Here is a 115,343-nt window from a genome sequence, read left to right on the forward strand (position 1 = left end):
ATGAGCAGCTGAAACCCGGAGAAACACTGGAAGTCATGCCTCCCCAGGGCCATTTCTCCATTGATCTGGATCCCGAGCGGGAAGGCAACTACCTGGCGGTAGCTGCTGGCAGCGGCATTACCCCGATACTGTCGATCGTCAAAACGACTCTGGAAACCGAGCCCAAAAGCGAGGTCACCCTGTTCTACGGCAACAAGGCCACGAGTAGCACCATGTTCAGGGATGAGCTCCAGGATCTCAAAAATGAGTTCATGGCACGGCTGAATCTGGTTTACATCTTCACTCGAGAAGAGCAGGACATTGATCTGTACAACGGGCGAATTGACCACGACAAGTGCGACGCGCTGTTTGATCACTGGATAAACGCCAAGGAGCTCACCGCAGCCTTCATCTGCGGCCCTCAGCTAATGACCGAAGACGTTCGGGATTCGCTGCTCCGCCACGGTATGGACAAAAGCAGGATTCACTTCGAGCTGTTCACGCCGGCCGGTGGCACACCCCAACCCCGCAAGGACAGAGCTCCATCCCAGGTAGATCCGAAGTCGGTGAGCGAAGTCACCGTTATTGCCGATGGCCGTACTCTGACGTTCCCACTGGTTCGTGACACCAAAAGTATCCTGGACGCCGGTAACGAAGAAGGTGCGGACCTGCCCTACTCCTGCAAAGCCGGCGTTTGCTCCACTTGCCGCGCAAAGGTTTTAGAAGGCGAAGTGGAAATGGACCAGAACTTTGCTCTGGAAGACTACGAAGTGGAAGCCGGCTATGTGCTCTCCTGCCAGTGCTACCCGATCAGCGACAAGGTAATTCTGGATTACGACGAGATGTAATTTCCAGAAGCACCACAAGCAAAACACGAGCAAGGCAAGTTCCGCTCAAACGGGGCTTGCCTTGGCAGTTCAGAAACGAATGGAGTTCCCCATGTCAGTCCTGAAAAGTTTCATTGCCGGCCAGTGGGTCGGTGACGCCGCCGCCAAGGCCCTGCCTAGCGCTATCAACGGTCAGATCGTGGCGCACACTCACGACGACACCCTCGATTTCAAGAAAACCGTGGAATACGGTCGCACCGTTGGCGGCAAGAACCTGATGGCCATGGACTTCCAGGAGCGCGCTCTGGCACTCAAGGCCATGGCTCAATACCTTCAGGAACACAAAAAAGAACTCTACGCACTCTCAATGCACACCGGTTCAACCAAGGGTGACAACGGCATCGATATTGATGGCGGCTTCGGCACGCTGTTTTCCTACGCCAGCATGGGGCGCCGTGAGCTTCCTTCCGGCAACGTGGTACACGAAGGCCCGGTAACACCACTCGGCAAGAACAACCACTTTGCCGGCACCCACATCCTGGTCCCCCGGGGCGGCGTGGCTGTTCACATTGATGCCTACAACTTCCCGGTGTGGGGCATGCTGGAAAAATTCGCGCCCACCTTCCTGGCGGGCATGCCCTCCATCGTAAAACCGGCGACGTCCACCTGCTACGTGACCGAACTGGCGGTTCGCCTGATGCAGGAATCCGGTGCCCTGCCTGAGGGAAGCCTGCAACTGATCATCGGCAGCACCGGCGACTTGTTCGAGCACCTCGAAGAACAGGACGTGGTCACCTTCACCGGATCCGCCGCCACTGCACGCAAGCTTCGAAACCACCCGAACATCATTAACCGCTCGATTCCGTTTAACGCGGAAGCCGATTCACTGAACAGCGCGATCCTCGCGCCGGACGTGACCCCCGAGCACGAAGAATTCGACATTTTTGTCAAAGAAGTCGGCCGCGAGATGACCGCCAAAGCCGGTCAGAAATGTACCGCGATCCGTCGAGTTCTGGTGCCCAGAGATCAGGTCGACGCTGTCTGCGACAAGCTGAAAGAGCGGCTGTCAAAAGTCACCGTTGGCGATCCTTCCGTGGAAGGCGTGCGGATGGGGGCGCTCGCCTCCGTTGACCAGATGGAAGATGTAAAAGCCAATATCCAGGAGCTCCTCAAAACCAGTGAATTGGTGGTCGGCGGCGAGGGCAACTTCAAGCCCACCGGCGATGGTACCGAAAACGGCGCCTTCATTGAGCCTCACCTGCTGCTGTGCCGAAACCCGGAAAACGGATGCGGAGCCCATGATATTGAAGCGTTCGGCCCGGTCGCTACCGTGGTTCCTTACGACTCCCTTGAGGATGCTGTCGACCTGTGTTCGAAAGGCCGCGGATCCCTGGTCACCACTTTGACCACCCGCGATCCCGCTATTGCCGGCAAAGTCGCGCCACTGCTTGCCGCCTTCCACGGCCGGCTACACCTGCTGGATGCAGAAGCGGCGAAAGAATCTACGGGCCATGGCTCTCCCCTGCCCATGCTCAAGCATGGCGGTCCTGGCCGCGCCGGCGGAGGTGAAGAACTGGGTGGCATTCGCGCGGTACACCACTATCTGCAGCGCACGGCGATCCAGGGCTCCCCCAGTATGCTGGCAGCGGTAACCCGCGAGTATGTGCGAGGGGCGGATGTTATCGAAACTGAGGTTCATCCGTTCCGCCGCCACTTTGAGGATCTCCAGATCAACGAGTCCTTGCTGACTCATCGCCGTACCGTTACCGAAGCGGACATCGTCAACTTCGGCTGCCTCTCCGGCGACCATTTCTATATGCACTTCGATGAGCTTGCAGCGCGGGAGTCCCAGTTCGGCAAGCGCATTGCCCACGGCTACTTCGTACTGTCCGCTGCGGCTGGCCTGTTCGTGTCTCCGGGAGAGGGCCCGGTTCTGGCGAATTACGGCCTGGACACCCTGCGTTTTATCGAACCCGTAGCCCCTGGCGATACGATCAGGGCGCGGCTAACCTGCAAGCGCAAGATTGATCAGGGTCGGACATCGCCAGACGGACACCCTCAGGGTGTGGTGGTCTGGGATGTGCAGGTTCACAACCAGAACGACGAATTGGTTGCGAGCTACGATATTCTGACACTGGTTGCAAAAAAGCCCGAGTAACCTCGGGCTCCCGGGCTTTCTCCCGCCCCTTCAGGCGCGTGCCCGGGTTCCGCCTCAGTAACCTCACACCAGACCATCCACGGGGATGGTCTCGGTGTTCTTGATCTCCCGCAATGCGAAGTTTGAATGTACCTGGGCAATGCCCTGCAAGGTAAAGATCTTGCTGTTCAGGAATCGATCGTAACTGGCCATATCTCGCACCACGACCCGCAGGACAAAGTCGGCACTCCCCGTTACGGCAAAGCACTGAAGCACCTCCGGGTAGCTGCTAACCTGCTGCTCGATCTCTGCCGTGCTGTCGAGGTTGTGCCTCTGCAAGGAGAGATTTACCAGCACGCAAAGCCCCTGTCCGACGCGCTCAGGATCCAGTCTGGCACTGTATCCCAGGATCACGCCACTTTCCTCCAGAGTCCGAACCCGCCGCCAGCACGCGGCCGGCGACAACCCCACCTGTTCCGCCAATAGCTGGTTACTGATACGACCGTCCTGCTGGAGCATCGACAGGATTCTCTGGTCCAGCTTGTCGAGATCAACCTGTTTCATTTAGTAACACCTTATTTTTATGCAACATTCTTTCTAAACATTGTGTTCAACAAAACAATCTTTCGCAAACCCTCCAAACCACTAGCTAATTCGCAAGCACCTTTTGCGAACTTCCCTCTAGAATTTTGGTCATAATATCGACAAACAGGAGGACTCCATGTCCGCCGATTCCCCTCAGCTTGACCAGTACAAACTCGAAGACCGCTACCTGCGGGAGTCAGGTCGGGTTTTCCTGACTGGAACACAGGCTTTAGTCCGCATACCCCTGATGCAGGCAGCTCTGGATCGTAAACAGGGATTGAATACGGCGGGGTTGGTCAGTGGTTACCGCGGCTCCCCCCTCGGCGCGTATGACCAGGCGCTCTGGCAGGCCCAAACCCTGCTCGATGACAACCGCATCGACTTCGTCCCGGCTATCAACGAAGATCTGGCCGCCACCATCATGCTCGGCACCCAGCAGGTGGAAACCGATGATGACCGACAGGTAGATGGTGTGTTCGGTCTTTGGTACGGCAAGGGGCCTGGCGTGGATCGCGCAGGCGATGCACTGAAGCACGGTACCACCTACGGCTCGTCTCCCCATGGCGGTGTTCTGGTAGTCGCAGGTGATGACCATGGCTGCGTGTCATCCTCCATGCCCCACCAATCAGACGTGGCGTTCATGAGTTTTTTCATGCCCACCATCAACCCGGCTAACATCGCCGAGTATCTGGAATTTGGCCTATGGGGCTACGCTTTGTCCCGTTACAGTGGCTGCTGGGTGGGGTTCAAGGCGATCTCCGAGACGGTTGAAAGCGCGGCCTCCGTAGACCTGCCACCTGAACCGGAGTTTGTAACCCCCGATGACTTCACGGCGCCCGAAAGCGGTCTTCACTATCGCTGGCCGGACCTGCCTGGCCCGCAGCTGGAAACCCGGATCGAACACAAACTGGCGGCCGTGCAAGCTTTTGCACGAGCAAACCCGATTGACCGTTGCCTGTACAACAATCAACAAGCCCGTTTCGGCATTGTGACCACTGGCAAGGGCCACCTGGACCTGCTAGAGGCTCTCGATCTCCTCGGGATTGATGAAGACAAAGCCCGGGACCTGGGGCTGGATATCTATAAAATCGGCATGGTGTGGCCTCTGGAGCGCCGCGGCATTCTCGACTTCGTTCATGACAAGGAAGAAGTCCTGGTCATCGAAGAGAAGCGGGGCATCATCGAAAGCCAGATCAAAGAGTACATGTCCGAGCCGGATCGCCCTGGCGAGGTACTGATTACCGGCAAGCAGGATGAACTGGGGCGCCCGCTGATTCCCTACGTCGGTGAGCTGAGCCCGAAACTGGTTGCCAGCTTCCTGGCCGCCAGGCTTGGCCGGTTCTTCTCAGTCGACTTCAGCGAACGCATGGCTGAGATCAGTACCATGTCCAACGCCCAGGACCCGGGTGGGGTAAAGCGGATGCCTTATTTCTGCTCCGGCTGCCCTCACAATACGTCCACGCACGTCCCCGAGGGCAGCAAGGCGCTGGCCGGCATTGGTTGCCACTTCATGGCGTCGTGGATGGGCCGGAACACAGAGTCGCTGATCCAAATGGGCGGCGAGGGGGTCAACTTGATCGGCAAGAGCCGTTACACCGGCAATCCCCATGTGTTTCAGAACCTTGGCGAGGGCACTTATTTCCATTCGGGCTCCATGGCTATCCGCCAGGCAGTAGCAGCCGGAATCAACATTACCTACAAAATCCTGTTCAATGACGCTGTCGCCATGACTGGCGGCCAGCCGGTCGATGGCCAGATCACCGTTCCCATGATTGCCCAGCAGGTCGCATCCGAAGGCGTTCGCCGGGTCGTGGTGCTCAGCGATGAACCCGAAAAGTACGAAGGGCATGAGAACCAGTTTCCGAACGACGTCACTTTCCACGACCGCTCCGAACTGGATGAGGTCCAACGGGAACTGAGAGATATTCCAGGCTGTACCGTGCTGATCTACGATCAGACCTGTGCCGCCGAAAAGCGCCGGCGTCGCAAGCGCAAGCAGTTCCCGGACCCGGCAAAGCGGGCGTTTATCAACCACCACGTTTGTGAGGGGTGTGGCGATTGCTCGGTACAGTCCAACTGCCTGTCGGTTGTGCCACGTAAAACCGAACTGGGTCGAAAGCGCAAGATTGACCAGTCCTCCTGCAACAAGGACTTCTCATGCGTCAATGGCTTTTGCCCCAGCTTTGTCACCATTGAAGGCGGGCAACTGCGCAAGTCCCGAGGCATGGACACCGGCCTGGTGTTAACCACCAAGCTGGCAGCTACCCCAAAGCCAGCCTTGCCGGAAATGACCGGCTCTTACGACCTTCTCGTTGGCGGTGTTGGTGGTACGGGCGTCGTCACCGTGGGACAACTGATCACCATGGCTGCACACCTGGAATCCCGGGGCGCCTCGGTACTGGATTTCATGGGTTTTGCCCAGAAGGGCGGTGCGGTACTGAGCTACGTGCGCCTGGCGCCATCCCCCGACAAGCTACATCAGGTTCGGATCAGCAATGGTCAGGCCGATGCGGTTATTGCCTGCGATCTGGTGGTGGCCTCCTCCCAGAAGGCCCTCAGTGTACTGAGGCCAAACCACACCCGGATTGTCGCCAACGAAGCGGAACTGCCCACCGCCGATTATGTGCTCTTCCGCGATGCCGACATGAAGGCCGACAAGCGGCTGGGACTGCTCCGGGATGCCGTTGGCGAGGACCACTTTGATCAGCTTGATGCCAATGGCATCGCCGACAAGCTGTTCGGGGACACCGTATTTTCCAACGTCATGGTGCTTGGTTTTGCCTGGCAGAAAGGGTTGCTGCCCTTGTCCGAAGCCGCCTTGATGAAAGCCATCGAGCTCAACGGTGTTGCCATTGATCGCAACAAGGAAGCCTTCGGCTGGGGCCGCGTGGCGGCTGTTGATCTGAGCGCAGTAACAGACCTGTTGGACACCGGCAGCGCGAAGGTTGCGGACGTCAAGTCCGAGCCGACCCTTGATGAGCTGATCGAGACCCGTCACGGCCATCTGGTCGACTACCAGAACCGGCGCTGGGCCGATCAGTACCGGGCCAGCGTTACCGACGTCCACAAGGCCGAGGAAGCCTTGGGACAGACGAACCTGCTCCTGACCCGGGCCGTGGCGCAACAGCTTTATCGCGTCATGGCTTACAAGGACGAGTATGAAGTGGCTCGACTGTATGCGGAAACAGATTTCATGAAAGAGGTCAGGGAAACCTTCGAAGGTGATTTCAAGGTTCACTTCCACCTCGCCCCGCCACTGCTCAACAAGGAAACCGATGCACAGGGCCGCCCGAAGAAACGCCGGTTTGGCCCCTGGATGTTCCGGGCCTTCCGGCTACTGGCGAAATTCCGCGGCCTGCGTGGAACCGTTGTGGATCCGTTCAGCTATTCGGCAGACCGGAAGCTGGATCGAGCAATGCTGAAGGACTATCAGACCCTCGTCGCCCGCATTGGCCGGGAGCTCGATGCCAGTAACTACGAAACCTTCCTGCAACTGGCGGAACTGCCAGCCGACGTTCGGGGCTACGGGCCTGTACGGGAGCACGCGGCAGAAGCCATCCGTGAAAAACAGACCCAACTTATCAAGGCGCTCGACACCGGCCGCCCTACCCTCATCCGTACCCAGCAGGCCGACCCGGAGGCGAATCATGTTTGAAGCCCTGAATCCCCTGCCACAGGACCCGATCCTGCAACTGATGCAGCAATTCCGGGAGGATACCCGACCGGGAAAGGTGGACCTGGGTATTGGTGTTTACAAGGATGACGCCGGCAACACTCCCATCATGGCTGCCGTGTACGAAGCCGAACGGCGCCTGCTGGAAGGAGAGACCACCAAAAGCTATGTCGGGCCCGCAGGGTCTGCCGGCTTCAACAACGCCATGGCAGCGCTGATCCTGGGGGACAACAGCCCTCTGATCAGGGATGGCCGGATATCCGTTGTCCAGACCCCGGGCGGCTGTGGTGCCCTTCGCATGGCGGCGGAGTTTCTGCGCCTGTGTGAAACGGATACCACCGTATGGGTGAGCGCTCCAACCTGGGCCAATCACCTTCCCCTGCTAGGGGGAGCGGGCCTGACCATCCGCGAATATTCGTACCTCAATCCGAAAACGCTGGAGGTAGACTTCTCCAGCATGCAGGAAACCCTTGAAACCGCCGAGGCGGGGGATGTGGTGCTACTTCATGGTTGCTGCCATAACCCGTCAGGCGCAGACCTGAGCCTGGAGCAATGGAAAGAAGTCACCAGCCTGATTCAGCGCAAGGGTCTGCTGCCACTCGTGGACATGGCCTATCAGGGTCTTGGTGAAGGCCTCGAGGCTGATGCGGCAGGTGTGAGGCATTTGGCAGCTGCCGTGCCGGAAATGATGATTGCTGCGTCCTGCTCCAAGAACTTTGGTCTTTATCGCGAGCGCACGGGAGCCCTGGCACTGATCTCTGGTACGGCATCCGTCAACTCGGCAGCAACGAGTCAGTTGCTTGGCATCATCCGCTCTCATTACTCCATGCCACCGGCCCATGGCGCAGCCATCGTGGAAACCATTCTGGGGGATGACGGCTTGCGAGCCCAATGGCAGGACGAACTGGATGGCATGTGCAAGCGCATACTGCACCTGCGCCATGCCTTTGCCGACACATTAGCCCCGGTGGGAGACTTCCGTTTCATTGCCCGTCAAAGAGGTATGTTTTCGTTCCTCGGGATCAGCCCGGAACAGGTCGCCCGGTTACGAACGGAGCATGGTATCTATCTGCTCGACAGCAGCCGCGTCAACGTAGCAGGGCTGAACGATCAAGTCCTGCCAAGGGTGGCAGACGCAATGAACGACGTCCTCCAATAAGCCATCCGTCCCTCAGCCAGACCAGCAACGTTCATCCGACAAAAACAACTACCCGGAGACCTCAATGAGTCAGAGTACCCAATCACACCAGCAGGCCAACAACCTCTGGTCTTCAAGGATGGCCTTCATCCTGGCTGCCGCCGGTTCAGCCGTTGGCCTCGGAAACATCTGGAAGTTTCCCTACATTACCGGAGAGAACGGCGGCGGCGCGTTCGTTCTTGTCTACCTGGCCTGCATTTTCCTCATTGGAATACCGGTATTAATCGCTGAAACCATGATCGGCCGCCGGGGTGGCCAAAGCCCCGTAGCCACCATGCGCACCCTCACCCAAACCGAGGGAGCGTCCCGGGGCTGGAGAGTGATCGGCTGGAACGGCGTGATTGCCTCATTCCTGGTGCTGTCGTTCTATGCCGTCATTGGTGGATGGGCTCTGGTTTACATTGGTAAGGCCGCTTCCGGACTGTTTACCGGTGCAGACGCCGAGACCATAGGTGGTCAGTTCGGCGGACTACTTGCAAATCCCTGGGAGCTGTTGTTGTGGCACTCGGTATTCATGGCCATTGTCGTGGTTATCGTTGGCCGCGGTATTCGCTCAGGGCTCGAAAAGGCCGTAAACATGCTGATGCCGCTACTGTTCCTGCTATTGGTTGTCATGGTGATCTATGCCATGAACAGTGGCAGCTTCGGCCGGGCAGTGAGTTTCATGTTCTCTCCCGATTTCAGCAAGCTGAGCACGGCCGGCGTTCTTACCGCTCTGGGCCATGCTGCTTTTACTCTCAGTATCGGGATCGGCGTGCTTATGGCCTATGGCTCGTACCTGCCAAAGGACGTCAATATTGCCAGAACGGCGATGACCATTGCCGTTCTGGATACCAGTGTGGCGCTGCTTGCCGGACTCGCCATCTTTCCCCTGGTGTTTGCCAACGGTCTCGAACCCGGAACCGGCCCCGGCCTGATCTTCGTGACCCTGCCACTGGCGTTCGGCCAGATGAGCGGCGGAGCTCTCTTTGGCACCCTCTTCTTCGCCCTTCTGCTGGTGGCCGCCATTACGTCTGCTATCTCCATGCTGGAGCCGGTGGTGGAATGGCTGGAAGAACACAAAGGGGTCAGCCGGGCAAAGAGTGCACTTGGTGGCGGGCTGGCGATCTGGTTTATCGGAATCGGTACAGTGCTGTCGTTCAACGTATGGGAAGATCTACATCCGCTGGGCTTCATCGCGTTCTTTGAGGGCAAAACGGTGTTTGACCTGCTCGACTTCCTGGTCTCCAATCTGATGATGCCCTTGGGCGGACTAACAATTGCTCTGTTCGCAGGTTGGGCCATGAAGCGGCAAGGGCTGGCAGTGGATATCGGCCTGCAAGGTGGAGCCTACAGGGCCTTTATGCTGGTGCTCCGGTATCTGACGCCCGCTGGCATCACGGTGGTGTTCCTTTACAATCTCATCTGACGGCCCCACAAAGATTCACTGAGGGTGAACCGCCAAAGCCTCGCCTCCGTGCGGGGCTTTTTCGTGGCCGCTTTCACAGGGCCGGAAAGCATTACATTCCCAGGTACGCCTCACGCACTTTCTCGTTGCTGAGCAGTTCCTGGCCGGTTCCCTCAATCACCACCTTTCCGGTCTCCAATACATAGCCACGGTCGGCCAGTGCCAATGCCTGAGACGCATTCTGTTCGACCAGGAAAATGGTAATGCCCTCTTCCTTGAGCTCTTTAACGATGTTGAAAATCTCTTCGATGATCAACGGTGCAAGGCCCATGCTGGGTTCGTCCAGAAGCAGCAGTCTTGGCTTGGCCATCAGTGCGCGCCCCATGGCAAGCATCTGTTGTTGGCCACCGGAAAGCTCACCGGCCAGGTTATGACGTTTCTGGCGAAGGATGGGAAACTTGGTGTACATGCGCTCCAGGTCGTCCATTACCTCGGGGGTCTTTCCACGGGTATAGGCCCCCAGAAGAAGGTTGTCATGGACACTGAGGTCCTTGAAAACCTGCCGGCCCTCAGGCACCTGCACGATGCCAGCGGCCACCCGCTGGTCCGATGCGATCTTCGCGAGGTCCTTGCCTTCAAAGGAAACAGCGCCCCGGTCAGTAGGCTGCAGCCCGGAGATAGTCATCAGGAGGGTTGATTTGCCGGCACCATTAGCACCGACAAGCGATACGATCTCACCACTATTGATGTGGATATCCACATCATGCAGCACCTCGATCTGGCCATAAGATGTTACCAGCCCTCGGATAGACAGCATCTCCTGACTGGCCTGTTCACTGCTTGGCTGGGCAGGCGCCATTTCAGTGTGTTGCTCGCTCATGTGAAATGTCTCCTTGCTCAGCCACCCAGGTAGGCGGCGATAACGTCCGGGTTCTGACGGACTTCTTCGGGGTTACCTTCGGCCAGAACACGACCATAGTTCAGCACCAGCAACCGGTCGGATATCCCCATCACCAGTTTCATATCGTGCTCAACCAACATCACGGTTATGCCCTGGTCTGCAATTTTCCGGATCAACGCCTCCAATGCCGAGGTTTCCGTGGCATTCAGGCCCGCCGCCGGCTCATCCAGAAGAATGACCTTTGGTTCGGCGGCCAGGGCCCGTGCAATTTCGAGCCGCTTGAGCGCGCCATAGGACATGGCGGAGGCTTCCGTATCCAGGTAATCACCGCAGCCAACGTATTCCATAAGATCAGCGGCGCGTTTACGGGCAGCCGTCTCATTGGTACGCAGAGACGGCAACCGGAACAACGTGGTAAACAGGCTGTTCCTGAGCTGTAGATGCCGGCCCAGCATCACGTTCTCGATGGCGGTCATATTCATGCAAATCTGCATCTGCTGAAAGGTCCGGCACATGCCCCGCTCCGCAAGCTGGTTCGGCTCGAGCTTCGCGGTACTTTCACCGTTAAGCAGGATCTCACCTTTTGTGGGGGTGTAGAGGCCGGTGATCAGGTTGAACAGTGTGGTCTTGCCGGCGCCGTTCGGACCAATGACAGAATAGACCTGCCCGGCTTCTACGGCGAAACTGACCCCTTCAACCGCATGAACACCACCAAAGGCCTTATCCAACCCTTTCACTTCAACCAGTGCTGTCATGCCTCACCTCCCGCTTTCTTACGCATTGTTTTGGAAACCACAGCGGTCAGGGTCGGGAGTAAGCCCTTGGGCATAAAAATCATGGTCAGCATCAGGATCAGGCCGAACATGACGGTTTCGAGCTCCTGGAAGTCCGCCAGAACCTGGGGCAACAGTTTCAAAACCACGGCGCCCAGAATCACGCCGAATGTGGAACCCATACCGCCAAGAACGACCATGGTGATAAAGAGAATCGAGAATTCGAAGCTGGCTACGGCCGGAGTGATAAAGCCCTGAAAGTGAGCGTAAAGCCCTCCCATCACACTTGCATAGATGGCGGAAATCACAAACACAAGGCTTTTGTACTTTGCCGTATCGACTCCCACCACGCTGGCCGCCACTTCCGAGCCGTGCACGGAGCGCAAAGCTCTTCCGATAGGCGATTCAATGAGATTCAGTGCAAACCAGACTGCCACCAGAAGAACCACGCTGGCCAGGATATACCACGCCTGAACACCAGAAATCTCGATACCAAACAAGGAATATCGACCAAACGTACTTAGCTCCCAGCCGAACAGATCCAAGGCGGGAACCGGCATGCCGTCCGGGCCGCCGGTAATGGCACGTTCGTTGTTCAGTATGATGGCAATAATGAAGCCCACTGCGAGGGTTGCCATAGACAGGTAATGCCCTTTCAGGCGCAGGATCGGGCGCCCTACCAGCCAGGCAATAGTGCCGACTGCGATGGCCCCTACCACCAGCGCGGGCAAAGAAGACCAGCCGTAAGTCCCGGTCGTAATACCGGTAAAGTAAGCCCCCAGGCCAAAAAACCCGGCATGACCGAGACTGATCTGGCCGGCAAAGCCCACCAGCAGATTCAGACCGACAACCGTAGCGGCGATAATGGCCATCTGGATGACCAGTTCATAGTGAAACGGGTTGCCCAGAAAAGCCGGAAGAATAATCAGAATTAGTGCGAGGATCACCAGACCCCGCAGGCGCGACTGCATAAACCGGTTCAACATCAGACGCGCTCCACTACTTTGGCACCGAACAATCCTCGGGGCATAAAGAAAAGCACCAGCAGAATCATGGAAAACGCTACGGCGTCCTTGTAATCAGACGAGATATAACCGGCCGCCATGGCTTCAACAATACCAAGAGCAAGGCCACCGACAACTGCACCGACACCGCTGCCGAGACCACCGATAGCCGCAGCAACAAAGCCTTTCAGGCCGAGAATGATACCGATGTCATAGGACGTGAAGGTGATCGGGGCAACCACAATGCCAGCCACCGAGCCCAGCAGCGCAGACACCATAAACGCCAGCATGAGCACCATCTGGGTACGGATCCCCACCAGGCGCGCCGCCTCCTTGTTCATGGATGTCGCAAGAATCGCTTTACCGATCAAAGTCTTGGTAAAGAACAACACCAGAGCTACCACCATGACCGCGCCAATACCAAGAACCCACAGGCTTTGGCTGTTCAGCACGGCGCCAAAGACCTGGATAGGCTGGTCCGTACTGAAATTCTGCATCACGTGGTACTCCTTGCCCCAGACAACCTGAGCAATGCCCCGGATGAAAATGGATGCACCGATGGTGATGATAATCAGCGTTACTACGTCGGCCTGTTTGGCCGGTGCGATGGCGAAGCGCTGAAGGGCAATACCCAGCACACCTGCCAGAATGACCGCCAGCACAACTGCAATCACCATGGGCACTCCCATGGCTGTCAGGGAAACAGTCGCCATACCGCCAATCATCAAAAACTCGCCCTGGGCAAAATTGATGACGTGGCTGGCGTTATAAATCAGGGTAAAACCGAGGGCGATCAGGGCGTAAGTCGCACCGATAGTAATCCCGGTGAACAGGTACTGTAAGAATTCTGCGAGCATAGCGGTGGTTCCGGTCGAACATCAGCTGGCGACCCGTCCAAAAGGACAGCCGCCAGCCGCGAGACAGGTGAAAAGGAGTTCAGTCAATCAGTTTCCATTCGCCGTTCTGGACTTCCAGAATGCGGAAGGAGTCGGCATCAAGGCCATTGTGGTCGTCCGGCGACATGTTGAACTCACCGGTCACCCCGACATAACCCTGAATATTTTCCAGAGCACTGCGTACCGCTTCAGGATCGGTAGAGCCTGCCTTTTCAATGGCACGAACGGCCAGCATCAGCCCGTCATAGGCGTAGGCGCCAAAGGCTGAAACCTTGGAGTCCCAGTGAGCTTCATATTCAGCCTTGTAATTCTGAACCACTTCTTTCTGAGGATCCTCTTGCGGCAATGAGTCCGGAACCAACAAGGGGGATGCCGGCAGACGAAGACCTTCGGCTGACGAACCCGCCAAATCAAGGAAGCTGTCAGACGCGACACCGTGAGATTGATAGAACGGAAGCTTCATTCCCAACTGAACATAGTTGCGGGTGACGATAGCGGGCCCCTGACCAAAACCAAAGTTGAGGACGGCTTCTACTCCTTTCGTGTTACGGATATTGGTCAGCTGTGCGGTCATATCCGTATCAGATCCGCTATAGGTAACATCAGCGACCACATCCATACCCATCTGCTCTGCCACCTCCAGAGTCTGGGTGCGGCCGGAACTGCCAAAGCCACCTGTGCCGGAAATCAGACCAATCTTGGTAATTCCACGGTCTTTCATGTCCGCCAGGATACGTTCCGCCGCCATGCGGTCAGACTGAGGGGTTTTGAATACCCACTTCTTCACCGGGGTCGTAATAACGACAGCACCTGCCAGAGAGATAAACGGAACTTGTGCCTGTTCAATCAGCGGAACCGCAGCCATTGTGGCGCCGGTGGTGCTGCCGCCCACAATGATATCCACTCGATCCGAACGGATCAGACGGCTGGCGAAGTTACGGGCAGAGGAAGCATTCCCAACGTCGTCATAGTGGATCAGCTCCAGTTGACGCCCGAGGACACCGCCTTCTTCGTTGATTTTCTCGACATACATCTCGAGGGTTTTCAGCTCGGGATCGCCAAGGAAGGATGCCGGACCTGTTACTGACAGGAACGACCCGATTTTGATTGGTTCAGCTGCCTGCGCACTCATCATGAGGCATGCTGCAGCAACCACTGCGCATTGACCTGCGCGGCGCATCATCGTTTTAAGCATTGTTCTTGTTCTCCCGAATTGTGCTGGGCTTGAATGTATTTTTGTTTCTTCGCCCTCAATATAATTCGATACCGATGACGAATATTTAACGAACTTATTGTATCATAATGCCAGTGTCAACCGATTTCACGGAGTCCGACCATGGCCCCGGAGGCAAAGTTGGGGCACATAAAATGCGCTAGTAGAGCAACCGAAGAGACAAACCTTTACCTGACACGAAAGACCCGCATAATACGTCCAACGTGTTTCATTGATTCTTATTTGCGAACTTAAGTCCATGACTGCGAAAAGCCAACTCGAACTACTTGTCCAGAATTTTCAGAAGAAGCGGCCACTGCGCGCCGGTTCTCTTATCAGCACAATCTATGGCGATGCCATCGTTCCTCGTGGAGGCAACGTCTGGCTTGGCAGTCTGATGAAGCTGGTGGAACCCATGGGCATCAGCCAACGTCTGGTTCGAACCTCTGTTTATCGCCTGGTTCAAGAATCCTGGCTACAAACTGAGAAAGTCGGGCGATGCAGTTATTACAGCCTCACCGGCCCCGGGCTACGCCGCTTCGAGCAGGCTTTTCAGCATGTCTACAATCTGGAAACGGAGGAGTGGAGCGGTAGCTGGTGCCTCGTGTATCTGAACCAGCTATCTCCCGAGCTTCGCCAGAAGGTTCGGGATGAACTGAAGTGGCTCAGCTTCGGTAGCATGGCACCCGGCCTGATGGAACACCCCAGGTTCACCCGCAGCGAGCTGATACCGATGCTCCAGGAATGGGGCGCCCTGGAGGACACCATCGTCATGCAGACGGTGCCAATGGAGCAAAAGAGCCCGAGGGCACTGCGACTTCAAGTTCGCGAAAGCTGGAACCTGGATGAACTCGGCGGCCGGTATCGACGCTTCCTGAGCCAGTTTCGCCCGCTTTGGCGCGAACTGCAGTCCGATGACACCCTCAGCCCTGAGGAATGCCTGACCGTCCGTATCCTGCTCATACACGAGTATCGAAAAATTCTGCTCCGGGACCCCATCCTGCCCGATGAGTTGCTACCGGGTGACTGGGAAGGGCGCAGCGCCAAGCAACTTTGCCGAAACCTGTATCGTCAAATCTATGTACGGGCTGAACAGTGGCTGGATGAAACCCTGGAAAACGCTTCCGGCCCTCTGCCGGGGCCCGGGGAGAAGTTTTATCGGCGTTTCGGTGGCCTGAGAGATGTCGCCAGCAAGACTGATTTCACAACGGAGCGAGAAACGTCATAGGTGTACCACCGGCAGCCAAGTCACTCGTCATCCTGTTCAGGCGCTGGGCCTTCACAAACTCGGAGGCATCCCGAAGTACTCTGTCCTTCGGATCAGCACCGATGGCTAAATCAAGGTAGCGAGTGAGTCAAGTATGGCAGCTCCCTCATCAACAATAGAGTGCCCCTTCTATCCAAATACCGTTACCGTTTGTCGGCTCAGCGCTACGAGCTCTCCACTAGCGGTCCAGATACCGGCCTGGGTATGACCGTATCCCGCGTCAGCCTTATCAATCTCCGCCTTGTATAATAGCCAGTCTCCTGGCTCCAATACTGGTCTGGGGTGCACAATGTCAAGGGCCCAGCTTAAGGAGCTCGTTTTCACCCGCTGCTTCACATACGGCAAAACAGCAGGCGGCCATGCATCAACAAGCGCGACAATGTGGGCATCTGAAAAGGTTTCAGGCGTTTGCCGGAACTGCATCCAGCCACCAAGCTCCCGACCACCTTTACCACTGAACGGAAGATTGCCAAACGCCCAGCGCATCTCAATGTGCTGAATGAACTCCGGTGTAACACCTTCAATGAAATCCAGGCCGTGGCACTGCTCCACCGGCTTCGCCTCGGGCGCTGGTGCGGCATCCACCGAAACGTCAGACTCCCGGTCGCTTCCAAAACTCGCCAGCGCCACCAACTTCGGCTCTCCGCCCTGGACAATGCGGCCCAAAACCTGACTGACGGCCTTGCCTTCCCGCAGAATTTCAGCCTCGACTGTCGCCGGCTCATCCGGCGTTACTGGCCCCACAAAAGACACCTGCATTGAACGCATGGGGCGGTCGGGTGCGACCACACTGGCCATTCGGTCAAATACCAGGGCTGCAACCACCCCACCAAAAGAGGCACGCCCTTGGCCCCAGCTTGAAGGGACAACCAGATCTTTACCGTTGGCCTCACTCTTCATCAATTCATCAAAATTCATGCACCCGCCTCGTTAGCATCCTATTCGAAACAACCCGGAGATTGCCGAAGATCCACCCGCAACGCAACCGTCATCGCCGGCAACTACCTACTGCACTAACAGCATTAGCCGTGTTAAAGACACAACAAACCAGTTATAATCCCCGCCATAACACGCATTGCATTGCAATGCCCTACCCTCCGAATTCCGAGTAAATTAATGTCTGAATTGTCTTTTGCCGACCTCGGCCTGGATCCCGCTGTCCTCGAAGCAGTTGCCGCCGTTGGCTATGAAAAGCCCTCTCCCATACAGGCCCAGACGATCCCTGCGCTGTTGGCTGGCAAACACTTACTGGGTGTTGCCCAAACGGGTACCGGTAAAACCGCCGCCTTTGCGCTGCCTTTGCTGAGCCGGATCGACGCGTCTGTTATGGAACCACAGATCCTGGTTCTGGCACCCACGCGGGAACTGGCCATCCAGGTGGCCGAAGCGTTTACCACCTATGCCAGCAAGTTCCGCAACTTCCACGTTCTGCCTATCTATGGCGGCCAGGACTTTTTCCCTCAGATCAAGGGCCTGCGCCGCGGTGCCCAGGTGATCGTGGGCACCCCTGGCCGAATGCTGGATCACCTCCGCAAGGGCACACTGAAGCTGGACAGCCTCAAGGCGCTGGTACTGGACGAAGCCGACGAAATGCTGCGCATGGGCTTCATCGACGACGTGGAAGCGATCCTGGCAAAGACCCCGGACAACTGCCAACGCGCACTGTTCTCCGCGACCATGCCGCCGCAGATCAAGAAGGTCGCCCAGACCTATCTGCGCGACGCCACGGAAGTGAAAATCGAGAGCGAGACCCGCACGGTTGAACGCATTTCGCAGTTTGTGCTGCCGGTCTATGCCGAACGCAAACTGGATGCCCTGACCCGCATCCTGGAAGTGGAACCGCTCGACGCCGCCATTATTTTTGTGCGGACGAAAGCGGAAACCACGTTGCTGGCTGAGAAACTATCCGCACGCGGCCATGCCGTAGCACCGCTGAACGGTGACCTGAACCAGCGCCAGCGCGAGCAGACAGTGGAAGACCTCAAGCGCGGCAAGAAAGACATCATCGTGGCAACCGATGTTGCGGCCCGCGGCCTTGATGTCCCCCGCATTACTCACGTAATCAACTACGACGTGCCTTACGACACCGAAGCTTACATTCACCGGGTTGGCCGCACCGGCCGTGCCGGTCGTGAGGGCAAGGCGATTCTGCTGGTCACGCCTCGTGAACGCAGCTGGCTGCGCACGCTTGAGCGCGCCACCAATTCGCCGATGGAATCCTATGAACTGCCCTCGCCCAACGCTCTGAAGAAGATGCGCGAAGAGCAGTTTGAATCACAACTTCTGGGCTTTGCCGAGGATGGCAAGCTGGGCAAGGCGATGGCGTTGCTCGATGAAATTGCCGAACGCAACGACATGGACATTGCGATGGTTGCTGGTGCGCTGGCTTGCTATCTGGAGGCATCCCAGCCGGGCTCACTGCCCCTGGAACAGCCGGAAGCACTGCCGGTGGTTTCTGCCACCGCTCCGCCACGTCGTGACCGTAAAGGTGGCCGTCCGGGCGGTAAGCCAGGCGGGTTCAAGCCAGGATTCAAGAAGGGCCCCAAGGGCCGCGGCGGCCCAGGCCCGAAGGGCAAGCCTCCCGGCAAGGGTGGCAAGCCTTCTGGTAAACGCCCACCCCGCCAGGGCTGATCTGCTGACTTAGGCGCTCAAGGCTGACTTGGGCGCTGGTAGACGACGAAGCTGTAGTCGTAAGGGTTATTATCGGACGCGGAGAAATCCTCCCGTCCGAGCTCTTCCCACTCATCCCAGTTCACTTCCGGAAAGAAGGCGTCTCCCTCCACCTCGGCGTGCACCTGGGTGACGTAGATCCGATCCACCATCGGCAGCGCTTCGGCGTAGATCTGCCCACCGCCGATGATCATGACTTCATCTCCGCCTTCAATCTCGGCCTGTGCTTCGGCTTTGACCAATGCGTCTTCCAATGATTCTGCCGCAACCGTTCCGGCGGGCGCCTCCCATTCCGGATTCCGTGAAATCACCACGTTCATTCGCCCGGGCAACGGTCTACCAATGGAATCCCAGGTTTTCCGGCCCATGATGATGGGTTTTCCCATGGTGGCCTGTTTGAAGTACCTGAGATCGCCCGGCAAATACCACGGTAGCTTATTGTTTCGGCCGATGACCCGGTTTCGGGACATAGCCACTATGAGAGCTTTCCTCATTGTTTGTTTATCCTCTTGCTTGGGAGTTCCGGATCCCGGGCCCAGCTAGCGATCAAATAGCGATAGGCGCCTTAATCCCAGAATGAGGCTCGTAACCCTCAAACTCGAAATCCTCCAGCTCATACTCGAAAATTGAAGAAGGCTTACGCTTGATCAGCAGTTTGGGCAACGCCCGTGGCTCCCGCTTCAACTGCTCGAACACGATGTCGTCGGTCAGGTGGTTCTGGTACAGGTGACAATCACCAAAGGTATGGACGAACTCCCCCACACCCAGATCGCACTGCTGGGCAATCATGTGAGTCAGCAACGCATACGAGGCAATATTGAACGGCACCCCCAGGAACAGATCCGCACTGCGCTGATAGAGCTGACAGGAGAGCTTGCCGTCGGCGACGTAGAACTGGAACAGGCAGTGGCACGGAGCCAAGGCCATGCGACCCTGGCGGACGTTGTCCTGTGGGCCAATGGATTCATCCGGGAGCTCAGCAGGGTTCCACGCCGAGACAATCAACCGGCGTGAATTAGGCTTGTTGCGAATCTGATTAATCACCTCGCTGATCTGGTCAACAGTGCTGCCGTCCGGGCAGTGCCAGCTTCGCCACTGTTTGCCGTAAATAGGACCAAGGTCTCCGTTCTCCAGGGCCCATTCATTCCAGATAGAAACGTTGCGTTCTTTCAGCCAGTTGTTGTCGGTGGACCCCTGCAGGAACCACAGTAGCTCCTGGATAATACTACGCAGGTGGACTTTCTTGGTGGTCACCAGCGGGAAGCCGTCCTGCAGGTCAAAGCGAATCTGGCGGCCGAAGACCGAGCGGGTGCCGACGCCGGTGCGGTCACCACGGTCCATGCCGTTGTCTACCACGTCTTTCATCAGGTCGAGATAGGCTTTCATTCAGCGTTTCTCCGGTAAGCAATAACGATCAGAACGGCGCCCGCGAGGATCATCGGGAACGACAACACCTGCCCCATGGTCAGCCAGTCGAAGGCCAGGTAACCCAGCTGGGGGTCGGGCTGGCGAACAAACTCCACCAGGAAGCGGAAGACGCCGTAACACGCCAGGAACAGGCCTGAGACCGCCATGCGAGGTCTCGGTTTGGACGAAAACCACCACAGGACGATAAACAGCAGGACACCTTCCAGCGCAAACTGGTAAAGCTGGGACGGGTGCCGGGCCAGGCTGTCCGGCGCGGTACGGAAAACCATACCCCACGCAACATCCGTGGGCTTCCCCCAGAGTTCGCCGTTGATGAAGTTGCCGATGCGACCAGCACCCAGGCCAACCGGCACCAGTGGTGCGACGAAATCGGCAATCTGCCAGAAGGTGCGACCCACCTTGCGACCGAACCACCACATGGCGAAGATCACACCAAGCAGACCACCGTGGAAGGACATTCCCCCTTCCCACACGCGCAGCAACATCAACGGGTCAGCCGCGAAGGCACTGAAATTGTAGAAGATTACATAGCCAAAGCGGCCGCCCAGTATTACCCCAAGGGCAATGTAGAACAGCATGTCTCCCATCTGCACTTCGGTAATGGGCGACCAGGGCTTGCGGGCGCGAAGGCGGCCCAGCCACCAGCCCACAAGAAATCCGACCAGGTAGGTCAAGCCATACCAGTGTATTTTCAAAGGCCCGATGGCAATGGCCACCGGATCGATTTGCGGATGCTGGAGCATCAATAACCCCTCAGGTCAGAACAGAAAACGGATACCTACGACAATCAGGAAGATGGCGAAGATTTTTTTCAATAGGGCTGCGTCCAGGCGATGAGCCAGGTTGGCTCCAACCCGGGCGAACAACACACTGGTCAGAACGATACCCACAAACGCAGGCAGATAGATAAACCCGACACTGAGCTCCGGCAGATCTGGGTTCTGCCATCCAGTGCCAATGTTTGCGAGCGCGCCGGCCACAGCGATGGGCAATCCGCAGGCGGCGGAGGTGCCTACCGCTTGCTGCATCCGCACGTTGCACCAGCTCAGGAACGGAACAGTCAGCGTCCCCCCGCCAATGCCAAAAATAGCGGATGCCCAGCCAATACCGGCCCCGGCACTGCCCAGCCCGACGGAACCGGGCACATCGCGGCCAGGTTTGGGGTTGGCACCGAAAAGCATTTTCAAAGCCACCAGAATGACAAACACACCAATGACCAGCTCCAGGGCCTCACCACTGAGCATGGAAGCGGTCCAGGCACCCAGCACTGCACCGAGCACAATACCCGCCATCATGGGGCGGAATATCTCCCACCGAACCGCGCCGTGGAGATGGTGGGACCGTATTGAACTGATGGAAGTGAAGACAATAGTGGCCAGAGATGTGCCCACGGCAAGGTGCGCCGCAATGTCGCTACTCACACCCTGCAGGTCAAAACTGAAAATAAGCACCGGAACAATAACCAGCCCGCCACCAATGCCAAACAGGCCGGCCATGGTGCCCGCCAGGGCGCCCAGCACAAGGTACAGGCCAACAACAGCAAAAAGGGTCATACTCAGCCACACGCAGACAGCAAATCAGGCTGGTATGATACACACCGAATCCCTTTTGTTCACTCGCGACTGATGAGCCCGCCACCATGTGCCTGATTGTTTTTAGCGTAAAACAGCATCCTGCCTTTCCATTGGTCGTGGCAGCAAATCGTGATGAGTTCTTTCGCCGGCCCACGGCGGCCATGGACTGGTGGCACAGCGAAACCGCCGGGCGTGATGTCCTGGCGGGACGTGATTTGCTGTCAGGCGGCACCTGGCTCGCAATCGATGAAGATGGAGTTGTTGCCGCCGTGACCAATGTACGGGAAGGCTCTCAGGTGCCCGGCGCCCACTCCCGTGGCGAACTGCCACTGATGTCGCTGGCAGACAACAGCGATGCGCTCGCAGCCCGACTGCAGACACGAAAAAGCGATTACTCGGGATTTAATCTGGTCAGGCTGGATGAGCACGCAGGATGGTACTACAGCAACCGTGACGCTCACCCCGGGCGCCATGTTCATCGCGGCACCTATGGTTTGAGCAACCACCTTTTGCAGACCCCCTGGCCAAAACTGTTGAGATTGAGAAACTCGGTGACCGATTTACTTGAAGGTGCGTCGGCGGACCGCACCGATGATCTCCATAATAGTCTTATCGAACGCCTGCAGGACACCACGCCGGCGCCCGACCATGAATTACCGGATACCGGTGTTGGCAAAGATACCGAGCGCTTTCTGTCTTCGCCGTTCATTATCGGCAGTGACTACGGCACCCGTGCCACGACGGTGGTCACGGTCAGCGCCGTCGGTGAAGTCCGGGTGACAGAGCAGTGCTGGGGACCAGAGGGAAAAAAGGAAGGAACAAGGCATTTCTGCTGGCAGCGGTCGGCCTGAAGCTTTGGTATAATCCGCCAAATTCCGCGAAGCAACCGGAGGCCCTTTATGGCCGGTGAGAAAGACGCGGCGTCCATCGCCGACTTCGAAAAATCCCTGGATGAGCTGGAAAAACTGGTCCGTGACCTGGAGCAGGGCGAACTCTCCCTGGAACAGTCTCTCACAGCATTCGAACGCGGCGTAAAGCTGACACGCGAGTGCCAGCAAGCGCTCAAGACGGCGGAACAGCGGGTGGAACAACTGGTGGAAAACAGCGATGGTACACTGGAAACGCGCCCTTTTAGCCCGGACGAACCCGCCTGATGTCAACTCCGAACACCCGCCTGGCAGCTTTCCTGGAGCAATGCCGCAATCAGATTGACGACGAACTTGAGCGCCAGCTTTGTGCATCCGGCCACGGCTCTGAACGCCTGCAACAGGCCATGCGATACAGTGTTCTGGGCGGTGGCAAGCGCATCCGGCCGGCGCTTTGCGTGGCGGCAGCCACGGCGCTTGGCCAGCCTCAGGAAAATGCGATAGTTCCCGCCTGTTCGCTGGAACTGATCCATGCCTACTCGCTGATTCACGATGACCTGCCCGCCATGGACAACGATGACCTGCGCCGGGGCCGCGCCACCACGCACATCGCCTTTGACGAAGCCACCGCCATATTGGCAGGCGATGCGCTGCAGACCCTTGCGTTCGGCTGGCTGGCCGAAGCACCGGGACTGGAGGATCAGGTGCGCCTTGCAATGATACGAGAATTGGCGACCGCCAGCGGCCACCAGGGCATGGCGGGTGGACAGGCGATAGACCTTGAGTCCGTAGGCAAGCAACTGACCGTTGAGCAATTGGAAAATATGCACCGCCACAAAACCGGCGCACTCATTGAAGCCAGCGTCCGGATCGGCGCCCTCACCGCAACCGATGTGAACGACGACCAGTTGTCAGCCCTCACGGTTTATTCGCAAACCCTCGGTCTCGCCTTCCAGGTGCAGGATGACTTGCTGGATATTGAGGGCGATACCACTGTGATCGGCAAACCCCAGGGCTCGGATCTGGCCCGATCCAAGCCGACCTATCCCTCGCTGCTGGGCGCCGACGGCGCCCGAAACTACCTGTCACAGCTGCTTGAGTCCGCACTGGCCAGCATCGAGATGTTTGGCGAGGAAGGCGACCTGCTCCGGGACATGGCCGGTTACGTGGTGGTACGCACCCATTGATCATCAACGGCTCTGGCATGCACACTGACTTATGAAGGACTGGAGGGGCCCGGCTGGCCCAATCAGTATGAAACCGGGTGCCTTCATACCCTATAATAGAACCCACATTTTGAATCACCCGGAAAAGACCCGAGCAGATGCAGGATACATATACTTTTAAGGAAATCCCGTCCCAACGGCCCAACACGCCGCTGTTGGACAGGATTGACACTCCCGGGCAACTGCGCGAACTGGCAGCAGAGCAGCTGACCCAGCTCGCAAGGGAGCTACGTGCCTTCCTGCTATGGTCGGTGGGGCAAACAGGCGGCCACTTCGGCGCCGGCCTGGGTGTCCTGGAGCTGACCGTTGCCCTGCATTACGTCTTCAATACCCCGGAAGACCGTCTGGTCTGGGACGTGGGCCACCAGGCCTATCCCCATAAAATCCTGACCGGGCGCCGGGAACGCATGAACAGCATCCGTCGAAAGGATGGCCTGGCCGGTTTCCCGAAACGGGCGGAGAGCGAATACGATACCTTCGGCGTTGGTCATTCCAGCACTTCCATCAGCGCTGCCTTGGGTATGGCCATCGCCTCCCGCATGCAGGGCACTGGTCGCAAGAGCATCGCCATCATCGGCGATGGTGCCATGACGGCCGGCATGGCGTTCGAAGCCCTGAACCACGCCGGGCACCTGGACGCCAACATGCTGGTGATCCTCAACGACAATGACATGTCTATTTCCCGCAACGTTGGTGGGTTGTCGAACTATTTTGCCAAGCTGTTGGCGAGCCGGACCTACAATCAGGTCCGCGACAGTGGAAAACGGGTACTCCAGGGCACGCCACAGTTGATGGCGCTGGCCCGCAAGACCGAGGAACACTTCAAGGGCATGATTTCCCCGGGCACGCTGTTTGAGGAGTTGGGGTTCAACTATATCGGCCCCATCGACGGCCACGACCTGCCTCTGCTGCTGGAGACCCTGGAGAACATCCGCGAACTGGACGGACCGCAATTCCTCCACGTGGTCACCACCAAGGGCAAGGGTTTCGCCCCGGCCGAAGCCGATCCAATTGGCTACCATGCCATCAACAAGATCGAACCGGTGCCGCCCAGCAAGCCGGAACCGGTTGCTCCGAAGCCGTCGAAGCTGAAATACGCCAACGTGTTTGGCCAATGGCTCTGCGACGCCGCAGAAGCCGACAACCGCATTGTGGGGATCACCCCCGCCATGTGTGAAGGCTCTGATCTTCTGGCGTTCTCCCAACGCTTCCCGGACCGGTATTTCGACGTTGCCATTGCTGAGCAGCATTCAGTCACCCTGGCTGCGGGCCTTGCCTGTGACGGCGCCAAACCGGTGGTGGCGATCTATTCGACGTTCCTGCAGCGTGCCTACGATCAGCTGATCCATGACGTGGCCATACAGAATCTGGACGTCCTGTTCGCGATTGACCGCGCCGGGCTGGTCGGCGAAGACGGCCCCACTCACGCAGGCGCGTTTGACATCAGCTACTTGCGTTGTGTCCCGAACATGATCGTGATGACTCCCTCTGACGAAAACGAAACCCGTCAACTGCTGCACACAGGCATGCTGTTTGAGGGACCGGCGGCAGTGCGCTACCCGAGGGGCACAGGCCCGGGGGCAGAGATGGTCCGCGAATTGGCTCCGCTACCGATCGGCAAGGGCCGGCTTGTGAAAGAAGGCTCGGGTATTGCCATACTCAACTTCGGCACACTGCTCACACCAGCACTGGAGGCTGCCACGTCTCTGGGCGCCACCGTCGCAGACATGCGCTTCGTAAAACCGCTGGATGAAGAGCTCATCCTGGCATTGGCAGAAAAGCATGGCCTACTGGTCACAATTGAAGAGAACGCCATTGCCGGCGGAGCGGGCAGTGCGGTGACGGAATTCCTGAACAGCCGGGATGTCAGCCAGCCTGTGCTTCAGATCGGCCTGCCAGACACCTTCATAGATCACGGTAAGCACGGCGAGTTGCTGTCTTCCTGCGGATTGGATGCCGAAGGCATCAGGCACACTATTGAAACCCGCCTGGAGCGAATAAAGTACAACCAGTCGCTAAAGGCGGTTCAATAAGCGCGCGAAGAAATCACATCAGACGGCGGGATCGTCGTCCTGGTGGGTCTCGAACCAATGTCCGAGCTTGCTCTGCTTGGTATTGAGGTAATGTTCGTTGTGGGGATTGCGCCCCACATGCAAAGGGACGCGCTCCGCTATCTCTATACCCAGTTCGGTCAATGCATCCACCTTGCGGGGGTTATTGGTCATCAGCCTCAAGCTACGAATGCCCAAGTGTGCCAGCATATCCCGGCACATGCTGTAGTCCCGCAAGTCAGCCGCAAAGCCAAGCTGTTCGTTTGCTTCCACAGTATCCGCGCCCTGATCCTGCAGGTTGTAGGCACGAATCTTGTTCAACAGGCCGATACCCCGGCCCTCCTGGCGCAAGTACATAAGGATGCCTCGGCCTTCGCGGGCAATACTCCGCAAGGCTTCCTCCAACTGATAACCACAGTCACAGCGCATGCTGTACAGTGCATCACCGGTCAGGCACTCGGAGTGAGTCCGCGCCAGCATCGGCTCCGGACTGTTGAGGTCACCCAGCGTAAGTGCCACGTGCTCCTTTCCGGTGTCCGGCTCTTCAAAGCCGTGCATGTCGAAAACGCCGAAAGGGGTTGGCAGCCGGCAAGTCTGGATGTAACGAACAGCCACAGTGTTTCCTCGTGGTTCAATCAATCGAGCGGCGCATTCTATCACGAGGCCAGCGCCCTGGCGTAGTCTCTGTATGGTGGATCCTACGAACCGGAGTCAGAAGCAGACCAGTGCCCACTGCGACCACCCTTCTTCTCCAACAGGCGGACATTGTCCACGACCATGCCGCGATCAACGGCCTTGCACATATCGTAGAGCGTCAGTGCTGCCACGCTGGCGGCCGTCAGGGCCTCCATCTCAACACCGGTCTGCCCGGAGAGCTTGCAGCGAGTGGCAATGTGGATCGAAGCACCGTCCCTGCCTGGCGTCAGCTCTACCTTTACCGACGTCAGGTTCAGCGCGTGGCACAGCGGAATCAGCTCGTGGGTTTTCTTGGCTGCCATGATACCGGCAACCCGTGCCACTGCCAGCACATCCCCCTTGGGATGCTGCCCTTCCACAATCATTGCCAGGGTGTCCGGCGCCATTCGAATCAGGGCCTCGGCCCTGGCCTCACGCTCGGTAACAGCCTTGGACGTAACGTCTACCATGCGCGCGGCGCCAGTATCGTCAAGATGCGTCAGTTTGCTCACGGTGTCTCCCAAAATCGTTGATAAAAGCAGCCTTAACGGATCTATCATACCAGAGCGTATAGAACTGGCGGCTGGATCAGTATCCGTTCCCTGACCACCAGAAACCAATACCCGCAATACCCTGAGCGCCAGCCTGGCGCGCTGCGCGGGTATCATCAGGGGCAAGCCCTCCAAGGGCGTAGACAGGCATCGCTGCGCCTGCGGCCAGCGCCTGGAACCGCTCCCACCCAATTCCCGTCGCGCCAGGATGAGAAGAGGTAGGCTTTACCGGGCCCAGGGTAATGAAATCTGCCTGGAGCTGTTCTGCATGGGCAATTTCCTCTTCATCGTGACAGGAGATTGCCAGCAGGTATCCCTCGGGTATCGGCCGGGCGGAATACTGTCGGGCCTCCCGCCACGGCAGGTGCAAACCGGCGGCCTGGGGCAGGCGCTCAAGCAGCGACGGGACACCGTGAAGCATCAACAGGGAATCGCTTGCGCGACACGCCTCCAGTGACCAGCCCGCCAACCGCTCGTAGACCTCATCGCTTAATCCCGGTGCCCTGAACAGGCACAACTGCGGGCGCGTTTCGAGCAAGCGCTGGCGAAGTTGTTCAGGGAATGCCGAGGGGTCACCGGCAGAACCGGTAATGGCATAGCGACGAGGCAGCTTCAGGGCGCGGATAATCGGACGGTTTGCGGCGGGAAAATCAACATCCGCCAGATCCTGGACATCGAGCCATTGTATCGCCTGCCCTTCAAGGCCCTCGGGGTCGCCTTCAGCGGATGAGGCTTCCCAGACATCAAGAAAAACCCGCTTGTCCCCATAATCGTGGCGAATTTCAATCACCGGCTCAAGAAGGCCTGGATCTATCCGCAACCCGGTCTCTTCCCGAATTTCCCTGACCAGGGCCTGTTGGACCGCTTCACCAGCCTCAACCTTGCCACCCGGAAACTCAAGTAAACCGCCTTGGTGAACATGGTCCGGCCGACGGGCAATCAACACTTTCCCATCACGAAAGACAACACCCACCGCAACGTGTATTTCCTGAACTGGCGTCATAATCAGGTGCGATACTCAGCATTGATGGTGACGTAGTCATGGGAGAAGTCGCAGGTCCACACCCGTTCACTGACATTCCCTCGCCCGAGATTAATGTGGATGGTAATTTCCTCACCGTCCATCACCGCCTGCCCGCGGGACTCGTTGTAATCCGCAGCACGGCCGCCTTTGCGAACCAGGCACACATCTCCCAGCCAGATCTCGAGGGCGTTCAGGTCCAGTCCATCGACACCGGCACGACCCACGGCAGCCAGTATCCGCCCCCAGTTGGGATCGGACGCAAACAGCGCGGTTTTGACCAGTGGTGAGTGGGCAACGGTGTAGGCAACGTCCAGCGCCTCCTGGACCGATGTCGCACGGCTGACTTCAATGGTGACAAACTTGGTGGCACCCTCACCGTCACGGACAATCGCATGCGCCAATTCGAGGAACACCTCGCGCAGCGCTTCCCTGAGCCTTGGCAGGGACGGGCTATCCGCCGTGATTTCAGGACCACCAGCCTGACCGCTGGCAATCAGCATGCAGGCATCGTTGGTGGACGTGTCGCCATCAATGGTGATCCGGTTGAAGGACGCCTCCCCCAATTCCGACGCAAAGCTCGCCAACACGTCCGGTGCGATATTCGCATCGGTGGCAATGAAGCCCAGCATGGTGGCCATGTTGGGACGAATCATACCCGCGCCCTTACTGATACCGGATATCGATACCGTTTGGCCATCCAGATCAATCTGGCGCGAGGCACCTTTGGGGCGAGTGTCGGTGGTCATGATCCCCGACGCCGCTTCAGCCCAGTGGGACTCGGAGACATCCGCCAGTGCCTGCGGCAACGCGCTGACGATTTTAACAACCGGCAGTGGCTCCCCGATAACCCCTGTCGAAAACGGCAGTACGCTACCAGCGGGGACACCGGCGTTATCCGCCAGCGCCTGACAACAGGCCTGGGCATCCTTCATGCCTTGTTCGCCGGTGCCGGCATTGGCATTGCCGGTGTTGATCAGCAGGTAGCGCGGTGCATCGCTTGCCAGATGACTTCGCGTGACGTGAACAGGGGCCGCGCAGAACTGATTACGGGTGAAGATACCGGCCACTCGGCTACCCGGCGCCAACTCAATAACCACCAGATCCTTCTTGCCGGGTTTCTTGATACCGGCAGTGCCGATACCCAGCCTGACACCGGCCACCGGGAAAAACGTCGGCAAGGTTCCTGGACCAACTGCCATTTTCACTCTCCTTTCGTCATGATCGGCTTCTACCGGGCGACCCGGCCGGAACACCGGTTACCAAACGAAAAACCCGCAACCTGTCGAGCAGGGTGCGGGCCTTAGTTCGATCACTCAGCGGCGGAAATCAGCTGACCTTTCCACAACACTGCTTGTACTTCTTGCCGGACCCGCACGGACAGGGCTCGTTCCGCCCCACTTTTCGGTCCTGACGCACAAAGGTCTCCGGTGTGCCCTGAGCTTCCTCAGCACCAGACCTACCTGCGTTGTCATCCTGCCTTTGCTGAGCGGTAGCACTGGTTTCATCGTGGCGCAGTCGCGCCTGGGCAAGCTCCCGCTCCAATTCTTCCTTGCGGCGGCGCTCCACCTCTTCCATTTCTTCACGGCCCTGAACACGGACATGGGACAACACCCGAACCACATCGCGCTTCATGGTTTCCAGCATACTTTCGAACAGGTTAAAGGCCTCGCGCTTGTACTCCTGCTTGGGGTTCTTCTGGGCATAACCACGCAGGTGGATACCACGGCGCAGGTGATCCATGTTTGAAAGATGCTCTTTCCAGAGCGTGTCGAGCACTTGCAGGAACACCTGCTTCTCGAACTTGCGCATCGACTCGGAGCCCGCCAGTTCCTCTTTGGCGTCGTAGGCTGCGACAATCTCTTCCAGAATACGCTGACGCAGATTCTCTTCGTAGAGCTTGCTGTCCTCGTCCAGCCATTGCTGAACAGGCAGGTTGATCGCCATTTCCGATTGCAGCTGGCTTTCCAGGCCGGCAACATCCCACTGTTCCGGCATGCTCTGCGGCGGGATGAACTCACTGACCAGCGAATCCACGACATCCTCGCGGATGGTTTTAATCATCTCGGAAACGTCTTCCGACGACATGACCTCGTTACGCTGATCATAGATCACCGTACGCTGATCGTTGGCGACGTCATCGTATTCCAGCAGGGTTTTCCGCATATCGAAGTTGCGGCCTTCCACCTTACGCTGGGATTTTTCAATGGCGTTGGTGACCATTCGATGCTCGATGGCCTCGCCTTTTTTCATACCCATGGCCTGCATCAGGCTCTTCACGCGATCCGGCGCGAATATCCGCATCAGGTTATCTTCCAGCGACAGGAAGAACCGTGATGAACCGGGGTCGCCCTGACGACCGGCGCGGCCTCGAAGCTGATTGTCAATGCGGCGGGATTCGTGACGCTCGGTACCGATGATGTGCAGCCCGCCAGCCTCAAGTACCTGATTGTGACGCTCGGTCCACTCGGCCTTGATGCGGGCCACTTCCTCTTCGGTGGGGTTTTCCATACCCGCCACTTCAAATTCCCAGTTACCACCCAACACGATGTCCGTACCACGGCCGGCCATATTGGTGGCAATGGTGACCGCACCCGGGCGACCTGCCTGAGCGATGATCTGTGCCTCACTCTCGTGCTGTTTCGCGTTCAGGATCTTATGATCAATTCGCGCCTTCTTGAGCAGCATGGATAGAAGCTCTGAGGCCTCAATTGAGGCAGTGCCCACCAGGATTGGCCGGCCCTCTGCCGTTACGTCCTTGATCTCATCAATAATGGCGTGGAATTTTTCTTCCTGAGTCAGGTAGATAAGATCGTTGTAATCGATTCGCTGGATCGGTTTGTTGGGAGGAATAACAACAACGTCCAGACCGTAAATCTGGCGAAATTCAAATGCCTCGGTGTCAGCGGTACCAGTCATACCGGCGAGCTTGTCGTATAGACGGAAGTAATTCTGGAAGGTGGTAGAAGCCAGGGTCTGGCTCTCTGCCTGGATACGAACTCCTTCCTTGGCCTCAATCGATTGGTGCAGGCCTTCGCTCCAGCGACGGCCTGGCATGGTACGACCAGTATGCTCATCAACAATCACTACCTGATCGCCCTGGACAATGTAATCCACGTCCTTCTGGAACAGATGATGAGCTCGGAGGGCCGAGTGGACGTGATGCAACAGGCTAAGGTTGGCGGCCGAATACAGGCTTTCACCTTCCTTCAACAAGCCCCTTTCCAACAACAGCTCTTCCACTTTCTCATGACCGGTTTCGGTCAACTCCACCTGACGGGATTTCTCATCAATGGTGAAATCGCCACTGGGCTCGCCTTCTTCACTGACTTCGCCCAACTCGAGGCTTGGCACAAGCTCGTTGATCGCCAGATAGAGTTTTGAGCTGTCTTCAGCCGCACCGGAGATGATCAGCGGTGTGCGAGCTTCGTCAATCAGGATGGAGTCCACTTCGTCCACGATGGCAAAGTGGAGGCCTCGCTGCACCTTGTCTTCCGTGCTGAAGGCCATGTTGTCGCGAAGATAGTCGAAACCAAACTCGTTATTCGTACCGTAAGTAATGTCCGCCTGATAGGCAGCCCGCTTCTCTTCAGGAGGCTGGCCGGCTGCTACAACACCTACCTGCAGACCCAGGAAGCGATACAGCTTCCCCATCCATTCGGCATCGCGGCGGGCCAGGTAGTCGTTCACGGTGACCAGATGCACGCCCTTGCCGGTCAAGGCATTCAGGTAAACGGCCAACGTCGCTACCAGCGTTTTACCTTCACCGGTTTTCATCTCGGAAATACGGCCTTCGTGAAGCGTGATACCGCCAATCATCTGCACGTCGTAGTGGCGCATCCCCATGACCCTACGACTCGCCTCACGAGTAGTGGCAAACGCTTCCGGAAGCAATGCGTCAAGGCTTTCGCCTTCATCATATCGGCGGCGGAATTCCGCGGTCTTACCTTGCAACTCGGTGTCGGACAAATTGCCATACTGCTCTTCAAGCTCATTAATACGCGATACGGTTTTTCGCATTCGCTTGATTTCTCTGGCGTTCTTACTGCCGAACATCTTGGTTGCAAGCTTTGTGAACATAGACCACTGCTTCTTTGATTAAACGGAGGAAGCCGGCATTCTAACCTTATTTCGCAGCAGTACAAAAGTCAGGCCTCACAGAAGCCTGTCACAACGCTGAAAAGATTGAAAAAAGGGTGCCGGAGGGGACAACGGGAAGAAATCAGGTGCCCTTACAGGCACCTCTACAGGCGGTTAGCGGCTAGCCCGCTTGATGTAGGTTTCCGGATTCTCGGACTTGCCGTTGCGGATAACTTCAAAATGCACATGAGGCCCGGTGGAACGGCCTGTGCTGCCCATCAGTGCCAGCACCTGGCTCTTCTGGACAACATCGCCCACCTTGACCTTGATGGTCTTGGCATGGGCGTAACGGGTTACCAGGCCATCGCCGTGGTCCACCTCAACGAGGTTGCCGTAGCCATAGCGCTCGTCGGCGTAGGTAACCACGCCACCCGCCACGGAAATGATATCACTTCCGTCCTTGCCAGCCAGATCCACACCAGCGTGCCAGGTACGCTTACCGGTGAACGGATCGGAACGATAGCCGTATTTCGAGGACAGCCAGCCCCAGGTAATAGGACGGCCCTCCACAAAAAGCTCTTTCTCAAGCTTCTGGCGGGAAGTGACCATGTCCAGCATGCGTAATTGCTGCTCCCGATCTTCAATGCGGCGTGCAAGCTGATCAATCATGCTGGTCAGTTCTGGCGCTGTAAAAGAGTCGCCATCAAGATTTTCTTCAGGGCCACCAACAGCAGCTGGCTGATCAAAATCGAACTCGTCGCTGGCCACCAGGCCCGACTCCAGGAAGCGCTGCCCGAGGGCATCAAGCCTGAGAAGACGCCCCTGCATATCACCCAACCGCAGCGTCAACGCATCAACCTGCTGCTGGACGTTCCGCTCGATCCGTGCCAGCTCTATCTTCTGTTCGCCCAGCCGGGATTGCCACTGAGCGACCAATTCCGATTCTGCAGGCTCCGCCGGTTCAATCTGGCTCACCGCCACCTTATAGCCGGACCAGCCCGCCAGTACCAACAGTGCAGTCACGAATAACACCGCGCCTGCCAGGACAGGGGCGTTTACCGAAACCGTGCGGGATTTCCCATGGCGTTTGCCAACGAGGATAATGTTCATATCGTCTTCTGGTTTCATGTGGACGCAACCTGATCCTGTAGTGTTGCATCCAGAGTGTTCTGACTGGGCCTGCCGGGGCATCCTTTGCCAGATTGCGGATTTCCTATCCGACTACTCAATCCTGGGCAGCATAAATCGCGTCTGAAAACGCACGTGCTATCCATTGCAACGACTACGTTTAATAAAATAGCAGCCGCCCGTGGACATACACACACCAGACAATGTAAAACGAGTGTAATACAGGCTCTGCCTATTAACCGTGCCGAAGTGTAACCAATCGTTACCGTTGTCGTCGAGAATTACTGATTGCCATGAAAAAGAAAACCGACCTCGAATTGACTCCGGACAGCTTCTCCAGGGCTTCAACCCTGCGTGAACTGATGGCAAAAGCCCAGCATCATACTCAGGCGGAACAACTCGTTCTCGCTGCGCTTCCGGAAAGTCTTGCCAAAGGCACACGGTTTGTCAGTTGCCGTGACGGGGAGCTGGTCCTGTCGGCTACGGCAGCCACCACCGCCAGCCAGATTCGTTTCCGCCAGCATGAAATCATGGAAGAACTTCGCAAACAGGAGCTGTTCCGCTTCGTCTGGAAACTCAAGGTCAAGGTCGCTCCGCCGCGATTCAGCGAGCGTCCGAAAGCAAAAATGACGCCCCTCAGTAACGAAAATGCCCGGCTCCTCAAAGAGGAAGCCGGGCACACGAAGGACAAACAATTACGCGAGGTTCTCGAAAAACTCGCAAGCCACGTCCGGGATTAAGGCGTCCTGCCTCAGCCCGCCGCCAGCACAGGTTTCATGTAGGAAATCGGGGCAGCGGCCTCGTCGTCGAAGGTCACCACTTCCCACGCATCCTCTTCTGCCCTGAGCTTGCGCAGCAGCTTGTTGTTCAGGTCGTGGCCGGATTTAATACCACGGAACTCGCCAATCAGGCTGTTGCCCAACTGGTAGAGGTCACCGATGGCATCCAGCAGCTTGTGCTTGACGAATTCGTCGTCGTAACGCAGACCGTCTTCGTTGAGGATTTTGTAATCGTCAACGACGATGGCATTGTCAACGCTTCCGCCCAACGCCAGGTTCATCGCACGCAACTTTTCAATATCACGCATGAAACCAAACGTCCGTGCGCGGCTGACTTCCTTCACAAACGACGTGCTGGAAAAGTCAACGGTTGCGGTCTGGGCGCGCCCCTTGAAGACAGGGTGGTCAAAGTCGATACCGAAGCTGACCTTGAAGCCTTCGAAAGGCAGCAGAGTCGCCTTCTTGTCACCTTCTTCAACCGTTACTTCGCGCTTGATGCGGATGAAACGCTTGGCGGCGTCCTGCTCGGCAATACCGGCGGACTGCAGAAGAAACACAAACGGACCGGCAGAGCCGTCCATAATGGGCACTTCCGCGGCGCTGAGCTCGACGAAACAGTTATCAATCCCGAGACCAGCCATGGCTGACAACAAATGCTCCACTGTTGCAACCCGGACACCGTCTTTCAGCAGTGTCGTGGAAAGCATGGTCTCACCAACGTTTTCCGCGCAGGCACGGATTTCAACCACAGGGTCAAGATCGGTACGGCGAAAAACGATCCCCGAGTCCACCGGAGCGGGCTTCAGGGTCAGATACACTTTCTCCCCCGAGTGCAAGCCAACGCCGGTGGCGCGGATGGTGTTCTTAAGTGTCCGTTGTCTGATCATCGGTACATATTTCCGTCACATAAGTGCGATATAGTCTGGGCAAAATTCTGCCCGGAGAATACCAGAAAGTAACACTGAATACCATTTAACCAATCGTTAACCTTTGATTGGCCTCCCGGCACAAGTCCGGACTGATAATCAGCACACGTTATTCGGTCACAAAGGTTCCATTACCGAATACATTTGCAACAGATTATCAGTCAGCCTGACGGCGAAGGAATGCGGGAATATCGAGATAGTCGACTCCCTGCTCCTCGCTGTCCTTGCTCTGATCAATCGCCACATTACCGTGAGCCACGGCACGACGACGCAGAACGGCCGGACGGTCAAGTTGGTTGTAATCCGTTGTGCCATCCAGGCTACGGGTGTTATCCACTACCTTGGTCGGCTTCTCGCGGTCGCCGCCCAGGCCGGTCGCAACCACCGTCACCTTGAGTTCGTCAGTCATTTCCGGATCAATCACGGTACCCACGACCACCGTGGCGGAATCCGAGGCGAATTCACGAACAATGTCACCAACCTCAGAGAATTCTCCCAGATTGAGGTCCATACCTGCTGTGATGTTGACCAGGATACCCTTGGCGCCCTGCAGGTTGATGTCTTCCAGAAGCGGGCTGCGCACAGCGGCTTCTGCAGCTTCGCGTGCACGATTCTCGCCAGTGGCACGCGCGGTACCCATCATGGCATTGCCCATCTCGGACATAACCGTTTTTACGTCGGCGAAATCCACGTTGATCATACCGTTGCGGGTAATCAGGTCAGCAATACCCTGAACCGCCCCCAGCAGAACATCGTTCGCCGAGCCAAATGCATCCAGCAGGCTGGTTTTCTTACCCATCACCGCCAACAACTTTTCGTTGGGGATGGTGATCAGCGAGTCAACGGTTTCCTCCAGCTCTTTGAGGCCGGCTTCCGCCACACTCATGCGCTTGCCGCCTTCAAACATGAATGGCTTGGTGACAACGGCAACGGTCAGGATACCCATTTCCCGGGCCACTTCAGCCACAACCGGCGCGGCACCGGTGCCGGTTCCGCCGCCCATGCCGGCGGTAATGAACACCATGTCGGCGCCTTTCAGTGACTCGGCAATGCGGTCACGATCTTCCAAAGCGGACTGACGCCCTACTTCCGGGTTGGCGCCGGCACCCAGCCCTTTGGTGATATTGCCACCAAGCTGGATGATCTGACGTGCGTCCAGGTCGGTCAGGGCCTGGGCGTCGGTATTGGCGCAGATGAACTCTACACCCTCGACATCACTGTTGAGCATGTGGCGAACGGCATTGCCGCCACCACCGCCAACGCCTACTACTTTAATGACAGCGTTTTGCTGGACATTATCGACGAGTTCAAACATTTCCCCTACTCCTTCGTGCTGTTTATCAGCCTTTTCCAGACTGATTTTTCGAGATTATGATTTTCGAGATACCTTCGTGTATGTCTTCTCCCGGCTCGCCGTCAGAAATGACCGGTAAACCAGGCTTTCATGCGCTCAAACAGCGTGGGTGCATCTTCACCCTTAAGCGCCGGCGCCCGCCCCAGATCCATCTGGCGGAAGCCATGGATCAACAACCCAACGCCCGTGGCGTAGATGGGGTTGTTAACCACCTCCGTCATGCCGGAGACCGCCTGCGGACAGGCCAGCCTTACCGGCATGTGGAAGATTTCCTCCGCCAGTTCCACCACGCCTTCCATGGTGGAGGAACCGCCGGTAATCACGATGCCGGCCGGGATCAGGTCTTCGAATCCCGAACGACGAAGTTCAGACTGCACCAGGGTGAACAGCTCTTCGTAACGCGGCTCCACCACCTCGGCGAGCGCCTGACGGGACAGATCCCGTGGCGCCCGGTCGCCCACACTGGGCACCTTGATGGTTTCATCCGCGCCGGCCAGCTGAGTCAAGGCGCAGGCGTATTTGATCTTGATTTCCTCGGCATTCTGCGTGGGTGTTCGCAGGGCCATGGCAATGTCGTTGGTGACCTGATCACCAGCAATAGGAATGACCGCCGTGTGCCGAATGGCGCCACCGGTGAACACAGCGATATCGGTGGTACCACCGCCAATATCAACCACGCAGACACCCAGTTCCTTTTCATCCTCGGTGAGGATGGCGTGACTGGAGGCCAACTGCTCCAGGATGATGTCATCCACTTCCAGACCGCAGCGTTTCACGCACTTCTCGATGTTCTGAGCGGCGTTCACCGCACAGGTGACGAGGTGAACCTTGGCCTCCAGGCGAACGCCGGACATCCCCATGGGCTCCTTGATGCCCTCCTGGCTGTCGATCACGAACTCCTGCGGCAGTATGTGAAGGATCTTCTGGTCCGCCGGAATCGCCACCGCCTGGGCGGCGTCAATCACCCGGTCAATGTCAGCCTGGGTCACCTCCCGATCACGGATCGCTACAATGCCGTGGGAGTTGAGGCTCTTGATATGGCTGCCGGCAATGCCCGCGTAGACCGAGTGAATCCGGCAACCCGCCATCAGTTCGGCTTCTTCCACCGCACGCTGTATCGCCTGGACCGTGGTTTCGATATTGACGACCACACCACGTTTGAGCCCGCGGGAAGGGTGGGAACCGATACCCACCACTTCAATGGTCCCATCCATTTTGCGCTTGCCGACGATCGCAACCACTTTCGAGGTTCCGATATCGAGGCCGACAATCATGTTTTCCGTTTCATCCGATGACATCTATTCCACCAAACCGTAGGTCTGAATTTAGCGTTGCTATGATTTCGTCCGCGAGGCCGTTTCTGACGGCTTCCATTGAACCGCCACCCCATTGCTGTAGCGGGCATCCACCCGTCTGACTTCGTCTGAACGCGACGCCAGCCGTTCCTGATAAACCGTGACAAAGCGTTCAAAACGCGCCTCAACCTGGTCCCTGCCCAGAACCACTTCGATACCGTTGGCAAGGGTCAGCGTCCAGGCACCGCGCTGTTCAAGACTCAACCCGGCAAACCCGAGATTATGACCGGTGAGCGTATCCGACATGGTCCTTGCCATATCAATCACTTCCTTCACACGCTCATCCGGGCCAGCCAGCCGAGGCAGTCGCCCGGCCACTTCGGGGTTAGGCGGCGCAAACAGTTCTCCGTTGCGGCTCACCAGCCGGTTGCTGTTCCAGTACGCCAGTGGCTTTTTCTCACGAACGTCGATCTGCAGCCGGTCCGGCCATACGCGCTTGACCGCTGCAGACTCCACCCATGGGCGCTGCTCCAGGCTCTCCTTGATGTCAGAGAGATCGGTGGCAAAGAAACTCCGCCCTATCCACTTGCCCGCACTGCGCTCCAGCGCTGTACGGTTTTCACCCACCAGTTCGCCCTTCACGTCGATGGCCATGACCTGACGATCCATGGCGCTCAGCACCTCGCTGGTTCCCCAGGGAACCAATGCCGCCAGCAGGACAATACCCGCTCCCATGAGCGCCTGCCCCCAGGGCACGGCGGACAATACAGCTCTCAGCAAACCAAACCGGTCCCGCTCAGGCCCAAGAGAGGTAGCTCCCCTGCGCTTCGGTGGGTCGGACGGTACCGCCCGGCTCCGGATCAGCAGCTTTTCAAGCATCGCCTGCCTCCAAGGTGTCCATGAGGATCCTCACCACCAGTTCCTCGAAACTGATACCGGCCGCCCTAGCCGACATGGGCACCAGACTGTGGTCAGTCATTCCAGGGACTGTGTTCACTTCCAGAATCCAGAACTCACCCTGGCGGTCCTGCATTATGTCTACCCGGCCCCAGGTTCGGCAGCCGAGCACCCTGAACGCATCCAATGCCAGATGCTGGAGCTTCAGCTCGCTGTCCGGGTCCAGCCCGCAGGGGATCTGGTAGCGGGTGTCGTCGGCCAGGTACTTGGCGTCGTAGTCATAGAAAACGTGGTCTGTACTCAAGCCAATGGCCGGCAGCGCCTGATCCTGCAGAAGGCTGACGGTAAATTCGGGGCCTTCAATCCATTCTTCGACGAGAACCAGAGGGTCCAGCGCGGCCGCCTGCGTATATGCTTCAACCAGCTCCTGTTCACTGTTCACCTTGCGAATGCCAATGCTGGAGCCTTCCCGCGAGGGTTTTACGCTCAGCGGCAACGACAGCGACTGTACTAGGCTGCCGGCTTCCTCCACGGACCCCATGGCACGGAATTTCGGAGTTGGCAGTCCGCAGCCTTCAAACACGTATTTGCTGCGCAGCTTGTCCATGGCCAGCGCAGAGGCCAGAACGTCACTTCCCGTAAAGGGAATACCAGCCTGGGACAGGATGGCCTGAATCGTGCCGTCTTCCCCGCCGCGCCCGTGCAGGGCAATGAAAACCCGATCAAACTCGGGCTCTTCCACGGTTTTCAGCAAACAACCGCGTACATCCACGGCATAGGCGTCGACTCCGGCGGATACCAGTGCCGACAGTACTGCCTGTCCGCTTTTCAGTGACACTTCACGCTCGGCGGAATCACCGCCCATAAAGACAGCCACCCGTCCCAGTGCCTTCAGCGTCTCTGGATCGGCCTGATAACCTTGTGAATCGACAGTCCTGGCCATCTCACTCATCCGCAATCACTCCTGCGGCTGCCAGTCGCGCAGCCACTCCGCCTATATCACCCGCGCCCTGTGTAATCAGCAGATCGCCGTCCTGTAACGTGTTGGCAAGCAGGGCTTCGATCTCTCCGTTTTCTTCCACAAAAAGCGGCTCCACGCTGCCTCGCTGCCGCAGGCTGCGACACAATGCACGACCATCCGCACCCGGTATCGCCGGCTCACCCGCTGAATACACGTCCATCAGCAACAGCCCGTCCACTTCCGAGAGTACCCTGACGAAATCCTCATAGAGATCCCGGGTACGGGTGTAGCGGTGAGGCTGATAAAGCATGACCAGCCTGCGATCCGGCCAGGCATCACGGGCCGCCCGGATAACGGCCTCCACTTCCGTGGGATGGTGCCCATAGTCATCAATCAAGGTGACAATGCCTTTGCGGGTGTTGTAATCACCGTAGACCTGGAACCGGCGTCCAACCCCGGCAAAACCTGCAAGGCCCCGACAGATGGCGGCATCATCCACGCCCTCATCAGTGGCCACTGCAATAGCCGCCAGGGCATTCAGTACGTTGTGGCGACCGGGCATTTTCAGTTCAACGTCCAAATCACTACGGCCACCCGGGCGGCGAACGACAAACCGAGTCCGAAGGCCATCGGATTCAATGTTTTCCGCCCGGTAGTCGGCATCCGGATTATCGATGCCATAGGTAATGATGGCGCGGGAAATCCTGGGGATGATTTCCTGCACAAAGCCGTCATCCACACACATCACCGCAACGCCGTAAAACGGCAAGTTGTGGAGGAAATCCACGAATGTCTGTTTCAGGCGCCCAACGTCTCCGCCATAGGTGTCCATATGGTCGGCTTCAATGTTGGTCACCACCGAGATCACCGGCGTCAGGTGAAGGAATGAGGCATCGCTTTCATCGGCCTCAGCCACCAGATAGCGGGAGCCGCCAAGCTGCGCGTTGGTTCCGGCGCTATTGAGCTTGCCACCAATCACAAAGGTGGGATCCAGGCCAGCCTCTCCCAGAACCGATGCAATCAGACTGGTGGTGGTGGTTTTACCGTGAGTGCCAGCCACGGCAATGCCATGGCGATAGCGCATGATCTCCGCCAGCATTTCTGCACGGGGCACGATCGGCACCCGTCGGCTGCGAGCCGCCGATACTTCCGGGTTATCACCCGTTACCGCAGACGACACCACAACCACGTCAGCACTGGCACTGTTCTCCTCACGATGCCCGATGAACACCTCAACGCCCATGCCGGTCAGCCGGTCTGTCACGGCACTCTCACGAATGTCAGAGCCGGACACATCGTAGCCCTGGTTCTTCAGGACCTCGGCAATACCGCTCATGCCAGCACCGCCAATCCCCACAAAATGAATATTGCGGATACGGCGCATCTCGGGCACCTGATAGACCAGCGGGGGATTTGTGGATTCAGCCATTTGCGGCCTCCAAACAGTAATTCACGACTCTCTCCGTTGCATCGGGGCGAGCCAGCGTCTTTGCGGCCTTCGCCATGTCCAGAATCCGGCGGCGGTCCTTGCCGAGATCGGTCAGGGTTTCCGCCAGCAGATCGGCCGACAGCTTTGGCTGCGGGATCAGGATGGCGCCTTTCGCATTAACCATTTGCTGTGCGTTCCGGGTCTGGTGGTCGTCCACGGCATGGGGGAACGGCACCAGCACGGCGCCCACACCGGCAACACACAACTCAGAAACGGTGAGCGCACCAGACCGGCAGAGCACAATGTCGGCCCAGCCGTAGGCCTCTGCCATGTCTTTGATAAACGGCTCCACCGATGCATCCACGCCGTGGTCACGGTAGGCATCACCGGCTTCCTCGATATTTTTCTCGCCACACTGATGGCGCACCGTTGGCCGTTCAGCTTCCGGCAGCTGAGCCAGTGCCTCCGGCAACGTGCGATTGAACACCTGGGCACCAAGGCTGCCGCCCACCACCAGTAACCGCAGCGCACCCGCCCGGCCGGACATCCGCTGATCGGGTTCGGCGAGCTCGGCCAGGTCCTGCCTGACCGGGTTGCCGGTACAGCGGGTTACCACAGTCGTGCCGAAGCTCCCGGGAAAGGCCTCCAACACGGTATGAGCGAAGCGCACCAGAATGCGGTTGGTCATTCCGGCAATGGCATTCTGCTCGTGAATTACCAGCGGCACCCGATTCAGCCAGGCGGAGAGACCGCCAGGACCGGTCACAAAGCCACCCATGCCGATGACGCAATGTGGGCGGATGGTGCGAACGATCGTAAAGGCCTGGCCAAGAGCGCGCATCAGCCGGAACGGCGCCATCAACAAAGCCAGGCGACCCTTGCCCCTCAGCCCGGAGACCTGGATCAGCGACAGTGGTATGTCGGTTTCGCCGATCAGTCGCTCTTCCATACCACCACGAGAACCCAACCAGAAAACCTCATGCCCCTTGTCCTGCAGCTGTCTCGCCGTTGCCAGGGCAGGGAAAACATGGCCACCGGTGCCACCGGCCATCATCAGAAAGCGCCGTTTGTCAGTCATAAACCGCACCTCCCCTGGCCGCTGGTTTACGGCTCTTTTCGCTGGCCAGTTTTTCGCGGTCCAGCCTCTCCATCTCCACCCGTGCCAGCACACCAATGCAGACAGCGGTAATCATCAGGCTGGAACCGCCATAGCTCACAAGCGGCAAGGTCAGCCCTTTGGTAGGCAGTAGGCCCGTACTGACCGCCATATTGATACCGGCCTGCAAGCCAATCAGCAAAGTAATGCCATAGGAGAAGCACGCGGCGAATGGCATGCCCGCTTTCTCGGCCCTTCTCGCAATCACAAATCCGGTCACCACCAATACGGTGAACAGGCCCAGGACCATCAGCGACCCCAACAGCCCGAATTCTTCCGCAATGATCGCGAAGATAAAGTCGGTGTGGGCCTCCGGCAGATAGAACAGTTTCTGTACCGAATTCCCCAACCCGGTACCCGCCCAGTCGCCACGACCGAACGCAATCAGCGACTGGGTTAGCTGGTAGCCGGTATCAAACTGGTCTTTCCAGGGGTCGAGGTAACTCACAACCCGCTTCAACCGGTAGGGCTGGGTGAATACCAGCACGGAGCCCATCACCACCAACACGCCAATCAGCGGCATAAACCGGCTAAGCCGGACGCCACTCAGGAAAATCATGCCGGCTGATGCAGCAACCAGTACCACCGTGGCGCCGAAGTCCGGCTCGATAACCAGCAGCACCGAGGCAATACCCAGCACGCCCAACGGCTTGAGGAACCCAGGCCAGGTGTTTAGCAACTCATCCCGACGACGCACGACGTAGCCGGCCAGATAGGCAATCAGGCAAAGCTTGGCAATTTCCGACACCTGAACATTGAACAGCCCGAACGAGATCCAGCGGGTGGAGCCATTCACCGTACGCCCGAGGGGCGTCAGCACCAGAAGCAGTGACAGCAAACCGACCCCGAGCAACAGCCACCCGCTGCGCTCCCACCAGGAGATCGGCACGTTGACGGCAATCAGCGCAAGGACGCAGCCGATGCCGGCAAAAATGAGCTGACGGATCACATAGTGGTAACTGTTGCCCATGGTTTCCGCCGCCATGTCCATGGAGGCGGAAGAAATCATCACAATGCCCATGACCAGCAACGCAGCGGAACTGATGATCAGTAGGGGCAGCGGGCGCAGATCACGGAACAAACCGTGATGACTGGTGAGGGACAGGTCAGCGTGCATCACAGCCCCTCCACCTGTTGACGGAAACGATCGCCACGATCCCCGTAGTCTCGGAACATGTCGAAACTGGCGCAGGCAGGTGACAACAGCACCCGGTCACCCGGTTGGGCCAGCTTTTTTGCCGTATGGACAGCGCCTGCGATGTCAGCGGCGTTGACCGTCTCCACCCGATTACCCAAGGCGGTGGCGATGGTCTCAGCATCAGCGCCGATCAGTACAACCGCGCGACAATGAGTTGCCACGGGTTCAGCGAGCAATGAGAAATCAGCGCCCTTGCCTTCACCACCGGCAATCAGCACGATCTTTCCACCCGCTGGCACCAGGCTTTCAATGGCGGCGGCCGTCGCTCCCACATTGGTGCCCTTGGAGTCATTGATGTAGTCGACATCACTCACCCGCCGAACGAATTCGCACCGATGCGGAAGCCCCTTGAAACGCTTGGCAGTGTCCAGCATCACGTCCATCGGTAATCCGGCAGCGTGTCCAAGTGCCAGTGCCGCCATCACATTGCTGATATTATGCTGGCCCATCAGGCCCAATTCCTCGGCCAACAGCAGATTGTCAAAGCCGAAGGTAATCCAGGTACCTTCATCGTCATCGCGGGTACTGAACGTATCCGGGTTAACACGGTGAAAACCGAAACACAGGAACCGGAGGTTGTCCCTGGCCATGGGCGTGCTGAGGGCATCGTCCAGATTGACCACGGCGTTCTGGCAGCCGTTGAAAATTCGTTGTTTGGCCTGGAAATAGGCCATCTTGTCAGGGTAGCGATCCATGTGATCATCGCTGACGTTCAGCACCGTGGCCGCCAGGGCATTCAGTTCCCGGGTGGTTTCGAGCTGGAAGCTCGATAACTCCAGGACATAGAGGTCGGCACCGCGACCAAGCAGCTCCAGCGCCGGAGTGCCGATATTGCCGCCGACTTCCACGCGGCGGCCAGCGGCCCTGGCCATCTCTCCGACCAGGGTGGTAACCGTGGTTTTACCATTGGAACCGGTAATGGCGATGATCGGCGCGTCCGCTACCTCCGAGAACAGGTCAATGTCACCGCGAATGACAGCCCCTTTGTCGGCCGCCCCCCGAATGGCCGGTTCGGCAATACTGATCCCGGGGCTGACCACCAGTTCGTTAAAGCCGGCAAACAGGTCGGCATCGAACTCCCCCAGGTACACGGGCAGGTCCGGCCATTCGGCCCTGAGCTCATCCAGGCCGGGCGGCGACAGGCGGCTATCAGCCACGGCAACATCGCGGCCTTTTTCGCACAGATAGCGCACGCAGGAGAGCCCGGTTTTACCGAGCCCCACAACCAGCGTTCGACGATCTGAAACGATGACACCCATGGTGCTTTGCTTCCCTATCTCAGTTTCAGGCTGGCCAGGCCAACCAGTACCAACACGACAGTGACAACCCAGAAGCGCACGATAACGCGCGGCTCTGGCCAGCCCTTCAGTTCAAAATGATGATGCAGCGGCGCCATGCGGAATATCCGCCGGCCGGTAAGCCGGAAGGACGCCACCTGCAGAATCACGGAGACGGTTTCCATAACGAACACGCCGCCCATGATGAACAATACGATTTCCTGCCGTACGATCACGGCCACGACACCCAGCGCCGCGCCAAGCGCCAACGCGCCCACATCCCCCATGAACACCTGCGCCGGATAGGTGTTGAACCACAGAAATCCCAGGCCGGCACCCACGAGCGCGCCACAAAATACAATCAACTCACCGGTGCCCGGCAAATGAGGAATCAGCAAATAATCGGCGAACTGAGCATGGCCAGACACGTATGCGAAGATGCCCAGCGCCGCCGCCACCATCACCGTCGGCATAATGGCCAGCCCGTCCAGGCCATCGGTCAGGTTCACCGCGTTGCTGCTACCCACAATCACGAAGTAGCTCAACAGGATGAACAGCACCGGCCCCAGGGTCAGCGATACGTTCTTGAAAAATGGCACGTAGAGCGACGTTTCCTGGGGCAACGCGGAACTCATGAACAGCGCTATCGCCGCCGTCGCTCCGATCACTGACTGCCAGAAATATTTCCAGCGAGCAGGCAGCCCCCTTGGATTGCGCTCCACCACTTTGCGGTAGTCGTCCACCCAGCCAATCGCACCGAACAAAAGGGTGACCAGAATCGCCACCCAGACATACCGATTGCTCAGATCCGCCCACAGCAATGAGCTGACCCCGACAGCCACCAGAATCAGCGCACCACCCATGGTCGGCGTGCCGGCTTTGCTCAGATGCGTTTGCGGGCCGTCGTCACGAACCGCCTGACCAATCTGGTACTGACTGAGTTTGCGAATCATCACCGGGCCGATCAGCAGGGAGATCAACAGGGCGGTCAGCACCCCGAAGATCCCCCTGACGGTCAGGTACTGGAAAACCGTCAGCGCGGAAAAGTACTGTGAAAGAGCCTCTGTCAGCCAGAGCAGCATGCGTTACCCACCTTTTCTTGTATTCCCTCCACCACGCGATCCATGGCGGAACTGCGAGAACCCTTGACCAGTACCGTCTGTGACTCGGCAGGCCCCTCAAACAGACGACGCACAGCGTCGTCATGGCTCGCACACACCTCAGCGGCGTCTCCGAAACCCTCAACATATCCTTCACAGCCGGGACCCACGGCGATCAGTCTTTCGATGCCCCTCGCCCTGGCGAATTCACCAACCTCCCTGTGCAGAGCTAAGCTGTCCTGCCCTAACTCAGCCATCGCCCCCAACACAACCACGCGGCTGGCCGGTCGCGCAGCCAACACATCCAAAGCGGCTTTCATGGAGGCAGGGTTGGCGTTGTAGCTGTCGTCGATGACGGTCAGTTTCGGTGTCAGCACCATCATTTGCAGGCGCCCCTTTACCGGCTTCAGAGCCGCCAGCCCCGCCTTTATCGCCTCATCGCCTGCACCCAGCTCCCGTGCAGCGGCAATCGCCAACAATGCATTGGTGATATTGTGCTCGCCCTGCAGGGAAAAGCTGATGTCACAGAACCAGCCGTCCGGCCCCTGTGCACGAAACTGCCGCACATCGCCATCGCTGCGGATATCTTCGGGGACGTAATCAGCCCCTTCACTTGCCCGGCCACTGACACTTGCAACCCGACGCTTGCCCGCCCGCTGACGCCATAGATCGAAGGCAGGGTCATCACTGTTCAGGACCACAAGACCGGATGCTGGCGCGCCATCAATGATTTCACCCTTTGCACGCACCACGTTGTCGTATCCACCAAACCCTTCCAGGTGCGCCTGCCCGGCGTTGGTGAGGATGACCACCTCCGGCCGAACTATATTGACGGTGTGGGCTATCTCTCCCAGACCGCTGGCTCCGAGTTCTATCGCGCCCAGCTGGTGTTCCGGTGACAGCCTGAACAGCGTCAAGGGAACGCCAATGTGGTTATTGAGGTTGCCCTCGGTGGCGAGGGTATTACCTACCTGCGAAAGAATCGCGGCCACCATTTCGCGTACCGTGGTCTTACCGCTGCTACCGGTGATCGCCACAAAACGCGCGGTGCTGGCATTGCGATTGGCCAGGGCCAGTTGTGCCAATGCGTCTATCGTGTCCGAAACCCGGATCTGCGGAAGCCCCAGGCTCGGGTCTGCCTTGTCTACAACAGCAGCCACGGCTCCAGCCTTCTCGGCCACCGCCAGATAATCATGCCCGTCGAAGTTCTCACCCCTAAGCGCCACGAACACGTCTCCGCTGGCGATTAGGCGCGTATCGGTCGAGACACCCTGAAACATCAGGCCGTCCAGATCACCCACAGCCACAGTGCCGCCAAGCCAATTGACAGCCTCAGCCAGCGCAAATGGCCGCATCATGCGACACCCCCATTCAACGACAGCGCATGTCGCACTTGTTCAGCGTCGCTGAACGGAAATCTCTGGCCTGCCACTTCCTGCCACGCCTCGTGGCCCTTTCCGGCGATCAGCACAATATCCCCCGCCACGGCGGAGTGAATAGCCTGGCGAATCGCCTCAGCACGATCATGGATAACCGCGACCTGTTCTGGGCGCTCGAATCCGGCAACGATGTCGGAGGTAATGGCATCCGGGTCTTCACTGCGCGGATTGTCGTCCGTCACGATCACGACATCAGCCCCTTTTTCTGCTTCCCGGGCCATCTCTGGCCGCTTACCGGTGTCGCGGTCGCCGCCACAGCCGAATACACAGAAAAGCCGCCCGCCAACATGCGGGCGCAAGGCGGCAAGGGCACTGTTCAGAGCATCCGGGGTATGGGCGTAATCCACAACAACGCGCACATCGTTACTGCCGGCGAAGGGCTCCAGCCGTCCCGGTGGGGGCGACAACCGCTCAACCGCTTGCTGAACCCGCTCTACCGGCACACCCAGGCTGAGCACGCCTGCCATGGCTGCGAGAATGTTGCTGACGTTAAAGCTACCCAAAACCCGGGCGGACACATCAAACCTGCCCCACAGCCCGTCTACGCTGGCGCTGAAACCGTCAATGGATGGTGCGAACTCCGTTAGCCAGAGCTCGGTCTGGGCCTCGTGCAGGCTGTAACGGACACGGTCACATTTGCCATCAAGCTTCTCATAGAGCTGCCTTCCAAACGGATCATCGAAGTTGATGACCGCGAAATGCAGCTCTTCGCGATGAAAAAGACGGGCCTTCGCCGCTCCGTATGCATCCATGGAACCGTGGTAGTCCAGGTGGTCCCGGGTAAGATTGGTAAACACTGCGCCGGTCATGGTCAGGTTGTCGACCCGCCCCTGTTCGAGTGCGTGTGAAGAGACCTCCATCGCCGCCGCGCGTCCACCCTGGGCGATGATTTTCGACAGTACGCGGTTTAGCTGCACGACATCCGGCGTGGTGTGTGTACCTTCCTGCAGCGCACCGGGCATACCATAGCCGAGGGTGCCGATAACGCCGCATGGTGTGCCGGTTTCCTGTAGCAATGTCGCTATGTAATGGCTTACTGACGTCTTGCCATTCGTCCCGGTCACGCCAATCAGGCGCAATCGTTGGGAGGGATGCTCGAAAAATCGATCCGCGAGCTTCCCGAGGTGAGCGCGCAACATCGTCACCGGAACGATAAGAACACCTTCATGCTCGTAGCATTCATCCGGCTGCGCTGACTCCAACAGGATTACGGTGGCACCCGCACCGATCGCCTGTTCGATGTAGTGGTCGGCGGGTGTTCGGGCACCGGCCAGGGCAACGAACGCGTCGCCCGACCTGACGTCACGGCTGTCGGTCTTCAGGCCGTGGATTGTGACATCAAACACCGACGGTACCGGTGCGATTCCCTGCAACAAGGTGCTGAGTGATGTAATACACATAACCCTAACCCCGCTCCCCGGATGCCAGACGCGGCGCCTTTGCGTCGCCCAGCTCCAGTTCCGGCTTTACGTTCAGCAGCCGCAATGCATCTCCCATCACCCGGGCGAATACGGGTGCAGCCACTTCGCCACCGTAGTATTCGCCGGACTGGGGTGCATCGACAGCCACGACTGTGACAATCCGCGGATTGTCGATGGGAGCCATACCGGCAAATATCGCCTTGTACTGGCTATCCTCATACCCATTCTTACCCACCAGGTGTACCGTGCCGGTTTTACCACCGGCGGAATAGAATCCCGGTTGAGCGCGCTTTCCGGTACCGTTCTCGACCACCTCTCGCAACATTTCCCTGATCTGGAATGAGACGTCTTCGGAAAGAACTCGTTCCCCAACGGGTTTTTCATCGGCCTTCAACAGACTCAACGGGTAGCGAATTCCGCCATTGGCCAAAACCATGTATGCCTGCGCCAGCTGAAGCGCATTGACGCTCATGCCATACCCATAAGACAGGGTTGCCTCTTCGACGGGGCGCCACTTTGGTGGTGCCGGCAACACGCCAACAGCCTCACCAGGGAACCCAATACCGGTAGGCTGGCCCAACCCCAGGCGGGCATAAAGATCGCGGATAGTGTCACCACCCAACTCGGTGGCGATCTTGCTAATGCCGACGTTGCTGGATTTCGCAATCACGTCAGTCAGGCTGATGACCCCATAATTCCGGTGATCACGAATCGTGAAACGACCAAAGCGCCGGTACCCCGGCGCTGTGTCTATGGTGCTGGAAGCCTTGAACCTCCCCGATTCCAGTGCTGCAGCCATGGAAACAGGCTTCATCGTGGACCCCGGCTCAAACAGATCGGTAATAGCCTTGTTCCGTAAACGGTCGGGGCTCAGTTGGCTGCGGTCGTTGGGGTTGTAGGAGCCCTGATTCACCATGGCCAATACCTCGCCGGTGTCCACGTCCAGCATCACCAGAGTGCCACCCCTGGCGTCGTGCGCGCCGACAACGGCTTTTAGCTCCCGATAAGCCAGATACTGGAGCCGCAAATCAATGCTGAGCTCGAGGTTGCGACCAGGCTTCGCGTCGCGGATCAACGTCAGATCCTTGATCACACGGCCACGGTTGTCCTTGAGCACCCGCTTGCGACCACTTTCACCACTCAGCCACTGGTTGTAGGCCAGCTCGATACCTTCCTGACCGCTTTCATCGATATTCGTAAACCCGACCACATGAGCCGTCACCTCTCCAGCGGGATAGTAACGACGGTACTCCTGGCGGCTGTACACACCCGGAATACCCATTGCCAGCACCTGCCGAGCAATTTCTGGCTGAAGCTTACGGCGCAGGTAAATAAACTCGCGGCCCGAATACTTTCGCAGCCGCTCGCGCAGCCTGGCCTCCTGAAGGCCCAACAGGCGCGCGACATTGGTCAGTCGCGGCTCATCCGCGTCGATCTCGGACGGATTCGCCCAGATGGTCTGGACTGGAGTGCTCACCGCCAGTGATTCGCCGTGCCGGTCCGTCACTACACCACGATGGGCATCGATGCTCTCCACCCGAATGGTGCGCACATCGCCCTGCTTACGCAGGAACTCGTTGTCCACCACATGCAGATCCACCAACCGCCAGGCAAGGGCACCGACAACCAACAGAAAAACGCCCAACACGGTGCCGTACCGCCAGGCCCCAAGCCCGGCAGCCAGTCGCTGGCCCCATGTTGCTGTTTTTCCCTGGTCCGACACTGTCTTCACCTTACGGTTTGTGGTTTTCGCTTAACGCGACCCGACGAGAGGCGCCATCAACGGCACCAGAACGATATCCTGTTTGCCTGGCACGACCATCCCGAAACGCTCGGAGGCCAGTTGCTCTACCCGTCCGTGGGCACTCAAAGCACTCTGCTCCAGCAACAACTGACTCCACTCACGCTGGTAGTTGTCACGCTGTTCCTGCAGCTGAGATAAGGAGTTGAACAATTCACGGTTCTCATGGGCACTGACAACAACGCCCAGCGAGGACACAATCAACAGCATCACCAAACCCACGGTGATCAACACGCGCTTCTGCTGAAGTGCGGTAAAGACCTGGTTCGACAACCTGACTGCAGTGGCAACGCCGTCCCTGACACGCTTCCCGTTCAGTCGCGCTATTTTTGTTGGCTGCTCAATCGCTACCGCGCCCATGATTACGCGCTCCCTAACTTGTGTTGTTCCGGTATCCGTTCAAGTACACGCATAACCGCGCTCCTCGCCCGCACGTTGTCGCTCACTTCTTCTGTATCCGCCTTGTTCGCCTTGCCGATCAACCGAAACGCCGATGCTTCCTGCTCCGCCGTCACCGGCACGCCTTTTGGCAATCTCGGCCCGCGCGCCAAGTCCCGCATAAAGCGTTTGACCAGCCGGTCCTCCAACGAATGGAAGCTGATAACCACCAGCCTTCCACCGGGCATCAGCTTTTCAACAGCGGCATTGAGCCCAAGCTCCAGATCTTCCAGCTCCCGGTTGATAAAAATCCGAATTGCCTGGAACGTCCGGGTGGCCGGATGCTTGTGCTTTTCTTTTTTCGGCACCGCCTCACTGACCAACGACGCCAGTTGGCGCGTGGTTTCCAGGGGCACCTCCTTACGTCGCTCCACAACAAGACGAGCGATACGGCGGGAGAATTTCTCCTCGCCGTATCGCCAGATCACGTTCGCGATGTCTTTTTCGTCCGCCTCGGCCAACCATTGCGCCGCACTTGGCGCCTGCCCGGGGTCCATTCTCATATCCAGCGGCCCATCGCGCATAAAGCTGAACCCCCTGGCGGCATCGTCCAGCTGCGGGGATGAAACACCAAGATCCAGCAAAACACCATTAACCTTCATCCACCCCTGGGCTTCAGCGGCAGCGCCCAGTTCCGCAAACGAGCCGTGAAACGGCTGAAACCGAGCATCGCTCGCCGACAGGTCTCGGGCCACCTGAATTGCGTCCGGATCCTTGTCGATACCCAACACCTTTCCGCCCTGCCCGAGCCGCCCCAGAATCAGCCGGCTGTGACCTCCGCGACCAAAGGTGCCATCGATATAAACGCCATCCGGATCGTTGACCAGCAAGTCCACCGCCGAGTCCAGGAGCACGGAACGGTGCCGGTACTGACCGGCAGGCTCCTGCCCGCGGCCGGCTGTCATAGCGACAACGCCTCCATTTCCGGCGGCATCTCGTCTTCATCCGATGACTCGTCAAGCCAAGCGAACCAACGCTCTTCGCTCCAAAGTTCCAACTTCTTGCCCTGACCAATCAGCATCAATTTCTTCTCCAGGCGCGCATAACTGCGCAACGTGGGCGGCACCAGAATGCGCCCCGCCGAGTCCAGCTCCAAAGGCGTGGCATGGCCCAGCAGCAATCGCTGCAACCTGCGGGCAGCTTTATTCATATTGGGAAGTGCTTCAATTTGTGGCCTTAATGCCTCCCACTGCGGTTCCGGATACATCAGCAAACAGCGCTCTTCATCGGCATTGGCCGTCAATACAATGCGGCCACTGCAGGCATGCGCGAGCTCTTCGCGCACCCTGGCGGGGATCGCCAAGCGACCCTTCGCATCCATATTGATGGCATGACTGCCAAGAAAATTGCTCATTAGCACCAATTCCGGGGTTCAGAAACCACAAATAACCACTAGAAACCACTTTTTCCCACTTGTGCACACTATAGAAACACGCAATACACAATGCAAGCGCCGCGAACAGCGCCACACCAGGAAAAGTTCCTTTCACGACAAGAGGTTACAGAACAAGATTGGTCAAAAGCTGGAGATTACGGAAAAGAAAAACCTAAAAATCAATCACCTGCAGTCAGTTCTGAAGATGGCAAGTGAACTCTAAGATTTTTTGGCTATAAAAGCTTGCTGGTGAGAATGACAAATGTCACATCAAGCGGAGAAATAAAAATGAGCTCGCCGGTAAGCCGGGTTCTGTCTGGGACAGTCATTCATCTAGGGCCTGCGTCACCGCAGGCCTCAAGCGACCTACCCGAATCCAGCGCGGGCCGCGCCATAGGATTCCTATTTGGTCTTGCTCCAGGTGGGGTTTACCATCGCCGTGAACTGTTGCCAGTCACGCGGTGCGCTCTTACCGCACCGTTTCACCCTTACCGGTGCCCGCGAACATGTCACGGCCACTTAGGCGGTATACTTTCTGTTGCACTTTCCGTCGGCTCACGCCGCCCAGGCGTTACCTGGCACCTTGCCCTGTGGAGCCCGGACTTTCCTCCCCCGGTAAAACCGGCGGCGACTGTCTGGCGAGCTCGGGCGAGACCATACTCCAGCCTGCAGCGGCAGGCAAGAAAAACCGCGAACCAGCGACTTCCTGAGATCAGGCCTTCAGAGACAACGCTCGCTGATACAGCTCATTCTTGGAGATTCCAGTTAACTCCGAAGCCAGCTTCGCCGCCTTTTTCACCGGCAACTCTGTCAGCAGCAACGCCAACACCCGGTCCGCCTCTGCCGACCCCACCGACAACTCCTCTGCGCTCGCGCCACGCACCATCACCACGAATTCGCCACGACTGCCATGGGGGTCCGCCTCCAGGGTCTGCCTGACATGGGCCGCCGCCCCTACATAGAAAGTCTCGAACGTTTTGGTCAGCTCCCGGGCCAGCACGATCTCTCGCTCTGCTCCCATCACTTCCGCGATATCCCCCACCGTATCGACAATACGGTGGGGCGACTCGTAGAACACCAGTGTGGCGGATTCCCTCGCCAGGCGGTCCAGGGCAGCCCTGCGAGCTCCGGACTTGGAGGGCAGAAAACCCTCGAACAAAAACCGATCCGTCGGCAGCCCTGCCGCGCTCAGCGCCGAAATGAGCGCACAGGCACCAGGCACCGGAGTAACCCGATAACCCCGAGCCCGAGCCTCCCTTACCAGCACAAAGCCTGGATCAGAGATCAGCGGCGTCCCCGCATCGGAAATCAGAGCCACATCCTGGCAGGCCGCAAGCTTGCCCAGAACCTGGCCCGCCCTGTCCCGCTCATTGTGTTCGTGCAAGGCCACCATTGGCTTGCTGATGCCCAGATGCTGCAATAGACGGCCACTGTGCCGGGTATCCTCGGCAGCAATCACTGCAACCCGCGACAAAACCGCCGCGGCCCTGGGAGACATATCGTCCAGGTTGCCAATCGGTGTAGCAACGATATACAGGGTGCCAGCCTGTTCCGGCGGCTCGCTTTCTGAGTTCACACATCCCTCTCTTTGCCCTCTGCGCATGACACCAACGTCATGTGAATTCACGCGGGAGCTGTTAAACTTGCGGCCTGATAAATCAAACCATTAATGGGAAGCCCGGCGGGCACCAGGGCTCCCGGCATGATGCCGCCGATTTCCCGGCGCCACAAGCGTAATAACCCGGAGTATTGTGAGCCAGCCATGACCAAATACCGCCAGAACCTGAAAACCATCACCATTCTCCTGGCCACGACGGTGCTGTTTGCGGGTTGCGCAAGCGTGAACCTGGAATCGTACATTGCCAAAACCGCCGGAGAAGCTCTTGAAGTCGCTGCCAGCGAAACCAACCGACAAAGCGCACAGGCTTACCTGTTGAGAGCAGCAGACAGGTTCCAGGGTCAAAACGAACACCGGGCCGCCAGAAAGTTGCTTCAGAGCCAGCAATTCTCGCCGGCCACGGAGGCCACAGAAAACCAACGACTTCTGCTGGCCATGGCCAGCGCCACTGCGCTTGAGGATGGCGATTGGGCGAAGAACATTGCATCCGGCATTGGGCCAGATCATTTCCTTAATTATGAAAGAAACCTGATCAACCGCGCTGCAAGATTGCAGGAGCGAACCTATCGGCTTGCCGGAGACAACCTTGCGGCGGCCATTACCCTGATCTTGCTGTCCGGAGCGGACTCAGACGCCAATACACAATCGGTCCATGACGACATCTGGAAGAACCTGAAACAGACTTCCGACACCCAGCTCGCCGACAGGCAAGGCCGCGCCATTGGCTATGAAGCCCAGGGCTGGCTTGAACTGGCTGGCATTCTCCGGCAGCCGGGGATCAATCTGGACGAACAGGGAAGAATGATCCGCAGTTGGCAGAACAACTGGCCTGACCACCCCGCCGCCGGGGTTTTACCGGCCGAACTGCAATTGATTGCAAACCTCGCAGAGAGCCAGCCCGAAAGAATCACCCTGGCATTGCCACTCAGCGGACCATTATCGAGTGCGGGCGCTGCCATCCGCGATGGTTTTTTCGCCGCTTACTACGGGGACAAGTCGGCGGAGCGTGGAGAACTCAGCATTCGAGTCATCGACACCTCGGATCGAGACTTTCGCTCGCTTTATGACGAGCTGACCAAAGAGGAACAGGATCTGATCGTCGGACCCCTGGAAAAAGAGTCCCTGGCAGCACTCGCCGGCATGTCGACTCTGCCTGTGCCGGTTCTGGGCCTGAACTATCTGCCACAGGAGGCCACAGCTCCCGATGGACTTTACCAATTCGGGCTGTCGGCAGAAGACGAAGCCAGACAAATTGCCGATCGCCTTGATGCAGAGGGTATCGACCAGATCCTTGTACTGATCCCCTCGGGCGAGTGGGGAGACCGCCTGGAAAGCGCCCTGCTTGACCAACTGTCGCAAAACGGAGGCATCGCACTGGATATTGAGCGCTACTTCCGCGAGGACAATCTCCGTGCCGTCACTGCCGACCTGCTTGGTATCACAGTATCCCGCGATCGGGCCATAGACGTTGAACGCACGGCCGGCATTGACGTGGAGTTCGAGCCCCGGCGGCGCCAGGATGCTGACGGCATCGTTATGGTCGCGGAGCCAACCATCGCACGGCAATTCAAACCATTATTCGCCTTCTATTTTGGCGGTGATCTGCCCGTATACTCACCCTCCATGGTCTACGAGGGCAATCCGGACCCATCACGGGACCGGGACCTGAACGGCGTCACCTTTACCGACACGCCCTGGGTTCTTGAAAAGACAAACCGCTTTCGCGACATCGTCAAGGAAGCCATGCCCGATGTCCGGGGCCAGCTTGGCCGTCTGTTCGCCATGGGCGCCGATGCCTGGAATCTGAGCAAACGACTGCCACTGCTGAGACAGGTAGAGGGAGCCACGATAGACGGCCAGACCGGGGTGCTGAGCATGACCCCCAAAGGCAGCATTCATCGGGAACAACTCTGGGCCCGATTCAGTGAAGGAACACCAGAACAACTGCCACCGCTGGAACCCGAAGAAACAGAATCGGATGCCCCAGCTATGGAAGACGCCTCCAATCCAAATTAACAACCAGGACACCTTATGCCATGGATGGCAGCACAGGAACACGAAAAGCCACCGGGGACCATGCCGAGGGCGTTGCCGCACGCTACCTTCAGACGCGAGGCGTCACTATTCTGGCACGCAACGTGTTCAGTCGCGGGGGCGAAATTGACCTCATCGGCAGGGACAGTGATGTGCTGGTTTTCTTCGAAGTGCGATACCGCGGAAGCGGCAGCCTGGCCGGTGCAGCCGAATCCATCACCCCCATAAAGCAAAGGCGCATCAGCCGCGCCGCTTCGTTTTACCTCCACAGGCATGGGCTGTGGAATGCGAACGCAAGAATTGACGTAATCGCAATCGCACCGGGCGAACGCAAAAAATACCGGATACAATGGATAAAAAACGCCATTCAGGTCTGACTATGACGGATACCGAACAACAGATAAACCAGTGGTTTGCTAACCATATGGAACACACGGCCCACGCCGCCAGCCTGACGGCACCGGCCATCGAGAGCGCCTCGGACGCACTGGTCAACACGCTACTGAATGATGGCAAAATCATTACCTGCGCTAACGGTAACGCCAACGTACTTACACAGTACTTCTGCACGGCGCTGCTCAACCGCTTTGAGCATGACCGACCGGCACTACCAGCCATCAACCTGGGAGCGGATGCGACAACCTACTCCGCAATCTGTCGCGACAACCGCTTCAATGACACCTTCTCAAGACAGGTTCGCGCTATTGGCAAAGCCAACGATCTGCTCCTGGTGATTGTGGACGATGGCCACAAGGCCAACCTGATCCAGGCGATACAGGCTGCGCATGACAGGGAAATGAATGTGGTAGTACTGAGCGCCAAGGAAAAAACCGACATCACCTCGCTGCTTCACCCGGAGGACCACGAAATAGCCCTGGATAATCTTTCCCCGACGGCAGCAACGCCCATCCTGCTAGTGATCATCAACGCCCTGTGCGGGCTGATCGACGAAAAACTGTTCGGTGGATAATCGAGTAGGAGGGGGAGTTACCTCCCCCGTCCTCTCACACCACCGGGCATACGGTTCCGTACCACGGCGGTTCATGGTCGGCTCTGAAGCCGAGTCATCGTATCCAGCAAGCTTACCAGAGACAGACGGTCGAATACCCTCTTAGGCAGGGCCGCGTTCATATGAGTCGCGCCACTGTTCCACCAGGGTCCACGACCATTGGTCGCGCTCCTCCAAGCCCTTATCTCAGTCAAGCCTAGCCGTACCAGGTTGCGGGCCCGCGTGCGGGTCCGCTTCCACTGCTGCCACAGGATCAGGCGAAGCCGCCGTCTTATCCAGCCATCCAGGGCTTCGACCGAACGCTTCGAGGCGGTCAGGCGATAGTAATTTGCCCAGCCTCTCAGCACCGGGTTCAGGTTCCGGATGGTGGTCGTCAACGACTGTCCCCGTGACCGTTTCAGCAGGGGGCGAAGCTTGGCCATGAAGGCCTTCAGGCTTTTGGGCGCGACTCTCAACCGGACCTGACGTTTATGCCAGCTCACGCTGTAACCCAGAAAGCTCCGACGCCAGGGGCGGTCCACGGCGCTTTTCACCGTATTCACCTTCAGGCGCAAGCGCGTTTCCAGGAAGTGGGTAATACTGGCCATCACCCGTTCGCCGGATCTTTTGCTGCTGACGTAAATGTTGCAGTCGTCCGCATAGCGGCAGAACCGGTGTCCCCGCCGCTCCAGCTCCCGATCCAGTTCGGTCAGGAGCACGTTAGAGAGCAAGGGCGACAGGGGGCCGCCTTGCGGCGTGCCTTCCCGTCTCGGGCTGACCAGTCCTCCTTCGAGCATGCCGGCTTGCAGGTAACGCCGGATCAGGGTGAGTATCCGCCGGTCGGCTATGCGACAAGCCAGCAGGCTCATCAGCACATCGTGGTTGACCCGGTCAAAGAACTGGGCCAGATCCAGATCGACCACCCAGCGGTGGCCGTCGTTGATGTGTTGCTGCATCGCCTTGACCGCCTGGTGGGCACTTCGACCGGGGCGGAACCCATAGCTGTGATCCGAGAAGGTCGGTTCCAGCGTCGGGCTCAGCACCTGGTGAAGGGCTTGTTGGATCAGGCGGTCCTGCACCGTTGGGATACCCAGTGTCCGCTCCCCGCCTTGCGGCTTGGGGATACTGACCCGGCGGACCGGTTGAGGATGGTAGTCTCCGGCCAACAGCCGCTCGCGCAGCGTTGGCCAATGCTGTTGCAGGTGGCCCTTCAGGGCCATCACCGGCATCTGATCGACACCGGCGGCACCCTTATTGGATACCACCCGCTGATACGCACGCATCAGGTTCGGGCGCTCAAGCACCTGTTCCATCAGCGTGTTCGGCTCCGCGTTCGTCCACGAGTGAGCCCCCGCGTCTGCCTCGACACGGACTTCAGTCTCTGCCGGATACCGTCCAGCGCCTTCCTGAATGCCCTGCCCCATCCGGGTCGCTTCTGTCTTCATAAGCACACTACGAGAACTCATCGCCTACTAACGGCCAACCATGTTCGGCCCTTCCGTACGCGGTGACGCACCTACTATGGCCTCGGCTGAGTTCTGGCTCCCCATCCCCACCTCTCGCGAAGTGAGTAGCACAGCGGCAGAGAACCAGACTTCCCAGGGTAAGACGCGTGACCTTCACACTTATGCCCGCCGCATTTACGTCCACACCTTCCGTGCAAGTACAGGGCTTTGACGATAGTTGACGCCTTACCCGGTGTGACCGCCTCATATGCGATTTCTGTTCGTCAGGCCAGTGCTTTGCCTGCGGCTTCCTTCAGATTCCATCTCACGATGGACACCCTTGCCGTCCGGCTAGTGGTTCCCCTTGCCGGGTCCACAGGGGACTTGCACCCCCAAGTCATCCGGCCAGCACCACCTGTACCGGAACAGCGCCCGTCAAGGCGCTACGCGCCATGCCTGGCGCACAACGAAAAAGCCAGCTGTTAAAAACAGCTGGCTTTCGAGACGTCCCGAGACTTTCCTTTCACAACAGCGCTATTTAACGACCTTAAGCGTTGGCCGACCGCTGGGCCGATCTCCACCTTGACCGCTATCGCTACTGCCATTCTCGGAATCCTTTCCGCCGGAGCCTTCCGGATCAGGAGAGCCTGGTTCGCTACCGAAGACCATACCCTCACCGTTCTCCTTTGCGTATACCGCCATGACAGCCTGCAGGGGGATGAAGACCTGCATCGGCACACCGCCAAAACGCGCGCTGAATTCCAGGGCGCCATTACCAATCACCAGACCACGCACGGCTCCAGGACTGATATTGAGCACGATCTGCCCATTGGCAACGTGCTCAGTAGGAACCTGAACACCCTGCACCCCCGCATCCACTACGATATACGGCGTGCAGTCGTTATCGAGGATCCACTCGTTGAATGCCCGAACGAGGTAGGGACGGCTTGATGTCATCGTTATCTTACTATCAGGCACTGCCTTTCTCCTGAACCGGTTTCAGGCGCTGCATATCAGTTACGGATATCTTCTTCCAGGTCTGACAGACTCGCCTTGAAACCTTCACGACTGAATATGCTATCCATGTACTTTTGAAGCGGCTTCGCCTGCTTTTCATTCAGCTCAATACCCAGCGACGGCAAGCGCCACAGAATCGGAGCAATACAGCAATCCACAATCGTGAACTCTTCCGACAGGAAAAAGGGCATTTCACCGAACAGCGGCGCCGTGGCCAGCAAACTTTCGCGAAGCTCTTTTCGGGCGCCATCCGACGCCTTTGCGTTGGGCTGAGCCAGAATCTGATCCACCAATCCACACCAGTCTTTCTGGATGCGGTGAATCATCAGGCGACTGTTCGCCCGCGCAACAGGATAAACCGGCAGCAATGGCGGATGTGGAAAACGCTCGTCCAGATACTCCATCATGATATTTGGCTCGTAGAGCACAAGGTCACGATCCACCAGCGTCGGCAGGGCATTGTACGGGTTCAGGTCAGCCAACTCTCCAGGCGGGTTATCCGGATCAACGTTAACTACGTCAACCGTTACCCCCTTCTCTGCCAGCACAATGCGGACTCTGTGGCTGTAATGACTGGCCGGGTCCGAGAAAAACGTCATTGATGACCGCTTGGTCACAACGCCCATAGAACTACCTCACGATTTGACTAACCGAATTGATCCTGAAAAACGCAAAAATCCAGCGGGCCGGCTATTGCCCGCTGGAACTCAGGGACAGGAATTATACCTGAAATCTCAGTGTACGTCCTTCCAGTACTCGCGATTAAGCAGGTAGGCAAAGATAAAGAATATCGCCACGAAGATCAGTACGAACATACCCAGCCTTTCACGCTCAACCTTTACCGGGTCGCCCATGTAAGACATGAAATTGGTCAGGTCATACATAGCCCGGTTGAATTCCTCCGGCTCCATGGAACCTTCGGTTTCCCATTCCGGGCAGATGTCCGCATTACGAACATCGCCGCTGAGAGGATCAACACTCGCACCCTCACCAATTTTCGGCTCAACCGCGCACAGCCCCTGCAAACCGATCAACACATGGGGCATACCAACGTTTTCGAAGACCACGTTGTTCACACCCAGCGGACGACTTTCATCCTTGTAAAAGCCACGAAGATAGGAATAGATCCAGTCTTCACCGCGAAGACGAGATTCCAGGGTCAGGTCAGGTGGCGGAGCACCGAACCAGCTCGCAGCCATTTCCTTGCTCATAGAGTTCTTCATGAGTTCACCGATCTTTGCACCAGTGAAAATCAGATTCTCCTCGTAAAGCTCGTCGGGAATCCCCAGATCATCCGATACACGCTTATACCGCGCATACTCCATGGAGTGACACCCCATGCAGTAGTTGGTGAAAAGGGCCGCACCGCGCTGAAGCGACGCTTTGTTGGTATGGTCCGGCTCCATGGTATCAAGCGGCACGGACGCCCCCGCTGCCAGCCCGAGGGCCGGCAGGATCGCTATGAAAAGACCAACTATCAGCTTTCTCATCATCCTGTCACCCTCTCTGGAACTGGCTTTGTTTTCTCCATACGCGTGTAGAACGGCATGAGAATAAAATAGAGGAAGTAGAGCGTTGTCAGGATCTGCGCAACAATGGTGCGGCCTTCAGTGGCCGGAACAATGCCGAGGTACCCCAGGACAATGAAACTGACGGCAAAGATCGCCAGAGCAATCTTGCTCAACCAGCCTTTGTAGCGCATTGAGCGTACCGGACTTCTGTCCAGCCAGGGCAAAACAAACAGGATGGCGATAGCAGCGCCCATCACGACAACACCCCAGAACTTCGCGTCCAGGCCGAAGAGGTCAATAGTCACCGCCCGCAACATGGCGTAGAACGGTGTGAAATACCATACCGGCGCGATGTGGTCGGGCGTCTTGAGGGCGTTAGCCGGCTCAAAATTCGGCTTCTCAAGGAACAACCCGCCCATCTCGGGGAAGAAGAAGACCACGATAAAGAAGATAAAAAAGAAAACGCCCACGCCCAACAGGTCATGCACCGTGTAATAGGGGTGGAACGGTATACCATCTTTGGGAATGCCGTTTTCGTCCTTGTTCTTCTTGATATCAATACCGTCAGGGTTGTTGGAGCCAACTTCGTGCAGCGCAAGAATGTGCAGCACCACCAAACCAAGCAGAACGATTGGCAATGCGACGACATGCAATGCAAAGAATCGGTTCAGGGTAATACCAGAGATCAGGTAGTCACCGCGGATCCACAGCGACAGATCATCGCCAATGACCGGAATGGCGCCAAACAGGTTTACGATCACCTGCGCACCCCAGTAGGACATCTGACCCCAGGGCAGCAGATAACCCATGAATGCTTCGGCCATCAGAACCAGGTAAATCAGCATACCGAAGATCCAGATCAGCTCGCGCGGCTTTTGATAAGAGCCGTACATCAAGCCACGGAACATGTGGAGATAAACCACCACGAAGAACGCGGAAGCGCCGGTGGAGTGCAGGTATCGAAGCAACCAACCCCACTCAACATCACGCATGATGTATTCAACTGACGCGAACGCACCTTCCGCTGTGGGGTTATAGCTCATGGTCAGCCAGATACCGGTCACGAGCTGATTCACCAGCACCAACATCGCCAGCGAACCAAAGAAGTACCACATGTTGAAGTTCTTGGGCGCGTAATACTTGCCAACGTGCTTGTTCCACGCGTCGACAATCGGAAGACGTTCGTCTACCCAGCTCACTAACTTGTTCATTATGCGGCCCCCTCAGGATCCAGACCGACGGTCACGGTGTTCTCGTCGTCAAAGCGATAGGGAGGCACATCCAGATTTCTGGGTGCCGGCATATTCGGATAGACACGCCCGGCAAGGTCGTAGCGGGAGCCGTGACACGCACAATAGAAGCCACCGAGCCAGTCTTCCCCGAGATCGGCTGGAGCAACTTCTGGCCTGAATTGGGGAGAGCAGCCCAGATGGGTACAGATACCAACGAGAACAGCGTACTCGTCCTTGATCGCCCGGAGCTCGCCTTCGATGTAGGCAGGTTGGTCCGCTTCCTTGGAAAGAGGATCCTTCACCCGGTCATTCAGCTCGAGAATGTTTTCGTTCATCTCTTCGGTGCGGCGAATAACCCACACCGGCTTACCGCGCCATTTGACGGTCATTTGCTGACCTGGCTCCAGTTTACTGACATTGACGGTGACCGGTGCACCGGCTGCTTCCGCTTTTGCACTGGGATTCCAGGATGCTACGAAAGGCACGGCCGCACCGACGACGCCGACACCACCCACCACAGACGTGGCACCGATCAAAAATCGGCGCCTGCCTTGGCTCACGTCGCCATTACTCATTATGGTTATCTCCCATCAGGCGACATACAGCCCTGCTTACAGGGAAACTGCACATCGAAAAGGACTTCTCTCAACCTAAAATTATAAGCGCTCAAATGGTAATGAAATTACCCTGCCCTTACAAGTCGGAAAGGCTTTGAGCCGGGCCATTACCTGTCTCAAGCCTGTTCGAAACTGACTTCCCAGACAACAAAAAACCCGGCCAATAGACCGGGTTTTTTCGGATCTGCTCCAGCGACTTTTAACGCTTGGAGAACTGAGGACGCTTACGCGCCTTCCGCAGACCAACTTTCTTACGCTCCACTTCACGAGCGTCACGGGTAACGTAACCCGCTTTACGCAGCGCAGGGCGCAGCGTTTCATCGTAATCCATCAGGGCGCGAGTCAGGCCGTGACGAATAGCGCCCGCCTGACCACTGATACCACCACCTTTAACAGTGATGTTGATATCGAAACGATCCGCGGATTCGGCAACCACGAGGGGCTGACGAACAATCATCCGCAGAGTTTCGCGACCGAAAAACTGCTCAATGGAACGACCGTTGATAGAGATGTTACCGCTTCCCGGCTTGATGAAAACCCGAGCCGTGGATGTCTTGCGGCGACCAGTACCGTAATTTTGTGCTACAGACATATCCGCCTTCCGTTAAATGTCGAGTTCTTTGGGCTGCTGGGCTGCATGAGGATGCTCAGCGCCGGCATAAATTTTCAGCTTCTTGAACATGGCACGGCCAAGCGGGCCATTCGGAAGCATGCCTTTAACAGACTTCTGGATGATTTGCTCAGGAGCCTTGTCGACCAGCTTCTCGAAGTTGATGGACTTGATTCCACCCGGAAAGCCGGTGTGACTGTAGTACATCTTGTCAAATGCTTTTTTGCCGGTAACCCGTACCTGACTGGCATTGATAACCACAATGTAATCACCAGTGTCGACGTGAGGGGTGTACTCAGGCTTATGTTTGCCCCGCAGACGACGGGCGATTTCAGTTGACAGACGACCCAGCGTCTTGCCGGCTGCGTCTACAACGTACCAGTCACGTGTTACTGTTTCTGGTTTCGCACTCAGAGTCTTCATTGATTCCGCCTTGAACGCTATATAAGAAACGTTAAAAACCGCCACCGGTAAATGCTCGGCATCCGGAGGAGGTTCTTTACCTGTATGTTATGCGGCAGTGACATCATTCGGGGCTGAGATGATGACATCGCCTTGAAAAGCCAGGGCGCGAAGTATATCCGAACCCAAAAAGAAAGCCAACCCTGAAAGGGACTGTTTCGTTATTCACGTATCCTCATTGCTACCGCGGAACGGAGCCACCAACCAAAGGGCACCGAAACAACCCGTGGTCGTCATTTCCACGACTCTAGCGCTCGGAAGCGCCGACTTCGTTCCAACCATACAGCCGCTGCACGTTGCAGAGCAGCGACTGGGCCAGGTCTTCGAGCCCCGAATTCCGCAACCGTGCCAGGGTGGCTAGTATCGACGGCAGGTACGCAGGCGAATTATGCCCCGCCTCGACGCCCGCTGGCGCCATATCAGGCGCGTCCGTCTCGAGGATCAACGCATCAACGGGCAACCGGGCGATGGTATCCCGGGTCTTTCGCGCTCGCTGATGGGTAATGACACCACCAACACCGATGAAGCAACCGAGGTCAATCAGCTTGGTAGCCTGCTCATAGCTGCCCGAAAACCCGTGCACCAACACCCGCCCTGAAAAGCGCTTGCGCCGCAGCACCTCATAGACCTCGTCGTGGGTCTTAACGGAGTGAATAACCAGCGGTAAATGTACAAGCGCAGCAATATCAACCTGCCCTTCAAACCAGGCGTACTGATCCCGCATGTCCCCTTGGAGCCGATCCAGGCCGCACTCCCCCAAGGCTACACAATGACCTGGACGGTCTTCGAGCAAGCCTTGCAATGCGCATAGGTCATCGGCGGTATGCTCAGCCACATACCAGGGATGGATTCCGAGACAGTAGTAGAGCCCATCGTATTCCGATGCAATGCGACTCACCCTGCTCCAGTCGGGCCGCCGAACGCCGGGAATAACGAGATTCGACAGACCACTGCTGCGAGCGTCCTCAAGCACTGCCTTGCGACGCCCATCAAACTCAGGGAAGTCAAAATGGCAATGAGCATCAATGAGTCGCATTCACTCACTCCAGCCTACTAGTGCTCCCGTGTTTTATGGAAGCTGATCTCTGGATAGCGCTCCTGGGCCAACTGCAGGTTGACCATCGTTGGCGCAATGTAGGCCAGTCGGTCGCTGCCATCCAGAGCCAGGAAATCGTTAGCCTTACGCTCGAACTCATCCAGTTTACGCTCATCAGAGGCCGTTACCCAGCGTGCCGTTGCAACATTTATCGGCTCATACACCGCCTCAACCTTATATTCGCTCTTGAGCCGACTAACCACCACATCAAACTGCAGGACACCCACCGCTCCCACGATCAGGTCGTTGTTTCGAAGCGGGCGAAAAACCTGTACCGCGCCTTCTTCCGCAAGCTGGATCAAACCCTTTTGCAGCTGCTTGGACTTGAGCGGGTCCTTCAGGCGAATACGACGGAACAGTTCCGGTGCAAAATTGGGGATGCCGGTAAATTTCATATCCTCACCGGCAGTGAAGGTATCTCCCAGCTGGATGGTGCCGTGGTTGTGAAGGCCGATAATATCGCCTGCGAACGCCTCCCCCGCGTGCTCCCGATCACCTGCCATGAAGGTCAGCGCATCGGAAAAGCGAACTTCCTTGCCGATTCTCACGTGACGCGCTTTCATGCCCTGATTGTAGCGCCCCGACACGATCCTCAGAAAAGCCACACGATCCCGGTGCTGGGGGTCCATATTCGCCTGAATCTTGAACACGAAGCCCGAGAAGACATCCTCTTCTGGTTTCACTAATCGCTGATCGGTTTCACGCGGTTGCGGTGTTGGGGCCCACTCCACCAACCCATCAAGCATGTGATCCACACCAAAATTGCCCAGCGCCGTACCGAAGAACACCGGCGTGAGCTCGCCCGCAAGGAAGGCGTCCAGATCGAACTCATGGGACGCTCCTTTGACCAGCTCAATCTCGTCTCGGAGATCACCAGCATAGCCTCCCAGAACCTCGTCCAGCTCAGGATTCTCAAGCCCCTGGATCACTCGTTTTTCCTGGATGGCATGGCCCTGACCGGATTTGTACAGGATCACTTCGTCCCGGGTCAGGTGATAGACACCTTTAAAATTCTTCCCCATACCGATGGGCCAGGTAATCGGTGCGCAGGCGATTTTGAGGACATCCTCAACCTCATCCATCAACTCCACGGGATCACGCGTATCACGGTCCAGCTTGTTCATGAAGGTCAGTATTGGCGTATCCCGCAAGCGGGTTACTTCCATCAGCTTGATCGTGCGTTCCTCAACACCCTTGGCGCTGTCGATCACCATCAGGCACGAATCCACCGCCGTTAACGTGCGGTAGGTATCTTCCGAGAAATCTTCGTGGCCAGGCGTATCCAGGAGGTTGACCAGGCGCCCGCCATATGGGAATTGCATCACCGAGGTGGTGACGGAAATACCACGCTCCTTTTCCATCTCCATCCAGTCGGATTTTGCGTGCTGCCCCGACTTCTTTCCCTTGACCGTGCCGGCTTTCTGGATGGCCTGCCCAAACAGCAGAACCTTCTCTGTAATGGTGGTTTTGCCCGCATCCGGATGCGAGATAATCGCAAACGTGCGGCGCTGGGATACTTCGCTGGCAAGGCTGGTCATAATTGGTAACAACCTGGTTCGGAGAGACTGAAAAAACGGACGTCATTATAGGGATATTAAGGCACTGACGCGAACCCGCATCCGTTGAGAGCGTGCCCGATCTAACCGCGGAGTTTCGAGGGACTATCCGCCCAAGGGTAAGGCCATGACCAGTGCGTCTTCCCGCTCGCGGCCTGCAGGGTAGTAGCCCTTCCTGCGACCAATCACGTCAAAACCTTCCGCCGCGTACAGATCAATTGCTGCACGGTTGCTGGCGCGCACCTCCAGTAAAACCTGGCTCATGCCATCCCGCGCCGCCTCCAGCACAAGGTGCCGAAGCAAACGGCGTCCTCCGCCATTGCCCTGTTTAGCCGGTGCCACGCACAGATTCAGCAAATGGGCTTCACCCACCATATAAGCGACGACGGCGTATCCACTGAGCCGCTGCCCCCACTCGAGTGCCCAGAGCCGATAGTCAGGCCGAAAGCACCCCAAAAAAACGGACTCGCTCCAGGGGAAGGAGTAGCCCTGGGCTTCGATATTGAGGACGTCAGGCAGATCCTCCTGGCGTAAGGCCCGGATCATGAGGTCGGCACTCTCTATCTCACGGTATAGATCCTGACCCACAAGTCAGCCCCCGACGGCGGACTTCAACTGCTGCCAGAGCTCACGCTTGTAAGCGGGCACCGCAGCCAATTCGGCAAGAGTATGGGAGAAGTCGACAGCAGCATCACCCAGCGCATCGTCAAGCAATACAGCTCTTTCTGAGGGAGAATCGTTGGTTAAAACTCCGAGCAAGACCACCTTGCGGGCACCGAAGTCATTGGCCAGGAAATGAAGAGTATCGCGAAAACAGTCTGCGCTGTTTCCTGGAACCCTCAGATTTCCAAACACCGGCCAGCGAAGCTCGCGCCCTTTCTCAATCCGGGTTTCACCGACCGCTGCCAGGATGTTTTTTGCCAGTGTGTCTTGAAGACGTGTGCTAGCCTCGTCGGATACACCACTGATCAGCACAAGCTGCTCTGAGAACCAGAACCCAAGGTGGGCGTGAATCTGGCGGGGCAGCTCCCCAGCAGCGTCCACTGTTTTTTCAGGCGACTCGTCGGCCGGTGCCTTCGACTCAACGGCAACTGGCGTTTCCGGAACCTTTTCGGGCACCGTTACGCCAGCAGGTTCCGGCGTGTAATCGGCCATCAGCGCCTGGATGCCGGCGATTCTGTCCTTGCCGACACCATCAACCTTACGCTGGGGAACGGATGGCCGCGCCGGAACCGGAGGCGGTGCAATCGCAGCAGCTTCCAGCTCCGGCTCATCCTGCTCGGGAAAGGCGAATTCAGGGCTCGGTGCGGCGCCGGGTAACGCCTTCCTGGCGTACCAGAGATGGATTCCCGCCTTGCCCAGATAAAATTGACGTTCTGCCTCTGGCATCATCATTGTGCTAGCCCCCTTCGCCTACCCTGCTCAGACATCAGCGCCCTGCGGGTGCTGCCGAACACCGCCCCGGCTGATCAGGTTCAGGGCCTCAATGTAGGCCTTTGCGGAGGCGATAATGATATCGGTATCGGCGCCGATGCCGTTCACAATTCGACCACCGCGCTCCAGGCGTACCGTTACTTCCCCCTGGGCATCCGTACCGCTGGTAATGTTGTTCACGGAATAGAGCTGCAGGTTACAGCCGGAGTCTACCAGGGACTCAATAGCCTTGAAGGTGGCGTCAACCGGCCCGCTGCCTTCTGCCTCTACCTTATGCTCCCTGCCATCCACCAGAAGGGTCAAGCGAGCCCGGGGAATAACACCGGTCTCAGAGCACACCTGCATGGTAACAAGCCCATAGCGGCCGTCTTCTTCCTTCTGCCGGGTATCGCTGGCAATCGCCTGAAGGTCTTCATCGAAAATCTCATGTTTGAGATCAGCCAGTGCCTTGAACCGGGTAAAGGCTTCATTAAGCTCTGTTTCTGTCTCAAACTGGATGCCGAGTTCCAACAGCCGGGAACGGAACGCATTACGGCCGGAATGTTTGCCCAGCACCAGGCTGTTGGTGTGCCAGCCCACGTCCTGTGCCCGCATGATTTCGTAGGTTTCCCGATGCTTCAGGACGCCATCCTGATGAATACCTGATTCGTGGGCAAAGGCGTTTGCACCAACGATCGCCTTGTTAGGCTGTACCGGAAAGCCGGTGATGGTCGATACCAGTCGAGAGGCAGGCACAATGTGCTGAGCATCTACCCGGGTGTCGATAGTGTAAAGATCCTGACGGGTACGAACCGCCATCACAAGCTCCTCAAGAGAAGCGTTCCCTGCCCGCTCACCGAGCCCGTTGATGGTACATTCCACCTGGCGGGCGCCGCTGCTAACGGCTGCAAGGGAGTTTGCAACCGCAAGCCCGAGGTCGTTGTGACAGTGAACGGAGAACACGGCTTTGTCGGCGTTCGGAACACGGTTCAGCAACTGACGGATGGTCTCCCCAAACTGTTCCGGAATGGCATAGCCCACTGTATCCGGAATGTTGATGGTTGTTGCGCCGGCCTTGATTGCCGCTTCGATAATACGGCACAGAAAATCCAGTTCTGACCGACCGGCGTCTTCGCAGGAAAATTCAACGTCGTCAACATGACTGCGGGCACGCCTAACGGATCTGACGGCCTGCTCAACCACGTCATCCGGCTGCATCTGCAGCTTGTACTGCATGTGAATCGGAGACGTCGCAATAAAGGTATGGATACGTCCGCGCTCGGCCGGCCTGATGGCCTCCGCGGCGCGGTCAATGTCTTTATCCAGCGCCCTGGCAAGGCTGCAAACGGTAGATTCCTTGATAGACTCTGCAATCGACTTTACCGCCTCGAAGTCACCCTGGCTGGCGATCGCAAAACCCGCCTCTATGACGTCAACCCTCAGCTTCTCGAGAATCCGGGCTATCCGCAGTTTCTCCGCTTTTGTCATCGTTGCGCCGGGGCTTTGCTCACCGTCACGCAATGTTGTGTCAAAAATAACCAGGTGATCGTTCGCAGGCATGGTGCTCTCCATCAGGGCAACTGAAGACCAGTTTCCCGGGAGTATATCATCGATTGCGATGCCCACGGGGCGTGCATAGTGTTTAGTCGACGCCGTTCATCCAGACCAGCCAAATCAGCAAACCGTTGAGCACCAGAGAGACAACCGCGATGAAACGCCAGTTTTCCGGTGGCACACGGTCCACAAGCGGGCGCCATGCGGTGGGTGTCAGCGCCGGGTTGGGATGTCCGAGATCCCGCAGAAACTCCGACAGCGAAGGGTATCGGGACTCCGGCCTCAAGGAAACGGAGCGTTGCAGACAGGCATCCAGCCACACCGGCAGGTCTGGGTTGAATTCGCGTATACTGCGATAGCGCAAACGGCGACGGACGGAGGGTCTGGGAGGCTTCGCATAGGGAAGGTGACCGGTCAACAGCTCATAGGCAATCACCGCCAGGGAATAGCGGTCAGAGGCGGGTGTTGCCCGATCACCCTCAAGACACTCCGGCGCAGCGTAGCTCTCGGTTCCCAGGCAGCCATCCTGCCCCCACGGCACATCAATCTCCTCAATCCCGCGAATTCTTACCGCGCCCAGGTCAATGATTTTAACTGTCCCGTCTCTGGCAATCAGTACGTTTTCTGGCTTGAGATCCTGGTGCACCATTTCAAGACGGTGCAGAGCCCGTAAACCAATGGCAATCTGCTGAATGAGGTTCCTCACATCGGCAGGCGTTGGCAGGGGGTTGTCGTTCATCCACTCGCGTAGCGTCGGTCCCTGAACATATTCGGTGACACAATAGAGGCAGCGTCGGTTCTGGGGCGGCTCAATAAACCGGACAATATGAGGACTGTTTACACGGCGCCCCACCCAGCACTCATTGAGAAAACGGTCGATATAGGCCGGATCATCCACAAAGTTCGGCGATGGCGTTTTGATAATCACCGGCTCACCGCCGGCATCGGGGCTGGCAAGGTAAACCTGGGTGCGGCGGCTGGCGTGGATTTCCCGAACAATCCGATAACCGTCAAGCCTTTGCCCGGGTTCCAATGGCGGCGGGAATGCCAGCGACGTCAGCCGTTCATAATGAGCCTCAACGTCTTCCACTGGCAGATGCTCAATATTAAGTACCTGAGCACTCAGGTTGTCGGGGCTTCCAGCGGAGTAGGCTGCGTCCACCAGCGCTCTGGCGATCTCATCCGCGTCGCCCTCCGCCGCAAGTCCGGTCATAACGACTGGGTCGAGATACCCGTGCACACCATCAGTGGTCAACAATAAACAATCACCGGGCAGAAGGTTTGCCCGGAATACATCAATTTCGACATTCAGCTCGGCCCCCATGGCCTTTGTCAGCGCGCCCCTATCGGCGCCTACAACGGCATGATGGTCCCTGGTCAGGCATTCCAGTTCGCCGTTGCGAACAAGACAAACCCGACTATCCCCCACATGAAATACATAGGCTCGATTGTTCTTGATGACGACACCGCTAAAAGTACACACCATCGCATGGGCATCTGCATGGCTGGCGTGACCACGACCGTGCAACCATCGATTCAAGGCCCCAAGGACACGACCGGCCGCAGTTTCAACGGCCCAGGAGTCCGGCGTACTGTAGTAGTCGTGCAGAAACCCTTTTACGCAGGTCTCAGCCGCCTCACGGCCTGCGGCTGAAGCACTCACCCCATCGGCAATAACAGCAGCAACTCCCTTGAGAACGAGGGCCTCGCCTTCTGGATACCGAATACCCAGGCTGTCCTGATTCTCGGCCTTCCGGCCGGCGATGCTGTATTGGCCAGCCTGTAATTGGAGGCGACCACTCACGTTACGTCAATCATTCTGACGGAACCATCCGGCATTACCTCGCTTGTTTGCGGATCAGGTTCATCCATGAAGATCATCACCAGGGACATGATTGCCAGAGCAATTGCTCCCAACACCAGGAAGAACTGATCTGAGGGCACCAGGGCCAATACAACCAGGAAGACAACACCCCCTACATTGCCGTAGGCACCTGCCATCCCCGCAACCTGGCCGGTAAGACGACGCTTCACCAACGGAACCGACGCATATACTGCGCCACATCCGCCTTGCACAAAGATCGAGCAGAGCACAACCAGAGCGACCGCCAATGGCAGAGGCCAGCTGCTATCAATCCTTGCCATGAAGAAGTATCCAACTGCGATACCGGCCAGCATCAGTATCGTAATCAGCTTTCGCCCATAGCGGTCCGCAAGATAGCCGCCGCCGGGGCGCCCAAACAGGTTCATCAGAGCAAAACTCCCGCCGAGCATCCCCGCCAACATGGGAGAGATATCAAACGTATCCAGGAAATACAGCGGCAACATGGAGACCACCGCAAGTTCCGATCCGAAGCTCGCCATATATACGAGATTTAAAAGTGCTACCTGCTTGAACGGGTAACGATCAAATGCCGGCACGGGCCTTTGAAAGACGTGACCGTTTATCTGCCAAATCCGCAAGAACTGGACAGCTGCCATCACCCCTATCGCACCATAAAGAAGATAGGTTGTCGGAGCCCCCAGCATACCGAGCTTATAGGGCCCCAGTTGCCAAACGATCAACGCCAAAGCAAAGAACAGCGGCAGGTTCATTACCACGTAAAGGACGAAATCGCCCTTGCTGGTGACTTCCATCGCACCGCCCCGCTTTGGCTTGAAGTAAGTCGAACCTTTTGGGGTATCGCGAACCAGGATGAAGAAAACCGCCGCGTAGATAATCGCGATAACGCCGGTCGTGCCTACCGCCCAGCGCCATCCGTTATCACCACCAAACCACAGCGCTACTGCCGGCAATGAAAGCCCCGCAAACGCAGCTCCAAAGTTACCCCAACCGCCATAGATACCTTCAGCCAGCCCCAGTTCCTTCGCCGGAAACCATTCACTTATCAGCCGGATACCCACAACGAACCCCGCACCAACAAACCCCAACAGAAACCGGGTCACAGCAAGCTGTTCAAAGGTTGTGGAGAGTGAAAATGCGATGCAGAGAAGCCCCGACACAACAAGGACCAGGCTATACACACGGCGAGGCCCGAGTGTATCCACTAACATACCGATAAGAATTCGAGCTGGTATCGTCAATGCCACGTTGAGCAGCAACAAGGTATTTACTTCCGAGGCTGACAACCCGAACTGATCTCGAATAGAAGACATTAAGGGGGCGTGATTAAACCAGACCAGGAAGCTTATAAAAAACGCTACCCAACTCAGGTGAAGAACTTTGATCCTTCCTACGAAAGAAAAGAATCGAAAAGAGGTATCGCTCATACGTTGGCCTGTAAACATGCGGAATTTGCCAACAGATCGTGAGGAAGGTTCTAAAGAAGGGGGGCCAAATGTGGCGAGCTATCAAAGCAAAACAGGAATGGCCGACACCTTCACTTCCTTCTGACGGCGTCGTTGCCGGTACCTGTTGGAGCCTAACTCTAGACCCGATACTTCAGCAAAATATATTCCAGAATATTTTTAATCTTTAAAAACAATGCATTGTGAATATTTTCAGAGGCAACAAATCACCAGCAACGCACCAATGCTGGGCAACTCGAGCGGCACCGCACCACTATAGGTTATTGGTCGTTACTTTTTTACAGGCAATAAAAAACCCCCGTCGGCGAAGCCGCGGGGGTTTTTGGTATTAAGAGCCTGACGATGACCTACTCTCACATGGGCAGAAGCCACACTACCATCGGCGCTGGTCTGTTTCACGGCTGAGTTCGGGATGGGATCAGGTGGTTCCAGACCGCTATGGTCGTCAGGCAAAACGGTTGATCACTGGGCGGACGAGGTAGAACGATGTGATGTTGATTTCGATTGAGCACAATGGCTCTTGCGTTATCCGCAATTGTCTTGGGTGTTATATAGTCAAGCCTCACGAGCAATTAGTATCGGTTAGCTCAACGCCTCGCAGCGCTTACACACCCGACCTATCAACGTCCTGGTCTTGAACGGCTCTTCAGGGACCTCGAGGGTCCAGGGAGATCTCATCTTGGAAGGGGCTTCCCGCTTAGATGCTTTCAGCGGTTATCCTATCCGAACATAGCTACCGGGCAATGCGTCTGGCGACACAACCCGAACACCAGCGGTTCGTCCACTCCGGTCCTCTCGTACTAGGAGCAGCTTTCCTCAAATCTCCAACGTCCACGGCAGATAGGGACCGAACTGTCTCACGACGTTCTAAACCCAGCTCGCGTACCACTTTAAATGGCGAACAGCCATACCCTTGGGACCGGCTTCAGCCCCAGGATGTGATGAGCCGACATCGAGGTGCCAAACACCGCCGTCGATGTGAACTCTTGGGCGGTATCAGCCTGTTATCCCCGGAGTACCTTTTATCCGTTGAGCGATGGCCCTTCCATACAGAACCACCGGATCACTATGACCTACTTTCGTACCTGCTCGACGTGTCTGTCTCGCAGTTAAGCGGGCTTGTGCCATTACACTAACCGCATGATGTCCGACCATGCTTAGCCCACCTTTGTGCTCCTCCGTTACGCTTTGGGAGGAGACCGCCCCAGTCAAACTACCCACCACACAGTGTCCTTAACCCCGATAAGGGGTCGAAGTTAGAACCTCAAACAGGTCAGGCTGGTATTTCAAGGTTGGCTCCACCAGAACTGGCGTCCTGGTTTCAAAGCCTCCCAGCTATCCTACACAAACATGCTCAAAGTTCACTGTGAAGCTATAGTAAAGGTTCACGGGGTCTTTCCGTCTAGCCGCGGATACACCGCATCTTCACGGCGATTTCAATTTCACTGAGTCTCGGGTAGAGACAGCGCCCCCATCGTTACGCCATTCGTGCAGGTCGGAACTTACCCGACAAGGAATTTCGCTACCTTAGGACCGTTATAGTTACGGCCGCCGTTTACCGGGGCTTCGATCAAGAGCTTCGCGCAAGCGCTAACCCCATCAATTAACCTTCCGGCACCGGGCAGGCGTCACACCGTATACGTCCACTTTCGTGTTTGCACAGTGCTGTGTTTTTAATAAACAGTCGCAGGGGCCTGGTATCTTCGACCGGCTTCTGCTCAACCCGCGAAGGGCGTCACATACCACCGGCGTGCCTTCTCCCGAAGTTACGGCACCATTTTGCCTAGTTCCTTTACCCGAGTTCTCTCAAGCGCCTTGGTATTCTCTACCTGACCACCTGTGTCGGTTTGGGGTACGGTCTCGAATAGCCTGAAGCTTAGAAGATTTTCCTGGAAGCAGGGCATCAATGACTTCCCGCCCTAAAAGGGCAGTCGTCGTCGCGTCTCGGCATTGTGGGACCGGATTTGCCTAATCCCACTGCCTACATGCTTAAACCGGGACAACCGTCGCCCGGCTCACCTAGCCTTCTCCGTCTCTCCATCGCAGCTATCCAAGGTACGGAAATATTAATCCGTTTCCCATCGACTACACCTTTCGGTCTCGCCTTAGGGGCCGACTCACCCTGCGCCGATTAGCGTTGCGCAGGAACCCTTGGTCTTCCGGCGTGGGGGTTTTTCACCCCCATTGTCGTTACTCATGTCAGCATTCGCACTTCTGATACCTCCAGCATGCCTCTCGACACACCTTCGCAGGCTTACAGAACGCTCCCCTACCCCGTGCACTTGCGTGCACAGCCGCAGCTTCGGTAACCAGTTTGAGCCCCGTTACATCTTCCGCGCAGGCCGACTCGACTAGTGAGCTATTACGCTTTCTTTAAAGGATGGCTGCTTCTAAGCCAACCTCCTAGCTGTCTGAGCCTTCCCACATCGTTTCCCACTTAACTGGTATTTGGGGACCTTAGCTGGCGGTCTGGGTTGTTTCCCTCTTCACGATGGACGTTAGCACCCACCGTGTGTCTCCCGGATAGTACTCACAGGTATTCGGAGTTTGCATCGGGTTGGTAAGTCGGGATGACCCCCTAGCCGAAACAGTGCTCTACCCCCTGTGGTATTCGTCCGAGGCGCTACCTAAATAGCTTTCGGGGAGAACCAGCTATCTCCGGGCTTGATTAGCCTTTCACTCCGATCCACAAGTCATCCCCTGGCTTTTCAACGACAGTGGGTTCGGTCCTCCAGTTGATGTTACTCAACCTTCAACCTGCTCATGGATAGATCGCCCGGTTTCGGGTCTATGCCCAGCGACTAAATCGCCCTATTCAGACTCGGTTTCCCTACGGCTCCCCTAAACGGTTAACCTCGCCACTGAACATAAGTCGCTGACCCATTATACAAAAGGTACGCCGTCACGGAACAAGTCCGCTCCGACTGCTTGTACGCATACGGTTTCAGGATCTATTTCACTCCCCTCACAGGGGTTCTTTTCGCCTTTCCCTCACGGTACTGGTTCACTATCGGTCAGTCAGGAGTATTTAGCCTTGGAGGATGGTCCCCCCATGTTCAGACAGGATGTCTCGTGTCCCGTCCTACTCGATTTCACTGGACTCAGGTTTCGGATACGGGGCTATCACCCACTATGGCGGCTCTTTCCAGGGCCTTCTCCTACCAGTTGTCCAGCTTAAGGGCTGGTCCCCGTTCGCTCGCCGCTACTGAGGGAATCTCGGTTGATTTCTTTTCCTTCGGGTACTTAGATGTTTCAGTTCCCCGAGTTCGCCCCGTACGGCTATGTATTCACCGTACGGTACCGGTCCGAAGACCGGTGGGTTTCCCCATTCAGAGATGCCCGGATCACAGCTTGTTTGCCAGCTCCCCGAGCCTTATCGCAGGCTTCCACGTCTTTCATCGCCTCTGACTGCCAAGGCATCCACCGTATGCGCTTAGTTGCTTGACTATATAACCCCAAGACAACTGATCTGTTCCTCACACTCAACAAGAACGTCGCACCCACCGAAGTGAACACAACCTTCTCATTCAGAGATGAGATTCAGAGACAGTCACTCGAAGCCATATACAACCACTTCAACGACAACACCGGATAACGCTTGAAATCGCTATCACATTGAATCCATTCCTCTCGGAGATAATGAGAGAAATAAATTCGTGTTCTATCTCGTCCAATTTGTTAAAGAGCAAATCTGACCCAGTGATCAGAAAGAAGAACTTCCGCTTAACAACTCTTGTCATTAAACCGAAACGCTTGTTTCTGCACACTGACACTTTTCAGGAAAAGCAATCAGCACTAATTTTTCGGGCACTTCAGGCAATTTATGGTGGAGCTAAGCAGGATCGAACTGCTGACCTCCTGCGTGCAAGGCAGGCGCTCTCCCAGCTGAGCTATAGCCCCATTAAAGCTATTTACAAGAATTGTGTAGATCTAGACGTGTTCGGGCGCCGCATAGCCTGCTATGCAAGTCCGGACACAACGACGAGCTACGCAATTCTGGTGGGTCTGGGTGGATTTGAACCACCGACCTCACCCTTATCAGGGGTGCGCTCTAACCACCTGAGCTACAGACCCGGTTTTGCTTGTCCTGAAACAAGCCAAGTCGGGCCTGCATAGACCCTTTGCTCTCTTCTTAAGCTAACCAAGTAATTCGTGTGGACTCTGACCGAGGCATTCGGCTTCGTTTAAGGAGGTGATCCAGCCGCAGGTTCCCCTACGGCTACCTTGTTACGACTTCACCCCAGTCATGAACCACACCGTGGTGATCGTCCTCCCGAAGGTTAGACTAACCACTTCTGGTGCAATCCACTCCCATGGTGTGACGGGCGGTGTGTACAAGGCCCGGGAACGTATTCACCGCGACATTCTGATTCGCGATTACTAGCGATTCCGACTTCACGGAGTCGAGTTGCAGACTCCGATCCGGACTACGATGCGTTTTGTGAGATTAGCTCCCCCTCGCGGGTTTGCAGCCCTCTGTACGCACCATTGTAGCACGTGTGTAGCCCTGGCCGTAAGGGCCATGATGACCTGACGTCATCCCCACCTTCCTCCGGTTTGTCACCGGCAGTCTCCCTAGAGTTCTCAGCCGAACTGCTAGCAACTAGGGATAGGGGTTGCGCTCGTTACGGGACTTAACCCAACATCTCACGACACGAGCTGACGACGGCCATGCAGCACCTGTGTCAGAGTTCCCGAAGGCACCAATCCATCTCTGGAAAGTTCTCTGCATGTCAAGGCCAGGTAAGGTTCTTCGCGTTGCGTCGAATTAAACCACATGCTCCACCGCTTGTGCGGGCCCCCGTCAATTCATTTGAGTTTTAACCTTGCGGCCGTACTCCCCAGGCGGTCAACTTAGTGCGTTAGCTGCGCCACTAAGACTTCAAGAGTCCCAACGGCTAGTTGACATCGTTTACAGCGTGGACTACCAGGGTATCTAATCCTGTTTGCTCCCCACGCTTTCGCACCTCAGTGTCAGTATTGGTCCAGAGTGCCGCCTTCGCCACTGGTGTTCCTTCCTATATCTACGCATTTCACCGCTACACAGGAAATTCCACACTCCTCTACCATACTCTAGCCTGACAGTTCGAAATGCCGTTCCCAGGTTGAGCCCGGGGCTTTCACATCTCGCTTACCAAACCACCTACGCGCGCTTTACGCCCAGTAATTCCGATTAACGCTTGCACCCTCCGTATTACCGCGGCTGCTGGCACGGAGTTAGCCGGTGCTTCTTCTGTGAGTAACGTCAAGCTCTACGAGTATTAATCGCAGGGTTTTCCTCCTCACTGAAAGTGCTTTACAACCCGAAAGCCTTCTTCACACACGCGGCATGGCTGGATCAGGGTTGCCCCCATTGTCCAATATTCCCCACTGCTGCCTCCCGTAGGAGTTCGGGCCGTGTCTCAGTCCCGATGTGGCTGATCATCCTCTCAGACCAGCTACGGATCGTCGCCTTGGTAGGCTCTTACCCCACCAACTAGCTAATCCGACATAGGCACATCCAATAGCGCAAGGTCCGAAGATCCCCTGCTTTCCCCCGAAGGGCGTATGCGGTATTAATCCGGGTTTCCCCGGGCTATCCCCCACTACTGGGCAGCTTCCTATGCATTACTCACCCGTCCGCCGCTCGTCAGCGGGGAGCAAGCTCCCCCTGTTACCGCTCGACTTGCATGTGTTAAGCCTGCCGCCAGCGTTCAATCTGAGCCATGATCAAACTCTTCAGTTTAAATCATACAAGAATCCGAAGATTCTCTATTCTTGCTCAAGACAAAACTCAATTTCGACGAGTCACTGTCCTGATATTTCGTATCCGAAATACCTCGGCCAGCGCCCACACGAATTACTTGGTTAACTTTTTAAAGAGCGTTCGGGGCTTGCCCGATCAAGGTGGCGTATTCTACATCGAATCGCTGCCTTGTCAACCGTTTATTTTGACTTCGGTTTTAAACCGAAAAACTGCCAACAAATTCAAACGGTTGTCTTTCAATTTTTGGCCCGCCTCAGTGGCGTTCCCCTCGAAAGAGATGCGCATTCTACAGAGCCCTGAGAATGTGTCAACGAGGTTAATCAATTATTTTTACTCTGTTTCGGTTAGCACCTATAACGCTGCTCAAACCACAACCAAAACGCTCATTTTTCAGGCCAAGGTCACGCAGATTCGCCTGAGGAGCGGCGCGATTTTCTAAACAGCGCAAAAACCGGCCCCGACAACGCATAAAGAAGGAACCCGCTAAACAGGACTGTTGCCGGATCAAGTGCGACAACCACAAACATCAGCACCACCAGGAGTATTGCAGCGAACGGTACCCGCCCCCGCATATCCAGGTCCTTGAAACTCTTATAGAGAATGTTGCTAACCATCAGCACACCACAACCACCAACCACAATAATCGTCATGAGGGTTAGCCAACTAGCGGGCTCCATAATGTGGAAGCACCACACCAACCCAGCAACGCACGCCGCAGCTGCGGGGCTGGGCAGCCCAACGAAGAACTTTTTGTCCATGGAGCCAATCTGGGTGTTGAATCGCGCCAATCGCAAAGCAGCACCAGCCACATAGATAAAGGTAATCGCCCAGCCAACCTGGCCGAGGTTGTTCAGCGACCAGAAAAACGCCACCATCCCCGGCGCCACACCGAAAGCGACCATATCCGCGAGACTGTCGTACTCCTCGCCGAACTTGCTCTGGGTGTTGGTCAACCTGGCAACCCGACCATCCAGCCCATCCAGGATCATGGATACAAAGATCGCAATCGCGGCATTGTCGAATACACCATTTGCGGCGGAAACGATCGCGTAGAAGCCAGAGAACAGGGAAGCCGTTGTCAGCGCATTAGGCAGCAGGTATATCCCCTTGCGGCGAACCGGCGCCCCCTCTACCAGCTCTTCCTCGACGACTTCGCCGGACTCAATGTCATGCTCATGACCAGAGGCGTCTGACTGCCCCCGAACATCTTTCTTTTCAGCCTGTGTTTCGGCCTGCTTCTTTTCATCAGTCATTCCAATCACTCCGGAAAGCATTTAGGCGGAGTATATACGAAAAACGCGGCCACCCGGGCCGCGTTTTCCAAACCAATCCGAAGTACCGGATCAGTTTTTGTCTTTGTCCACGATCTTGTTCGCGGAAATCCAGGGCATCATGGAGCGCAGCTTTTCACCAACGGTCTCGATCTGATGCTCGGCATTAATGCGGCGACGGGCCGTCATGGACGGGTAGTTGCTGCTGCCTTCCTGAATGAACATCTTGGCGTATTCACCGGTCTGGATGCGCTTCAATGCATTGCGCATGGCTTCGCGGGATTGCTCGTTGATGATCTCAGGACCGGTCACGTACTCACCATACTCCGCGTTGTTGGATATGGAGTAGTTCATGTTGGCGATACCGCCCTCGTACATCAGGTCAACAATCAGCTTCAGCTCGTGCAGACACTCGAAGTAAGCCATTTCGGGCTCGTAACCGGCATCCACCAGCGTTTCGAAAGCCGCCTTTACCAGCTCAACGGTACCACCGCAAAGCACAGCCTGCTCACCAAACAGATCGGTTTCAGTCTCATCCTTGAAGGTGGTTTCGATGATGCCGGTGCGGCCGCCACCGATACCGCTGGCGTATGAGAGCGCCAGGTTCTTGGCGTTGCCGGAAGCGTCCTGGAAGATAGCAATCAGATCGGGGATACCGCCGCCACGGGTAAATTCAGTGCGCACAGTGTGGCCCGGCGCTTTCGGAGCAATCATGATCACGTCCAGATCCTTGCGCGGCACGATCTGGTTGTAGTGGATCGCAAAACCGTGGGCAAATGCCAGAGTGGCGCCCTGCTTCAGGTTCGGCTCGATCTCGGCATTATACAACTGCGCCTGGAACTCGTCCGGCGTCAGGACCATGACCACATCCGCTGCGGCAACTGCTGCCGGCACGTCACTGGTTTTCAGGCCATAAGCTTCCGCCTTGGCAATGGACGAAGAACCTGGACGCAGACCAACCGTTACATCCACACCGGACTCTTTCAGGTTGCACGCATGAGCGTGGCCCTGTGAGCCAAAGCCGATGATGGCAACTTTTTTGCCCTGGATGATGGAAAGATCACAATCCTTATCGTAATAAACCTGCATGGAAAACCTCTATATATTGTATTGGCCTTTTAAAGACCGTCATTGTACAGAATGATGTCAGCGCCTGTTACAGACTTAAGACCTTTTCACCACGGGCGATGCCCGAAACCCCGCTGCGAACGACCTCAAGCACACCCGAGGTACCCACCGCCTGAATAAAGCCGTCCAGCTTCTCACTGGCACCGGCTAACTGGACGGTATAGACGGAGCTGGTGACATCCACGATCTGGCCACGGAAGATATCGACCGTGCGTTTGATCTCGGCACGCTGGGACCCGGTGGCCTTGAGCTTGACCAGCATCAGCTCGCGCTCGATGTGGGAGCCCTCGGTCAGATCCACCAACTTGACCACTTCAATCAGCTTATTGAGCTGCTTGGTAATCTGTTCGATGACCTTGTCCGAACCGGTGGTTGTGACTGTCAGCCGCGACAGAGTTTCGTCCTCGGTGGGCGCCACTGTCAGCGTTTCAATGTTGTAGTTGCGCTGCGAGAACAGACCGACAACGCGGGACAATGCACCGGGTTCGTTTTCAAGCAAAACAGAAATGATTCGACGCATAATCAGACCCTCTCCGTCTTGCTGAGCCACATGTCCTTCATTGAGCCACGTGCCACCTGCATCGGGTAGACGTGCTCAAAACGGTCCACGTAGATATCAACGAAAACCAGCCGGTCTTTCATCGCCAGCACTTCTTTGAGCTTAGGCACCAGATCTTCCTTACGGTCGATACGGACACCAACATGGCCATAGGCTTCCGCCAGCTTGATGAAATCCGGCAGGGACTCCATGTAAGACTGGGAGTGACGGGACTCGTAGTTCATGTCCTGCCACTGCTTGACCATACCCAGGGCCTGGTTGTTCAAATTGATGATTTTTACCGGAATATCGTACTGACTACAGGTCGACAGCTCCTGGATGTTCATCTGGATACTGCCTTCACCGGTAATGCAAAGCACCTCGTCGTCCGGGAAGTTCAACTTGACCCCCATGGCCGCCGGCAGTCCGAAGCCCATGGTGCCGAGGCCGCCGGAGTTGATCCAGCGATTGGGTCTGTCGAACTTGTAGTATTGAGCAGCAAACATCTGGTGCTGCCCCACATCGGAGGTCACAAAAGCCTCTCCGTTGGTGAGCTGCCAAAGTGCTTCCACCACTTCCTGTGGCTTGATGACATCCGGGCTGGTTTCGTAACGCATGCCATGGAACGCCCGCCACTCTTCGATCTGCTTCCACCACGCGGCGATTGCGTCGGCGTCGGGCTTGTCCTTGCTCTCTTTGACAAGGGTGATCATTTCCGTCAGTACCGCATCCACCGGACCAACAATGGGAACATCCGCATCAATGGTTTTGGAGATGGAGGCGGGATCGATATCGATATGGACAATTCGGGCACCGGGACAGAACTTCTCTGTCGCATTGGTCACCCGATCGTCGAATCGCGCGCCCACACACAGAATCAGATCCGAGTGGTGCATGGCCATATTGGACTCATAGGTACCGTGCATCCCCAGCCAGCCGATGTGCTGCGTATCGGAAGCGGGATAACAGCCAATACCCATCAGGGTGTTGGTGATCGGATAACCCAGCATCCTGACCAACTCGGTCAATTGATCCGTCGCCTTGCCAAGTATGACCCCGCCACCGGCATAGATAATGGGACGCTTGGCCGCCATCAGCATATCGACGGCTTTCTTGATCTGCCCAGCGTGGCCACGGATGGCCGGGTTGTACGAACGGAGCTTGACCTTCTTGGGGAAGACATACTCGTAGCGTTCGTTTGGCGTCGTCATATCTTTCGGAATATCAACAACGACCGGCCCGGGACGCCCTGTTGAGGCAATGTAATAGGCTTTGCGAACAATCTCGGGGATCTCTTCCGGATGACGGACGCTCAGGTTGTGTTTCACGACAGGGCGGGAGACACCGATCATATCGGTCTCCTGGAACGCATCTTCACCGATCAGCGTAGATGCAACCTGACCGCACAGGACCACCATTGGGATGGAATCCATGAATGCTGTGGCAATGCCAGTGATGGTGTTGGTGGCTCCAGGACCCGAGGTCACCAGTACGGTACCCGGTAATCCGGTGGCACGGGCGTAACCGTCGGCCATATGGACCGCCGCCTGCTCGTGACGCACCAGAATGTGCTTGACCTTGTCCTGTCTGAACAGCGCGTCATAAATATGCAACGCTGCACCACCCGGATAGCCATATATGTATTCGATCCCTTCATCCTGCAAGGACCGGATCAGCATATCGGCGCCAGACAATAACTCCACGATGTTCTACCCTCTTCTACGAGTGAATGAGCCGGGAAACGTCCCGGTTGCCTGGATGTCCGGACATCATGCTTCTTGTGAAAGCTGAACCGGATACTCCGCCACACCAGCTATAAGAGGTTGTCTCCTGGCCAGCCGCCCTCCTGAGGGTTGCGGAGAACGACCAATCAACGGGTTGCACGTAAGCAACAACCAGTCCGCGGCCTGCGCGGGGCATTCAGTGTGGTAATTAACGGGGGATACTCGCTCGGGATTGCCTGCCGTATTGACCCCAGTCTTCAGGCAATCGGTAATTTTGACAGCGCTAAACTCCCTGTCAATAGCGGCAACGCTATTCTCTGCCCACACTCATCGAAGGTCTGCCATACTTTTCGCAACTATTTGAACCAGACCGAAGAAAGTTACCTTTACAAATGGCATGATAAACATAGGCTAACATAGAGACGGTACCGTTACCGGCGGTGCTTCGACGAGGCTAACGCGGAATGAGCAACGGCATGAACAGAAAAACCCTCACCCTGGCAGTACTTCTGGCCGCGACACCAGCAATGGCTTTCGCAGCCTCCGTGTATAAATGGACCGACGAAGACGGGGTTACGCACTTTGGCGATCGACAGCCAACCGGCCAACAGGCAGAGTCCGTCAACATACGTACAGGTAAATCTTCCGGGAACAACCGCATGAGCCCGCAAGAACGGGTAAAAGAGCTCGAACGCCAAGAAGCCAAGGAAAGCGAACGGCGAGAGGAAAGTGCTGTTGAGGAAGCCCGGCGCAAGCAACAGGAAGCCAACTGCGAAACGGCACAAACCAACCTGGCGCTGATCCAGAGAAACAGCCGGATTCGCATCGAAGAGGAAGGAGAGCTGCGATACCTTACTCCGGAAGAAATTGAGCAGAAGAAACAGCGGTTTGAAACAATCGCAGAAGAAAACTGCGGTGAGGCTTCAGAGGCCTAATCCCAACGAAGCTCTCAGGTTCATAACGGAAAAGCGGAGCATCGTGCTCCGCTTTTTAGGTCAGACCATCACGCCTTCTCGAATTCCAGACCGTGATCCTTTACTGAACCGCGAATGGTATCGCCGGGCAGGAAATCTCCCTGAAGCAACCTCTGGGCCAGCGGGTTCTCAATCATCCGCTGAATGGCTCGCTTCAATGGACGGGCACCGTACACGGGGTCGTAGCCAACTTCCGCCAGCAGCTCCATCGCAGCGTCGTCCAGCAGCAACGACATATCCTGCTCTTTCAGGCGCTTGCCCAGTGCATTAATCTGAATCCGGGCAATGCCCTGGATCTGGCTCTCAGCCAGCGGATGGAACACCACCACCTCGTCCACCCTGTTAATGAACTCTGGCCTGAAGTGAGTACCCACTACGTCCATGACATCTTTTTTCATGGCCTCATAGTTTTCCTCACCTGCTTTCTGTTGAATGATGTCCGATCCCAGGTTTGAGGTCATCACGATGACGGTATTGCGAAAATCCACCGTCCTGCCCTGACCGTCCGTAAGGCGCCCATCCTCCAGTACCTGCAACAGGATATTAAATACGTCCGGGTGCGCCTTCTCAACTTCATCCAACAACAACACTGAGTAGGGCCGGCGGCGGACGGCCTCGGTCAGGTAGCCACCCTCTTCATAACCAACGTATCCCGGAGGGGCACCGATCAGCCGAGCGACGGAATGCTTCTCCATGAACTCAGACATGTCGATTCGAACCATAGCCTCCTCGGTATCAAAGAGGAACGACGCCAGGGCTTTGCAGAGCTCGGTCTTACCCACACCGGTCGGCCCCAGAAACAGGAAAGAACCATTAGGACGGTGGGGGTCTGACAGTCCTGCACGGGACCGACGAACCGCGTTGGACACGGCCTCAACGGCTTCGTCCTGACCGATGACACGTCCATGGAGGGCTTCCTCCATTCGCATCAGTTTGTCGCGTTCGCCCTCGAGCATCTTCGAAACAGGAATACCCGTCCACTTGGACACCACTTCGGCGATTTCCTCATCAGTTACGCGGTTACGCAGCAGCTTCATCTCCATCATTTCCGCCTGGCTCGCCATATCCAGTTGGCGCTCCAGCTCCGGAATCTGACCGTATTGCAACTCAGACATGCGGCCGAGATCGCCGGCACGGCGGGCATTTTCCAGATCTATCCGGGCCTGCTCCAGTTGGCTCTTGATCTTCTGGGAGCCATGCAGTGCCGCTTTTTCGGTATTCCAGACCTCTTCCAGGTCCGCGTACTCACGCTCAATACCGGAGATGACATCCGAGAGTTCAGAAAGCCGCTTCTTGGAGGCCGCATCGGTTTCCTTCTTCAACGCCTCCCGCTCTATTTTCAATTGGATCAGACGCCGCTCAAGGCGATCCAGCGCTTCTGGCTTGGAGTCCATCTCCATGCGGATCTGGCTTGCAGCTTCATCCACCAGATCAATGGCCTTGTCGGGCAACTGGCGGTCGGCGATGTAACGATGAGACAACCTGGCCGCTGCGATGATGGCACCGTCTGTGACTTCCACACCGTGATGAACTTCGTAGCGCTCCTTCAGGCCGCGAAGGATCGCTATGGTGTCCTCCTCGGTAGGCTCGGAGACCAAGACCTTCTGGAACCGACGCTCAAGGGCGGCGTCTTTCTCAATATTCTCGCGATACTCGTCAAGTGTGGTGGCGCCCACGCAATGTAACTCCCCGCGCGACAGGGCGGGCTTGAGCATGTTGCCGGCGTCCATGGAACCTTCCGCTTTGCCGGCGCCGACCATGGTGTGAACTTCGTCGATGAACAGGATGATCTGCCCTTCCTGCTTGGCCAACTCATTCAGCACGGACTTGAGGCGTTCTTCAAACTCACCCCGGAACTTGGCGCCCGCTATCAACGAGCCCATATCCAAAGACAGCACACGCTTATTCTTGAGCCCCTCTGGCACCTCACCATTCACAATGCGCTGGGCAAGTCCTTCAACAATCGCGGTCTTGCCCACGCCGGGCTCACCAATCAGCACCGGATTGTTCTTGCGACGGCGCTGTAGCACCTGAATAGTCCGAACGGATTTCATCATCGCGGCCAATCACCGGGTCCAATTTTCCAGCCTCGGCACGTTCGGTCAGATCAATGGTGTATTTGGAGAGCGCCTGGCGATGCTCTTCTGCAGACGCATCATCAACCGACTCACCGCCTCTGACCTCTTCGATGGCACGCTCCAATGCGGATTTGTCGACACCTTGCTCCCGCAGAACCCGCCCAAGGCTGCCCCGATCCTCTAGCGCGGCCAGCAGCAGCAATTCGCTGGAAATGAACTGGTCACCACGTTTCTGCGCCAGCTTGTCGGCAATATTGAAGAGCCGGCCCATATCGTTTGACATAGAGACATCGCCGGCAGAGCCCTGCACCTCCGGCAGGTTTTCAATCTCCCGGGCCACAGCCTGGCGTATCCGGGAAGGCTCGGCACCCGATTGTTTCAACAGCGGCTTGATGGAACTGCCCTCCTGATCCATCAGCGCCTGCATCAGGTGCACGGGTTCTATAAAGTTGTGATCCCTGCCCACCGCCAGCGACTGGGCATCGGCCAGTGCTGTCTGGAGTTTGCTGGTCAGTTTGTCGATTCTCATAATTCGGTCTTCCCAAATCTCTGTCACTTAACCGATGGGAGACTTCCATCGGCGACATTGCGTCTGCTTTGATAGTTAATGTAGGGGCGATTGGTGGGAGTTCAAGCAGACCGGACAGGAAAGTGTCAGAAAATTGACGAATATCATGAAAGGTATATCAGGCTTGCCATTCTCCCGGTTTGCCCGTCTCGACGATAGGAGAAAAACCGCTCACTATCGGTTACCGTGCAGAATTCACCACCGTAGACCTGAAGTACGCCGGCCATCGCCAGCCTCTGCCGGGCAAGCTCATAGATATCCGCGAGATAATGGGTAGGATTTCGAGGGTTGGAAATGAATGCATCACCCGATTGGGAATCGTTCATCAGGAAAGCCTCCCTGACCTCGGGGCCAACCTCAAACTGATCTGGGCCGATGGCCGGCCCCAACCACGCCAGGACAGCAGCGGGGTTGCCAAGATGCTCTATCGTTCGCTCCAGAACACCACCACACAAACCGCGCCAGCCAGCGTGAGCAGCGGCCACCTGGCCACTGGCAGGGTTGCAGAAAAGCACCGGAAGACAGTCCGCTGTCATCACCACACATGCCACCCCGGGCTGGGAGGTCACACTGGCATCAGCCGTAACCGAACCCGACTGCGGCAATTCAACAACGTCAGTACCATGAACCTGATTAAGCCAACCGAACGACTGAGCGCCGGGCTCAGCCCACTGCCCAAGCAGTGACCGATTTTTCACCACATCCTTGGGACGATCTCCCACATGCGTGCCGAGGTTCAGGGAATGCCACGGCGCCTGACTGACCCCGCCCGCCCGCGTCGTGCATGCGGCATGGACCCAGGACGGAGCGGGCCAGTCAGGCACAATCATCGGCAGTTCAGACGTCATGGTTCTCCAGCTCCTTAACGTGCTTGCGAAGTGCAGCCAGAAGACCTTCGATGTCATCGGGCAGCGGCACCTCCCAAGTCAGTATCTCACCGGTTTGCGGGTGTTCCAATGTCAACTGGCGTGCATGGAGCGCCTGCCGCTGGAAACTGGCAAGCACGTCTCTCAATTCGTCTGTTGTGCCTTTCGGCAGACGTAGCCGACCGCCATACTGAGGGTCGCCCACCAATGGATGTTTCACGTGGGCCATATGTACCCGTATCTGATGGGTACGACCGCTTTCCAGCTTGCAGCGGACGTGGGTATGCGCTGCGAAGCGCTCCACCAGGCGATAATGCGTTACCGCAGGCTTCCCGGTAGGCACGACCGCCATTTTCTTGCGTTCACGAGGGTGGCGACCAATCGGTGCGTCCACCGTTGAACCACCGGTGAGGGTGCCAACCACAATGGCTTCGTATTCCCGCCCCATGGTCCGGGTTTGCAACTGATCGACCAGCGATGTGTGGGCAATCAGACTACGCGCCACCACCATGATGCCGGACGTGTCTTTGTCGAGACGGTGCACAATGCCTGCTCTAGGCAGGTTCTCCACTTCCGGGGCATGGTTGAGCAAGGCATTGACCAGGGTGCCGTCAGCGTGGCCCGCCGCCGGGTGGACCACCAAGCCTGCGGGCTTGTTGATGACCAGCAAGTGCTCGTCCTCGTACACAATATCCAGGTCTATCGATTCTGCTTCCCAACTGACCTGCGCTTCCGGTTCCGCGTCCAGATCGAGCCGGTCGCCCAGCATTACCTTGTCCCGGGGTTTACAGGTTTTTCCATTGACCGTCAGCGCGCCGCTCTTGATCCAGCCCTGCAGTCGGGAGCGCGAGTGCTCCGGCATCAGCTCGGCTGCGGCCTGATCCAGGCGGCGGTCGCTGTGCTCCGGTGGAACGGAGAAGCTGGCGATAATACGGTTTTCAGATGACATTGAGCCCCCGGGGCCGGTATGAGTGTTACGTTTGAGTCAGAATTTCTGAATCCACGTCGCGTGCCACTGCACATGTGAACGGATCCCCGTTACAATGGCCGACGTTTCGAATTTTGCCATTATACGGGATTCCGGCATGAGATCAGTTGTCCGATTACTGCTAGTCACCACCGCAGCGCTATTTATCAGTGCCTGCGCATCAAACGATAAGCAGGAAGAAGTACTGCCGGAACAAACCTATTACGAAAATGCCCGCGATGCGATGAACGCGGGCAACTTCAATGAAGCGGAACAGAATCTCGACTACCTGGAAACCTACTACCCGTTTGGCCGCTACGCGGAACAGGCGCAACTGGACCTCATTTATGCCCGCTACCAGAACCTTGACCTGGAAGGTGCCCGCGCCGCTGCAGACCGCTTTCTTCGACTGAACCCGCAGAGCGATCACGCAGACTATGCGCTGTATATGCGCGGCCTGGCGTCCTATAACCTGGATATTGGCCTGGCTGCCCGGTACTTCCCGGTCGACGTTTCGGCAAGGGACCCTGGTGAACAGCGCCAGGCGTTCCGGGACTTTTCCGAGCTGCTGAACCGTTACCCCTCCAGCGAATATGCGCCAGACGCTCGCCAACGCATGATCGCGATCCGCAACCGGCTGGCGGAACTGGAACTTTATGCCGCACGTTATTACATCAGCCGCGAAGCCTACATCGCCGCAAACAACCGGGCCCGCTACATAGTGGAAAACTACTCAACAACGCCGTCCGTAGAAGAGGCGCTGATTATCCTGGCCGAGACCTTCCGCTTCATGGATCTGAAAAAGGGAGCAACGGATGCGGTGGCGATGCTGCGAGAGAACTTCCCGGATAGCACAGCCTTCAACGAGGACGGAGAGTACCAGCCAGACATCCTCAAGCGCGAAGATCGCTCACTGTCTAGCGTGGTCACCTTCGGCCTGATGGGCGACGAATAAGATTTGGCAGGGCTGCCCGAGCAATCAGGCAGCCCGCTGGCAATCTACTTCCCGCTTTTCCAGCCATTGGTGATCGGATACCGCCGATCCTTACCAAAACCCCTTTCGGTAATTCTCACGCCAATCGGCGCCTGCCTGCGCTTATATTCGTTAATATCCACCAGCCGCACCACGCGATCGACATCCGCCCTGTCGAATCCCTGCACCACAATGGCATCGGCACTGAGATCCCGCTCCACGTAGAGATTGAGGATCTGATCAAGAACGTCGTATCCCGGCAGGCTGTCCTCGTCTTTCTGGTCCGGCGCCAGTTCTGCCGACGGCGGACGGGTAATGACCCGCTCCGGAATCACCTGCGAAACACTGTTGCGGTACCAGGCGAGGCGAAAAACCAGGGTTTTGGGAACATCCTTGAGTACATCAAAACCACCTGCCATATCCCCGTATAGGGTTGAGTAGCCCACCGCCATTTCACTTTTGTTGCCGGTTGTCAGAACCAGCGAACCGAACTTGTTGGACAGAGACATCAGCAGGACGCCCCGCAGCCGTGCCTGCAGGTTCTCCTCGGTGGTGTCTGGTTTCGTGCCCTCAAACGGGGCCGCCAGTGTTTCCATAAAGGCATCGTACATAGGCTCAATGGAGAACACGTCGTACTGAACGCCCAGGGCCACAGCCTCGGCTTCAGCGTCCTCGATACTCATACCCGAGGTATAGCGAAACGGCATCATCACTGCGCGTACCCGTTCAGCCCCCAGGGCATCCACCGCAATGGCCAGGGTCACCGCGGAATCAATACCGCCAGAGAGCCCCAGGACAACGGACTTAAAGCCATTCTTGTTGACGTAGTCCCTCACTCCCAGAACCAGGGCCTTGTAGACATTTTCCTCCAATGACGGCTCGGCAACGGCAGGTTGCGAGATCGGCTGGCAGTGATGTTCACAGATGAAGTCCACAGGATAGAGTCCTTCGCTGAACTGTGGCGCCTCGGCAGCAAGTACGCCGGAATGGTCGTAAACCACAGAGCCACCATCAAAGACCAGTTCGTCCTGCCCGCCGATCAGATTGACATAAACGATACTCACCCGATTCTCAAAGGCCTTACGTTCTACCAGAGCCTTTCGGCGCACCTGCTTGTCAATATCGTAGGGTGACGCATTGAGGTTGACGACCAGCCTCGCGCCTGCCGCCGCAGCGTCTTCCACTGGCCCTTCACTCCAAATGTCCTCGCATATGGTGATGCCCACTGGCACCCCTTTGATATCCATGACCAGGGTATCCACACCATTAGCAAAATAGCGCTTCTCGTCGAAAACCTGGTAATTGGGAGGAAAACGCTTGAAGTAACGACCCGTTATGCTCCCTTGCTCAATGGCGACCGCTGCATTGTAAAGTAGCGCGCCCTCCCGTATCGGAGCCCCCACAATGATGGCAGGGCCCAAGTGCGCCTCGCACAGGGTTTCCAGCGCTTCTGCAATACGCACGTCCATGCTGGGCCTTAACAAAAGGTCTTCCGGTGGGTAGCCGGTTAGACACAGCTCCGGGAACACAACCAGATCCGCCTGATGCTCATGCTCCGCACGCCGGGTCGCCTCAATCACCTTTCGGGTATTGCCAGGGATATCGCCCACCAGAAAATCGAGTTGGGCCATCACTACCCGAAGTTTTCCGGGCCCCTGACCATCCTTTTGCACGGACATAACGCAGCTCCTGTAACTCATTGCCATTAAAAGGCTATTATAACCCTGCAAGACATCAGAATTCTCGCGGGATATCCACTGGACGATGGCGCAACCAATCACTCCTGATCAGCAACCCATAACCGATACACCACCCTCAAACCAGCGGGGCCGACTGTTTCGGATATACAACCACTATCGCGTTGTCGTCAGCGTTATACTGGTGGCGTTGCTGTTTGTGGACCCCATAAACTTCGACTCCCGCTTCCGGTCAATGGATTATTACCAGGCCGGGGTGGTCTGCTATCTCGCCATCAATGGCTTCATCGCGTTGATAATGCTGGCGGGCTTTCAGCCCAGAAGCCGCCATATCACTGTATCCATATTGATGGATATCCTGCTCCTGCATGGGCTACTGCTCACCAGTACTGGCATTACCAACGGCCTGGCGAATCTGGTTATCGTTTCCGTGGCTGCAGGTAATATCCTGACCCCCACCAGGATTGGCACCTTCTACGCGGCGTTGGGCGCCATCTGCTCACTAGGCATCTCGGCCTGGTCCGTACTGGTGTTTGATGACTCCGCCGATGATATCGTTCGGGCTGGCTCACTGGGCATTCTTTATTTTGCCGCAGCGTTTATCCTCCAATACATATCGCGGCGCATGCTGCGAAGCGAAGCGCTTGCCAGTTCCCGCGCCCGCAGTATTGCCGAACTGGAGCAGATCAATCGCCAGATAATCCAACGCATGAGAACCGGCATACTCGTGCTCGACCGGTTTGGGCGCATCCGCCTGGCCAATGCTGCTGCGGAAGAATTGTTGTTTGGCACTGGCACCGATGACTCGAAACTACCCAGCCGGGGGCGAAATCTGCCGCGACCGCTGCGAAAGGGACTCGATGCCTGGCTGAAAGACCCAGCCCGCAGAACGGAACCTTTCCAGGCCACACAAACCTCGCCCGTGGTGCAGGCCAATTTCACTCAACTCGATCAGCAACGCGGCGACCAGATCCTGGTATTTATCGATGACATGAGCAGGGTGACGCAACAGGCCCAGCAAATGAAGCTGGCCTCCCTGGGGCGACTGACTGCAGGTATTGCCCATGAAATTCGTAACCCGCTGGGGGCCATCAGCCACGCTTCCCAGTTAATGAACGAATCCCCCAACCTGGATGAGGGGGATCGCAAAATGCTGGACATCATCGAACGGCATTCCCGCCGGGTTAACGGTATTATCGAGAATGTGCTCGACCTGTCGAGACGACGCGCCGCCGACACCGACCTGATTGACGTCGGTCAGTGGTTATCTGCGTTCCGTGACGATTACCTGCAAACCCAGAGCAATGAAGACCAGAAATCCGACGATATTGTACTTCGCACCGAACGGAAACTGCCCCTGGCACGCTTTGATGTCAGCCAGATTGAGCAGGTGATGGTAAACCTCTGCGATAATGGCCTCAGGTATAGTAAGCAGGCAGTGGGCGAACGCCGCATCGAATTGTACGCTGGTGTCACCGCCGATGGTGAGCGCGCCTATGTCGATGTTCGAGATTTCGGCTCGGGCATTGCGCCGGAGCACCGCGTGTCTGTTTTTGAACCGTTTTTCACAACCGACAAGAGTGGGACAGGGCTTGGCCTTTATCTGGCGCGAGAACTGTGCGAGGCTAATCAGGCTCACCTGTCCCTGGTAGAGGACAACCAGCCCGGCTGTTGTTTCCGCATCACATTCGCCCACCATGGACGGATGATCTAACAAATCCGGAAGCCCGGTAGTCTGAATAACGACATGGAACCGATAACAATCCAATGACCACTCATACCGCCCTGATCGTAGACGACGAACCCGATATCCGGGACCTCCTGGAAATTACTCTGACCCGAATGGGAATAACAACCCTGACTGCCCCCGACATCACCTGTGCGAAAAAGCTTCTGGGTGAGCACAAGCCACAACTCTGCCTCACAGATATGAACCTGCCCGACGGCAACGGCATCGAACTCGTGCAATGGATCCAGCACAATACGCCCAGCACCCCGGTGGCTGTCATTACTGCCTACGGCAACATGGATACGGCCATTGAGTCCCTGAAGGCCGGGGCCTTCGATTTTGTGTCCAAGCCGGTTGAGCTCCCGCGGCTTCGGGAGTTGGTCAACAGTGCTCTCAAACTGTCTGAGCCAGATCCAGAAGCGGACGCCGGCTCGGATGAGCCTGGCCTATTACTAGGCCAATCGTCTGAGATCAAGCGCCTGAGAAACCAGGTGCGAAAACTCGCCAGGAGCCAGGCGCCGGTATTCATCAGCGGCGAATCCGGCAGCGGCAAGGAGCTGGTTGCACGCATGATCCACATCCAGGGCCCCCGCCGGGACAAACCTTTTATCGCGGTTAACTGCGGCGCAATACCGTCGGAGTTGATGGAAAGCGAGTTTTTTGGCCACAAGAAAGGAAGTTTTACCGGTGCGGTGGACAACAAGGACGGACTCTTTCGTTCCGCCGATGGCGGCACCCTGTTTCTGGATGAAGTTGCTGACCTGCCGCTTGCAATGCAAGTAAAGTTGCTGCGTGCCATCCAGGAAAAAGCCGTTCGACCAGTAGGTGACACCAAGGAGGTGCCGGTGGACATCCGCGTGCTGAGCGCCACCCACAAAGACTTGCCCAATCTGGTACTGGAAGGTGAGTTTCGCCAGGATCTGTTCTACCGGATCAACGTCATCGAGTTGCCGGTGCCGGCGCTGAGAGACCGTCCGGATGATATTAACCTCCTCTCAAGACACATTCTCGAGCGCATTGCCCGGGAATATGAGTGTGAGCCAGCATCATTGACCCACGAGGCGATCGAGAGACTAAAAGGCTATGATTTCCCGGGCAATGTGCGAGAACTGGAGAACATCCTGGAGCGGGCTTTCACGCTCTGCGATGCAGACCTGATTGGCCCTGAGGACCTCCACCTTGGTAACGGCCCGACATCGTCCGGACTCGCACTCGCCGGCAGCACGGCGCTCTCCGCTGAGCATGACGCACTGGCCGTACCGGAGGGAGAAATTGACCTGGAAAACTACCTGGAAACCATTGAACGGCAAGCTATCGAGAAAGCCCTTGAGGCAACCCGATGGAACAAGACAGCGGCGGCCAAAAGGCTGGGGATCAGTTTCAGGGCGTTGAGGTATCGGTTGAAGAAGCTGGGGATGGAATGAAGTCGCTATCAGAAACTCAACTTAGACGTTAAACTGGCGGCCTGAGCAGGATGCTCCAGGCAACTCATCAATTCAAGGAAGATAATGATGCATTCTTATGCTGAGAGAGGACTAACTCTCATAGAACTGTGTATTGCGCTGACCATTTTATCGATCATAACCTTCACAGCAACCTCCTATTCTCTCAATCTAATAAAGAGCGGGAGGGGGCAGCATGCAATACAAAGCGCATACCAAGCGTTCAAGCTGGCAAGGAGCGAGGCAATCACTAGCGGAACGATTGTCACAGTTTGCCCGCTTGACCTTTCCAACCGATGCGGAAATTCGTGGGACCAGGACCTTTTCGTTTTTCGAGACGCGGATAACAGCCGGTCACTCACAAATGACGAAACGATTATCAGGCGAATACAAGTCCCATCAGTCGGCGCACTCATGCCCGCGCCAAGAAGTCGGCGATATTTTCAGTTCGGCCCGCTCGGAGAAGCCAAGGGCACACTGGGCAATGTGACCTATTGCCCGAAAAACCCTAACGACAAACACCTTATACGCCAGTTGATCATGAACTTTGCGGGGCGCGTAAGGTTTGCCCAAGACACCGATGGGGACAACGTTGTCAACAAGAGCGACGGGACACCTGTCTCTTGTGATTAAACCTCTTACTACTTGGCTAAAAAGAGGATCACCAGCAATCTGCATCGCCTGATTCGCTGGTTCTCACGCCTGCCTCATCAATTCGCAACCAACCGCAGTCGTCATTCGACTGACCTCCAGCTGGCGTCGCCTGCAGGACGAAAGTGGTCCTGCCAACAGCGCCCTGGAATGCGTAGTTATAGAACACAGGCGCTCCTTGTCTCGGTTGAGTGGTAAAAGGCAGAGCAGGCGCATTGCCAGCGCCATCTCTATAGTCATAGCCGTTTGTATATCTGCGTTCCATGAACTGGGATAGTTCAAGCAGATCTCCCTGTGCCGTTGTTCTTCGTGTGGATTCCACATACTGCTGATAGCTCGGCACTGCAATAGCGGCAATGATGCCGATAATGGCTACAACAATCATAAGCTCAATAAGCGTAAAACCACGTACTGATATCGTTAATTGCGCTTTGTTAACCATTTGAAACAGCCACCTTTATGAACAAAACAGAAACCTTTAGCCACACACTAGTGTGGCTATCTAAATTACCGTAGCTCTTCCCAGTTTTGACGCCCGAAATTGTACCCCTCGGCATCCCCACAGGTGGGTCCCTCACAGGGAGGGTTTCCGTCGTCGTCATCGTCATCGTCATCGCCGCCGTCACCATCATTGGGATCATCGGTCGTGGGGTCGATGGGGCCATCGTAATCGTCAGGCAGATTCTCAATGACAGAATCTACAAACAAGTCCGTTTGATTATCGAGGACGACCCGTATTTCTTCCCCCGACACAACGCCCTTGATACCGTTCACGACCGCCGACCCAGAAGCGTCTGCGGTGTCGAACTTGCCGTCGCGATTAAGGTCAAACACAGCGTTATCGGTCTTTCCGCCCGTCGCCAAATCAACATCCATCAGATACCCATCGCGACCGCCACCGCAATCATTATTATCTGGAATCAGAGTACTAAACCGCACTCTTTTCACAGGAAACCCTGATGGAAAGGAAGCACGACTGACAACTCGCTCTCCAGATGAGGTATCGAGATCCAGGTGCCAGCCGTCATCGGAGGCTCCAAGTGCATTATCTGATATGACCCGCACGTCTACCGATTCCGTCGAAATCGATCCGTCTCTATCAACCTGGTAATCGGTCTGGGTTTGGGTGGTTATTTCTTGCTCAAGTAAATCTCCGCGACCAAGATTGCTAGCCGACCCATCATCCAAAATGCCATAAAGACTTTGAATCTGATTGTCACCGCTGTCTGTTACGCGGAAATAGGATCCGGTCCCTACGACCACGACAATATCGCCAGGGCCACCGTTTGGATCAAGAGCCAAAGAAGGGGCAGCAGTAATCGGCTGGCGCGAACCATCGGTCAATTCTGCTGTAAAGAGTTTATCCAAAGCGCCGTTGGAACTCACATTACTGGCGGTCATATCTACTCGCCATAGATTTCCCTGCAGGTCTCCGGCATACGCTGCTTTGGCGATACCGCTACTCTGATTCACAAGAACCGCGGGGGTAGCCATACCATTGGGTGATCCAGAGTCCCCTTCACCAGTCTCGACCCGGGCGATCAGTGAACCGTCTTCAAGATCAACGATAAACATCGCTGACTCATTCGAATCGCTGTTGTAACCATTGCCAAAGACGGCCGCCCATTCCCCGGATGGCAACCGAACGATCTGCGGCGCCTCTACTCCATATCCCAACTCAGAATCAGTAAACTCCCAAAGGACATCATTTGCATCAAAGTTCTCGGGATCACTTACGTCGAGCGCGAACACCGTCTTTCCGCCAGCTCCCATCGTTCCGACTAACAGAGTTTTCCATTGGTCGTTGATATACGCGTCGCCGACAGTAGGTGTTCCGTCTACGAAGTAGCGATGACCATAGCCCGGGTCCATCAGGGCATTGATTTGCGCGAAATCAGAGCCTTCGGCAGGCTCCAACAACTCGCTCGGCATATATGCCAACAACTCTTCACCGTTCAAAGCGTTGAAACCGTGGAGATACCCGTCATTGGCACCAACGTAAATCACATCGGCACGATCCTGATAGTCCGAACTTGAACGGTATGTCGCATAAGAGCTACCTTCCGCACCTGGAAGGCGACGATGACCGAAGTTGGTCTTACCAGCAAATTGGGGGTCAGAACCGATAATGTCACCCAGTAGACGTAGCCTATCTGTGCCTTCGTCTGAAGGAGAATACATCCGATCCCTAAATCCGGCGTTGGCAGAGTTATCCCCACGAAGCCAATCAATACGATCCTGACCAAGACCGTCAACGGTCCCATCAAGACCAGTATTTAGTGCCGCCAACTGTGCAGCTGACAGACTGGCAAGATTACTCAGAGCTACTCCCGAACCACCAGAGGAAGTGAATATATTGCGGGCGGAGGCCCCTTTGCTTGCAAGTCCGAACTCAGCATCCCAAATCAGCCTTCCTCGAGCTCCTCCTGATAGAATCTCCGCTGCTTGCAATGCCCCGCTCCAATCTGTACTGCGGAAACCGGCAGAGAAGCTCAGGGCGTCCTCACGTAACACGGCGGAGCTTGCTGCTGCCGACGTTGAGGATTCCTCCACTCGCGACACAATATCAAAAAGAACGTCGGCAAGCTGGGTTGCAAAGGTATCGGGATCTGCCGCATTAAAGAAGCCGCCACGGCCATTCACAGCGGCATGCAGCAAGTCATCGACCTTCGCCGCATTATTGTTAGGGTTAGGCCAATCGATTTGATCGCCAGTGCTGATCGCATTGAATGCAGATGTGGGGTCTATGCTCCCAGTCACACCCAAGCCGACCCCAAAAGTCACCATGTGCTGCCAGAATGCCGGATCGATATTTCCGTCTTTTTGACTCACCGGCACGTCGTTTGGCAGATCCTCCCGGAGGTCTCGTGCCCAAAACCGCATAGCAACATCGGCCAAGGTATTGCTGTAATCATCTTCAAATGGGGAGACGGGTTTGTATTGGTAGTCGCCAATACTATCACCGTCAGATCCATCAACGTTCCCCAAATCTGGCGAAAATGAGCCGCTCCGATAACCATCTGTCATCAAAATCGTAAAGGACTGCCGGCACTCAAGATGGTCTGCATTATTGCTACCACCTGGCTCTGCCGCCCAAGGACCGGCATCGTCAGAACGCTCATAGTATCTGCCTGCTCGGTAAAGCGCGTTACGGAGCGGAGTACCTGCGTTCGGAACGCCGTCAGTGTAAAGGCGCGTAAAAAAACTCTCGCGGTCGGAGCCCTTGAAAAGACGGACGCCGTTGACTATCACCGAGGTGTTTACACCGTCAACGCTTCCAGAGTTTTTATTCAGACGGCCATAACCAACACGCATCCCCTCTTTCTGTTGGGAAAAGGCGTTACCGATACCAGAGCGCGCAGACAAGGTTCTTGATCTGTAGTAAGAGAACCAATTTGAAAAATTCTGGATTTCCTCTTCAACACTGCGAGTAGTATTTCCGAATTGAAAGCTCGAAATCTCTAACTCACCTCCGCCTTGAAGGTCGGTTTTATATGCCCGACCATCACGCACCTGATACTTGACATAACTATCCTTTTCAAACTCATCTTCCCCGTCTTTTTTGACATAGAAAGTAATTGGCCAGTAATCTCGCTCCTGGTTTGAGTCGTAATAACCGTTGTTGTTGCGCCTAACCCAACGGCTCCACTCCTGACTGGCAGTAAGATTCACCGTCCCCGACGCCACTCTTCCTGGGAAACGCAAGGCCCTCTCGGGATCAGCATCATCCCATTGAGATCTATCGCCCAAGAACCAAGGCTCGTAGGTCTTCTCTGGGTCATAAAAAAATGGATTACCGTCGTACGATCTAAATAGTCGATTCCGAGGATTGTCATCATCAAAATCAAAAATTCGCAAACTATAGATTCCGCTGCCGTACATATTGGACACTGGCGGGAACAAATAATCTGTATCCGAGCTGTAGGAACTTTCAGGCAATTCAAACTGCATCGAACCTGAATCATCAATAATGAACATGATGTTCGGAGCTACCGATCCACCCAGAAACGGAGGCACGTCCGCTATTTCAACCGGCGCAGCCAATGCAGAATGAACCGTCATTAAACTGAAAAGGCAACTAGCTAACGCAACATTGAAGCAATTCGGAATAAAGTTTCTAACAGTTTTATTTTTCATCACATCCCTCTCCTTCATAAACTTGAAGGTTGCTCTTTTCAGTTAAAGTGGTTGGGGCATAAACATGGATTGCAGAATTACAATAGAAGTGTCGGTACCGCCTTGTCCTCTCGACGTTACTGCAAATCGGTCAAAGCAAGCAGCACCGGCTTGCAGGCCTGGACAAAAAACAGCCACCCAGCCTGTATGATATGCAGGATCAGCCGATAGCTGATCGTCATTAGCCGCAACTGTAACCGCATCTGTGGCACCATCCCAGCTTTCGGGGTCGTCAAGCCGATCATTCGTAAGGGCAGAGCCGGCGGACGCAGCCAACCAGTTCTCCCCAACTCTCAGAGCACGCTCGCTTGCCTGGAAGGCGATATTCCTGTCGTGTAGATTCAACGCCATTCGCTCTTGCAAAATTGTGCCCTGCATACTGCCCACACCAATCAGCGAAATAAGCAGCAACATAATGAGCGACACAATGAGCGCACTGCCTGACTGTAAACATCTAGAATAACTGTTAGCTCTCATTGCCATTACTCCAAACGATTTCTTATTCCGATGGTGGATGCTGCAACCAGGCGCGCTCGACGGTCATTTTCTGAAGTAACCTCAGTGCCCAACAGGTTAAAAGTCCGGGTTACATTCTCACTATTCGCGCCATCATTGCTTCGCGCGATAAATGCAACACGCACGCTGACGACATTTTGCCAATTGCCCACGTTGTCAGCCGTTACATATGTATCCGCCCGTTTCACGGCTCCCGTAGACACGCCATACAAAACCTGCATGGACTCAACACCTTCGACCAACTCCTGAGGGCCTTCAGGTGCCGTATCCAGTCGCTGCCGGAACAACGATGGAGCACCGGAAGCTCCAATGCCTATGTAGTAAGCAACCGTGCTATGTGCTGCAACCTTTGCTCCTGCTGTGTAGGACAAAGCAAACGTTGAGGGGCTGTTTCCCGGATTAAAGCCGGCTCCAGCTATTGTGACTGAATTAGCGGTGGGAGCATTCGCCTTTTGGAACAATTCACCCGCAGAACAATCGTCAGTGACTGCGAGAATTATCCGTCCTTGAGGAATGCCTGACGCATCATCTATGTCGATTCTCCCATTTGAGCTGCCAGTCACTTCGACGGGAAGCGTCGAGATACTGTTCAGTATGAGAACATCAGTGCCACTAACAACTTCTCCTGTTAGCTCTGCTGGGAATACGCCTGTGCCCGCCCCTTCTGACCACTCGGCGGCATCGGCAGCCAAATCATCCCTGGCATCATGCTCATCATCGATCCCGGTTCCCGCAGCTTCCCAACCAAGGATACCGTCGCCGATCGGAACCACACGAGTTCCCTGGAGCTTAACGGTGACGTCACTGGTGTCCTGCAGGCACGCAAGCCCGCCCGCTCCGCGAACGTCGCGCTGAATCATTGAGGTAGCAAATCTGATATTTTCCTGAGCGTGAGCGACTGCATCGGTCAATCGATACGTCTGACTCGTGCCAAGATACACTTGAGTGGCACCCAGAGTAAGAATGACCCCCAGGAGCAATGCGATCATCAACTCTACGAGAGAGAGGCCAGCCATTTTTCTTTGATTGCCGGGAAAACGTGTACCCGAGCCTGATAAGGGAAGGCGATATGTCATGTTAAATTACCGTCCTGAGGTTCACCGCAGCACCATCAGGATCCTGCTTGACCCAATCCACTGTTACGGTGACTTCTCCTGTCGCGTTGTTGACCGCTACCGTTGCAGAACCTTCCGGAAGCAAACAAACAACAAGATTGGACCACTCCGCAATGTCGTTAGCACTGACTGAAGCAGCTGCATTGGGGGCAAAATCCGTCGCACATGCGGTATCATCCGGGTCAACCTCGAGCCCATCATAGTCTGCACGATTAACCCTGTTTGAGCGGATTCTGTCCATAATATCCGCCGTCAGCAAAACCGCCTGAGTTCGCTGTTCCGCCCCATTGGTCATTTGACTGGATTGGACCTGCATGGCGGCCATGCCAAGCAAGCCGACACCAAGTATGAGTACCGCAACCAAAACCTCAATCAGGGCGATGCCGGCGTGGACCCCAGGCTGCGCATAGCAGTAGTCTCTTTTCATTCTTCAAACCCTCAATTACATGCCTGCAAGTCCACAGACGCTCGCCCCGCCACCGACACGGATACGACCCGCATACGATTTTCACCGGCGATACACGTGGGAGGCTCAAGTTCAATTTGCGCGTTTGCTCCCGGCGCAACCTGATACCCTCTCGCATCGAACGTTATACCGGCGACACCAGCCTGGTTCACAGTGACCCCTTCCAGCGCCGGGAACTCACGTAACATTAGGGAATTATCTCGTGCATTCTGACAACCGCTCAGGTCGCCGGAAATAACACACCAGCCATCAACAAAGCCACCCGGTTCGTTTTGAACGGACACAGCAATACCGCGCTTTACCGCTTCACTTCGTGCAAAATTAACGGCACCCAACAGCGTATTGGATTGCGTGGTCACACGACTATTCTCAATCATGTTCACAAATGAGGGCACTGCAAACGCGAGGATGATCGCGAGAATAGTAATCGTTAATAATAACTCTATAAGAGTAAAACCTTTGGAACTCTGCATAGCGGGCCTCTACATCAGACAACATCACAATATCGATCACGAGAACGCCACACTACTTCGAAACGACGAGTGGCATAAAATCTGTAGACAAGTGGTTATATTCGGGGCGTGATCGTGACCAAGTTCACAAATCGAAGTCACGGTTCTACTGAGGCAATCTTCCGGTCGGGTAATACATATCCAATTCAAACGAGCTTAGGACACCTCCACTGCATCAATTCGCAGCTCCCTGGGCATTGAAAACACAATGCTTTCCTCTCGCCCGGCAATTTCTTGCGGCAGCTCCCCTCCCAGTTCACGGAGCCGCGCAATCACATCATTCACCAACACCTCCGGCGCTGATGCACCGGCCGTTACGCCAATTGAGGTTTTTCCCTCCAACCACTGCGGCTCAATCTGTGAAGCCTCGTCAATCAGATAGGCAGGCGTTCCCATACGCTCAGCGAGCTCCCGCAAGCGATTGGAGTTGGAACTGTTCGGAGAACCGACGACCAGCATCAGATCGCAGTCACCGGCCAGCTGTTTTACGGCATCCTGGCGGTTCTGGGTGGCATAGCATATGTCATTCTTGCGAGGCCCCTGGATTTCGGGGAACTTGGCACGCAAGGCGTCAATAACGCGAGCTGTATCGTCCATGGACAGCGTGGTTTGAGTAACATAGGACAGCTTGGAGGGATCTTTTACCGACAACTCAGTAACGTCTTTCTCGTCTTCAACCAGATAGATATCACCGCCATTACCATGGTCGTACTGTCCCATGGTCCCCTCCACTTCCGGGTGGCCATGATGGCCGATGAGGATGCATTCGCGCCCATCGCGACTGTACTTCATCACTTCGAGGTGAACCTTGGTCACCAGCGGACAGGTTGCGTCGAACACTTTCAACCCCCGGCGCGCGGCTTCATTCTGTACCGCCTGGGACACACCGTGGGCACTGAAAATTACTAACTTGTCGTCCGGCACCTCTTCCAACTCGTCCACAAAGATCGCGCCGCGGTTGCGCAGGTTGTCCACCACAAACTTGTTATGCACCACTTCATGGCGCACGTAGATGGGCGCACCAAAGACATCCAGGGCACGGTTCACTATTTCGATAGCGCGGTCGACACCGGCACAGAAGCCACGAGGATTAGCGAGTCGGATTTGCATAGAATTGCCCTGAGATATCAAACAAGTTTGCGGAAGCCTTTGGGAAGACCGAAATGCGGTTAATGGGCCCGGCCAACAGGCTCCACATCAATAACTTCCACTTCGAATGTCAGTGTACGCCCCGCCAGAGGGTGATTAAAGTCTACCTCAACCTGATCCCCTTCCACACGGCTAATGACGCCCGGCAACTCACTCTGACGCGCATCCGCGAATGAGATCATAACCCCCTTTTCAAGCACCATGTCCGCGCTGAACTCACTCCGCTTGAACGTTTGCACGTTACTCGGATTATGCTGCCCAAAGGCCTTTTCAGGAGGTACTTCGAAGCTATTGCTGTCGCCCGCCATCATACCCATCAGGTAGGCCTCAAAATTTTCCGGCAGGTTCTCGTCACCAATTTCCAGCGTTGCCGGCTCTTTCTCGAAAGTGGAATCAATAATCTCACCGTCACTGAACTTCAACGCAAAATGAAGCGTAACGCGTGTGCCCTGATCTACGGGAAGTTCTTTCATCAGCGATTGTCGCTCCTGTTGTCCGCATCCGGTTCCCGGGGCTTGCGGAAAATATCCAGAATCATCATGGCAGCACCAATGGTGATGGCCGTATCGGCGATGTTAAAGGCAGGGAAATGGTAGTCGTTCCAGTAAAAATGCAGGAAGTCGACCACGTAGCCATGAACAACGCGGTCGTAAACGTTACCCAGCGCCCCACCGAGAATTAATACGATGGCAATCGCCGACCAGGTTTCATGGCGCCGCAGGGATTTCAGCCATACAACCAGTACTACGCTGACCACCAGTGCCAGGGAGACAAAAAACCAGCGTTGCCAACCTGCGGCGCCGGCCAGAAAGCTAAACGCCGCGCCGGTGTTGTGCAGCAACGTCAGATTGAACAGTGGCATTACCGGTACCGGATTGCCGTACGTCAGCATGGCCGTAGCTACGGCCTTGCTGCCAAGGTCCAGCACGATAACGAGCACCGCCAGCCAGAGCCAGCGGAGCTTGGAGCCGGTTTCTTCCGTATTGTTCATTACGCTTTCCACAAGGCGACTTCCATCAGGCAAACGAGCGGGACTCGCCCTGCCCTTCCACGTTAGTCACACAACGACCACACAGATCGCTGTACTGCTCACTCTGACCGACATCGGCTCGATGATGCCAGCAGCGTTCACACTTGGCGTGTCCGGCCGGATTTACTTTCACAAGTAACCCCTCGTAGGATGTCGATTCCGCCCCATCGGCATCAGAGACCGGCGCCACCGTAGCTTCCGAGGTAATCAACACGAAGCGCAACTCTTCACCAAGGTACTGCAGATCCTTGGCAAGGTCGCCTTCGCAGTAGAGCGTCACTTCCGCACTCAGGGAACCTTTTATCTCTCCCCGGCCACGAACCTCTTCCAGGCACTTATTCACCGCTTCTTTAACGCTGTAAATACGGCTCCAGTAATCACGGCCCAGTTCAGCGTTGTCCGGCAGCGCCGTCAGGCCTTCGTACCAGGTTTCGTAGAACACGGTATCGCCACGCTTACCGGGCAGGTGCTGCCAGATTTCATCGGCCGTGAAGCTCAGGATCGGCGCAATCCAACGCACCAGCGCTTCCGCCACATGGAACAGGGCCGTCTGGCAAGAGCGGCGCTCGCGGCTGTCGGCCTGAGTGGTGTATTGCCTATCCTTGATAATATCCAGATAGAACCCGCCCAGGGTGGCCTCGCAGAAGTTGTACACCTTCTGGTAGATGCGCAGGAACGCGTAATTCTGATAATCCTCATGCAGCTCCGTCTGCAGCTGCAGGGCCTTGTCGACCATCCAGCGGTCCAGCGCGATCATATCCTCTGGCGCAACGGCATGCTGCTCCGGATCGAAACCGGTGAGGTTGCTGAGCAGGAAGCGGGCGGTATTCCGTATACGACGGTAACCGTCCGCAGTCTGTTTGAGGATGTCCTTGGAAACCGTCATTTCACCGCTGTAGTCGGTCGCGGACACCCAGAGACGCAGGATATCGGCACCCAGCTCGTTCATCACTTCCTGGGGCGCGATCACGTTGCCGAGGGACTTGGACATCTTGCGGCCCTTACCATCGACGGTGAAGCCATGGGTCAACACCTGCTTATACGGCGCCACGCCGTTCATCGCAATGGAGGTTTTCAGGGACGACTGGAACCAGCCACGGTGCTGATCAGAGCCTTCCAGGTACATATCCGCCGGGAACTGACCTAATTCGGTGCGGGGACGCAGCACGGATTCGTGGGTTACTCCGGAATCAAACCAGACGTCCAGGGTATCCATCACCTTTTCATACTGATCCGCATCACTGCCCAGCAGTTCGGTGGCGTCGATGTCGTACCAGGCGTCAATACCGCCCTTTTCGATTTCCTTCGCTGCCGCCTCAATCAGATTCTGGGTATCCGGATGCAGCTCCTGTGTTTCTTTGTGGATAAACAGTGTGATCGGCACACCCCATGTGCGCTGTCGTGAGATACACCAGTCCGGGGATTGCCTGAACATGGCCTCGATGCGGTTCTGGCCCCAGGCAGGCACCCAGCGCACGCCCTTGATAGCTTCCAGTGCGTCGTCACGGAGGCTTTCCTTGTCCATGCTGATAAACCACTGAGGAGTGGCGCGGTAGATAAGTGGTGTTTTGGTACGCCAGCAGTGGGGGTAGCTATGGCTGAACTTCTCCGCCCGAACCAGCTTGCCCTCGCGCTCCAAAGCGGAACACACGGGGTCGTCCGCCTTGTACACATGCACCCCGGCAAACTCACCGGCGGCCTGGGTATAGGTGCCATCGGCCTTGACCAGGCTGATGGTATCAATACCGTAGGCCTTGCCCACTTCAAAGTCTTCCACGCCGTGATCCGGGGCCGTATGGACGGCGCCGGTACCAGCATCGGTGGACACATGGTCGCCCAGGATCAGCGGCACCTGCTTGTCATACACCGGATGATGCAGATTCAGTTTCTCCAGCGTGGCGCCCGGTACAGCCGCCAGTACCTCATAGTTCTCAACACCCCAACGCGACATGATGCCGTCCACCATGTCGGCTGCGAGGATCATCCGCTCCTGTCCATGTCCGGTATCGGTCTGTACCAGAGCATATTCCAGCTCAGCGTGCAGCGAAACAGCCTGGTTTGCGGGGATGGTCCAGGGTGTAGTCGTCCAGATAACAACCGACACATCACCCTTGCCCTTGTCGGTACCAAACAGGTCGAACACGCGCGCCTGGTCTACGACCGTGAACCGCACATCGATCTGTACTGACGTCTTGTCCTGGTACTCAACTTCGGCTTCCGCCAGTGCAGACTGACCGACCACGCTCCAGTACACCGGCTTGAACCCGCGCACCAGATGGCCTTTTGCGACTATCTTGCCCAAAGCACGCACAATGCCCGCCTCGACCTTCGGATCCATGGTCAGGTACGGCTTTTCCCATTCACCCATCACCCCAAGGCGGATGAAATCGGCCTTCTGGCCGGCGATCTGTTTGGTAGCGTAGTCACGGCAGGCCTGACGGAAGGTCTTGTAATCCACCTTCACACCCGCCTTGCCAATCTCCTGCTCCACCTTGTGCTCAATTGGTAAGCCATGGCAGTCCCAGCCCGGCACATAAGGCGCGTCGTAACCCATGAAGCTGCGGGATTTAACGATCATATCCTTGAGGATTTTATTGACCGCATGACCGATATGAATGCTGCCATTGGCGTAGGGAGGGCCATCATGGAGGATGAACTTGTCCCGCCCCTCACGCTGCTTGCGCAGGTTGCCGTATACGTCCAGGTCCTGCCAGCGCTGGAGCATGTCCGGCTCGCGCTTGGCCAGGTTACCGCGCATGGGAAAGGCGGTTTCAGGCAGATTCAGAGTGTGCTTGTAGTCGCTCATGGTAATGGTGCGTAGCTCAGGTTGTTAAATGTCGGTCAATGTCCGGTGGCTGAGGAGCCATGGCCTGCAATCCACGCCCGCGCATTGTCAAAGTCACGGGCAATCTGCTCCTTGAGGTCATCCACCGAGTCGAATTTCACCTCGTCCCGCAGGGCATGGCGGAAAACCACATCAAGGCGCTGGCCATAAAGTGTGCCAGCAAAGTCAAACAGGTGCACTTCCAGGGACGGCTGCTTACCGTCCACTGTGGGGCGCAGACCAATGTTGGCAACGCCGTCCAGAACACGGCCGTCCTCAAGGGTAGCGCTTATCACGTAGACCCCTTTCAGCGCAGGCATATGAGGTAACAGAATGTTCGCCGTGGGCGCGCCAATCTGCCGCCCCAACTGGCGGCCATAAACGATTCGCCCTCGAATGCGATAAGGATGCCCCAGCAAATCCTCGGCGTCGTTGATCCGGTTCTCTGAAAGCACACCTCGAATTCGGGTGCTGCTGACACGCTCGCCGTGCACCGTCACGGTACGGGTATTCTCCACCGTGAATCCGCGTTGCTCGCCCACTTCCCGCAGCAGCGAAAAATCGCCGGCCCTGTCGCAACCGAAACGAAAATCGTCCCCCACCACAAGATGGCGAACACCGAGACCATCTATCAAAACGTCCTCAATAAAGCCCATACCAGAGTAACTCCGGAAGCGCTCGTTAAAACGCAGGCAGAGTACAAAGTCGATGCCAGACGCCAACAGCGATTCGAATTTCTGCCGGAACGGCATCAACCTTGGCGGAGCTTCACGGCCCTGGAAGAACTCACGGGGTTGGGGCTCAAAGACCATCACCACGGAAGGCACGCCGAGCTCCAGTGCTTTTTCATGAACCTGGTCAATGATGGTCTGGTGCCCAAGGTGAACCCCGTCGAAGTTCCCGATGGTGGCGACACACCCGTTCGCGAGCGGAGCTTCGTCCTGCTGCGAAAGGCTTTTCAGGTTGGTCAGGCCCCGGATCAGACGCATGTAAAGCGAACCCTTGTTTGCCAGCGGTGTGTGGTTTCACTGGTGAGAAAACGCGCGATTATAACCTACCTGTGGCGAAAATGTCTTACCCGAACCCCGGTCATTGCCAACACAATAAAGTACACCGCGACGCCCGAGACTACGAGAATACCCATATCCGTGGCCCGCTGGAGACCGCCGGCCATCAACCACTGGCCAACCGGCGGCTGCAACCAAAGGATGACAGCGGCTAAAGCCGCGTTAGCAAGCCCGATCTGGATCATGAACCGGACCCACCCGGGCTGCCATTTCCAGGCGCCCTCCCGAATCAGGCCACGCCATAACAGAGTGGCATTCAGCCATGCGGACAGGGATGTCGCCAACGCCAGCCCCGCGTGGGCGAGCGGGAAGATCAGCGCGAGGTTAAATACCATGTTGGCCACCATCGCGATAATGCCAATTTTGACCGGCGTCTTGGTGTCTTGCCGTGCGAAATACCCCGGCGCCAGCACCTTGATCAACATGAATGCCAGCAGTCCGGCGGAATATGCTCGCAGGCTTTGGGCCGCCATGGTTACGTCGCGATCGGTAACTTCTCCGTAGTGGAACAGCGTAGCAATCAACGGCTCAGCCAGAAGAGCCAGGGCCAACGCGGCAGGCAGACCGATAAGCAGGACCGCCCGCACAGCCCAGTCCAGGGTTGCGGCAAACTGGCCGGCCGATTCCGCTGCGTGTTTGCGGGACAGACTGGGAAGAATCACCGTGGCAATGGCGATACCGAATACGCCCAGGGGCAACTCCGACAGGCGATCCGAGTAGTAGAGCCAGGACACACTGCCGGTTTGCAGAAACGACGCGAGAACCGTGTCCAGAAGCAGGTTGATCTGGCTGACAGAAACCCCGAACAACGCCGGCACCATCAATTTCATGATGCGACGGACCCCTTCGTGCTTGTAATCCACTCTTGGCCGCGGCATCAATCCCAACTGCATCAGGAAGGGTAACTGAAAGAACAGCTGTAACGCCCCGGCGATAAACACTCCCCAAGCCAAAGCGATGACAGGCGTTTCCATCAGGGGTGAGAGGAATATGGCCGCGCTGATCATCGCCAGATTGAGCAACACTGGCGTAAACGCGGGAACGGCAAAGCGGTCGTAGCTATTGAGAATACTGCCCGCAAACGCCGTCAAGGAGACCAGCAGCAAATACGGGAAGGTAATCCGCAGCATATCGCTGGCCAGACCGAACTTGAGGTCGTCATCCAGAAAACCTGGCGCAAACACCGCGGTCAGAAGCGGCGCCCCCAACATGGCAACTGCCGTCACGCCCAACAGCACCAACCCAAGGACGCCTGCGACCGCATTAACCAAACGCCGGACTTCAGTGATGGATTCCTGCTGCCGATACGAGGAAAGCACCGGTACAAAGGCCTGTGCGAAGGCACCTTCGGCAAACAGACGACGCAGGAAGTTTGGAATTTTGAAGGCCACGAAGAACGCGTCGGCGCCCGCCCCGGCACCAAAATAACGCGCAATCACCATATCCCGGACCAAACCGAGAACTCGCGACAGCATCGTCATTGAGCCAACGACTCCAGATGACCTCAACAGCCCTGGCGGTTTGGGCAAAGCCTTTGGTGTTTCTGTCTGCTCAGGTTCGGACGACATTCTTGGCCTGGACAATGGTTCGGTATTTTCTGGATGTATCCGGGATGTAGGAGGCCATATTTCGGTAATTCCTTAGGGCCTTCACGGGACTCTCCGGCGATGAGCGGCGAGTTTACCACAGGGGCCGGAGATACCGGGATGAAATAGCGTTGAGCCTTGACATTTTGGGGCGTTGGCGGCATAGTTCCGCGTCATTTATTTCGACGCGCTGGTTTTGGCGCGCCCGCGATTTTTACGAATCGTTTCACACGAATTTCGGATTTCACAGATCTCAGGAGTTATACGGTGGCAAATACCCCGCAAGCCAAGAAGCGCGCACGTCAGAACGAGAAGAACCGCAAGCACAACGCCAGCCTGCGTTCCATGGCGCGTACTTACATCAAGAAGGTCCAGGCCAACATTGAGGCCGGCAAGCCAGAAGAAGCACACGCGGCTTTCCAGAAGGCTCAGCCGATTATGGACAGCATGGTTAACAAGGGCGTGTTCGCCAAGAACAAGATTGCTCGTCAGAAGAGCCGTCTGAGCGCCCGCATCAAGGCTCTGAAGAGCGCGTAACGCTTCTTCGGAACCTGAATGAAAAAACCGGCCTAATGGGCCGGTTTTTTTGTGCCTGCTGATTATCTTATCCGCCTACACAATCACCATGTTGTCGCGGTGGATCATTTCTTCGTCTGAGATATAGCCCAGAACCTCAGTTATCCGGTTGCTGGAGCGGCCAGCGATGGCTCTGGCTTCGTCCGCATCGTAATTGACCAGGCCGCGGGCGATTTCTTTGCCGTTGTCGTCCACGCAGGAGACCATTTCACCCCGGCGGAACTGGCCGGAAACGCTTTTTACGCCAACCGGTAAAAGACTGCGACCACCGCGGCAGAGGACGTTGACAGCACCCTGATCGAGGGTGAGCTTGCCGCGGGTCTGTAGATGGCTGGCAAGCCACTGTTTGCGGGCGGCAATTCGACCCTGCTCGGGGAGCAACAGGGTGCCGATGCTGTCGCCGTCGCGCAAGCGAGAGATAGCTTTCTCGATTCTGCCGCCGACGATGACCGTGAAGGCGCCAGATCGGGCAGCCAGGCGAGCGGCGCGGACCTTTGTTTGCATTCCACCGCGGCCCAATACACCAGCACCGCCACCGGCCATGGCGTCGAGTTCGGTGTCGCTGGCGCGGCGCTCATCAACCAGCTGGGCGTCGGGATTCTTGCGAGGGTCTTTGTCAAACAGGCCGAGCTGGTCGGTGAGGATGATCAAACCATCAGCTTCGATCAGGTTGGCAACCAATGCACCCAGGGTATCGTTGTCGCCGAAGCGGATTTCGTCGGTAACGACGGTGTCGTTTTCGTTGACGATGGGTACTACGCCGACATCGAGCAGCGCTCTCAAGGTGCTGCGGGCATTGAGGTAGCGCTTGCGATCAGACAGGTCGTCGTGGGTCAGCAGGACCTGTGCGGTGTGCAAATCATGTCGCTTGAACTGGGCTTCCCAGGTCTGCACCAGCCCCATCTGACCAACGGCGGCGGCAGCCTGAAGCTCATGCAGTTGCTCAGGGCGAACTGTCCAGCCCAGCCGGCTCATGCCTTCGGCCACAGAGCCGGATGACACCACCACCACTTCAACGCCAGCAGTGACCAGCTCTGCAATCTGGTCTACCCAAAGGCCCAGCGCGGCTGTATCAAGCCCTTTGCCATCATTGGTAAGCAGCGCACTTCCTATTTTAACTGCCAGGCGTCGAGCCTGGCGTAGCTGTATTCTTTTGCTCATGCTAACTCGATCCATGGACAAGCCGGCGCTACTCCACTATTCAGGAGCGTAGACCACCTCAACGTCGTAATCATCGTCATCGAAGTCGTCGTCATCATCGTCATCCTGACGGGCTTCGCGGCGAATCTGCCGCTCGGCTTCGATTCTCGCTCGCGCCTCTTCGTCCATTTTCCGGCGGCGTGCGGCTTCGCGCTCGGCGAACTCGGGGTTCTCCGCTTCTTCCTGGGCTTGATCTTCGATCCAGCGCATGACGGCCTGAGTCAACGGCTTGGTGCCCTCGCCGCTGAGTGCAGAAATGCTGAATACAGGGCCTTTCCAGTCAAGTTCATCGATGATGGCCTGGCAGTGGGCCTCACGGTCTTCTTCAGAGACCATATCTACTTTGTTCAGAACCAGCCAACGCTCGCGACTGGCGAGGGTTTCGCTGAACTTTTCCAGCTCGTGCTCAATGGCACGTACGCTTTCCACTGGCGAAGAACCGTCGTAAGGCGCCACGTCCACGAGATGCAGCAGCAAGCGTGTGCGCACCAGATGCTTGAGGAAACGGATTCCCAGCCCTGCGCCTTCCGCCGCGCCTTCAATCAAGCCCGGAATATCAGCAATAACGAAGCTCTGATGAGCTTGCACGCTGACCACGCCAAGGTTGGGCACCAGAGTGGTGAAGGGATAGTCCGCCACTTTCGGGCGAGCAGCTGATACGGAACGGATAAAGGTAGATTTACCGGCATTGGGCATACCCAGAAGACCGACATCCGCCAGCACTTTCAGCTCCAGCCTCAGATTGCGAAGCTCACCCTCGGAGCCTTTTGTGGTCTGACGCGGGGCGCGATTGACCGAGGACTTGAAGCGGGTGTTACCCAGCCCGTGAAAACCGGCCTGAGCCACCTTCAGGCGCTCACCGGCACGGGTCAGGTCACCCAGAACCTCATGAGTGTCCATATCCACAACCGTGGTGCCTACCGGCACCGGCAACACGAGGTCGTCGCCCTTGATGCCAGTGCAGTTGCGGCCGGAGCCTGGCTGACCATTCTCGGCTTTGTGTTTACGCTGGAACCGGTAATCGATCAGTGTATTGAGCGCACTGTCGGCCTCCAGGTATACAGAGCCGCCGTCGCCACCGTCACCACCATCGGGTCCGCCTTTGGGCACGTACTTTTCACGACGGAAACTCAGGCAACCGTGGCCGCCCTTGCCCGCTTCTACAATGATGGTGGCTTCGTCTACGAACTTCATCAATCAACCCTTTGCGCCCTGCGCATAAACTAAAAAGCCCCGCAGCCTCATGGAAGCTATGCGGGGCTCCAGGTGACACTGATATCAAATCATATCAGGGCCACCGAAGGTTCGACAGAACCCGAGATCGCCGCTGCTTACGCAGCCGGAACGATGCTCACGAACTTACGGTTCTCCGGACCCTTTACCTCAAACAAGACCTGTCCGTTTGCAGTTGCAAACAGCGTGTGGTCCTTGCCAAGGCCAACGTTGTGACCCGGGTGGAAACGGGTGCCGCGCTGACGAACGATGATGCTGCCCGCGGATACAGTCTCGCCGCCGAAGCGCTTCACACCAAGTCGTTTCGACTCGGAATCGCGACCGTTACGGGTACTACCTGCTGCCTTTTTATGAGCCATTACAAGCCTCCTTATCTAAGGGGTTACTCGAGGGTCTTAGCCCTGGATACCCGTGATCTTGACTTCAGTAAACCACTGACGGTGGCCCTGACGCTTCATGGAATGCTTCCGACGACGGAACTTGATGATCTGGATCTTGTCGTGACGGCCGTGGCTAACCACTTCCGCAGTCACTTTGGCACCATCAACAACCGGTGCACCAACCTGAACTTTTTCACCATCAGCGATCAGCAGAACGCGGTCAAACTCGACGTTGCCGCCTGTTTCCACTTCCAGCTTTTCCAGCTTCAGAGTTTCGCCTTCTTTTACACGGTGCTGTTTACCACCGCTAACAATAACTGCGTACATTAACGTTCTCCGCGATTGACCCATCCCTGCTCTTATCCACCTGGTTCTAAGGGAAGCGCTTCGGCAACCCTATAGCAGGGAGCGCAGGTTGGGATGAGTTGGGCGCGTGATTGTACGAAAACCGCCACCGCTTTACAAGCCAAGTTGACACCGATCACTGCAATACCTAGCATTGCGGCACCCGCCTATTTTTTCCAACGAAAACACCAGACAAGGGATCGGACCAGCCGAATGACAGCGCAGCGTATTTACGACACCGTCGCGGACGACTTCAGCCGCGTCAACGATCTGATCATCAAACGGCTTTCATCTGACGTTCCCCTGGTCGAAAAAATCGCCCAGTACATCATTGAAAGCGGCGGTAAACGCCTGAGACCATTGCTGGCATTACTTTCAAGCCGCGCGCTGGGCTATGAAAGGGACGATCACCTGAAGCTGGCTGCGGTCATCGAATTCCTGCACACCGCGACGCTCCTGCACGATGATGTGGTGGACACCTCAGACATGCGCCGCGGCCGCAGCACCGCCAATGCCCGCTGGGGCAACGCACCCAGCGTACTGGTAGGTGATTTCCTCTACGCCCGGGCCTTCGAGATGATGGTGGAGCTCCAAAATCTGAAAATCATGGACGTGCTTTCTCACGCCACGGCCGTGATTGCCGAAGGGGAAGTCCTTCAATTGATGAACGTTAAGAACCCGGACGTTAGCGAAGACAAGTACATGGAAGTGATTCACAACAAAACCGCCATGCTGTTCGAAGCAGCGTCCCACACCGGCGCGCTGTTGGCAGGCGCAGAGGAAGATCAGGAGCAGGCAATGAGCGCCTATGGCAAACACCTGGGCCTGGCGTTCCAACTGGTGGACGACGTACTGGATTATCGCGGCGATGCGGAAGCCATGGGCAAGAATGTTGGCGACGACCTGGCCGAGGGCAAACCCACCCTGCCACTGATTTACGCCATGGCCAACGGCAGTAATGATGAGAAGCAGCTCATACGGCAGGCTGTCCGCAAAGGTGGACTGGAGGACCTACCCAGTATCCTCGATATCGTGAACCGTTCGGGCGCACTGGAATACACCATGGAACGCGCGAAAGCAGAAGCCCAGGCAGCCCTCGACTGCCTGAAAGACATTCCCGAATCTGATCACCGGGATGCGCTTACGCTACTGACCGAAGTGGCGGTCGCACGGGTCAGCTGATCATCCCCAAACAGCCCTAGCCCTCAAAATCAGGCCCCAGCGCTTCCCGGTTGTGGGCCGATGTAAAATCCAGCCTTGGCCCCACCGGTACAATCTGCGTCGGATTGACCGTGCGCTGACTGACGTAGTAATGCCGCTTGATCTGCCGAATATCCACCGTATCCGCCACACCAGGCACTTGATAGAGATCCCGCAGGTACCCGGAGAGCGCCGGAAAATCCGCAATTCGCTGACGATTGCATTTGAAGTGACTGAAATACACTGCGTCGAACCGAATCAACGTGGTAAACAACCGCCAATCCGCCTCAGTCAACCGATTGCCAGCCAGATAACGCTGTTCTGAAAGGCGATCCTCCAACCAATCAAGAGACTCAAACAACGCCCCGTACGCCTCTTCGTATTTATCCTGGGCCGTCGCAAATCCGGCCTTATAAACACCATTGTTCACCGTGTGATAAACCCGCTCGTTCACCTCATCGATCTCACCGTGAAGTTCTTCAGGGTGAAAATCCAGATCACTCCGAACGCCATCCAGCCCATCGAATGCCGAGTTAAACATGCGGATAATATCCGCCGATTCATTACTGACAATTGTCTGCCTTTCCTTGTCCCACAGCGTCGGCACCGTCACCCGCCCGGAATAATCGGGCGCCGCCTTCAGATATACTTCGTACATGAAGCGCTTACCATTGGCCGAGTCCCGATGCGCCTCTTCATCCGGCCGAAACTCCCAGCCACTCTCAAGCATATCCGGATGCACAACCGACACCGAGATATGCTTCTCCAGCCCCTTCAGTGCCCGGAAAATCAACGTTCGATGGGCCCAGGGACACGCCATCGACACATACAGGTGATACCGGCCCGACTCCGCTGTAAAATCACCTTCCCCAGCGGGCCCCGGCGAGCCATCCGCCGTGACCCAGTTCCGGAACCGGGCGGACTCACGCTCAAACTTGCCGCCGGTTTTCGAGGTGTCGTACCACTGATCATGCCATTTGCCGTCGACGAGAAGTCCCATAACCCTATACTCCTGAACCTGATGTTTTGAGAAGGCGGCTGCGATCTGACTCCGAGCCTTCAAATTTCTGAATAAGCCTTAAATCTTTAACAGGAAGAATACCGGCCACCCTGCTACGCTCTCAAACAATCAATTCTGGCCAACACATTCAGATAATTCGAACATGCACACAGCCATCACCATAGACGCCCTCAAAGT

The 115,343-nt window shown here is 56.6% G+C and carries 96 protein-coding genes, 2 tRNA genes, 3 rRNA genes, 1 other RNA gene and 1 pseudogene (2 of these 103 running past the window's edge); 23 read left to right on the forward strand and 80 right to left on the reverse strand.

Going from position 1 to position 115,343, the window contains the following annotated elements:
• Together paaE and paaZ are read left to right on the forward strand one after the other, a co-directional pair.
• Positions 1-827: the 3' portion of a 1,2-phenylacetyl-CoA epoxidase subunit PaaE gene (gene paaE, locus R1T46_RS20310; protein WP_075194921.1), read on the forward strand. Its footprint begins 253 nt before the window's first position; the window shows 827 of its 1,080 coding nt (coding positions 254-1,080); the start codon falls outside the window, past its left edge; the stop codon is at positions 825-827.
• Between the two features lie 91 nt (positions 828-918).
• Positions 919-2,964: a phenylacetic acid degradation bifunctional protein PaaZ gene (gene paaZ / locus R1T46_RS20315; protein WP_317306806.1), complete on the forward strand. Its 2,046-nt coding sequence runs from the start codon at positions 919-921 to the stop codon at positions 2,962-2,964.
• A 63-nt stretch (positions 2,965-3,027) separates the two neighbouring features.
• On the opposite strand, the gene R1T46_RS20320 is transcribed toward paaZ, so the two are convergent.
• A complete protein-coding gene (locus tag R1T46_RS20320) occupies positions 3,028-3,507 on the reverse strand; it encodes an Lrp/AsnC family transcriptional regulator (RefSeq protein ID WP_317306808.1) in 480 nt (159 codons plus the stop codon).
• Between the two features lie 157 nt (positions 3,508-3,664).
• On the opposite strand from R1T46_RS20320, the gene R1T46_RS20325 reads away from it, so the two are divergent.
• The 3 genes from R1T46_RS20325 to R1T46_RS20335 all read left to right on the forward strand — a co-directional run bounded on the left by R1T46_RS20325 (position 3,665) and on the right by R1T46_RS20335 (position 9,807).
• Positions 3,665-7,183 (forward strand): indolepyruvate ferredoxin oxidoreductase family protein, encoded by a 3,519-nt coding sequence (locus tag R1T46_RS20325; RefSeq protein WP_317306810.1) that lies wholly within the window; start codon positions 3,665-3,667, stop codon positions 7,181-7,183.
• The gene (locus R1T46_RS20330; protein WP_317306812.1) at positions 7,176-8,360 is read left to right on the forward strand and encodes an amino acid aminotransferase; all 1,185 of its coding nucleotides are present in this window, start codon (positions 7,176-7,178) and stop codon (positions 8,358-8,360) included. Before R1T46_RS20325 ends, R1T46_RS20330 begins: the two co-directional genes overlap by 8 nt.
• Before the next feature lie 64 nt (positions 8,361-8,424).
• Positions 8,425-9,807: a sodium-dependent transporter gene (locus tag R1T46_RS20335; RefSeq protein ID WP_317306814.1), complete on the forward strand. Its 1,383-nt coding sequence runs from the start codon at positions 8,425-8,427 to the stop codon at positions 9,805-9,807.
• A 91-nt stretch (positions 9,808-9,898) separates the two neighbouring features.
• On the opposite strand, the gene R1T46_RS20340 is transcribed toward R1T46_RS20335, so the two are convergent.
• The 5 genes from R1T46_RS20340 to R1T46_RS20360 all read right to left on the reverse strand — a co-directional run bounded on the left by R1T46_RS20340 (position 9,899) and on the right by R1T46_RS20360 (position 14,555).
• Complete coding sequence (locus R1T46_RS20340) at positions 9,899-10,603, reverse strand: ABC transporter ATP-binding protein (protein WP_075194964.1); 705 nt, start codon at positions 10,601-10,603, stop codon at positions 9,899-9,901.
• Between the two features lie 80 nt (positions 10,604-10,683).
• Positions 10,684-11,442: an ABC transporter ATP-binding protein gene (locus R1T46_RS20345; RefSeq protein WP_085681557.1), complete on the reverse strand. Its 759-nt coding sequence runs from the start codon at positions 11,440-11,442 to the stop codon at positions 10,684-10,686.
• Positions 11,439-12,446: a branched-chain amino acid ABC transporter permease gene (locus R1T46_RS20350; protein ID WP_317306817.1), complete on the reverse strand. Its 1,008-nt coding sequence runs from the start codon at positions 12,444-12,446 to the stop codon at positions 11,439-11,441. Before R1T46_RS20350 ends, R1T46_RS20345 begins: the two co-directional genes overlap by 4 nt.
• Positions 12,446-13,321 (reverse strand): branched-chain amino acid ABC transporter permease, encoded by an 876-nt coding sequence (locus tag R1T46_RS20355; RefSeq protein ID WP_007155025.1) that lies wholly within the window; start codon positions 13,319-13,321, stop codon positions 12,446-12,448. Before R1T46_RS20355 ends, R1T46_RS20350 begins: the two co-directional genes overlap by 1 nt.
• A 79-nt stretch (positions 13,322-13,400) precedes the next feature.
• Complete coding sequence (locus R1T46_RS20360; protein WP_317306819.1) at positions 13,401-14,555, reverse strand: ABC transporter substrate-binding protein; 1,155 nt, start codon at positions 14,553-14,555, stop codon at positions 13,401-13,403.
• 277 nt (positions 14,556-14,832) lie between these two features.
• On the opposite strand from R1T46_RS20360, the gene paaX reads away from it, so the two are divergent.
• Positions 14,833-15,801: a phenylacetic acid degradation operon negative regulatory protein PaaX gene (gene paaX, locus R1T46_RS20365; RefSeq protein ID WP_075194912.1), complete on the forward strand. Its 969-nt coding sequence runs from the start codon at positions 14,833-14,835 to the stop codon at positions 15,799-15,801.
• Positions 15,802-15,969: 168 nt separating this feature from the next.
• On the opposite strand, the gene R1T46_RS20370 is transcribed toward paaX, so the two are convergent.
• Entirely contained in the window at positions 15,970-16,758 is a 789-nt protein-coding gene (locus R1T46_RS20370) for a thioesterase family protein (protein WP_317306820.1), read from the reverse strand.
• 198 nt (positions 16,759-16,956) lie between these two features.
• On the opposite strand from R1T46_RS20370, the gene R1T46_RS20375 reads away from it, so the two are divergent.
• On the forward strand, positions 16,957-18,471 hold the full coding sequence (locus R1T46_RS20375) for a DEAD/DEAH box helicase (RefSeq protein WP_036205678.1): 1,515 nt from the start codon (positions 16,957-16,959) through the stop codon (positions 18,469-18,471).
• 17 nt (positions 18,472-18,488) lie between these two features.
• On the opposite strand, the gene R1T46_RS20380 is transcribed toward R1T46_RS20375, so the two are convergent.
• From R1T46_RS20380 to R1T46_RS20395, 4 genes are read right to left on the reverse strand one after another with little or no spacing between them, the layout of a single operon-like run.
• A complete protein-coding gene (locus R1T46_RS20380) occupies positions 18,489-19,004 on the reverse strand; it encodes a dihydrofolate reductase (protein ID WP_036203793.1) in 516 nt (171 codons plus the stop codon).
• A 52-nt stretch (positions 19,005-19,056) separates the two neighbouring features.
• Positions 19,057-19,896 (reverse strand): thymidylate synthase, encoded by an 840-nt coding sequence (locus R1T46_RS20385; protein ID WP_317306824.1) that lies wholly within the window; start codon positions 19,894-19,896, stop codon positions 19,057-19,059.
• Positions 19,893-20,681 carry a prolipoprotein diacylglyceryl transferase gene (lgt, locus tag R1T46_RS20390; protein WP_317306825.1) on the reverse strand — a complete coding sequence of 263 codons (789 nt, stop codon included), beginning with the start codon at positions 20,679-20,681 and terminating at the stop codon, positions 19,893-19,895. The genes R1T46_RS20385 and lgt overlap by 4 nt, the downstream gene beginning before the upstream one ends.
• A 15-nt stretch (positions 20,682-20,696) precedes the next feature.
• Complete coding sequence (locus R1T46_RS20395) at positions 20,697-21,491, reverse strand: sulfite exporter TauE/SafE family protein (protein WP_317306827.1); 795 nt, start codon at positions 21,489-21,491, stop codon at positions 20,697-20,699.
• 86 nt (positions 21,492-21,577) lie between these two features.
• Between R1T46_RS20395 and R1T46_RS20400 the strand changes: the two genes are divergently transcribed.
• From R1T46_RS20400 to dxs, 4 genes are all read left to right on the forward strand, one after another.
• The gene (locus tag R1T46_RS20400) at positions 21,578-22,363 is read left to right on the forward strand and encodes an NRDE family protein (RefSeq protein WP_317306829.1); all 786 of its coding nucleotides are present in this window, start codon (positions 21,578-21,580) and stop codon (positions 22,361-22,363) included.
• A gap of 48 nt (positions 22,364-22,411) precedes the next feature.
• A complete protein-coding gene (locus R1T46_RS20405) occupies positions 22,412-22,666 on the forward strand; it encodes an exodeoxyribonuclease VII small subunit (protein WP_317306831.1) in 255 nt (84 codons plus the stop codon).
• Positions 22,666-23,565 (forward strand): farnesyl diphosphate synthase, encoded by a 900-nt coding sequence (locus R1T46_RS20410; protein WP_317306833.1) that lies wholly within the window; start codon positions 22,666-22,668, stop codon positions 23,563-23,565. Before R1T46_RS20405 ends, R1T46_RS20410 begins: the two co-directional genes overlap by 1 nt.
• Before the next feature lie 137 nt (positions 23,566-23,702).
• Positions 23,703-25,637 (forward strand): 1-deoxy-D-xylulose-5-phosphate synthase, encoded by a 1,935-nt coding sequence (dxs, locus tag R1T46_RS20415; RefSeq protein WP_317306836.1) that lies wholly within the window; start codon positions 23,703-23,705, stop codon positions 25,635-25,637.
• Positions 25,638-25,655: 18 nt separating this feature from the next.
• Here the strand turns inward: dxs and ribA are convergent, their stop codons facing one another.
• The 6 genes from ribA to R1T46_RS20445 all read right to left on the reverse strand — a co-directional run bounded on the left by ribA (position 25,656) and on the right by R1T46_RS20445 (position 33,110).
• Complete coding sequence (gene ribA / locus R1T46_RS20420) at positions 25,656-26,270, reverse strand: GTP cyclohydrolase II (protein ID WP_286748528.1); 615 nt, start codon at positions 26,268-26,270, stop codon at positions 25,656-25,658.
• Between the two features lie 83 nt (positions 26,271-26,353).
• Entirely contained in the window at positions 26,354-26,842 is a 489-nt protein-coding gene (gene moaC, locus R1T46_RS20425; protein WP_286748529.1) for a cyclic pyranopterin monophosphate synthase MoaC, read from the reverse strand.
• Between the two features lie 76 nt (positions 26,843-26,918).
• Positions 26,919-27,884: a Nudix family hydrolase gene (locus R1T46_RS20430; RefSeq protein ID WP_317306838.1), complete on the reverse strand. Its 966-nt coding sequence runs from the start codon at positions 27,882-27,884 to the stop codon at positions 26,919-26,921.
• A 2-nt stretch (positions 27,885-27,886) separates the two neighbouring features.
• Complete coding sequence (gene argJ / locus R1T46_RS20435; RefSeq protein WP_317306841.1) at positions 27,887-29,104, reverse strand: bifunctional glutamate N-acetyltransferase/amino-acid acetyltransferase ArgJ; 1,218 nt, start codon at positions 29,102-29,104, stop codon at positions 27,887-27,889.
• Between the two features lie 127 nt (positions 29,105-29,231).
• Positions 29,232-31,982, reverse strand: a complete 2,751-nt coding sequence (gene secA / locus R1T46_RS20440) for a preprotein translocase subunit SecA (protein ID WP_317306844.1) — start codon at positions 31,980-31,982, stop codon at positions 29,232-29,234.
• A 174-nt stretch (positions 31,983-32,156) separates the two neighbouring features.
• The gene (locus R1T46_RS20445; protein WP_317306849.1) at positions 32,157-33,110 is read right to left on the reverse strand and encodes a M23 family metallopeptidase; all 954 of its coding nucleotides are present in this window, start codon (positions 33,108-33,110) and stop codon (positions 32,157-32,159) included.
• Between the two features lie 293 nt (positions 33,111-33,403).
• Between R1T46_RS20445 and R1T46_RS20450 the strand changes: the two genes are divergently transcribed.
• Positions 33,404-33,850, forward strand: coding sequence for a DUF721 domain-containing protein (locus R1T46_RS20450; protein WP_036203758.1), 447 nt, complete (start codon positions 33,404-33,406; stop codon positions 33,848-33,850).
• Between the two features lie 11 nt (positions 33,851-33,861).
• Here the strand turns inward: R1T46_RS20450 and lpxC are convergent, their stop codons facing one another.
• The 18 genes from lpxC to rsmI all read right to left on the reverse strand — a co-directional run bounded on the left by lpxC (position 33,862) and on the right by rsmI (position 53,532).
• A complete protein-coding gene (gene lpxC / locus R1T46_RS20455) occupies positions 33,862-34,776 on the reverse strand; it encodes a UDP-3-O-acyl-N-acetylglucosamine deacetylase (RefSeq protein ID WP_007154571.1) in 915 nt (304 codons plus the stop codon).
• Between the two features lie 196 nt (positions 34,777-34,972).
• Complete coding sequence (gene ftsZ, locus R1T46_RS20460) at positions 34,973-36,130, reverse strand: cell division protein FtsZ (RefSeq protein ID WP_286748535.1); 1,158 nt, start codon at positions 36,128-36,130, stop codon at positions 34,973-34,975.
• 101 nt (positions 36,131-36,231) lie between these two features.
• Positions 36,232-37,467, reverse strand: coding sequence for a cell division protein FtsA (gene ftsA, locus R1T46_RS20465; RefSeq protein ID WP_286748536.1), 1,236 nt, complete (start codon positions 37,465-37,467; stop codon positions 36,232-36,234).
• A 36-nt stretch (positions 37,468-37,503) separates the two neighbouring features.
• Positions 37,504-38,343, reverse strand: a complete 840-nt coding sequence (locus R1T46_RS20470; RefSeq protein ID WP_036203755.1) for a cell division protein FtsQ/DivIB — start codon at positions 38,341-38,343, stop codon at positions 37,504-37,506.
• Positions 38,336-39,313, reverse strand: a complete 978-nt coding sequence (locus tag R1T46_RS20475) for a D-alanine--D-alanine ligase (RefSeq protein WP_075194899.1) — start codon at positions 39,311-39,313, stop codon at positions 38,336-38,338. Before R1T46_RS20475 ends, R1T46_RS20470 begins: the two co-directional genes overlap by 8 nt.
• Positions 39,306-40,751, reverse strand: coding sequence for a UDP-N-acetylmuramate--L-alanine ligase (gene murC / locus R1T46_RS20480; protein WP_036203749.1), 1,446 nt, complete (start codon positions 40,749-40,751; stop codon positions 39,306-39,308). The genes R1T46_RS20475 and murC overlap by 8 nt, the downstream gene beginning before the upstream one ends.
• Positions 40,744-41,829, reverse strand: a complete 1,086-nt coding sequence (gene murG / locus R1T46_RS20485) for an undecaprenyldiphospho-muramoylpentapeptide beta-N-acetylglucosaminyltransferase (protein ID WP_075194897.1) — start codon at positions 41,827-41,829, stop codon at positions 40,744-40,746. Before murG ends, murC begins: the two co-directional genes overlap by 8 nt.
• Complete coding sequence (ftsW, locus tag R1T46_RS20490) at positions 41,822-43,024, reverse strand: putative lipid II flippase FtsW (protein WP_199480631.1); 1,203 nt, start codon at positions 43,022-43,024, stop codon at positions 41,822-41,824. Before ftsW ends, murG begins: the two co-directional genes overlap by 8 nt.
• On the reverse strand, positions 43,024-44,364 hold the full coding sequence (murD, locus tag R1T46_RS20495) for a UDP-N-acetylmuramoyl-L-alanine--D-glutamate ligase (protein ID WP_317306855.1): 1,341 nt from the start codon (positions 44,362-44,364) through the stop codon (positions 43,024-43,026). Before murD ends, ftsW begins: the two co-directional genes overlap by 1 nt.
• A 14-nt stretch (positions 44,365-44,378) precedes the next feature.
• Positions 44,379-45,464: a phospho-N-acetylmuramoyl-pentapeptide-transferase gene (gene mraY / locus R1T46_RS20500; RefSeq protein ID WP_286748542.1), complete on the reverse strand. Its 1,086-nt coding sequence runs from the start codon at positions 45,462-45,464 to the stop codon at positions 44,379-44,381.
• The gene (locus R1T46_RS20505) at positions 45,449-46,840 is read right to left on the reverse strand and encodes a UDP-N-acetylmuramoyl-tripeptide--D-alanyl-D-alanine ligase (protein ID WP_286748543.1); all 1,392 of its coding nucleotides are present in this window, start codon (positions 46,838-46,840) and stop codon (positions 45,449-45,451) included. Before R1T46_RS20505 ends, mraY begins: the two co-directional genes overlap by 16 nt.
• Complete coding sequence (locus R1T46_RS20510; RefSeq protein ID WP_317306856.1) at positions 46,837-48,321, reverse strand: UDP-N-acetylmuramoyl-L-alanyl-D-glutamate--2,6-diaminopimelate ligase; 1,485 nt, start codon at positions 48,319-48,321, stop codon at positions 46,837-46,839. Before R1T46_RS20510 ends, R1T46_RS20505 begins: the two co-directional genes overlap by 4 nt.
• A gap of 4 nt (positions 48,322-48,325) precedes the next feature.
• A complete protein-coding gene (locus R1T46_RS20515; protein WP_317306857.1) occupies positions 48,326-50,065 on the reverse strand; it encodes a penicillin-binding protein 2 in 1,740 nt (579 codons plus the stop codon).
• Positions 50,066-50,095: 30 nt separating this feature from the next.
• Positions 50,096-50,503 carry a cell division protein FtsL gene (gene ftsL, locus R1T46_RS20520; protein ID WP_317306859.1) on the reverse strand — a complete coding sequence of 136 codons (408 nt, stop codon included), beginning with the start codon at positions 50,501-50,503 and terminating at the stop codon, positions 50,096-50,098.
• Positions 50,504-50,505: 2 nt separating this feature from the next.
• Entirely contained in the window at positions 50,506-51,486 is a 981-nt protein-coding gene (rsmH, locus tag R1T46_RS20525) for a 16S rRNA (cytosine(1402)-N(4))-methyltransferase RsmH (protein ID WP_317306861.1), read from the reverse strand.
• Positions 51,483-51,935: a division/cell wall cluster transcriptional repressor MraZ gene (gene mraZ / locus R1T46_RS20530; protein ID WP_007154587.1), complete on the reverse strand. Its 453-nt coding sequence runs from the start codon at positions 51,933-51,935 to the stop codon at positions 51,483-51,485. Before mraZ ends, rsmH begins: the two co-directional genes overlap by 4 nt.
• A 306-nt stretch (positions 51,936-52,241) precedes the next feature.
• Positions 52,242-52,603: RNase P RNA component class A (gene rnpB / locus R1T46_RS20535), an RNA gene on the reverse strand.
• A 65-nt stretch (positions 52,604-52,668) separates the two neighbouring features.
• Positions 52,669-53,532: a 16S rRNA (cytidine(1402)-2'-O)-methyltransferase gene (gene rsmI, locus R1T46_RS20540; protein WP_317306864.1), complete on the reverse strand. Its 864-nt coding sequence runs from the start codon at positions 53,530-53,532 to the stop codon at positions 52,669-52,671.
• A gap of 126 nt (positions 53,533-53,658) precedes the next feature.
• Between rsmI and R1T46_RS20545 the strand changes: the two genes are divergently transcribed.
• Genes R1T46_RS20545 through R1T46_RS20555 form a run of 3 tightly spaced genes read left to right on the forward strand, consistent with a single transcriptional unit; the run spans position 53,659 to position 56,578 of the window.
• Complete coding sequence (locus tag R1T46_RS20545; RefSeq protein ID WP_317306865.1) at positions 53,659-55,590, forward strand: penicillin-binding protein activator; 1,932 nt, start codon at positions 53,659-53,661, stop codon at positions 55,588-55,590.
• Between the two features lie 20 nt (positions 55,591-55,610).
• Complete coding sequence (locus tag R1T46_RS20550; protein ID WP_317306867.1) at positions 55,611-55,985, forward strand: YraN family protein; 375 nt, start codon at positions 55,611-55,613, stop codon at positions 55,983-55,985.
• 2 nt (positions 55,986-55,987) lie between these two features.
• Positions 55,988-56,578 (forward strand): SIS domain-containing protein, encoded by a 591-nt coding sequence (locus R1T46_RS20555; protein WP_286748550.1) that lies wholly within the window; start codon positions 55,988-55,990, stop codon positions 56,576-56,578.
• Between the two features lie 71 nt (positions 56,579-56,649).
• Here the strand turns inward: R1T46_RS20555 and ltrA are convergent, their stop codons facing one another.
• The 24 genes from ltrA to R1T46_RS20675 all read right to left on the reverse strand — a co-directional run bounded on the left by ltrA (position 56,650) and on the right by R1T46_RS20675 (position 82,804).
• Positions 56,650-58,041, reverse strand: a complete 1,392-nt coding sequence (gene ltrA, locus R1T46_RS20560) for a group II intron reverse transcriptase/maturase (RefSeq protein ID WP_127401912.1) — start codon at positions 58,039-58,041, stop codon at positions 56,650-56,652.
• Between the two features lie 534 nt (positions 58,042-58,575).
• Positions 58,576-58,998: a ClpXP protease specificity-enhancing factor gene (locus tag R1T46_RS20565; protein ID WP_317308346.1), complete on the reverse strand. Its 423-nt coding sequence runs from the start codon at positions 58,996-58,998 to the stop codon at positions 58,576-58,578.
• 56 nt (positions 58,999-59,054) lie between these two features.
• Complete coding sequence (locus R1T46_RS20570; protein WP_286748551.1) at positions 59,055-59,684, reverse strand: glutathione S-transferase N-terminal domain-containing protein; 630 nt, start codon at positions 59,682-59,684, stop codon at positions 59,055-59,057.
• Positions 59,685-59,792: 108 nt separating this feature from the next.
• Positions 59,793-60,548 (reverse strand): cytochrome c1, encoded by a 756-nt coding sequence (locus R1T46_RS20575; protein ID WP_317306871.1) that lies wholly within the window; start codon positions 60,546-60,548, stop codon positions 59,793-59,795.
• Complete coding sequence (locus R1T46_RS20580; RefSeq protein WP_199447274.1) at positions 60,548-61,780, reverse strand: cytochrome b; 1,233 nt, start codon at positions 61,778-61,780, stop codon at positions 60,548-60,550. Before R1T46_RS20580 ends, R1T46_RS20575 begins: the two co-directional genes overlap by 1 nt.
• Positions 61,780-62,376, reverse strand: coding sequence for a ubiquinol-cytochrome c reductase iron-sulfur subunit (gene petA / locus R1T46_RS20585; protein WP_199447275.1), 597 nt, complete (start codon positions 62,374-62,376; stop codon positions 61,780-61,782). The genes R1T46_RS20580 and petA overlap by 1 nt, the downstream gene beginning before the upstream one ends.
• Before the next feature lie 241 nt (positions 62,377-62,617).
• Complete coding sequence (gene rpsI, locus R1T46_RS20590) at positions 62,618-63,010, reverse strand: 30S ribosomal protein S9 (protein ID WP_286748555.1); 393 nt, start codon at positions 63,008-63,010, stop codon at positions 62,618-62,620.
• A gap of 12 nt (positions 63,011-63,022) precedes the next feature.
• Positions 63,023-63,451, reverse strand: coding sequence for a 50S ribosomal protein L13 (gene rplM, locus R1T46_RS20595; RefSeq protein ID WP_007154598.1), 429 nt, complete (start codon positions 63,449-63,451; stop codon positions 63,023-63,025).
• A 286-nt stretch (positions 63,452-63,737) separates the two neighbouring features.
• Entirely contained in the window at positions 63,738-64,526 is a 789-nt protein-coding gene (locus tag R1T46_RS20600) for a TatD family hydrolase (RefSeq protein ID WP_151982840.1), read from the reverse strand.
• Positions 64,527-64,543: 17 nt separating this feature from the next.
• Complete coding sequence (gene prfC / locus R1T46_RS20605; RefSeq protein ID WP_036203705.1) at positions 64,544-66,124, reverse strand: peptide chain release factor 3; 1,581 nt, start codon at positions 66,122-66,124, stop codon at positions 64,544-64,546.
• Between the two features lie 123 nt (positions 66,125-66,247).
• The gene (rimI, locus tag R1T46_RS20610) at positions 66,248-66,730 is read right to left on the reverse strand and encodes a ribosomal protein S18-alanine N-acetyltransferase (RefSeq protein WP_227544273.1); all 483 of its coding nucleotides are present in this window, start codon (positions 66,728-66,730) and stop codon (positions 66,248-66,250) included.
• Between the two features lie 3 nt (positions 66,731-66,733).
• Positions 66,734-67,537 (reverse strand): 2-isopropylmalate synthase, encoded by an 804-nt coding sequence (locus R1T46_RS20615; RefSeq protein ID WP_317306873.1) that lies wholly within the window; start codon positions 67,535-67,537, stop codon positions 66,734-66,736.
• Between the two features lie 27 nt (positions 67,538-67,564).
• Complete coding sequence (locus R1T46_RS20620) at positions 67,565-69,115, reverse strand: 2-isopropylmalate synthase (protein ID WP_036203699.1); 1,551 nt, start codon at positions 69,113-69,115, stop codon at positions 67,565-67,567.
• 82 nt (positions 69,116-69,197) lie between these two features.
• The gene (locus R1T46_RS20625) at positions 69,198-70,913 is read right to left on the reverse strand and encodes a bifunctional protein-serine/threonine kinase/phosphatase (protein ID WP_286811473.1); all 1,716 of its coding nucleotides are present in this window, start codon (positions 70,911-70,913) and stop codon (positions 69,198-69,200) included.
• Positions 70,910-72,379, reverse strand: a complete 1,470-nt coding sequence (locus tag R1T46_RS20630) for an MFS transporter (RefSeq protein WP_199447280.1) — start codon at positions 72,377-72,379, stop codon at positions 70,910-70,912. Before R1T46_RS20630 ends, R1T46_RS20625 begins: the two co-directional genes overlap by 4 nt.
• A 373-nt stretch (positions 72,380-72,752) precedes the next feature.
• Positions 72,753-72,868 (reverse strand): 5S ribosomal RNA (rrf, locus tag R1T46_RS20635).
• Positions 72,869-72,969: 101 nt separating this feature from the next.
• Positions 72,970-75,865, reverse strand: a 23S ribosomal RNA gene (locus tag R1T46_RS20640).
• A gap of 377 nt (positions 75,866-76,242) precedes the next feature.
• Positions 76,243-76,318, reverse strand: a tRNA-Ala gene (locus R1T46_RS20645).
• A 97-nt stretch (positions 76,319-76,415) separates the two neighbouring features.
• Positions 76,416-76,492 (reverse strand) — tRNA-Ile (locus tag R1T46_RS20650).
• 111 nt (positions 76,493-76,603) lie between these two features.
• A 16S ribosomal RNA gene (locus tag R1T46_RS20655) occupies positions 76,604-78,143 on the reverse strand.
• The 16S, 23S and 5S rRNA genes sit together here with 2 tRNA genes alongside, the layout of an rRNA operon.
• A gap of 422 nt (positions 78,144-78,565) precedes the next feature.
• Complete coding sequence (gene pssA, locus R1T46_RS20660; protein ID WP_317306874.1) at positions 78,566-79,417, reverse strand: CDP-diacylglycerol--serine O-phosphatidyltransferase; 852 nt, start codon at positions 79,415-79,417, stop codon at positions 78,566-78,568.
• Between the two features lie 90 nt (positions 79,418-79,507).
• On the reverse strand, positions 79,508-80,524 hold the full coding sequence (gene ilvC, locus R1T46_RS20665) for a ketol-acid reductoisomerase (protein WP_007155057.1): 1,017 nt from the start codon (positions 80,522-80,524) through the stop codon (positions 79,508-79,510).
• A 67-nt stretch (positions 80,525-80,591) separates the two neighbouring features.
• On the reverse strand, positions 80,592-81,083 hold the full coding sequence (gene ilvN / locus R1T46_RS20670) for an acetolactate synthase small subunit (protein ID WP_007155058.1): 492 nt from the start codon (positions 81,081-81,083) through the stop codon (positions 80,592-80,594).
• Positions 81,084-81,085: 2 nt separating this feature from the next.
• Positions 81,086-82,804: an acetolactate synthase 3 large subunit gene (locus R1T46_RS20675; RefSeq protein WP_317306876.1), complete on the reverse strand. Its 1,719-nt coding sequence runs from the start codon at positions 82,802-82,804 to the stop codon at positions 81,086-81,088.
• 497 nt (positions 82,805-83,301) lie between these two features.
• Between R1T46_RS20675 and R1T46_RS20680 the strand changes: the two genes are divergently transcribed.
• Positions 83,302-83,760: a DUF4124 domain-containing protein gene (locus R1T46_RS20680; RefSeq protein WP_317306877.1), complete on the forward strand. Its 459-nt coding sequence runs from the start codon at positions 83,302-83,304 to the stop codon at positions 83,758-83,760.
• Between the two features lie 68 nt (positions 83,761-83,828).
• Here the strand turns inward: R1T46_RS20680 and clpB are convergent.
• From clpB to rluD, 3 genes and pseudogenes are all read right to left on the reverse strand, one after another.
• Positions 83,829-86,406, reverse strand: a pseudogene (clpB, locus tag R1T46_RS20685) (ATP-dependent chaperone ClpB).
• A gap of 143 nt (positions 86,407-86,549) precedes the next feature.
• Positions 86,550-87,293 carry a peptidoglycan editing factor PgeF gene (gene pgeF, locus R1T46_RS20690; protein ID WP_317306878.1) on the reverse strand — a complete coding sequence of 248 codons (744 nt, stop codon included), beginning with the start codon at positions 87,291-87,293 and terminating at the stop codon, positions 86,550-86,552.
• Positions 87,283-88,260 carry a 23S rRNA pseudouridine(1911/1915/1917) synthase RluD gene (gene rluD, locus R1T46_RS20695; protein WP_317306880.1) on the reverse strand — a complete coding sequence of 326 codons (978 nt, stop codon included), beginning with the start codon at positions 88,258-88,260 and terminating at the stop codon, positions 87,283-87,285. Before rluD ends, pgeF begins: the two co-directional genes overlap by 11 nt.
• Before the next feature lie 136 nt (positions 88,261-88,396).
• Between rluD and R1T46_RS20700 the strand changes: the two genes are divergently transcribed.
• Positions 88,397-89,233, forward strand: coding sequence for an outer membrane protein assembly factor BamD (locus R1T46_RS20700; protein ID WP_317306881.1), 837 nt, complete (start codon positions 88,397-88,399; stop codon positions 89,231-89,233).
• 44 nt (positions 89,234-89,277) lie between these two features.
• On the opposite strand, the gene R1T46_RS20705 is transcribed toward R1T46_RS20700, so the two are convergent.
• Positions 89,278-90,930 carry an NAD+ synthase gene (locus R1T46_RS20705; protein ID WP_317306882.1) on the reverse strand — a complete coding sequence of 551 codons (1,653 nt, stop codon included), beginning with the start codon at positions 90,928-90,930 and terminating at the stop codon, positions 89,278-89,280.
• A gap of 85 nt (positions 90,931-91,015) precedes the next feature.
• Here R1T46_RS20705 and R1T46_RS20710 point away from each other — a divergent pair, with 85 nt between their 5' ends.
• From R1T46_RS20710 to R1T46_RS21670, 3 genes are all read left to right on the forward strand, one after another.
• A complete protein-coding gene (locus R1T46_RS20710; protein ID WP_317306884.1) occupies positions 91,016-92,662 on the forward strand; it encodes a sensor histidine kinase in 1,647 nt (548 codons plus the stop codon).
• A gap of 53 nt (positions 92,663-92,715) precedes the next feature.
• A complete protein-coding gene (locus R1T46_RS20715) occupies positions 92,716-94,101 on the forward strand; it encodes a sigma-54 dependent transcriptional regulator (protein ID WP_317306885.1) in 1,386 nt (461 codons plus the stop codon).
• An 87-nt stretch (positions 94,102-94,188) separates the two neighbouring features.
• Positions 94,189-94,752: a GspH/FimT family pseudopilin gene (locus tag R1T46_RS21670; RefSeq protein ID WP_410797516.1), complete on the forward strand. Its 564-nt coding sequence runs from the start codon at positions 94,189-94,191 to the stop codon at positions 94,750-94,752.
• Positions 94,753-94,780: 28 nt separating this feature from the next.
• Here R1T46_RS21670 and R1T46_RS20720 read toward each other — a convergent pair whose 3' ends face one another.
• From R1T46_RS20720 to murJ, 12 genes are all read right to left on the reverse strand, one after another.
• Positions 94,781-95,212, reverse strand: a complete 432-nt coding sequence (locus tag R1T46_RS20720; RefSeq protein ID WP_317306887.1) for a type IV pilin protein — start codon at positions 95,210-95,212, stop codon at positions 94,781-94,783.
• 65 nt (positions 95,213-95,277) lie between these two features.
• The gene (locus tag R1T46_RS20725; RefSeq protein ID WP_317306889.1) at positions 95,278-98,907 is read right to left on the reverse strand and encodes a pilus assembly protein; all 3,630 of its coding nucleotides are present in this window, start codon (positions 98,905-98,907) and stop codon (positions 95,278-95,280) included.
• 42 nt (positions 98,908-98,949) lie between these two features.
• Positions 98,950-99,423 (reverse strand): PilX N-terminal domain-containing pilus assembly protein, encoded by a 474-nt coding sequence (locus R1T46_RS20730; protein WP_317306890.1) that lies wholly within the window; start codon positions 99,421-99,423, stop codon positions 98,950-98,952.
• Between the two features lie 5 nt (positions 99,424-99,428).
• On the reverse strand, positions 99,429-100,538 hold the full coding sequence (locus R1T46_RS20735) for a PilW family protein (protein WP_317306891.1): 1,110 nt from the start codon (positions 100,536-100,538) through the stop codon (positions 99,429-99,431).
• 1 nt (position 100,539) lies between these two features.
• A complete protein-coding gene (pilV, locus tag R1T46_RS20740) occupies positions 100,540-101,004 on the reverse strand; it encodes a type IV pilus modification protein PilV (RefSeq protein WP_317306892.1) in 465 nt (154 codons plus the stop codon).
• An 11-nt stretch (positions 101,005-101,015) separates the two neighbouring features.
• Entirely contained in the window at positions 101,016-101,516 is a 501-nt protein-coding gene (locus tag R1T46_RS20745; protein ID WP_317306893.1) for a GspH/FimT family pseudopilin, read from the reverse strand.
• A gap of 195 nt (positions 101,517-101,711) precedes the next feature.
• Positions 101,712-102,665 carry a 4-hydroxy-3-methylbut-2-enyl diphosphate reductase gene (ispH, locus tag R1T46_RS20750; RefSeq protein WP_317306894.1) on the reverse strand — a complete coding sequence of 318 codons (954 nt, stop codon included), beginning with the start codon at positions 102,663-102,665 and terminating at the stop codon, positions 101,712-101,714.
• Positions 102,666-102,724: 59 nt separating this feature from the next.
• Positions 102,725-103,177, reverse strand: a complete 453-nt coding sequence (fkpB, locus tag R1T46_RS20755; protein WP_317306895.1) for an FKBP-type peptidyl-prolyl cis-trans isomerase — start codon at positions 103,175-103,177, stop codon at positions 102,725-102,727.
• Positions 103,177-103,695 (reverse strand): signal peptidase II, encoded by a 519-nt coding sequence (gene lspA / locus R1T46_RS20760; protein WP_317306896.1) that lies wholly within the window; start codon positions 103,693-103,695, stop codon positions 103,177-103,179. Before lspA ends, fkpB begins: the two co-directional genes overlap by 1 nt.
• Positions 103,696-103,720: 25 nt before the next feature.
• Positions 103,721-106,540 (reverse strand): isoleucine--tRNA ligase, encoded by a 2,820-nt coding sequence (gene ileS, locus R1T46_RS20765; protein ID WP_317306897.1) that lies wholly within the window; start codon positions 106,538-106,540, stop codon positions 103,721-103,723.
• 35 nt (positions 106,541-106,575) lie between these two features.
• Positions 106,576-107,547, reverse strand: coding sequence for a bifunctional riboflavin kinase/FAD synthetase (gene ribF / locus R1T46_RS20770; protein WP_317306898.1), 972 nt, complete (start codon positions 107,545-107,547; stop codon positions 106,576-106,578).
• Between the two features lie 65 nt (positions 107,548-107,612).
• Positions 107,613-109,193, reverse strand: coding sequence for a murein biosynthesis integral membrane protein MurJ (gene murJ, locus R1T46_RS20775; RefSeq protein WP_317306899.1), 1,581 nt, complete (start codon positions 109,191-109,193; stop codon positions 107,613-107,615).
• 285 nt (positions 109,194-109,478) lie between these two features.
• Here murJ and rpsT point away from each other — a divergent pair, with 285 nt between their 5' ends.
• Positions 109,479-109,748, forward strand: a complete 270-nt coding sequence (gene rpsT, locus R1T46_RS20780; RefSeq protein WP_036203653.1) for a 30S ribosomal protein S20 — start codon at positions 109,479-109,481, stop codon at positions 109,746-109,748.
• 75 nt (positions 109,749-109,823) lie between these two features.
• Here rpsT and proB read toward each other — a convergent pair whose 3' ends face one another.
• From proB to rplU, 4 genes are all read right to left on the reverse strand, one after another.
• Complete coding sequence (gene proB / locus R1T46_RS20785; RefSeq protein WP_317306900.1) at positions 109,824-110,948, reverse strand: glutamate 5-kinase; 1,125 nt, start codon at positions 110,946-110,948, stop codon at positions 109,824-109,826.
• Positions 110,949-110,984: 36 nt separating this feature from the next.
• Complete coding sequence (gene cgtA / locus R1T46_RS20790) at positions 110,985-112,181, reverse strand: Obg family GTPase CgtA (RefSeq protein WP_041335389.1); 1,197 nt, start codon at positions 112,179-112,181, stop codon at positions 110,985-110,987.
• Between the two features lie 137 nt (positions 112,182-112,318).
• Positions 112,319-112,579, reverse strand: a complete 261-nt coding sequence (gene rpmA, locus R1T46_RS20795) for a 50S ribosomal protein L27 (protein WP_317306901.1) — start codon at positions 112,577-112,579, stop codon at positions 112,319-112,321.
• A 36-nt stretch (positions 112,580-112,615) separates the two neighbouring features.
• On the reverse strand, positions 112,616-112,927 hold the full coding sequence (gene rplU / locus R1T46_RS20800) for a 50S ribosomal protein L21 (RefSeq protein WP_036203642.1): 312 nt from the start codon (positions 112,925-112,927) through the stop codon (positions 112,616-112,618).
• Positions 112,928-113,158: 231 nt separating this feature from the next.
• On the opposite strand from rplU, the gene ispB reads away from it, so the two are divergent.
• Positions 113,159-114,127 (forward strand): octaprenyl diphosphate synthase, encoded by a 969-nt coding sequence (gene ispB, locus R1T46_RS20805; RefSeq protein WP_317306902.1) that lies wholly within the window; start codon positions 113,159-113,161, stop codon positions 114,125-114,127.
• Positions 114,128-114,143: 16 nt separating this feature from the next.
• On the opposite strand, the gene R1T46_RS20810 is transcribed toward ispB, so the two are convergent.
• The gene (locus R1T46_RS20810) at positions 114,144-115,145 is read right to left on the reverse strand and encodes a glutathione S-transferase family protein (RefSeq protein ID WP_317306903.1); all 1,002 of its coding nucleotides are present in this window, start codon (positions 115,143-115,145) and stop codon (positions 114,144-114,146) included.
• Positions 115,146-115,308: 163 nt separating this feature from the next.
• Here R1T46_RS20810 and R1T46_RS20815 point away from each other — a divergent pair, with 163 nt between their 5' ends.
• Positions 115,309-115,343 carry the 5' portion of a LysR substrate-binding domain-containing protein gene (locus tag R1T46_RS20815; RefSeq protein WP_317306904.1) on the forward strand. Its footprint extends 877 nt past the window's final position, so only the first 35 of its 912 coding nucleotides appear in the window; the start codon lies at positions 115,309-115,311; its stop codon lies beyond the right edge, outside the window.

The organism is Marinobacter salarius (assembly GCF_032922745.1).
In the GTDB taxonomy this organism is placed as follows: Bacteria; Pseudomonadota; Gammaproteobacteria; order Pseudomonadales; family Oleiphilaceae; genus Marinobacter.

Excerpts from the sequence above, each read along its gene's own strand:
- murG (WP_075194897.1), bottom strand. The coding sequence starts at position 41,829 with ATGACTGACAAACGGCGCTTTCTGATGATGGCCGGTGGCACCGGTGGC.
- R1T46_RS20330 (WP_317306812.1), top strand. The coding sequence starts at position 7,176 with ATGTTTGAAGCCCTGAATCCCCTGCCACAGGACCCGATCCTGCAACTG.
- pgeF (WP_317306878.1), bottom strand. The coding sequence starts at position 87,293 with ATGACGTCTGAACTGCCGATGATTGTGCCTGACTGGCCCGCTCCGTCC.
- R1T46_RS20580 (WP_199447274.1), bottom strand. The coding sequence starts at position 61,780 with ATGAACAAGTTAGTGAGCTGGGTAGACGAACGTCTTCCGATTGTCGAC.
- R1T46_RS20410 (WP_317306833.1), top strand. The coding sequence starts at position 22,666 with ATGTCAACTCCGAACACCCGCCTGGCAGCTTTCCTGGAGCAATGCCGC.
- ileS (WP_317306897.1), bottom strand. The coding sequence starts at position 106,540 with ATGAGCGACTACAAGCACACTCTGAATCTGCCTGAAACCGCCTTTCCC.
- ribF (WP_317306898.1), bottom strand. The coding sequence starts at position 107,547 with ATGCGTCTGATCCGGGGCCTGACCAACCTGAAAAGCCTTTCGCAGCAG.
- argJ (WP_317306841.1), bottom strand. The coding sequence starts at position 29,104 with ATGGCAGTTGGTCCAGGAACCTTGCCGACGTTTTTCCCGGTGGCCGGT.
- rplM (WP_007154598.1), bottom strand. The coding sequence starts at position 63,451 with ATGAAGACTCTGAGTGCGAAACCAGAAACAGTAACACGTGACTGGTAC.
- rpmA (WP_317306901.1), bottom strand. The coding sequence starts at position 112,579 with ATGGCTCATAAAAAGGCAGCAGGTAGTACCCGTAACGGTCGCGATTCC.
- R1T46_RS20400 (WP_317306829.1), top strand. The coding sequence starts at position 21,578 with ATGTGCCTGATTGTTTTTAGCGTAAAACAGCATCCTGCCTTTCCATTG.
- R1T46_RS20345 (WP_085681557.1), bottom strand. The coding sequence starts at position 11,442 with ATGACAGCACTGGTTGAAGTGAAAGGGTTGGATAAGGCCTTTGGTGGT.
- ltrA (WP_127401912.1), bottom strand. The coding sequence starts at position 58,041 with ATGAAGACAGAAGCGACCCGGATGGGGCAGGGCATTCAGGAAGGCGCT.
- R1T46_RS20360 (WP_317306819.1), bottom strand. The coding sequence starts at position 14,555 with ATGCTTAAAACGATGATGCGCCGCGCAGGTCAATGCGCAGTGGTTGCT.
- R1T46_RS20370 (WP_317306820.1), bottom strand. The coding sequence starts at position 16,758 with ATGAATTTTGATGAATTGATGAAGAGTGAGGCCAACGGTAAAGATCTG.
- R1T46_RS20355 (WP_007155025.1), bottom strand. The coding sequence starts at position 13,321 with ATGCTCGCAGAATTCTTACAGTACCTGTTCACCGGGATTACTATCGGT.
- R1T46_RS20340 (WP_075194964.1), bottom strand. The coding sequence starts at position 10,603 with ATGCTGTCTATCCGAGGGCTGGTAACATCTTATGGCCAGATCGAGGTG.
- dxs (WP_317306836.1), top strand. The coding sequence starts at position 23,703 with ATGCAGGATACATATACTTTTAAGGAAATCCCGTCCCAACGGCCCAAC.
- ispH (WP_317306894.1), bottom strand. The coding sequence starts at position 102,665 with ATGCAAATCCGACTCGCTAATCCTCGTGGCTTCTGTGCCGGTGTCGAC.
- mraZ (WP_007154587.1), bottom strand. The coding sequence starts at position 51,935 with ATGAGCAATTTTCTTGGCAGTCATGCCATCAATATGGATGCGAAGGGT.
- ftsA (WP_286748536.1), bottom strand. The coding sequence starts at position 37,467 with ATGTCATCGGATGAAACGGAAAACATGATTGTCGGCCTCGATATCGGA.
- rsmH (WP_317306861.1), bottom strand. The coding sequence starts at position 51,486 with ATGACAGCCGGCCGCGGGCAGGAGCCTGCCGGTCAGTACCGGCACCGT.
- prfC (WP_036203705.1), bottom strand. The coding sequence starts at position 66,124 with ATGACCAGCCTTGCCAGCGAAGTATCCCAGCGCCGCACGTTTGCGATT.
- rpsI (WP_286748555.1), bottom strand. The coding sequence starts at position 63,010 with ATGTCTGTAGCACAAAATTACGGTACTGGTCGCCGCAAGACATCCACG.
- murJ (WP_317306899.1), bottom strand. The coding sequence starts at position 109,193 with ATGTCGTCCGAACCTGAGCAGACAGAAACACCAAAGGCTTTGCCCAAA.
- R1T46_RS20600 (WP_151982840.1), bottom strand. The coding sequence starts at position 64,526 with ATGCGACTCATTGATGCTCATTGCCATTTTGACTTCCCTGAGTTTGAT.
- R1T46_RS20725 (WP_317306889.1), bottom strand. The coding sequence starts at position 98,907 with ATGAAAAATAAAACTGTTAGAAACTTTATTCCGAATTGCTTCAATGTT.
- R1T46_RS20380 (WP_036203793.1), bottom strand. The coding sequence starts at position 19,004 with ATGAGGAAAGCTCTCATAGTGGCTATGTCCCGAAACCGGGTCATCGGC.
- R1T46_RS20615 (WP_317306873.1), bottom strand. The coding sequence starts at position 67,537 with ATGATGATGCCAGAGGCAGAACGTCAATTTTATCTGGGCAAGGCGGGA.
- ilvC (WP_007155057.1), bottom strand. The coding sequence starts at position 80,524 with ATGCAGGTTTATTACGATAAGGATTGTGATCTTTCCATCATCCAGGGC.
- pssA (WP_317306874.1), bottom strand. The coding sequence starts at position 79,417 with ATGACTGATGAAAAGAAGCAGGCCGAAACACAGGCTGAAAAGAAAGAT.
- petA (WP_199447275.1), bottom strand. The coding sequence starts at position 62,376 with ATGAGTAATGGCGACGTGAGCCAAGGCAGGCGCCGATTTTTGATCGGT.
- R1T46_RS20730 (WP_317306890.1), bottom strand. The coding sequence starts at position 99,423 with ATGAGAGCTAACAGTTATTCTAGATGTTTACAGTCAGGCAGTGCGCTC.
- paaZ (WP_317306806.1), top strand. The coding sequence starts at position 919 with ATGTCAGTCCTGAAAAGTTTCATTGCCGGCCAGTGGGTCGGTGACGCC.
- R1T46_RS20715 (WP_317306885.1), top strand. The coding sequence starts at position 92,716 with ATGACCACTCATACCGCCCTGATCGTAGACGACGAACCCGATATCCGG.
- cgtA (WP_041335389.1), bottom strand. The coding sequence starts at position 112,181 with ATGAAGTTCGTAGACGAAGCCACCATCATTGTAGAAGCGGGCAAGGGC.
- pilV (WP_317306892.1), bottom strand. The coding sequence starts at position 101,004 with ATGAAAAGAGACTACTGCTATGCGCAGCCTGGGGTCCACGCCGGCATC.
- R1T46_RS20700 (WP_317306881.1), top strand. The coding sequence starts at position 88,397 with ATGAGATCAGTTGTCCGATTACTGCTAGTCACCACCGCAGCGCTATTT.
- R1T46_RS20510 (WP_317306856.1), bottom strand. The coding sequence starts at position 48,321 with ATGTGTATTACATCACTCAGCACCTTGTTGCAGGGAATCGCACCGGTA.
- R1T46_RS20475 (WP_075194899.1), bottom strand. The coding sequence starts at position 39,313 with ATGAGTGAGATGGCCAGGACTGTCGATTCACAAGGTTATCAGGCCGAT.
- R1T46_RS20325 (WP_317306810.1), top strand. The coding sequence starts at position 3,665 with ATGTCCGCCGATTCCCCTCAGCTTGACCAGTACAAACTCGAAGACCGC.
- ftsL (WP_317306859.1), bottom strand. The coding sequence starts at position 50,503 with ATGGGCGCGGTAGCGATTGAGCAGCCAACAAAAATAGCGCGACTGAAC.
- secA (WP_317306844.1), bottom strand. The coding sequence starts at position 31,982 with ATGTTCACAAAGCTTGCAACCAAGATGTTCGGCAGTAAGAACGCCAGA.
- R1T46_RS20445 (WP_317306849.1), bottom strand. The coding sequence starts at position 33,110 with ATGAAACCAGAAGACGATATGAACATTATCCTCGTTGGCAAACGCCAT.
- R1T46_RS20430 (WP_317306838.1), bottom strand. The coding sequence starts at position 27,884 with ATGACGCCAGTTCAGGAAATACACGTTGCGGTGGGTGTTGTCTTTCGT.
- mraY (WP_286748542.1), bottom strand. The coding sequence starts at position 45,464 with ATGCTGCTCTGGCTGACAGAGGCTCTTTCACAGTACTTTTCCGCGCTG.
- ispB (WP_317306902.1), top strand. The coding sequence starts at position 113,159 with ATGACAGCGCAGCGTATTTACGACACCGTCGCGGACGACTTCAGCCGC.
- R1T46_RS20320 (WP_317306808.1), bottom strand. The coding sequence starts at position 3,507 with ATGAAACAGGTTGATCTCGACAAGCTGGACCAGAGAATCCTGTCGATG.
- lpxC (WP_007154571.1), bottom strand. The coding sequence starts at position 34,776 with ATGATCAGACAACGGACACTTAAGAACACCATCCGCGCCACCGGCGTT.
- R1T46_RS20720 (WP_317306887.1), bottom strand. The coding sequence starts at position 95,212 with ATGGTTAACAAAGCGCAATTAACGATATCAGTACGTGGTTTTACGCTT.
- R1T46_RS20810 (WP_317306903.1), bottom strand. The coding sequence starts at position 115,145 with ATGGGACTTCTCGTCGACGGCAAATGGCATGATCAGTGGTACGACACC.
- R1T46_RS20630 (WP_199447280.1), bottom strand. The coding sequence starts at position 72,379 with ATGAGCGATACCTCTTTTCGATTCTTTTCTTTCGTAGGAAGGATCAAA.
- R1T46_RS20745 (WP_317306893.1), bottom strand. The coding sequence starts at position 101,516 with ATGCAGAGTTCCAAAGGTTTTACTCTTATAGAGTTATTATTAACGATT.
- ftsW (WP_199480631.1), bottom strand. The coding sequence starts at position 43,024 with ATGCACGCTGACCTGTCCCTCACCAGTCATCACGGTTTGTTCCGTGAT.
- R1T46_RS20735 (WP_317306891.1), bottom strand. The coding sequence starts at position 100,538 with ATGACATATCGCCTTCCCTTATCAGGCTCGGGTACACGTTTTCCCGGC.
- ftsZ (WP_286748535.1), bottom strand. The coding sequence starts at position 36,130 with ATGTTTGAACTCGTCGATAATGTCCAGCAAAACGCTGTCATTAAAGTA.
- rplU (WP_036203642.1), bottom strand. The coding sequence starts at position 112,927 with ATGTACGCAGTTATTGTTAGCGGTGGTAAACAGCACCGTGTAAAAGAA.
- R1T46_RS20350 (WP_317306817.1), bottom strand. The coding sequence starts at position 12,446 with ATGTTGAACCGGTTTATGCAGTCGCGCCTGCGGGGTCTGGTGATCCTC.
- R1T46_RS20575 (WP_317306871.1), bottom strand. The coding sequence starts at position 60,548 with ATGAGAAAGCTGATAGTTGGTCTTTTCATAGCGATCCTGCCGGCCCTC.
- R1T46_RS20450 (WP_036203758.1), top strand. The coding sequence starts at position 33,404 with ATGAAAAAGAAAACCGACCTCGAATTGACTCCGGACAGCTTCTCCAGG.
- R1T46_RS20335 (WP_317306814.1), top strand. The coding sequence starts at position 8,425 with ATGAGTCAGAGTACCCAATCACACCAGCAGGCCAACAACCTCTGGTCT.
- R1T46_RS20375 (WP_036205678.1), top strand. The coding sequence starts at position 16,957 with ATGTCTGAATTGTCTTTTGCCGACCTCGGCCTGGATCCCGCTGTCCTC.
- R1T46_RS20570 (WP_286748551.1), bottom strand. The coding sequence starts at position 59,684 with ATGGGCGTTGTGACCAAGCGGTCATCAATGACGTTTTTCTCGGACCCG.
- fkpB (WP_317306895.1), bottom strand. The coding sequence starts at position 103,177 with ATGAAAGAACTTCCCGTAGATCAGGGCACACGCGTTACGCTTCATTTT.
- R1T46_RS20545 (WP_317306865.1), top strand. The coding sequence starts at position 53,659 with ATGATGCCGCCGATTTCCCGGCGCCACAAGCGTAATAACCCGGAGTAT.
- murD (WP_317306855.1), bottom strand. The coding sequence starts at position 44,364 with ATGGGTGTCATCGTTTCAGATCGTCGAACGCTGGTTGTGGGGCTCGGT.
- R1T46_RS20505 (WP_286748543.1), bottom strand. The coding sequence starts at position 46,840 with ATGATGCGGCCATTTGCGCTGGCTGAGGCTGTCAATTGGCTTGGCGGC.
- murC (WP_036203749.1), bottom strand. The coding sequence starts at position 40,751 with ATGGCTGAATCCACAAATCCCCCGCTGGTCTATCAGGTGCCCGAGATG.
- R1T46_RS20565 (WP_317308346.1), bottom strand. The coding sequence starts at position 58,998 with ATGACATCAAGCCGTCCCTACCTCGTTCGGGCATTCAACGAGTGGATC.
- R1T46_RS21670 (WP_410797516.1), top strand. The coding sequence starts at position 94,189 with ATGCATTCTTATGCTGAGAGAGGACTAACTCTCATAGAACTGTGTATT.
- lspA (WP_317306896.1), bottom strand. The coding sequence starts at position 103,695 with ATGAACAATACGGAAGAAACCGGCTCCAAGCTCCGCTGGCTCTGGCTG.
- lgt (WP_317306825.1), bottom strand. The coding sequence starts at position 20,681 with ATGCTCCAGCATCCGCAAATCGATCCGGTGGCCATTGCCATCGGGCCT.
- R1T46_RS20555 (WP_286748550.1), top strand. The coding sequence starts at position 55,988 with ATGACGGATACCGAACAACAGATAAACCAGTGGTTTGCTAACCATATG.
- R1T46_RS20620 (WP_036203699.1), bottom strand. The coding sequence starts at position 69,115 with ATGCCTGCGAACGATCACCTGGTTATTTTTGACACAACATTGCGTGAC.
- R1T46_RS20470 (WP_036203755.1), bottom strand. The coding sequence starts at position 38,343 with ATGCTTGAAAAGCTGCTGATCCGGAGCCGGGCGGTACCGTCCGACCCA.
- R1T46_RS20395 (WP_317306827.1), bottom strand. The coding sequence starts at position 21,491 with ATGACCCTTTTTGCTGTTGTTGGCCTGTACCTTGTGCTGGGCGCCCTG.
- proB (WP_317306900.1), bottom strand. The coding sequence starts at position 110,948 with ATGAGCAAAAGAATACAGCTACGCCAGGCTCGACGCCTGGCAGTTAAA.
- R1T46_RS20405 (WP_317306831.1), top strand. The coding sequence starts at position 22,412 with ATGGCCGGTGAGAAAGACGCGGCGTCCATCGCCGACTTCGAAAAATCC.
- rluD (WP_317306880.1), bottom strand. The coding sequence starts at position 88,260 with ATGTCATCTGAAAACCGTATTATCGCCAGCTTCTCCGTTCCACCGGAG.
- R1T46_RS20550 (WP_317306867.1), top strand. The coding sequence starts at position 55,611 with ATGGATGGCAGCACAGGAACACGAAAAGCCACCGGGGACCATGCCGAG.
- R1T46_RS20385 (WP_317306824.1), bottom strand. The coding sequence starts at position 19,896 with ATGAAAGCCTATCTCGACCTGATGAAAGACGTGGTAGACAACGGCATG.
- R1T46_RS20710 (WP_317306884.1), top strand. The coding sequence starts at position 91,016 with ATGGCGCAACCAATCACTCCTGATCAGCAACCCATAACCGATACACCA.
- R1T46_RS20680 (WP_317306877.1), top strand. The coding sequence starts at position 83,302 with ATGAACAGAAAAACCCTCACCCTGGCAGTACTTCTGGCCGCGACACCA.
- ilvN (WP_007155058.1), bottom strand. The coding sequence starts at position 81,083 with ATGCGTCGAATCATTTCTGTTTTGCTTGAAAACGAACCCGGTGCATTG.
- R1T46_RS20705 (WP_317306882.1), bottom strand. The coding sequence starts at position 90,930 with ATGTCCGTGCAAAAGGATGGTCAGGGGCCCGGAAAACTTCGGGTAGTG.
- paaX (WP_075194912.1), top strand. The coding sequence starts at position 14,833 with ATGACTGCGAAAAGCCAACTCGAACTACTTGTCCAGAATTTTCAGAAG.